The sequence below is a fragment of the Pseudomonas mendocina genome, assembly GCA_037482215.1.
In the GTDB taxonomy this organism is placed as follows: domain Bacteria; phylum Pseudomonadota; class Gammaproteobacteria; order Pseudomonadales; family Pseudomonadaceae; genus Aquipseudomonas; species Aquipseudomonas mendocina_E.
In genome coordinates this window covers 1,440,142-1,555,484 of sequence record CP148074.1, presented here as the reverse complement: position 1 = coordinate 1,555,484, position 115,343 = coordinate 1,440,142, and the positions used below count along the sequence as shown (strand labels likewise).

Genomic DNA, 115,343 nt, shown 5'->3' with positions numbered 1-115,343 from the left:
TTCAAAACCGCAACTTTCATTTCGGCAAAAGCGGGGGTTGCAAACATCACAACACTTAACACAACCAGTTGGGTCAACTTACGCACGCTGCAACTCCTGAGAAACTGTTGGTATTCAAAAAAGTGACGTTTAGAACGTCTGGCCTAGGGAGAACTGGAAAACCTGCGTATCAGCATCATCAGGCTTAACAACAGGCATTGCCAAGCTGAAGCTCAATGGCCCCAGCGCAGTAATCCACGTTAAACCAACACCGACAGAACTGGCCAACTCTCCTGGATCAATATCACTACAACTTGCTTGAGAGCCGCCACAGTTGCTGCTGAAAACGTTACCCACATCCCAGAACACTGCAGTGCGCAATGAACGCTGATCCTTAACAAACGGCATTGGGAACAGAAGCTCTACACCGCCCTGCACGAGAATGTTACCACCGAACGGCAATGGATCTTGGTCTGGATCGGCCAGAGTCCCAGCATTACCTGTCACTTTCTCACCTCGGCTAGGCGTACTACGTGGCCCTAGGCTGTTATCCCGAAAACCGCGTACCGAGTTAAAACCACCGGCGTAATAGTTTTCATAGAATGGCAAGCCATCGGTTGAACCATAGCCGTCTCCATAACCCAATTCGGTATGGAAGCGAAGGGTATAGGTGTCACTCAGCGGTTTGAAGATCTGGCCACGGTAGTCAATCTTGTAGAAAGAAAGATCACTCCCTGGAATCGTAGTTTCTAACACCAGACTTTGCGAGTGACCACGGTTAGCCAAAGTCCCTCGGTTAAGCGTGGACTCAGACCAACCAATCGAAGCTTTAAAGTTCAGGTAGCTATCACCTTCTTTTTCGACGAAGTCAAAGATCTCATCAACGGTATAGCGACCTGTATTGATTGAGTCGTTCTGTACGCTCAAGCCATAAGTCAGGCGCGACGTATCACTGATCGGATAGCCGATGTTGATACCTGCACCGTAACTGTCGACAGAGTAGCTGGAAACATCGGTGTCCAGCTCGTCATAGTCGATTTCACGGAAGAAGGCGTTATAACCCAGGCTCACGCCATCAGGTGTCCAATAGGGATCAACAAAGCCAAAGTTATAGTTGCTCTGGTATTCACTACGTGTCAGACCAAGACTGACACGGTTACCCGTACCAAGGAAGTTGTTCTGGGTGATCGAGCCACCAAGAATCAGACCGGCATTCTGAGCAAAACCGACGCTGGCGGTGATCGATCCAGATGGCTGCTCTTCAACGGTGTAGTTCACATCCACCTGATCATCAGTACCGGGTACTTGGGGTGTTTCGACGTTAACTTCCTTAAAGTAGCCAAGGCGCTCCAGACGAGTCTTCGACTGATCAATCAGATAAGTCGATGCCCAACCACCCTCCATCTGACGCATTTCACGCCGCAGCACCTCATCCTCAGATTTGGTATTGCCACGGAAGTTGATGCGATTCACATAGGCGCGTTTGCCAGGATCAACCACGAAAGTGATTGATACGGTGCCATCATCATGAGCTTCAGGCACACCGTTTACGTTGGCAAAGGTATAACCTTCGTTACCCAGACGCCGAGTGATCAGCTCGGAGGTCGTAGTCATAACCTTACGCGAGAAAACCTGACCTTCCTTAACAAGGAGTAGATTACGGATTTCATCCTCTGCGACTTTAAGCTCACCGCTTAACTTCACATCACGTACGGTGAACTTCTCGCCTTCATCTACGTTTACAGTGACGTAGACGTGTTTTTTATCCGGCGTGATGGAAACTTGGGTCGAGCTAATATCCATATTGATATAGCCGCGATCCAGATAATACGAACGCAGACGCTCAAGGTCGCCTGACAGTTTTTCACGGGCGTATTTGTCGTCATTACGGAAGAAGGACAGCCAGTTAGTGGTTTTCAGCTCAAACAGCGCCAACAGGTCCTCATCCGAGAACACGCTGTTGCCCACTACGTTGATGTGCTGAATTGCCGCAACGGTGCCTTCATTGATTTTGATCTTCAGCGCTACACGATTACGCGGCTGTGGTATCACCTCGGCCTCAATTTCAGCCGAATAGCGACCTTGAGCAACATACTGGCGCTGCAATTCGTTACGAACGCCCTCAAGTGTTGCCCGTTGAAAAATCTCACCCTCTGCAAGGCCGGACTGGTTCAGCCCCTTGAGAAGGTCTTCGCTGCTAATAGCCTTGTTGCCTTCAATTTCAATGCTGGAAATAGAAGGCCGTTCGACCACACTGACAACCAAGACGTCGCCATCACGGCCTAGCTGAATATCTTGGAAGAAACCGGTTTTGAAGAGTTGGCGAGAAGCTTCAACCAGCGTCCGGTCATCGGCGTTTTCACCCACACTCAATGGCAACGCACCGAACACACTACCTGCGGACACCCGCTGCAGGCCGGTGACCCGGATATCAGAGATCGTGAAGGACTCAGCGTGAACTTCGGTGATCATCAGTGCGGCAATAACCGCAGGTAGCAGCAGACGTTTCATGAAGTCCTTTCTTATTCAAACTGACAATAAAAAACTGTCGCCTGGGGCGACAGATTTGTAATTCAGAGGCGCTTATAACCGGCTCAAATCATTAATAAAAGCCAGCAGCATTACCCCAACAACCAAACTGATACCAATCTGCATCCCCCAGCCCTGAACCCGCTCAGACAGTGGTCGACCCCGCACCCACTCGACCAGATAAAAAAGCAAATGCCCGCCGTCCAGAACAGGGATTGGCAGCAGATTCAATACCCCAAGGCTAATGCTCAAATAGGCGAGAAACTTGAGGAAGTCACTCAAACCTGATTCAGCTGAAGCGCCCGCCACTTTAGCAATGGTTATCGGCCCACTCAAGTTTTTTACCGAGAGCTCACCGAACAGCATTTTTTTAATCGAGTTCAGGGTCAGTACTGACATGGACCACGTATTACGTAACCCCTCCCCCACTGCAGCTATAGGTCCGTAGCTGACTTCATGAAGCATGTCTGCGGGCCACTGTCCACCAGCCACCCCGGCACCGAGGTAGCCAACTCGCTTCTCACCTGCTTCTTTAGCAGACAAACTCACAGGCAGCTCGATACGCTGGCCATCACGTTCAACTTGTAAAGCAATACGCTTACCCGGCATTGCCTGCAATTGAGTGACAAGCTCCTGCCAATCAGCGACTTCTTTACCATCTAAGGCCAGCAGCCGATCCCCTACCTGTATACCTGCAGCACTTGCCGGGCCAGCTGGGTCAAGCTCTGCAACAACGGGCTCAATGGTCGGGCGCCATGGCCGAATACCCAACGCCCCGATTGGATCAGGCTCATCAACGCCACGCTGCCAGTTATCCAGCACAAGCTGACGGGTAATGACTGTCGTTGATCCGGGATCAGTTACTGAAATCGCTAGATTACCGCTTTCCCCTAACCGGTTAATCAGCTGGATATTTACGGCTGACCAGCCAAGCGTCTGCTCACCATCTACCGCAACGATTTCTTGACCACTCTCAAGACCCGCACGCTCCGCCAGACTTGCAGGCTCAACCTCACCTATCACGGAACGCACTTGTTGCGTGCCGATCATGGCAATTGCCCAGAAAAATACGATTGCCAGGATAAAGTTAGCCAACGGCCCAGCGGCTACAATTGCAATACGCTGCTGTACAGTTTTGCGATTGAAGGCCTGGCCCAGCAACTCTGCCGGAACATCCCCCTCACGCTCATCGAGCATTTTGACGTAGCCACCCAGCGGGATAGCGGCCAGCACGAATTCAGTACCGTGGCGATCGTGCCAGCGATAGAGTGGGCTGCCAAAGCCGACTGAAAAACGCAGAACCTTGACGCCACAACGGCGCGCCACCCAGAAATGGCCGAACTCGTGAATGGTAACCAGCACCCCGAGTGCAATCAGGGTACCAACAATCATGTACAGGGCACTCATTGAACAACTCCGTGTCAGCGCTTAGTGCTGACTTAACCACCGACGAGCCAGCTCACGCGCTTGCTTATCAGCCGCCAACACCAACTCTAGGCTGTCCGCAGCGCGCACAGGCTCAGCCTGTAAAACGCTCTCGATCATAGCTGGGATTTGGGTAAAGCGAATACGCCCGTCGATAAAGGCTTGAACGGCTACTTCATTGGCAGCATTGAGCATGGCCGGAGCTGTTCCCCCTGCCTGGGCAGATTCGCGAGCCAGACGCAGGCATGGGAAACGCTGCTCATCAGGCGCCTCAAAATCCAAACGGGCAATAGCAAACAGATCCAGTGGTGCCACACCGGAATCAATCCGCTCTGGCCAAGCCAATGCATGTGCAATGGGTGTACGCATATCAGGGTTACCCAACTGCGCCAGAACAGAGCCATCTACGTAGTCAACCAACGAGTGGATAATGCTCTGCGGATGAACCACAACCTCCACCTGCGTAGGCAATACATCAAACAACCAGCAGGCCTCAATCAACTCTAGACCTTTATTCATCATACTGGCCGAGTCGATGGATATCTTGCGGCCCATTGCCCAGTTTGGATGGGCACAGGCCTGCTCAAGAGTAACGTCATGCAACTGCTGAGCAGGCATTTGCCGAAATGGACCACCAGATGCGGTCAGCAGGATACGTCTAACACCGACCGCAGCCATACCACGACCGTAGTCAGTCGGAAGACACTGATAAATAGCATTATGCTCACTGTCGATCGGCAACAAAACCGCACTATTGCGCTTAACCGCCTGCATAAAAAGCGCGCCAGACATAACCAGCGCCTCTTTATTGGCTAACAAGACCTTCTTACCAGCCTCAACAGCCGCCAATGTAGGTGCCAGACCTGCAGACCCCACAATCGCCGCCATAACCGTATCCACATCTTCATGAGAAGCAACTTGGCACAGGCCCTTCTCACCATGAAGCACCTCAGTTGCAAGCCCTTCGCCTTGGAGCGATTTCTGCAAAGCAGCTGCCGCTGACTCATCGGGCAATACAGCAAAACGCGGGTGATGGACGCGGCATAGTTCGCGCAGTTCATCTACCCGACTGTAACCAGTCAATGCAAAGACACGATAGCGATCAGGGTGACGGACAATGACATCCAGAGTGCTCAGGCCAATCGAGCCCGTAGCTCCCAATACGGTTATCTGCTGTAAATGACTCACACCGAACCCCAAGCAGACAACCACAATAGCGCCGCAAACACAGGGATTGCAGCCGTCAGACTATCAATACGATCCAGAATGCCGCCATGCCCTGGCAGTAGATTACTGCTGTCTTTCAGGCCAGCCTGACGCTTGAACATACTTTCAGTCAGATCACCCACAACAGAAATCAATACAATCACCACAGTACCCGCCATAGCCAGCAACGTGCCACCTAAAGACCAGTCACGATAGAAAGCGACAGCCAAGCATATAAGTAACGTTGCCAGTAGACCGCCATAGACGCCCTCCCAACTTTTACCAGGACTGACTTGCGGAGCAAGCTTGCGCTTACCAAAGCGACGCCCGGCAAAATAAGCACCGATATCCGCACCCCAGACCAACACCATGACCGCAAGAATAAGCGCATTAGACTCTGGCCACTGCTTGAACAGGACAAGCCCTTGCCAAGCAGGAAGCAGAATCAGCAAACCAATAAGCAGCCTAGTCACCGGCGAGCTCCAGGAACGGCTACTGGACGGATAATTCAAGACCAGCAGCGTGGCTATTACCCACCACACCACACCGAGCAGCAACACCCAGCCAGCCAACTGCGGAACCAAGTAAAGAATAGCCAGCGCCCCAGCCACAAGCAGTGAATAAACAACGCGCATTAACTGACTTTCGAAGCCAGCGAGGCGCGCCCACTCCCAAGCGCCAACAGTCACCACCGCACCAATGAATAAGGCAAACCAGCCACTATTCAGCAAAAAGAAACCGCACAAAGCCACCGGCAACATAAACAGTGCCGTGATGATTCGTTGTTTTAGCATTAAGTGCGTGCCTCAGCCGCCACCTGCTCGCTCGTCTTGCCAAAGCGTCGCTGGCGACTTGCAAAATCAGCCAGCGCTGTACGCATAGCGTCATGTTTGAAATCCGGCCAGTAAAGGTCGGAGAAATACAACTCAGTGTAGGCCAGTTGCCACAACAGGAAGTTGCTTATGCGATGCTCCCCGCCCGTGCGAATGCACAGATCAGGCAGCGGCAGATCACCCGTTACTAAGCAGCTCTGCAAGAGCTCCGGCGTTATATCCTCAGGTCGTAGATGCCCGCCCTGCACCTCACGCGCAAGGCGCTGCGCTGCCTGAGCGATATCCCACTGACCACCATAATTCGCAGCTACCTGCAGCACAAAGCGGCGCTCCCCGGCAGTCTGGACCTCAGCCTCACGCATAGCCGCTTGCAACTCAGGGTGGAAACGCGAGCGATCACCAATGATACGCAGACTGATGTCATTGGCATCCAGCTTTTTAGCTTCCCTGCGCAGCGCACCGAGAAACAACTCCATCAGCGCACTGACTTCATCCGCCGGACGCTGCCAGTTCTCACTGGAGAACGCGAACAGCGTCAGCACCTCAACACCAGCCTCTGCACACACCTCAATCACAGCACGAACAGCATCAACACCGGCTTTGTGACCGGCCACGCCGGGCAGAAGGCGCTTCTTCGCCCAGCGGTTGTTGCCATCCATGATGATTGCCACATGCCGCGGCACTGCAGCCTGGCTAGCTTTATTGGTCTTATCCATGGCAGTAAATAGCCGTTATACGGCCATCAGATCCGCTTCTTTTTGCTTAACCGCTGCATCAATCTCACCCACGAACTTGTCGGTGATCTTCTGGATTTCATCAGCTGCACGACGTTCTTCGTCTTCGCTGATCTCCTTCTCCTTGACCAAATCTTTGACCTGGCTCAGGGCGTCACGGCGAATGTTGCGCACAGCAACGCGAGCATCTTCAGCAGCATCACGCGCTTGTTTGGTGAAGCCACGACGGGTCTCTTCAGTCAGCGCCGGCATGGTTACCAGAAGCAGCTCACCCAGGTTGGTCGGGTTGAAGCCCAAACCAGAACTCTGAATAGCCTTATCCACAGCGGCCAACATGTTGCGCTCGAACGCAACCACCTGAAGGGTGCGCGAATCTTTAACAGTAACGCTGGCAACCTGATTGATCGGGGTATCAGCGCCATAGTAAGGCACCATAACGCCAGCCAGGATGCTAGGGTGGGCCTGACCAGTACGAATACGACTGAAAGCGTGTGAAAGAGACTCCAAGCTCTTCTGCATGCGCGCCTGGGCGTCTTTCTTAATCTCATTGATCATTGGTTTCTTCCTCGATGAGAGTGCCTTCAGCACCGCCAACTACAACATTCAGCAGCGCACCAGGCTTGTTCATATTGAATACGCGCAACGGCATTGCGTGATCGCGACAGAGGCAAATTGCGGTCAGATCCATCACACCCAGCTTGCGATCCAGCACTTCGTCATAGGTCAGACGATCGAATTTCTCTGCATGCGGGTCTTTAAACGGATCGGCAGTATAAACGCCATCCACTTTGGTCGCCTTGAGAACAACATCTGCATCAATCTCAATTGCACGCAGACATGCAGCCGAATCAGTGGTGAAGAAAGGGTTACCGGTACCCGCAGCAAAGATAACCACCTCACCTGTTTTCAGGTGACGCATAGCTTTACGGCGATCGTAGTGATCCGTTACACCAACCATGGAAATGGCCGACATCACAATGGCCGGAATATTAGACCGCTCAAGCGCATCGCGCATGGCCAAGGCATTCATCACAGTAGCCAGCATCCCCATATGGTCGCCAGTCACGCGATCCATGCCTGCAGCACTTAGCGCCGCACCGCGGAATAGGTTGCCACCACCGATTACCAGACCGACCTGAACGCCGATGCCTACCAATTGGCCGACTTCCAACGCCATGCGATCCAGCACCTTGGGATCAATGCCAAAATCTTCCGACCCCATCAGGGCCTCGCCGCTAAGTTTGAGAAGAATGCGCTTGTAGCGCGGTTGACGACCAGCTATTTGCTGAGCCATTGCAAGTCTCTCCTGCGGCGTTTGAATAGAGTGCGAATCAGCTTCGCATATACAGTGGTGCCTTATAAGCACCTGAACAGAAGGTTACAACCCGCCGTTCAAATCTTTACCCCGTTTTGACAAAGAGGCCGCGCGCGTGAGCGGGCAGCCTCTTCGGGGCAATAGCCTAAGCTATCTTACTGCTTGCTGGCAGCCGCTACTTGTGCAGCAACTTCTTCAGCGAAGTTATCAACCGGCTTCTCGATGCCCTCGCCTACTTTGAAGTAGGTGAAGGAAACGATTTCAGCGCCACCCTGCTTAGCCAGAGTACCAACGGTCACTTCCGGGTTCTTAACGAATGGCTGCTCAACCAAGCTGGCCTCAGCCAGGAACTTGGTGATACGACCAGCAATCATCTTCTCAACGATTTCAGCTGGCTTGCCCTTCATCTTGTCTTCGTTGAGGCTCAGGAACACGCCTTTTTCGCGCTCAATGGCTTCAGCAGAAACTTCGGAAGGCAGCAGGAACTCAGGGTTGCTGGCTGCTACGTGCATGGCGATGTCTTTAGCCAGATCAGCGTTGCCGCCTTTCAGTACAACAACAACACCGATTTTGTTGCCATGCAGGTAAGAACCCAGAACGTCACCCTCGATACGGGCCAGACGACGGATGTTTACGTTCTCACCAGTCTTGGCAACCAGTGCCAGACGCGCTTCTTCTTGAGCAGCGATCAGCGCTTCAACTTCAGTGATGCCGTCAGCAAACGCTTTGTCGATGCTGGCAGATACGAAGTTTTTGAAATCATCTTGCAGAGCCAGGAAGTCAGTCTGCGAGTTAACTTCGATGATAACGGCAGTCTTACCGTCTTCCTTGATGCCGATAGCACCTTCAGCGGCAACGTTGCCTGCTTTCTTGGCTGCTTTGATCGCGCCGGAAGCACGCATATCGTCAATGGCTTTCTCGATGTCGCCGCCAGCCTTGGTCAGGGCCTTTTTGCAATCCATCATGCCTTCGCCGGTACGCTCACGCAGTTCTTTAACCAACGCTGCAGTAATCTCTGCCATTTCAAAATCCTCTGGATAGGTTGTTTAACCATTCCACCCGAATGACGGGCGTTCAATTCCTTACGCACTACTGACGATGCCAAGTAAAAATTTCAACTACACGTCAGCAATGGTTTTCGAGGTGGCAAAAAGGGGGCTTAGCCCCCTTTTTGCGCACCAGGCAACGCTATAAGCGTTCTACTCAGCCTTCAGCAGCTTCAGCAGCCGGTGCCTGCTCAACGAACTCTTCAGCAGCAACACCTGCGTTACCACGGCCACGGATAACAGCGTCAGCCATTGCACCCATGTACAGCTGGATTGCGCGAATGGCGTCGTCGTTACCAGGGATAACGTAGTCAACACCCTCTGGGCTGCTGTTGGTATCGACAACGCCGATGACCGGGATGCCCAGCTTGTTAGCTTCAGTAATAGCAATGCGCTCGTGATCAACGTCGATCACGAACAGAGCGTCAGGCAGACCGCCCATGTCTTTGATACCGCCCAGGCTGCGATCCAGTTTTTCCAGATCACGGCTGCGCATCAGAGCTTCTTTCTTGGTCAGCTTAGCGAAAGTGCCGTCCTGAGACTGAGTCTCCAGGTCACGCAGACGCTTGATGGAAGCACGGATGGTTTTGTAGTTGGTCAGCATGCCGCCCAACCAGCGGTGATCAACGTACGGAGAACCACAACGTGCAGCTTCTTCAGCAACGATCTTACCAGCAGAACGCTTGGTACCAACGAACAGGATCTTGTTCTTGCCAGCAGCCAGCTTCTCAACGAAGGACAGAGCTTCGTTGAACATCGGCAGAGTTTGCTCAAGGTTGATGATGTGAATCTTGTTGCGCGCACCGAAAATGTACTTGCCCATTTTCGGGTTCCAGTAACGGGTCTGGTGGCCGAAGTGCACACCGGCCTTCAGCATATCGCGCATAGTGACTTGGGACATGATAGTTCCTTAAATAAGTCGGGTTAGGCCTCCACGCATCCCGATCTCCAACCCGATGATTGAGTCATCAGGGCACCCAGGAAACCGTGTCGATACGTGTGTGGGTTAATGCTTGCGGGCAGCATGCCCGTCAAAGCGGCGCGTTTTATACCATAAAAGTCAGGCACTAGCTACCCAACAATGCCGCAAAAGCCATCCATTTGGTCAGGCGCTTATGGGTTGCGCCCTTAAGCTGTTAAGATGGCAACTTTTATGACTGCACCCGAGAGCTATTATGACCGTCACAATCAAAACGCCAGATGAAATCGAGAAAATGCGCGTAGCCGGTCGTCTGGCCGCAGAAGTTCTGGAAATGATTGGCGAACACGTCAAGCCCGGCGTGACCACCGAAGAACTGGACCGAATCTGCCACGACCATATTGTAAATGTTCAGAAAGCCATACCCGCTCCGCTGAACTACAAAGGCTTTCCCAAGTCGATTTGCACGTCTATCAACCACGTAGTGTGCCACGGCATTCCGAATGACAAGCCACTGAAAGATGGAGACATCCTTAATATCGACATCACCGTCATTAAGGATGGCTATCACGGCGACACCAGCAAGATGTTCGTGGTTGGCACTGCTCCCGAGTGGGCTCTACGTTTAAACCAGATCACCCAGGAGTGCCTCTATAAAGGCATCCAGCTGGTTAAACCAGGCGCCCGCCTTGGGGATATCGGTGAAGTGATTCAGAAACACGCTGAGAAAAATGGCTTTTCCGTCGTCCGTGAATATTGTGGCCACGGCATTGGTGCCGTTTTCCACGAAGAGCCTCAGGTTCTGCACTACGGCCGTGCTGGTACTGGCCTTGAATTAAAAGAAGGCATGACCTTCACGATCGAGCCGATGCTAAACCAAGGCCGCCCAGAAACCCGTTTACTGGGTGATGGCTGGACCGCCATTACCAAAGACCGCAAATTATCTGCACAGTGGGAGCACACCATTCTGGTCACTGCTGATGGCTATGAAATCCTCACTTTGCGCAGCGACGACACCATCGCCCGCACCTCTGCCTGATCATTCAAGGGTAACAGCTGCTTCAGCCTACCAAGCTGCAGCAGCCCTCCCCTGTAGGCACTGACGCCTGTTTTATAGAAGAAGGAAGACGGCCATGCCGCAGGTAGATCCTGAACTCTTCGACCGTGGCCAGTTCAAGGCTGAATTGGCACTTAAAAGCAGCCCCATCGCCGCATTCAAAAAAGCCATCCGCCAAGCCCGTGAAACCCTCGATGAGCGTTTCAAGCAAGGCCGCGAGATACGCCGACTGATTGAAGATCGGGCTTGGTTTGTCGATCAGATTCTGACTGAAGCCTGGCAGCAGTTTGACTGGAGCAAAGGCGCCGAAATTGCCCTTCTTGCTGTCGGGGGATATGGCCGCGGCGAGCTGCACCCCTATTCAGATATCGACCTGCTAATCCTGCTGGGGGGTGATGACCATGAAACCTTCCGCGAACCCATTGAGCAATTTCTCACTTTACTGTGGGACATTGGTCTTGAAGTTGGCCAAAGTGTCCGCTCCGTTAGTGAGTGCGCCAAGGAAGCACGCAATGACCTAACAGTGGTCACCAACCTGATGGAAAGCCGGACAATTACCGGCCCAGAGCAGCTCCGTCAGCGTATGCAGAGCGTTACCAGCAACGATGTCATGTGGCCTAGCCAGCAGTTTTATCAGGCCAAGCGCGATGAACAGCGCGCCCGGCATCGTAAATACAACGACACCGAATACAACCTGGAACCCAACGTAAAAGGCTCCCCCGGCGGCCTTCGCGACATCCAAACCATCCTGTGGGTGGCGCGCCGCCACTTTGGCACCCTCAACCTGCATGCTATGGTCGGGCAAGGTTTTTTGCTTGATAACGAGTACAAACTCTTAGCTGCCAGCAAAGAGTTTCTGTGGAAGGTGCGTTACGCACTGCACATGCTTGCTGGCCGTGCCGAAGATCGATTGCTGTTCGATCATCAAAGCAAAGTAGCAGCCCTGCTCGGCTTTGAAGACGCCGACCGTAAGCGCAGTATTGAGCGCTTTATGCAGAAATATTACCGGGTCGTCATGGCTATCGCCGAACTCAGCGAACTCATTAATCAGCACTTTGAAGAAGAGATTCTGCGTTCTGCAAATTCGACACCCGCCACGCCAATCAACAGTCGTTTCCAGTTACGCAACGGGTTTATCGAAGTCACCCACCCGAATGTGTTCAAGCGCACCCCCTTTGCCATTCTTGAAGCATTCGTGCTGATGGCACAAACCCCGGATGCCAAGGGCATGTCCGCCGACAGCATTCGCCTGCTGCGGGACAACCGTCATTTGATCGACGACGATTTCCGTCGCGATATCCGCAATACCAGCCTGTTTATCGAGCTGTTCAAAAGTCCCCAGGGTATCCACCGCAATCTGCGTCGAATGAACCGCTATGGCATTCTGGGCCTGTATTTGCCGGAGTTTGGGCACATTGTTGGCCAGATGCAGCATGATCTTTTCCACATCTATACCGTAGATGCTCACACGCTCAACCTGATTAAGCACCTGCGTAAATTCAAATGGCCGGAGTTGGCCGAAAAATTCCCGCTGGCCAGCAAGCTGATTGATGAGTTGCCCAAACCTGAACTGATCTATATAGCCGGCCTTTATCACGATATTGGCAAAGGCCGTGGTGGCGACCATTCTGAAGTCGGCGCTGTGGACGCAGACGCCTTCTGCAAACGTCATCAGTTGCCTGTCTGGGACTCAAAACTGATTGTCTGGCTGGTTCAACACCATCTGGTGATGTCCACCACCGCCCAGCGCAAGGACCTTTCTGACCCTCAAGTGATCTTCGACTTCGCCCGCTTGGTTGGCGACCAGACGCGCCTGGACTACCTCTACGTCCTCACCGTGGCGGATATCAACGCCACCAACCCAAGCCTGTGGAACTCTTGGCGGGCCAGCCTGCTTCGCCAGCTGTACAGCGAAACCAAACGTGCTTTGCGCCGGGGCTTGGAAAACCCGCTGGACCGTGAGGAGCAAATTCGCCTGACGCAGAATGCTGCACTGGATATCCTCATTAACGAGAATGTTGACACTGACGATACCGAGCAACTGTGGTCGCAACTTGGGGATGATTATTTCCTGCGGCATAGCGCCAGCGACGTTGCATGGCACAGCCAGGCAATTCTCCAACACGGCGATAACAGCGATCCTCTAGTGCTGATCAAAGAGCCTAGTGAACGCGAGTTTGAAGGCGGCACGCAGATCTTCATTTATGCTCAGGATCAGCATGATTTCTTCGCTGTGACCGTGGCAGCCATGGCCCAGCTCAATCTGAACATTCACGACGCCCGGATTTTGACCTCCACCAGCCAATTCACCCTCGATACGTACATCGTGCTGGACGCTGAAGGAGGCTCAATTGGCGATAACCCCGAGCGGCAGGAGCAAATCCGCCAGGGCCTGATTGATGCACTGAAAAATCCGGACGACTACCCGAATATCATTCAACGTCGTGTGCCGCGCCAGCTCAAGCACTTTGCCTTTGCCCCAGAAGTCACCATCCATAACGATGCGCACCGTCCGGTGACCATCCTAGAAGTGACGGCACCTGACCGCCCCGGTCTACTGGCCCGTATCGGGCGAATCTTTCTCGATTTCGACTTGTCCGTGCAGAACGCCAAGATTGCAACGTTAGGAGAACGGGTTGAGGACGTTTTCTTCATCACCGACGCCAACAATCAGCCTCTGTCAGACCCTGAACTCTGCCTGCGACTGCAAGAGACCGTGATCGAGCAGTTGTCCGATAACAGTGACCAGCAACCCAACAGTTTCCGTATTTAACCCTGCCCAAGACGTGCCGCCTGATCTATTACGCAGGTGGCGGGAACCTCCAGGAACCAGTAATGAACGACGCGCTGAATCAACTGCAACCTTATCCATTCGAAAAACTTCGCGCCCTGCTCGGCACCGTTCAGGCGCCAGCTGATAAAACCCCGATTGCCCTGTCTATCGGCGAACCCAAACACCCTGCTCCGGCCTTTGTTGCTGAAGCACTGAGCACCAATCTCGGCCAACTGTCTGTCTACCCGACCACACTGGGCATTCCAGCACTGCGTGAAGCCATGGCCGCTTGGGCTGGCCGTCGCTTTGGCCTGACCACAGGCGCAGTGGACCCGGCACGCCACATCTTGCCGGTCAATGGTACCCGCGAAGCCCTGTTCGCCTTCACTCAGGCAGTGATCAAACGCAGCGCTCCTGGTGAAGCGCCAGGCTTGGTGGTCAGCCCTAACCCCTTCTATCAGATCTATGAAGGCGCCGCTTTCCTAGCCGGGGCAGAGCCTCACTACCTGCCCTGCCTTGAGGCCCATGGCTTCAACCCGGACTTCGACGCTGTCAGTGATGATATTTGGCAACGCTGCCAGATCCTGTTCCTGTGCTCGCCCGGCAACCCAACTGGAGCCCTGATTCCGGTTGAGACACTGAAGAAACTAATTGCACTGGCGGATAAGTTCGACTTCGTTATCGCCGCTGATGAGTGCTATAGCGAGCTTTACTTCGACGAAGAAAACCCACCTGCCGGACTACTGACCGCTTGCGCCGAACTGGGCCGCAGCGACTTCAAGCGCTGCGTGGTGTTCCACAGCCTGTCTAAGCGCTCGAACCTGCCGGGGCTGCGCTCGGGCTTCGTAGCCGGGGATGCCGACATCCTCAAAGCCTTCCTGCTCTATCGCACCTACCACGGTTGCGCCATGCCGGTTCAAACCCAGCTGGCCAGCGTAGCGGCCTGGAACGACGAAACTCATGTCAAAGCCAACCGTGACATGTACCGTGAAAAGTTCGACGCCGTCCTGGCCATTCTTGAAGACGTCATGGATGTGAAACGCCCAGACGGTGGATTCTATCTGTGGGCCAAAACCCCGACCGATGATGAAACCTTCACCCGCGAGCTGTTTGCCCACGAGCACGTCACAGTTGTTCCCGGCTCATACCTGTCGCGCAACGTGAATGGCACCAACCCTGGTGCTGGCCGCGTACGCATGGCCCTAGTAGCGCCACTGGCTGAATGTGTTGAAGCTGCTCAACGCATTCGCGCCTTTATTGAGCGTCGCTAAGCCACTTCCAGCGCCAGTCAATGGAGTCCTCCCCGCCATTGACTGGCGCTTTTGCCATAAAGCATTCGCCCTAACCTTTTAGCCAATCCCCCTTCAGCGCAGGCTACATCCCAATCCCCTGAGAGAAGCCACTGCCGCCAAAAGAGCACCTTGCGCCAATGTCAGATTTTATGCAACCTCGCTTCAGCGATATCAAGGTCGCGCAGAATTTCCATCAGCATGTCATCGTCCAGCAGGTTTTCTTTACGCATCCGGTAAAGCTCCTTGCGCTGGGTACGCAAGGCATCCAGACGTAGGCGGTGCTCCAGCTCTTCAACGGCGTATTGTTTTTCACTGTTTTCACCCACCTCGCCCGCCTCGCTCGCACCTTGAGTACGCACGAGCAACTCGCGGTATTCACTCATCAGCTTAGCTTTAACCTCAGCCGTGGCCACTGCTGAATTGGCATCCGATGCACGTTCCTCAACAGCTTCCAGGCAGCGTATCGCCGACTCTAAGATCTGCGAACGATGGCGATTAAGCTCCCGCTCACGTAACTCCGCATTATCTTGCGGCAGCAACGGCAAAATCTTTGGCAAAACCAAACTGGCAACGAGCAAAGACAACAGAATCACCCCGGCCGCGATCAAAATTAAGAGGTCACGCTCTGGGAATGTTTGACCATTATTAAGCAATAGAGGCAGTGACATCACACCAGCCAAGGTCACGGCACCCCGCACGCCACCAACGGTAATCACCGCACTCAAGGCAATTCGTGACTGACCGGCAAAACGCGTCGGCTTACCGCGCCACCGGCGCATGGCCCCAGAAATACGCCAATACACGTAAACCCAGACAAACCGCAGCACCATCAGCACCGCATAAGTACTCAATACACATGCCAGAGCCCAGCCAACGAAACTCCACTCGCCCTGATGGCCGTTGAACGCGGCGTTAACAATATCGGGCAACTGCAAACCCAACAGAAGGAAGATCAAACCGTTAAAGGTGAATTCGAGCAACGTCCACACACTTCGATTTAACAGGCGAGTGGTGGTCTGCTTAGGCAGGAGATCGAGCCGACTCTGCATCATACCTGCGGCAACAGCAGAGAGAATGCCGGAGAGCCCCATATGCTCAGCCACTACGTAAGCGGCGAATGGCAACAAGAGAAGCATCAGTACGTGAGGGGCTGGGTCTTCCCAACCGCGGGCAATCATCCACGCGCGCAAACGGCCAAAACAGTAGCTCAGGACCACGCCGACCAGCACACCACCCGCGGCCACCAACACAAATTGAAAGCTGGCATCCATCAGAGAAAACACACCAGTCAGTGTTGCAGCTACAGCGAACTTAAATGCCACCAAACCAGAGGCATCATTCATCAACGCCTCACCCTGCAGCACGTTATTTAATGTGCGAGGCAAGCGCCCATGGGTAATTGCAGAAACAGCGACAGCATCCGTAGGAGATAGCACTGCGGCCAAGGCGAAACAAGCCGCCAGCGGAACCTGAGGTAGTAACCAGTGAATGAAATAACCGGCACCAACAATCGTGAAGAAAACCAGCGCAAACGCCAGTACCAGAATCGGCGTGCGTAATTCACGGAACTGGCCCTTAGGCATGCGCCAGCCATCAACAAACAGCAGAGGCGGGATAAACAGCAGCAGGAACAGCTCTGGTTCGAGACGCACATGCAGCCCCAATGCTGGCACTGCAAGCAAAGCACCGATCACAATTTGCAGTAACGGCAAGGGAAGCGGGATGAATTGGGCGGTGATACGTGTACCACTGACCACCAAAAGCATGATCAGAATGGTATAAAGCAATTGCATGATTCAGCTCTCTTAAGCAGAGAGTGAAGTGTAGAGCCAACGGCCCGTGAGCGTAAGCAACTCGTCAGTACTCTTAAATCGCTGTGTCACTCAACCAAACCTGAAGATCACAAACCACCTTCGAGAATCGTCAGGATATTTGGCCTAACACAGACTCCCATCCACATTACGACCTCCAACGCCCTTCTGTCGCAAGCCCTCCAGCCCCGATATAGACAGCTTGAACATCCCGATAATTAAGCGGAGATTAAATACGGCCAGTTTGGTGACTACCCACAAAATCATCAACATACGTCCAATCACAGCTCCTCAGTAACACCGCTAATAGCTGGACCATCGACTCAAGGATGAAAGCGCCTACAGCGTTTTTGCATACAGGATGATGCAATGCACACCCACGACAGCTCATTTCATGCATTACACAAACAGGGCTTGCTGGTTCTTGCCAATGTAGGCGATGCCGGCAGCGCTCGGCTGGTGGAATCACTGGGCAGCAAGGCAGTTGCCACCAGCAGCGCAGCAATGGCTTGGGCGAATGGCTATCAAGATGGCAACAAGTTGCCGCTGGAGTTACTACTGAGCAGCGTGCGCTCAATGACTAGGACGCTGAACGTCCCCCTGACAGTCGATATCGAAGGCGGTTATTCCGACGACTTGGCACAGGTCAGCAAAGTCATCGAAGGTGTCATTGCTGCCGGTGCCGTCGGCATCAATCTGGAGGACGGTTCAGGATCTCCCGAGTTGCTGATGCGAAAAATCGAGACGGCCAGAAAAACTGCCAACCGCTTGGGAGTAAATCTGTTTATTAACGCACGCTGCGACCTATACCTGAAGAACCTGCTCCCGGCAGATGATCGTCTTGATGAAGCCCTCAAGCGTACCCGTCGCTATGCGACTGCAGGGGCCGATGGCTTTTTCATTCCCGGCATGACGACCCCCGACGAAATTGCCGTGATCTGCCTGGCCTCAGAACTACCCGTGAATCTTCTGGCCAGGGACAATCTCCCCACGCTAGAGGAACTACAACTGCTCGGCGTACGCCGCCTGAGTGCTGGCTCTAGCCTTGCCGAAAGTCTATATGGTGCACTGGCTGAGCAGGCCAGACAGTTTCTGCAGCAGGGAATGAGCGTACCGGGTCCATCAAAGCCCTATACCTACCGTGAGCTGAACGGATTAATGGCGCCTTCTTCTACCGCCCATTGAAAGGCCTGTTTGTGCCCCCATCTTTAAAAACTTAAGCAGAGCACGACTGTAATCATTCATTGCGAAAATCCGGCAGCACGGTAACTCTGCTGCCGGTTAGTCCGTTGTGTCATTCAATCAGGGTAATTCGGGCAGCTCCCCTTAGCAGCGCTGCATGGCATAATGGTTGGTCACATCAGCAGATTATTGGCGCCCGACATTGGGGCGTATGAACACGGATAGCACGATGACTTACGTCCTCTATGGCATCAAAGCCTGCGACACCATGAAAAAAGCCCGCACTTGGCTGGAAGAACATGGCAAGCAGTTCACGTTTCATGACTACAAAACCAGCGGCATAGACCGCGCGAATCTTGAGAAATGGTGCAACGAGCATGGCTGGGAAACCATCCTGAACCGTGCCGGTACCACGTTCCGCAAGCTGGATGAGGCGCAAAAGAGCGACCTCGACCAGAACAAAGCGATCGAGCTGATGCTCGCGCAACCGTCGATGATCAAACGCCCGGTGCTGGATATCGGCAACAAAACACTGGTCGGCTTCAAAGCTGACCGTTATGCCTCCGAACTGGCCTAACCCAGTCGGCACACACGAATTTGCTGTAAGGAAACTATCATGAGCACGACCCTATTCAGCCTGGCCTTCGGCGTTGGCACTCAGAACCGTCAAAACAACTGGCTGGAAGTTTTCTACGCTCAGCCTCTGCTTAAACCTGCCACTGAACTGGCAGAAAAAGCAGCACAAGTCCTCGGCTACGAAGGTGGCAACCAAGCCATCGCCCTGAGCAACAACAAGGCCGCCGAACTGGCTGAAGCGCTGAAGAGCATTGACGCGGCTCAATCCGCCCTGCTGACCCGTCTGGCCGAAAGCCAGAAGCCACTGGTAGCGACCTTCATTGCTGAAGACACCACGCTGACCAGCACACCAGAAGCGTACCTCAAGCTGCACCTGCTCTCTCACCGCCTGGTTAAGCCCCACGGCCTGAGCCTGGCAGGTATCTTCCCGCTGCTGCCAAACGTGGCCTGGACCAACCAAGGCGCTATCGACCTGAGCGAACTGGCTGAGCGCCAGCTGGAAGCCCGCCTGCGCGGCGAACTGCTGGAAGTGTTCTCGGTGGACAAGTTCCCGAAAATGACCGATTACGTGGTACCGGCAGGTGTGCGTATTGCCGACAGCTCGCGCATCCGTCTGGGTGCTTATGTGGGCGAAGGCACCACCGTCATGCACGAAGGTTTCGTCAACTTCAACGCTGGCACCGAAGGCCCGGGCATGATCGAAGGCCGCGTTTCTGCTGGCGTCTTCGTCGGTAAAGGCTCTGACCTGGGCGGCGGCTGCTCCACCATGGGCACACTGTCTGGCGGCGGCAACATCGTCATTTCCGTGGGCGAAGGCTGCTTGATCGGCGCTAACGCCGGTATCGGTATCCCTCTGGGCGACCGTAACACTGTTGAAGCTGGCCTCTACATCACTGCCGGTACCAAAGTTGCCGTGCTGGATGGCGAAAACAACCTGGTGAAAGTGGTTAAGGCCCGTGAATTGGCAGGCCAGAACGATCTGCTGTTCCGCCGCAACTCGCAAAACGGCGCGGTGGAATGCAAAACTCACCTGTCCGCCATCGAGCTGAACGAAGCCCTGCACGCCCACAACTAAGCATTTGCGATAGAGTGGCTGCCTAGCAGCACACAAGGCCCGGAGCGTACTTCAAGTACCATGTCCGGGCCTTTTCGTTTTCAGTCACTATCTGTGCAACACCTGAACAGCTATGCCACTACTCTCCCCCTGGCGCGCCGACTTTCCCGGCATCCTCAATCTGGCCGACGAAGGCCAGACCTATCTGGACAGCGCCGCCACCGCGCAAAAACCACAGATAATGCTGGATGCCCTGCACAGCTATTACGCTAACGGTGCCGCCAATGTACACCGAGCCCAGCATGTACCGGGTGAGCGAGCCACACGGGCATTTGAGAGCAGTCGAAATAAAGCTGCACAGTGGTTCAGCGTGCCCGATGCACAACAGATCATCTTCACCCGCAGCGCTACAGAAGCTTTCAATCTGCTGGCTTATGGGCTTGAACAGCTGTTTCAAGCTGGCGATGAGATCGCAATCAGCGCTGCGGAACATCACGCCAACCTACTGCCGTGGCAGCAACTTGCACTGCGCCGCCAGCTTAAGCTGGTGGTGCTGCCTCTGACTGTGGAAGGTCTGATTGATCAGGAGCAAGCCGCTCACCTGATAACACCCCGCACCCGCCTGCTCGCGGTCAGCCAACTCTCAAATGTACTGGGACGCATGCAGCCTCTTCAGCCATTGCTCAAGCTGGCACAGTCTCATGGCGCATTGACTGTAGTGGACGGCGCGCAGGGTGTTGTCCATGGGCGGCATAACCTGCCCGTCCTTGGTTGTGATTTTTACGTCTGTTCCAGCCACAAACTTTACGGCCCTGATGGCGTTGGGATGCTCCATGGCCAAGCCCACGCCTTGCAGAGACTGAAGCACTGGCAATTCGGCGGTGAAATGCTGCTGAGCACTGACTACCACAGCGCCCAGTTCCGCGATGCCCCACTAGGCTTTGAAGCGGGCACGCCGGCGATCGCCTCCGTGATTGCGCTGGGTGCAACCCTGGACTATCTCAGCCAGCTTGACCCGGAGGCTGTCAGTCAACACGAAGCCGCCCTGCATGCGGAACTGCTACGGGGCTTGAAGCAGCGCGAGGGATTTAAGGTACTGGGCGAACCCGATACCGCACTCGCCAGCTTTGTTGTTGAGGGGGTACACAGCGCCGACCTCGCCCACTTACTGACCGAACAAGGCATTGCCGTCCGCGCCGGGCACCACTGCGCGATGCCACTTCTGAAAGGGCTCGGGGTGAACGGTGCGATCCGTGCATCGTTAGGTTTGTATAACGACAGCAACGACCTGAAGCGCTTCTTTGACGCACTGGATCAATCCCTGGAGCTTCTACGATGAGCCTGCCAACTTCTGCGCAAGAGGCGCTGGACAGCTTCAGCAACTGCCCCGGCTGGGAACAGCGCGCACGCCTGCTGATGCAATGGGGCGAAAGACTAGCGCCGCTCAGTGATGGTGAACGCTGCAAAGCCAATCGGGTTGAAGGCTGTGAAAGTCAGGTCTGGCTGGTGGCAGACCGTACCGATAATGGAGTGAGCTTTCGCAGCAGTAGTGATGCGCGCCTGTTGCGCGGCCTGCTCGCTGTCTTGTTGGCCAGAGTCAATGGAGTCAGCGCTGAAGGCTTGCAGCAACTTGACCTCAACCAGTGGTTTGAAAGCCTGGGACTGAGCCGAAACCTCTCTCCCTCTCGCAGTAATGGCTTAAATGCTGTGTTGCAGCGGATGCATGAGCTGCTCAAAGCAGCCTGATTATCTCGCGGTTTAAATGCCCGCCAGCACCGTGGGAGCGGGTTTAGCCGTGAGAAACACCAACATCCCGCATCACATCCACGGCTAAAGTCGTTCCTGCCGGTTTTGTGCAGCCTTACGCTCTGAGGGCCGGCGCGTACCGGCCACCAGCTTGTCGACGATGCGGGCCGCCGCCACCATGCCAAACGTCGCTGTAACCATCATCACCGCACCGAAACCTCCAGCGCAGTCCAGCTTAACCCCATCACCGACAAACGCTTTGTACTGGCAAACCGTTCCGTCTGGTTTGGGATAACGCAACTGCTCGTTGGAGAACACGCACGGCACGCTGTAGTTACGCCCCGGCGTACGTGAAAAACCATAGTCACGGCGCAGAGTGGAGCGCACTTTTGAGGCCAGTGGGTCATTCCAAGTTTTATTCAGATCAGCCACCTGAACCTGTGTCGGGTCAATCTGACCGCCAGCCCCCCCAGTGGTAATAACCTGAATTTTGCGGCGCTTGCACCACGAGATCAGCGCGGCTTTGGCATTCACACTGTCGATGCAGTCGATCACCGCATCCATCTCTTCGGTGATGTATTGGGCCATGGTGCCGCGGGTAACAAAATCAGGCACCGCATGCACCACACAATTCGGGTTGATGGCCTTAATTCGCGCCGCCATGACATCCACTTTGGCCTGCCCTGTTGTGCCTTCAAGCGCATGAACCTGGCGATTGGTGTTGCTCACGCACACATCATCCAGATCAAACAGGGATATCTCCCCCACTCCGGAGCGGGCCAATGCCTCCGCCGCCCACGATCCAACGCCGCCAATACCGACCACTGCCACGTGAGCCGCAGCCAGACGTTCTGCACCGACCCTGCCATACAATCGGGCAATTCCGGCAAAGCGTTGTTCATCAACAGGCATTCTTAACCCTCACTCAAGCCACCACTGGCGGCGCGCATTATAGATACCCCAAAGCCCTCACCCAAGCGTTGCAACGGCATTCCGACAAAGGCTGACTGACGTGCTTAAACCCGGGAACCTACAGCCTGTGAAAAAGTCCCAGCAAAGTGCCCTATAACCCGCTATACAGCCCTTATGGGGCGGCGTAGCATGCGCCCCGCAAAGACTGGCCTATTTCTCCCCTGCGTTGGACCTTCATCCTATGCCTTCGCGTAAGTTTGGACTTAACCTCATCGTTTTCCTCGCCGTGACTGCCGTGTTTATCGGCATCTGGGCGCTCTACAACCGTCCGGTCAGTGCACCGGACTGGCCGGAACAGATTTCCGGCTTCTCCTACTCACCGTTTCGCGCCGGGCAGAACCCTCAACAGGGCACCTATCCCAGTGACGACCAAATGCGTGAAGACATGGAGCTGCTCAGCACCCATACCAACAACATCCGTACATACTCAGTAGACGGCGCCCTTGAGCGCATTCCTCAGTTGGCCGAGGAGTTTGGTCTGCGGGTAACGCTGGGTATCTGGATTAGCCCTGATCTTGAAAGGAACGAAAGGGAAATTGCCAAGGCCATCGACATTGCTAACCACTCCCGCAGTGTTGTGCGGGTTGTCGTGGGTAACGAAGCACTGTTCCGTGAAGAAGTTACAGTTGAAGATCTGATCAAATACATTGACCGCGTTCGCGCTGCGGTCAAAGTCCCGGTCACCACGTCTGAACAGTGGCACATTTGGGAAAAATACCCCGAACTGGCCAAACACACTGATCTGGTTGCTGCACACATCCTGCCCTATTGGGAATTTATTCCCATGGAGGATGCTGGCCACTTCGTCCTTGACCGCGCCCGCGACCTGAAAAAACTCTTCCCGAAAAAACAACTGCTGCTGTCCGAAGTGGGCTGGCCCAGCAATGGCCGTATGCGTGGTGGTGCTGATGCTTCCCAGGCCGACCAGGCCATCTACTTGCGTAAACTGGTCAACAGCCTCAACAGCAAGGGCTACAGCTACTTTGTCATCGAGGCCTTCGACCAGCCGTGGAAAGCCAGTGACGAGGGTTCGGTGGGCGCCTACTGGGGTGTCTATAACCTTGATCGACAACCCAAATTCGCCATGGAAGGTCCGATTGTGGCCATCCCACAATGGCGCCTGCTGGCCATCGCATCAGTGGTGCTGGCCCTGCTCAGCCTGACACTGCTGCTGATCGACGGTAGCTCCCTGCGCCAGCGTGGCCGCACCTTCCTTACCTTGGTTGCATTTGCCGGCGGTACTGCACTGGTGTGGATCGGCTATGACTACAGCCAGCAGTACAGCACCTGGTTCAGTACGCTGGTGGGGATCCTGCTGGGCATCGGCGCGCTGGGCGTGTTTATCGTTCTGTTGACCGAGGCTCACGAACTTGCCGAAACCGTGTGGGTACGTGCTCGCCGCCGTCCGTTCCAGCCGGTGATCAGTGATCAGGCCTACCGACCGAAAGTGTCGATCCATGTGCCCTGCTACAACGAGCCACCCGAAATGGTGAAGCAGACGCTGGATGCGCTGGCAGCGCTGGATTACCCCGATTACGAAGTCATCATCATCGACAACAACACCAAAGACCCTGCCGTCTGGGAACCGGTGCAAGCCTATTGCGAGCAGCTCGGCCCACGCTTCCGCTTCTTCCACGTCGCGCCGCTGCACGGCTTCAAGGGCGGTGCACTGAACTACATTCTGCCGCACACCGCGCCAGACGCCGAAGTGGTTGCAGTTATCGACTCGGACTACTGTGTCGATAAAAACTGGCTCAAGTACATGGTGCCGCACTTCAGCGACCCCAAAATCGCCGTGGTGCAATCCCCTCAGGATTACCGCGACGGCAACGAAAACGCCTTCAAAAAACTCTGCTACGCCGAGTACAAAGGCTTCTTCCATATCGGCATGGTGACCCGCAACGACCGTGACGCGATCATCCAGCACGGCACCATGACTATGATCCGCCGCTGCGTGATGGACGAACTGAAGTGGGCCGACTGGACCATTTGTGAGGATGCGGAGCTGGGCCTGCGCGTCTTCGAAAAGGGCTACAGCGCTGCGTATGCCCACCAAAGTTTCGGCAAAGGGCTGATGCCGGATACCTTTATCGACTACAAGAAACAACGTTTCCGCTGGGCTTATGGCGCCATTCAGATCATGAAAGGTCACGCCCGCAGCTTGTTCAGAGGTAAAGACACGCAACTGACTTCAGGCCAGCGCTACCACTTTATTGCGGGCTGGCTGCCCTGGGTGGCTGACGGTTTGAATATCTTCTTCACCGTAGGCGCCCTGCTTTGGTCAGCGGCGATGATCATCGTGCCGCAGCGGGTCGACCCGCCGCTGCTGATTTTCGCCATTCCGCCATTGGCGTTGTTCTTCTTTAAGTTCGGCAAAATTTTGTTCCTGTACCGCAAGGCGATGGATGTTGGACTGATGCGCTCTTTCCAAGCAGCAATCGCTGGCTTGGCGTTGTCCCACACCATCGCTAAAGCCGTGCTTTACGGGGCCTTCACCAAGACTATCCCGTTCTTCCGCACACCGAAGATGGCCAGCAACCACGGCATCATGGTGGCGCTCGCGGAGGCCCGAGAAGAGGTCTTCATCATGCTCTTGCTGTGGGGCGCTGCGATCGGGATTTGCTTTGCTCAAGGCCTTGAAAGCGCTGACGATAAATTTTGGGTTGCCATGCTACTGGTGCAATCGCTGCCGTATCTGGCAGCTCTGATCATGGCCATGCTGTCATCACTACCGGCTCCAAAGACTGATGTGGCGGAAGAACCTGCCACATCCTGATGCACCATTCGCACTGAAGCGGCGGCCATTGGCCGCCGTTTTGCTTTAAGATTGCCCACTTTCTGCCTGATCCGTTCTGGAGCCGTAATGACCACCACCGCTACGCCCCTGTCCCCGACGCTGGAACTCGCTTGCGAGCTGATCCGTCGCCCCTCCGTTACACCGCTCGACGAGGGCTGCCAGGAGCTGATGATGCGGCGTTTGGCCGAGTGTGGATTCGACATCGAAACGATGCGGATTGAGGACGTCGACAATTTCTGGGCAAGCCACGGCCAACAGGATGGTCCTGTACTGTGCTTTGCCGGTCACACCGATGTGGTCCCTACCGGCCCAGCGCAGAACTGGCAGCACCAGCCGTTCGATGCACTGATCGACGCAGATGGCATGCTCTGTGGTCGCGGTGCGGCAGACATGAAAGGCAGCCTCGCCTCTATGGTTGTCGCGGTGGAGCGATTTGTACTGGATTATCCGCAGCATAAGGGACGCATCACCTTCCTTATTACCAGCGATGAAGAAGGCCCGGCACAACACGGCACCAAAGCCGTTGTCGAGCGCCTGCGTGAACGTAACGAGCGTTTGGACTGGTGCATCGTTGGCGAGCCATCCAGCACCGAACTAGTGGGGGATGTGGTCAAAAACGGACGCCGCGGCTCGCTCGGCTGCACCCTGACCGTACACGGCAAGCAGGGCCATGTGGCCTACCCGCATCTGGCCCGCAACCCGATCCACCTCGCCGCACCCGCGCTGGCAGAATTGGCAGCAGAACATTGGGATAACGGTAACGATTTCTTCCCGCCGACCAGTTTCCAGGTTTCTAACCTGAATGCTGGCACCGGCGCGACCAACGTGATTCCGGGCGAATTGAAAGCGGTGTTCAACTTCCGCTTCTCCACTGAATCCACTGTTGAGGGTCTGCAACAGCGGGTCAAAGCGATCCTGGACAAACACGGCCTGGATTATGAGCTGGACTGGGCACTGTCCGGCCTGCCCTTCCTCACAGAGCCTGGTGCCCTATTGGATGCCGTCGCAGCCAGCATTAAAGACGCTACAGGGCGCGATACCAAACCCTCCACAAGCGGTGGCACCTCGGACGGTCGCTTCATTGCCACCCTAGGCACTCAGGTCGTTGAGTTGGGCCCTGTGAACGCAACCATTCACCAGGTCAACGAACGGGTACTGGCCAGTGACCTCGACCTGCTTACCGAAATTTACTACCAGACAATGGTCAAGCTGCTGGCATGAGTCTGATTTGTCCTATCTGCCAAGGCGCCTTGCAACGCGTCGATAACGGTGTGGCATGTCCGGCCAACCACCGTTTCGACCGTGCCCGCCAGGGCTACCTGAACCTGCTGCCGGTACAGCACAAGAACAGCCGTGACCCAGGTGACAACGCTGCCATGGTGGAAGCCCGTAGGCGCTTTCTGGAAGGCGGACATTACGCACCGCTGGCGAAGCGCCTCGCAGAGTTGGCCGCAAGCTACAACCCGGAGTGTTGGGTCGATATTGGCTGCGGTGAGGGTTACTACACCGCCCAACTGGCAGACGCCCTTCCACAAGCTGATGGTTATGCGCTGGACATTTCCCGTGAAGCAATCAAGCGTGCCTGTAAGCGGGCGCCGCAGCTCAGCTGGCTGGTCGCCAGTATGGCGCGGGTGCCACTGGCCGACGCCAGCTGCCAGCTGCTGGCCAGCGTATTCAGCCCCCTGGACTGGCTGGAAGCACGCCGCCTGCTCGCCCCCGGTGGAGGTTTGCTGCGTATGGGGCCGACCCGTGACCACCTGATGCAACTGCGCCAGAAGCTCTATGATGAAGTGCGTGACTACGATGATCAGAAGCACTTGGAGTTGATTCCTGAAGGGATGCGCCTGGCCCACAGCGAAACCCTGAGTTTTACTCTGCAACTGACAAGCAGCGAGGCCCGTGCCGATCTGCTAGCAATGACCCCACACGGCTGGCGCGCCAGCGCAGAGCGCCGCGCGGCGGTTATCGCTGAGCCCTTCGACGTAACTGTTGCCATCCGCTACGACTGGATCGAGAAGCTATGAGCATGCGCCAACCCAATATCGAGATATACCTGAAAGACGCCGACCACACTGCGATCGCTGGCTGGTTGAGCAGCGCCATTGGCCCTTGCAGCGCTTGGCAACAAAAAGGCCAAACCTATAAGTGCCGCGCGGGAGAAGTACCCGTAACGTGGCTACCAAACGCTGTCGGCAAATGGCACAGCCTGTATCTGGAAAGCGACGCCACCCCCTGGGCGGATGACTTGGCCTGCGCTCAGGCTGCCTTTGCAGCCCTGAACGTGGAAGTACGCTGCTCCACCGGCGGCTGGGAAGAAGAAGAAAGTGACGAGCAAGCCGACCGCTGGATGCGCATCAGCGCCGACGGCGTTGAAGAGATCACCTGGCGTACCAGCTAAGTCGCTGCTTATCGACTCTGCATCAGTAATAAAAAGCCCCGCATAAGCGGGGCTTTTGTTAACTTGAAACTGGCATCACTACTTCTTACCCAGTTTCTTCAGCTCTTCATCACGCAACTCGCGGCGCAGAATCTTGCCAACGTTAGTGGTTGGCAGCACATCGCGGAACTCAACAAACTTAGGCACTTTATAACCCGTCACGTTGCTGCGCATATGCTCCATGACCTGTTCTTTGCTCAGACTTGCGCCCGGTTTAACCACAACAAATATCTTGATGGCCTCGCCCGATTTCTCATCCGGAATGCCGATCGCAGCACATTGCAGCACGCCAGGCAGCGTGGCCAGCACGTCTTCCAGCTCGTTCGGGTAGACGTTAAAGCCAGACACCAAAATCATGTCTTTCTTGCGGTCGACAATGCGGATGTAGCCATCCTCTTGGATCACACCAATGTCACCGGTGCGCAGCCACCCTTCAGCATCTAAAATCTCGTCGGTGGCCTCCTGACGCTGCCAGTAGCCCTTCATGACTTGTGGACCTTTGACGCACAACTCACCAATCGCACCTATCGGCTGTTCAACACCGGCATCGTCAACGATACGGCACAGCGTTGAAGGCAACGGAATACCGATGGTGCCGATCTGGTTATTACCAAATGGGTTCACGGATACAACCGGGCTGGTCTCAGTCATGCCATAGCCTTCACTGATGGCACAGCCGGTGACTTGCTTCCAACGCTCGGCAGTGGCGAGCTGCAATGCCATGCCGCCGCTGAAGGTAGCTTTCAGGGTGGAGAAGTCCAGTTTGCGGAACTCTTCACTGTTGCACAGGGCAACAAACAAGGTATTCAGGCCAACAAAACCGGTGAATCGGTATTTGGCCAGATCCTTCGTCATTGCAGGCAAATCACGCGGGTTAGTGATCAACACGTTGTGACCACCAATCAGCATCATCGCCATGCAATGAAAGGTGAATGCATAAATGTGATACAGCGGCAGCGGCGCAATCAGTACCTCGCTGCCCTCATTCATGTCGGCTCCCATCAACGATTTGACCTGGAGCATGTTGGCAATAAGGTTACGGTGAGTCAGCATCGCGCCTTTGGCGACACCCGTAGTACCGCCGGTATATTGCAGAACAGCGACATCAGAGCTGACCGGGCTAACGTCACGAACACTCAGGTTACGGCCCTTGCTCAAAACAGTGGTGAACTTCGTGGCTTGCGGCAAATTGTATGCCGGAACCATTTTCTTCACGTGTTTCACAACCGCATTGACCAGCAGCCGCTTGAGCGGCGGCAGCATGTCACCCACTTCGGTGATGATCACAGTCTTGATGCTGGTCTTGGGCAAAACCTGCTCAGCCAAATGGGCCATGTTGGCCAAGCTAACCAGCGCTTTTGCGCCAGCATCATTAAATTGGTGTTCCATTTCCCGGGCGGTGTACAGCGGGTTGGTATTGACCACAACCAGCCCGGCGCGCAAGGCGCCAAAGACCACAACTGGGTATTGAAGAATGTTCGGCAGCTGCACCGCAATGCGGTCACCTGGTTGCAGATCCGTATTGTTTTGCAGATAGGCTGCGAAATGCCCCGAGAGCTCATACAGCTCTGCATAGGTAATCGTTTTGCCCATGTTGCTGAATGCAGGCTTGTTGGCAAAACGCTGGCAGGAGTCCTTCAGTACTGCTTGGATGTTCGGATACTGATCAGGATTGATCTCGGTTGGGATACCGGCTGGATATTTATCCTTCCAAAAATTTTCGGTCATAAAAGACCACTCCTCAGCAACACCATGATCTACCGGCCGGATAAACCATGTTTACGGCCGTTTTATTATTTGTCCTTGCTCTTTTATGCGACTTAAGCACGAAAAAGTCGGCCGAGAGTAGCAGCTTTGCCAAATAGCGACTAGCACCAAAATGTGCCGTACTGGTCACCAAAATGACTAGAGCTCACCTAACGGTCACAATTGTCGATTAACTGTTGGCTGCTGAGGGGATTTGACCAGACGCTCTGGCATCAGAGTAAGAGCGTCTGGACACGTTCAGAGGATCAAACGGTATCGCGCAGCTCGCGACGGAGGATTTTGCCAACAGGACTCATCGGCAATGCATCGCGGAAGACAATCTCCTTGGGCACTTTGTAAGCGGTGAAGTTTTCTTTGCAGTAGGCATGCAGTTCCTCAACGGTCAATGAAGCGTCCCGAGGCACCACAAAAAGCTTCACCACCTCGCCTGACTTGGCGCTCGGAATCCCGATCGCTGCACAGCTTGCCACCTTCGGATGTGCCATCACCACATCCTCGATTTCATTGGGATACACATTGAAGCCAGAGACGATGATCATGTCTTTTTTGCGGTCAACAATGCGCACAAAGCCATCCGGATCAATGATCGCAATGTCGCCGGTTTTGAACCAACCCTCTGCATCCAGCACCTCAGTCGTTGCTTCTGGACGGTTCCAGTATCCCAGCATCACCTGCGGCCCCTTGATGCACAGCTCGCCGCGCTCACCGAGTGGCTGCTCTACCCCCTCATCATCAATGACCTTAAAACCAGTACCAGGCATGGGGATACCAACGGTGCCAATGCGCGCAGCATCACCATACGGGTTGGCACTGGCCACCGGTGAAGTCTCCGTAAGGCCATAACCTTCAACAATGGTACAGCCGGTAATTTGCTTCCAGCGTTCAGCAGTGGCTTTGACCAATGCAGTGCCACCGGAGTTGGTCAGTTTCAGACGGGAGAAATCCAGCTTGCTGAAATCCGGGTGATCCATCAGCGCGACAAACAGCGTGTTCAACCCCAACAGCCCTGAGAACTGCCATTTGCTCAACTCTTTGACAAAACCTGAAATGTCTCGGGGGTTAGTGATCAGCACGTTGTGATTGCCGTTAACCATCATGCACATGCAATTCGCGGTGAAGGCATAGATATGGTACAGCGGCAGCGGCGCGATCATGATTTCCTGCCCTTGCTTGAGCAGAGGCGTGCCATCACTGCCCAGCTGAGACATGCAGGCGTTGACCTGAAGCATATTGGCAACCAGATTACCGTGGGTGAGCATGGCGCCCTTGGCAACCCCTGTAGTACCGCCGGTGTATTGCAACACAGCAACATCCTGCTGCGTCAGCTTGACCGGTTTGAGGGCATGGCCATGCCCCTGGCTCACAGCTGTTTTAAACGATACAGCTTGTGGCAGATGGTAATCAGGCACCATCTTCTTGATCTTCTTCACTACTGTATTGACCAGCCAACCTTTAAGGCTTGGCATCAGATCCCCCATGCGGGCCTCGATCAGGTAGTCAATATCAGTGTCAGGCAGGACGTCTTGCACCAGTTTGCCGAACATATTCAGGTAGACCAACGCACGGACACCGGCATCCTTGAATTGGTGGCGCATTTCCCTGGCGGTATACAGCGGGTTGGTATTCACCACCACCAGCCCTGCGCGCATGGCGCCAAATACGGCGATGGGATACTGCAAAATGTTAGGCATCTGCACGGCGATGCGTTCGCCCGGCTGCAGATCGGTGTTCTTTTGCAAATAGGCTGCGAATGCAGCAGAGAGACGGTCGAGTTCAGCGTAAGTCAGCGTCACCCCCATATTGCTAAAGGCAGGGCGGTCCGCGAAAGTTTTGCATGAACGCTCAAACACCTCGACAACTGAGCGGTATGCAGTGAGATCTATCTCGCTAGGCACACCTGCGGGGCGTTTATCATTCCAGAATTCCGACTGCATTATTCTTATCCTCTTACCCTGAGAATTTTATATCCGCGTTGCGGCGTCGCAGGGAAAGTAGCAGCTAACTGGAATGAGGCAAATAGCTCGAAAGCTTGATTGATGGGGTGAATTGCCCCGCCACGCTGCAAACTATTGAATTAACAAAATAAGCCTGAGCGTTTACGGGGCCGACACAAAAACCACAAAGCATTACAAAGCGATCAACAGTGCCCAGTGTGTCGCCAATGTCGGCCCAGTTGACCTCTCAAACTAGCTGCGATCGCTAAGTTGCGCACTGGCGGCAATGTAATCGGTCTGGAATGCCTCACTCTCGATCCAGGCCAAGCCTGCAGCCTCGTCCCCATCATTGACCCACTGGTGATAGCCAATCAGGGCAGACAGGATGAAGTCAGTAGCGCCGTCCTCCCCTTCCTGCTCCAGTACGATCTCCAGCAGAGGATGGCTGAGGAATGCCAGGCACAACGCTTGCTGGCTGTCTTTGCCGGCCTCACGCATGGCGATAAACATATCGCTCAGATCGACAGACTCCAGATCAATGCGATCATCATTCGGGTCGAGCTCCAGAGCCGCAACTTGGCGCTTGACCCGATTTTGTTTAGCTTTGCTCTTTGCCCGGTGGGCGCGCTTTTGTTGCTTGTTTACAGATGCCATGTACGCCTTGCCTTGTAGCGGATGATGTGGCGACCGAAGCCTGAACAGGCCGCCTCATGCAAGCATGCCACGGATTACCGGCGCAGGCACGGTCAGTCCTGCTGCGTCCCCTTCTGAATCAGCTCAACTTTGTAGCCATTGGGGTCCTGCAAAAAAGCGATCACCGTCTTACCGTGCTTCATTACACCGGCCTCGCGTGTGACCTGATAACCGAGGCTTTTGGCGTGTGCACACACCTGTGCAGCATCCTCAACTTCAACCGCGATATGGCCATAACCGTTGCCGAGTTCATAATGATCCGTATCCCAGTTGAACGTCAGCTCCAGGGCTGCCTCAAGGCTTTCGTCCTGATAGCCTACAAACGCTAGGGTAAACCGACCTTCCGGATAGTCTTTGCGTCGCAACAGACGCATACCCAGGGCCTGTGTATAAAAGTCGATGGATGCAGTTAGATCAGTGACTCGCAGCATCGTGTGCAAAATTCGCATAGCGCATCTCCTATCCAAGCGTTGCGGGCATCCGAAGATGCCCCACAACGGTATTAGCCTTCAGTGCGATTGCCCTTGAACAAAAACACCGGACCGTAGGCGTAGCCATCAACCATTTTGTAGAACTCAGTGATGGTCTCGTTGCGGCAGTGTTGCTCAAACGCACCAGCGTTCTCATACACCTCGTCCAGATAAAAACGGTTGCGATTGTTTTCATCACGAATCACTTCGAACCGTAATGTGCCAGGCTCTTTTGCCAGTGACTCATTGGCATCAAACAGCGCAGCTTTGATGAACGCCTCACGCTTGTCGCTCGGCACGTCAAATTGAACCAATACGTGGTAAGTCATAGAGACTCCTAGCTCAGGGATCATGACCAGAACCATTTCCAGCCAGCTGTCCTGAAGACACGGATAAGGTTATGCTGAGCCTACACTTATAAAAAGTAATCAATAATTAGCAAGTGACTTACTAAATGTGAGCATAAATGAAACTATCCCAACTGAATTTCTTCTGCACAGTGGTTGAGCACGGCACCATTGCGGCGGCGGCCGAACGACTGCACTGTGTACCTTCAAACATCACCACTCGGATTAAAGAGCTGGAAGAAGAACTGGGAGCGAGCTTATTCAGCCGGGAAAAGAATCGCCTTCTCATCACCCCACAAGGGCGCTTGCTTTACAGCCGGGCCACACAGTTGCTTCAGCTGGCGCAGGAAACTAAAGAGCTGTTTGTTCACGATGCTCAACCACAGGGGGTTTTGCGCATGGGTGCACTCGATGTCGCGCTGACTCAACATTTACCCCCACACATCGTCCGCTACCGACGCACACACCCCAAAGTTGAGCTGCATATCCGCCCAGGACACTCGTTTCAGCTAGAGCGTTTGCTGGTTGAAGGAGAGTTGGATCTGATCGTGACAGACGGCCCTATTGAACACCCCCTGTTGGCCAGCAGCCTGGCCTTCAACGAGAGGCTGGTATTGATCACTCCCAAAGAGGTGAGAGAGACAGCAGATGAGCTCAATACCCTTGAGCTATACGTCTTCGGCAAGAACTGCTACTACCGGCATCAGGTGGACCAATGGATCAGCGAACGGATCAAGCCCAGGGCTATGCTTGAAATAGAGTCCTACCCAACCATCCTTGCCTGTGTCTCAGCAGGTCTGGGGTTTGCCTGTATTCCTGAAAGCATCCTCAATTCTGCTCCCGATGTACACGCACACCTCAACAGCAGAGCCTTGGATGAGCTGCCCTCAAGCGATATCTATTACGTCTGGCGTAAACAGCATACCTCGCCCCTTGTCGAAAACTTCATGCGCAAATAAACCAGACTCGCGGACTAGGCATAGTCGGCTGAATAATTGCGCCGCCCTTTAATGCCGTTGCTTTGCCATTACCGTTGCTGGCATGCAGAATGAGCCAACTCAGCTTGGTACCGGAGGTGTTCACCATGAACCATCAGTCCTTATGGATCGAGTGCAACGATGCATCCCCCTTGTACCTAAATCACTGGTCTGCGCAGCGTCCTGCCAAAGCAGTGATCATGCTCGCTCACGGCATGTCGGAACACAGTGGCCGATATGCTCGGCTGGCTGAGGCGCTTACAGCAGAAGGCATAGAGCTTTACGCCCATGATCAGCGTGGCCACGGTAAAACGGCCGAACATGGTGTTGCCGGGCACTTTGCCGACAAGGACGGCTGGCAATTGGTGATTCGCGACCTGGAGCGCATCAACCATCACATTCGCCGTGATCACCCGCAAACCCCCATTATTCTGCTGGGCCACAGTATGGGCAGTTATATCGGCATGGCCTATCTGATGCGCCACAGTTGCAGCGTGCAAGGTGCCATTCTCTCCGGCTCGAATTACCAGCCCGTTGCGCTGTACAAAATAGCCGAGAAATTGGCTCGGTTCGAACGTTGGCGCCAAGGTCCTTTGGGGCGTAGCGCCCTAATCGAGTTTGTTTCGTTTGGCTCTTTCAACAAGCGTTTCAAACCTAACCGCACAGCCTTCGACTGGCTCAGCCGAGATCCACAAGAGGTCGACACCTACATCAACGATCCATTGTGCGGCAAGCGTTGCAGCAATCAGTTATGGATTGATCTGCTTGGTGGTCTTCAATCCATCACTCCACCAGAGAATCTCGCGCAGATCGACAGTAAACTCCCGCTGCTAGTTATCGGTGGTAGTTGTGACCCCGTTAGCCAAGGTCAGCGTCAGCTTGATCTGGCAAATGCCCTGCGCCAATCAGGTCACATGAAAGTACAAGTTCAGCTTTACCCAGAGGCCCGTCACGAGCTGTTGAATGAAACTAATCGTGACGAAGCCACTCGTTACATAATCAACTGGCTGTTGCAGGTTACTGGACTTATGCAGCAGTCCCCTTCAGCGCAAGAGAGACAACAATGACTCAAAGCACCAATACAACCTACGACGAACTCGAAGTTGGCCAAACTGCCAGCTACAGCAAAACCGTAACCGAACGCGATATTCAGCTGTTTGCTGAGGTCTCTGGCGACCATAACCCAGTGCATCTTGATGCTGAATACGCTGCCAGCACCATGTTCAAAGAACGTATTGCCCACGGTATGTTCAGTGGTGCCCTGATCAGCGCTGCAGTAGCGTGCGAGTTGCCTGGCCCAGGTACTATTTATATTGGCCAGACCATGAGCTTTACCGCACCGGTAAAATTTGGCGACACCCTGACCGTGCGCTTGGAAATCCTTGAAAAGCTGCCAAAGTTCCGCGTTAAAGTGGCCACTCGTGTATTCAACCAAGACGACCAACTGGTTGTAGACGGTGTTGCCGAGATCCTCGCTCCGCGCAAAAAGCAGACCGTCGAGCTGACTAAGCTGCCTCCGATCACCATCGGCTGATCGCCCTGAATTTGCAGGTCCCTCAACTGCCGCTGGCTTACAAGCCAGCCAGGTGCGTATCGCCTCGATGGGCCTGCAAGTAAGGCAAGACCGCTGACAGGATTGGCTCTTTAAAAGCTTCCTGAAAGCGGTGCGCCAGCCCTGGAATCAGCTTCAATTCACTGCCTTTAATATGTGCAGCCACATGCACGCCATGCATGACAGGCAACAGCGGATCCGCCGTACCATGCACCACCAATGTGGGCACGCGCAGCCGGTTTAGCATCTCAACCCGACTTGGCTCTGCCAGAATGGCGATCAGCTGCCGCTTCACGCCATCCGGGTTAAATGAACGGTCGTAGGACTGCCTGGCCTGCTGTAATAGGACAGCACGGTCATCTTTGACCTGCGGACTACTCAGTGCTGCGAGTAAATCAGCCTGTTGTTCTAAGGCCTGCTCACGGTTATTGGCTTCCCGCCGGGACAGCAGCTCAAGCAGATCGGAATTCGGCGCAGGCAAACCCGCAGCCCCCGAGCTGGTCATCACCAGGGTCAGTGACATCACACGCTGAGGCGCCAGATCAGCCAAATGCTGAGCAATCATTCCGCCCATGCTGGCCCCAAGCACATGAAAGCGCTCGATGCCTAGGCTATCCATCAGTCGCAGCGCATCACCTGCCATATCACGCAGACTGTAGGCAGCATCAACAGGCAAGCCCAGCCGGTAGCGAACCAACTCAAACCCCAAATTACGACGCAGCGGCGAGCGATTCCAACGTGTCAAACCAACATCACGGTTATCAAAGCGAATCACCCGGAACCCCTGTTCGCACAGGCTGACCACCACCTCATCCGGCCAGTTAATTAACTGCCCGCCAAGTCCCATCACCAGCAACAACGCAGGATCGCGCTCCAGGCCCACACTCTGGTAAGCCAGTTGCACATCCCCCACATCTGAAAATTGTGTATCAGCGGCAACATCGCAGCGCGAGGACGCAAAAATTGGCGCAGCCCAAATGAGGGCCGCGAGAATCAAGATAAATCGCATACATCACCAGAGACTGAAACTGCAGGACGCAGTTGTCGCAAAACGCGAGAGTCTGCCGATGCTGTTTGAATGTTGCTGCCACAGAACCGTGACAATTTGATGAAGATGGCCGAACGGCAATCACCGCCCAGCCACCTGCTTGCCTTATGCAAACTCTCTGCGAAGGGTCTGCGCCGCCACGACCATGTTGATCAGCGCTGCCTCAGTTTCAGGCCAACCACGGGTCTTGAGTCCACAATCAGGGTTGACCCACAAACGCTGCACCGGGATACGACGGGCGGCTTTACGCAGCAGCTTGGCCATGTCCTTGGCATCCGGAACCCGAGGTGAGTGAATATCATAAACCCCTGGCCCGATCTCGTTCGGGTAGTCGAATGCCTCAAACGCATCCAACAACTCCATGTCCGACCGGGACGTTTCAATGGTGATCACGTCTGCGTCCATGGCGGCAATGGACTCAATCACATCATTGAACTCGCTGTAGCACATGTGAGTGTGAATCTGGGTTTCATCCGCCACGCCACTGGCGCACAAGCGGAAAGCCTCGGTCGCCCAGTTCAGGTACTCGCCCCACTGAGCCTTACGCAGGGGCAACCCCTCACGGAATGCGGCTTCGTCAATTTGCACAATTCGAATACCGGCCCGTTCCAAATCCATCACTTCATCACGGATCGCCAGCGCCAATTGGCGCGCCTGCTGCTCGCGGGAAATATCGTCACGGGGGAACGACCACATCAGCATGGTCACCGGGCCAGTCAGCATGCCCTTCATCACCTTACTGGTCAGGCTTTGAGCATAGCGAATCCAGTCAACCGTCATTGCCCGCGGGCGGCTCAGGTCCCCGTAAATCACCGCCGGTTTCACACAGCGGGAGCCATAACTCTGAACCCAACCGAAACGAGTAAAGGCATAACCATCCAGTTGTTCAGCAAAGTACTCAACCATGTCGTTGCGCTCTGCTTCGCCGTGCACCAGCACATCCAATCCGAGATTTTCCTGCACCTCTACAGCATGGCGGATCTCGCTGTACATCGCTTCCGTGTATTCAGCCTCGGTAAGTTTGCCGGCCTTGAACGACTGGCGAGCCAAGCGGATAGCAGTGGTCTGCGGGAATGAGCCAATGGTGGTAGTGGGAAACAAGGGCAGTTGCAGGTGCTCACGCTGTACCTTAATGCGCTCGGCGAATGCAGATCGACGCTGACTATCCTGTGCGGTAACTGCCGCAAGGCGTGCCTGCACATCAGCCTTGTGGATGCGCGTAGAAGCATCACGGCTTGCCTGTATGGCGCGGCTCTTTTCAAGAGCAAGCTGAACCTTGCTGTTTTGTGGGTCGTTAAGCGCAAGCGTCAGCAGCGCAACCTCTTCGCACTTCTGCACGGCAAAAGCCAGCCAGCCTTTCAGCTCGTCATCCAAACGGTCTTCGCGGCTCAGGTCCACCGGGCTGTGCAGCAGTGAACAGCTGGGCGCCACCCACAGGCGATCACCCAGACGCTGCTGTGCCTGTTGAAGAATCGCCAGCACCTTTTCCAAATCAGTGCGCCACACGTTACGGCCATTAACCACGCCCAGCGACAACACTTTGTAAGCAGGCAGACGATCAAGAATGCTTGGAAACTGTTCGGGGGCCCGCACCAAGTCAATATGCAGGCCATCGACCGGCAAGCTAGCGGCCAGACCTAGATTGTCTTCAAGGCCAGCAAAGTACGTCGCTACCAATTTTTTCAGCGGGTCACGTTGCAGCAGGTTGTAAGCGCGTTCAAACGCACTCTTCCATTCCTGAGGCAAATCCAGTGACAGAATCGGTTCATCGAGCTGCACCCACTCAACCCCAAGGCTGGCCAGGCGTTGCAATACCTCACCGTAGACAGGCAGTAGCGACTCCAACAAATCCAGGCGGTTGAATGCCTCGCCTTTAGCTTTGCCCAGCCATAGATAAGTGAGCGGGCCAATAACCACTGGTTTTACGCTATGACCCAATGCGATGGCCTCGTTGACCTCTTCGAACAACTGCTCCCAACTCAGAGCGAACTGCTGATTCTTGGTGAACTCTGGGACCAAATAGTGATAGTTGGTATCAAACCACTTTGTCATTTCCTGTGCATGGGCTCCGGCACAGCAGGTGCTTTCTTTGCTCACGGTACCGCGAGCCATGCCAAACAGGGTTTGCAATGTGGGCTTGCCAGCGTGAGGACGGAAGCGCTCAGGTATCACACCGAACATCAATGAGTGGGTCAGAACCTGGTCATACCAGGCAAAATCACCCACAGGCAGCAGGTCAATTCCGGCGTCTTTTTGCAGCTGCCAGTGTGCAGAACGCAATTGCTGGCCGGTGCTGCGCAAGTCAGCCTCGCTCAACTCACCGCGCCAATGCGCTTCAAGCGCTTTCTTCAATTCGCGGTCGCGACCAATGCGAGGGAAACCAAGGTTGTGAGACAAGGCCATGTCGTAAAGCTCCATCCGTATTCAAGATGTCGCTCATTCTCGTCACAGGACCAAATTGAGACAAACTCAATATATTTGTCTTGAACAATAGTTTTCCTCATGTTCATCTATATCGGCACTGGCCATACCTCAACACTGCGGAAACATGATGCTCGAACTACGCCACCTGAAGACCCTCCATGCTCTGCGCGAAAGCGACAGTCTGGTTGAAGCCGCCGACCGCCTGCACCTCACCCAATCTGCCCTCTCCCACCAGTTCAAGGAATTGGAAGAGCGCTTGGGCATGCAGCTTTTTGTACGCAAGACAAAACCGGTGCGTTTCACCAGTGCTGGCTTACGTTTGCTGCAGTTGGCAGATGAAGTGCTGCCCACACTGCGCGCAGCAGAGCGTGACCTAGCCCGCCTGGCCGGAGGGACTGCAGGGCGGCTGCACATGGCGATCGAATGCCACAGCTGCTTCCAATGGCTGATGCCAACCATTGATCAATTCCGCGATGCCTGGCCGGAGGTTGAACTGGACCTGGCATCTGGTTTTTCTTTCGCCCCGCTACCCGCCCTGGCCCGGGGTGATCTGGATTTGGTGGTGACATCCGACCCCGTCGAAATTGCCGGCATTACCTACGTTCCGCTGTTCACATATGAGGCGATGTTGGCGGTGGCCAACCAACACCCACTCGCCCCCAAAAGCTGCATACAACCTGAGGACCTAGAGACAGAAACCCTCATCACCTATCCAGTTGACCGGGACCGGCTGGATATATTCACCCGTTTTTTAGAACCCGCTGATGTCGAACCGGCACAGGTACGCACGTCGGAACTGACCGTGATGATGATGCAACTGGTCGCCAGTGGACGCGGCGTATGCGGCCTACCCAACTGGGCATTGCATGAATACAGTTCACGGGGTTACGTGACCGCCAAACGACTGGGTGAGAAAGGCTTGTTCGCGACCCTGTATGCGGGGGTTCGCACCGATATGCTGGATGCACCGTTTATGCGCGACTTCCTGCTGACAGCTAAAGACACCTCGTTTGCCAATCTGGAAGGTGTCAGCGTAGCGAAGGGCTAAGTCGGTTTATGCATTACGTTCAGAGCTGAGCAGCATCAGCAGGGAAACAGGCTGCTCGCTCTCCGGATGCAAGGGCTCCTGCAACCACTGCAAACGCCAGCCTGTTTCACTGAACAGACTAAGCCATGACTCTAGGGTACGGAAAAACCAAGGCATCGGTTCACTAAACCCCTCGCCAAACCCGGCAAAGGTCTCTACACGCCAACCATCGCGGTAGCTCGCGTCATTACAGGCGCGCCAAGGGTGCAAGGTCTGAATCAACAGACGACCGTCCTTAGCCAGCAGACCATGTAGCGCATTAAGCGTTGGAGCCAGTGGCTCCTCAAGCAGAGCAAAGTTGCAGACCAATACATCGAATCGGCCCAAGTATTCAGCCTGACTTTCCAACTCCGCATATCCGCAGACGCGATATTTGGGTGTACTACCAGACGCTTTACGGGCCTCAGCAATCAGCGGCTCGGATGCATCCACGCCCACGGCCTCAATGCCGTGCTCGACCAACCCACGACACAACCATCCCTCGCCACACCCCACGTCCAGTACGCGCTTAGGCGCTAGGGCCAAAATCGCCTGGACTATTGCTGCGTCCGTGACCAAACGACGACTTTCAATGCGTTTTTCCCGCACTGCTGCCGTCCATGCATCGGCATTGGCCTGCCAACTGAGGTTGAGCTGTTCTCTGTGATCGCGCTGCATAGCCCACTCACCGGAGTATTGTTTGCCCGCCAATACTAACAGCAGTTCCTTACAGAACTTGGGTTAATACATACCTGGCCAACAGATGTAAAAACGGGAGGCCATAGCCTCCCGTTGTAAACACCAAACGCGTCACTTAGCTTTGTAAATAATCCCCGGACTGCACTGCACCATCTGGTAGTGATCCGGCAGACCATTTAGTGCCTCAGAGGCGCCCAAGAAGAGATAGCCACCTGGTTTGAGCATCGCATGGATACGGGTCAGAATGTCTTTTTTCACTTCCGCCGAGAAATAGATCAATACGTTACGGCAGAACACGACATCGAACTTGCCCAGCGCGGCATAACTGTCCAACAAGTTAAGCGGACGAAACTCTATTCGGCTACGAATTGCCGGCTTAACCACCCAGCGCCCAGGCCCCTTAGGGTCGAAGTAACGTTGCAGCCGCTCCTGAGAGAGGCCACGCCCCATTGCCAAGCTGTCGTACTCACCGGACTTGCAGTTCGCCAACATAGATGGAGAGAGATCGGTCGCAACGATCTGCACGCCAGACTTGAGCTGACCGAGGTTGGTCTTCTCAAACTCATCAATGGTCATCGACAGTGAATAGGGCTCCTGACCTGATGAACATGCAGCCGACCAGATACGCAGACGCTGACCTGGATATGCCTTAATTAGCTCTGGCAAAACGCGATTTTTCAGTACTTCAAAGGGGTACGTATCACGAAACCAAAGTGTTTCGTTGGTCGTCATGGCATCAATCACCTGCTCGCGCAGCCCCCCGCGAGGCTGGGTCTGCATACGCTGAACCAGCTCCCCAAGGGTCTTGATGCCATTCTGCTCCATTAACTTATTGAGACGGCTAGCAACCAAGTATTGCTTATTGCTGCCAAGCAAAATGCCGCAGGCCTTTTCCAGGAAAATCCGGAACTGCTCAAAATCCAAGTTACCTGTAGACACTCACAAAGCCTCAACAAACATACATTTGACTAAAAGCTAGCCCTCAGCCCCCGACACTGCATTGATGCGGTCGATAACACGAGAAGCCAGATCATCAGGGTGAAATTTGGCAAGGAAATCGTCCGCCCCTACCTTCTTGACCATTGCCTGGTTGAACACCCCGGACAGTGAAGTATGCAGGATGATGTGCAACTTTTGCATACGCGGATCAGCTCTAATTTCAGCTGTCAGGGTGTAACCGTCCATTTCCGGCATTTCAATATCGGAAATGAGCATGAGGAACTCTTCCTCCGGGCTCTTGCCTTCCTCAACCATAGCCTTCAGATAATTTAATGCTTGGCGGCCATCATTAAGCGCAACAACCTCCACGCCAATCGTCTCCAAGCAGCGGGATACCTGCTTACGCGCCACTGAAGAGTCATCACAGGTAAGCACACGGCGGTTGATAGCCCGCGCCTGAGTCTCAGGCGTAAGCACCCCCTCGGATATAGCCTCAGAAGTCGGAGAAACCTCAGCAAGAATTTTCTCCACATCAATGATTTCCACCATCTGCTCATCCAGATGGGTCACAGCCGTCAGATAATGATCACGGCCCGTGCCCTTGGGTGGCGGATGAATCGACTCCCAGTTCATGTTGACGATACGTTCAACCGAGTGGACCAGGAATCCCTGAACCTTGGTGTTGTATTCCGTGATAATCACAAAGCTGTTGTCGATATCCCGCAAAGGACGACTGCCCGTTGCCATGGACAAGTCCAAAATCGGAATCGTCCCGCCACGGATATTGGCAACCCCACGAACCACTGGGCTGGACTTGGGCATGATGGTGAGCTTGGGGCACTGAAGCACCTCCTTCACCTTGAACACGTTAATCCCGTAAAGCTGGCTACCGTTCAGGCGGAACAGCAGCAACTCCAGACGGTTTTGGCCAACCAGCTGAGTTCGCTGGTTAACCGAATCCATCACACCGGCCATACCCAAACTCCTTAACAATGAGTAGCAGAATTCTGTCAGCGTAGCAGGCGGCACGCACCTTGCTTGAACAGATTCATGAAAACTGAAATGACAATTTATCGACACGCTATGGCGAATTGCCTTCAATGGCTAGCAGTTGTACCTGCTTTATTATCGCTAGGCTATAGCCAAGTGGCATCTGCCACCCTTACGCGTCCCGATCACCTTATCGGCGCGGCAGAAGCTTTTCTTGAGCAAGCCGTTAATGATTATTTGCAACGCAGCCAAATAAACGGCCGCCACGAGACCCAGATAAACCGTCTGGACCCTCGTCTGCGACTGCCTTTGTGTGATCAGGAACTGACGACCACGCTTGAAAGCCCCGCCGAGCCAATTGGCCGCGTCACACTGCGCGTACGTTGCGATGGCACCAGCCCATGGACAGTATTCGTGCCGGGCCAGGTACGCCTCTATCGGCACGTCGTTATCGCCAGCCGTCCGCTTAAACGGGATAGCACCCTGACCGAACTGGATCTGAGCATGGCCGAGCGTGATGTGGGACTGCTTAACCAGGGCTATCTGACCGAGATGGATCAAGCGATTGGCAAAAAATTGACACGCCCTCTCCAGCCCGATCAAGCGCTGAGTCCGGCACAAGTCCAGTTGGCTGATTCCATAAGAAAAGGTGACCAAGTCGTTATTTCCGCCAAATCCGGCACCATCAATGTTCGAATGCCCGGTGAAGCGCTATCCAACGGCACTATCGGCAAGCAGATCAGTGTTAAAAACTTACGGTCCAACCGCATTGTGCGCGCGCGCGTAGTCGGGCCTGGTCAGGTAGAAGTAGAAATGTAGAGTCGATTCTTGTTTAATTTCGTAACCCAGCGCTGGAACAACGGCTAACCAACACCGTATTCGGCACGCAGAGCGGCCCCCAAAAAAGAACTAAAGTTTTCTTCAGAACGGCCGAGAAACAGGCAAGCGTCCAAATACAGTCCGAGGTTTACATCATGGTCACTGACATCAACCGACTTAACAATGCCACCTCCCCTGGCAATACAGGGCGCAGTGGCAACGTCCAGTCTGGCGGCCGTAATGAAGCCATCAGCGGCAAACAGCCGACTGCTCAGCCAGCCCCTACGGAACAAGCTCAGAACGCAGGTAAAGCCGGCGAGTCGGTTCACCTGAGCCGTGAAGCTCAACAATTGCAGAAAGTCGGCGAAAAGCTTCGCGACCAACCTGTCGTCAACAAAGAACGTGTCGCCCAGCTTAAGCAAGCGATTGAGGATGGCAGTTATCAAGTTGATAGCCAGCGCGTTGCAAGCAAATTGCTCAACTTCGAATCCCAGCGATAGTCATAGGGCTACGCTGGGGATTTTGGCCGCCAGACAGAAATGTGCGAACACCTTTCTGTTTCCCCTTAAGAGCCCATCATGCACATCAGTAAACTACTCGAGTCTTTCAGCGAAGATATCGGCATTGCCGAACAGCTGTTGGACTTGATTGATAACGAATTCCAGGCACTGTCGGATCGCGACCTCACTGCCTTACAAGATATCCTCGGCCTGAAGCAGCCCTTGCTGGCCCTGTTGGATCAGCACGCCAAGGCTCGCACCCAGCTTCTCACCAATCTTAATCTCAGCGCCAACAGAGAGGGGTTAGCGGCCCTTGCTGCCACGTCCCAACTCGGCAGCGAGCTGTTAGAAAAAGGCGATCAGCTCAATGAGCTTTTTGAACGCTGCCGCCTAGGTAACGAACGCAATGGCCGCCTTATTCGTACAAGCCAAAACTCAGCCGGACAGATTCTTAACCTGTTGCGCGGAACCGATGCACCCAATCTTTACGACAAGCGTGGTGTAACCTCCAAGGCCAGCCAGCATCGCCCCCTGGATCAAGCCTGATTGGATAAAACTAGAAATTGAATGAGGCAATCGAATGTGATGTCATACGGACATCACTCTTGCCCTAAGCCTTGATGTGGAGAACTGCGGACCGTGTCCAACCCCTTCAGCCAGGATGATGGCCCACAACCCCCAAGAACGCTGAGAGCGCCTGTTGAAATCGTGGCTAATCTGCGTTTACTGCAGCAGCACAATGATCCACTTGTAATCAGCTTTCCAGGGCGCTCACAGCGTTATCAGAGCTTTGTCATCAATGTCGATCGTGACAAACAACTGCTGGTGCTTGACGAAATTATGCCGTCAGATGGTGAACGCCTACTGCTGAATGGCGAGAGCTTCAAGGCAGAGGGCTTTCATGAAGGCGTTCGAATTGCGTGGGAATCTGATCAACCCGTAACTGTTGGCGAGTTCGAAGGGCATCGCAGCTACTACTGTTTTTTGCCTCAGGAAATTATTTATCACCAGCGCCGCAACGCCTTCCGTGCCCAACTCAAGCAAACCGACCCCGTGAAAGTGGACCTGGCTATTGGTGAGAACCGGATCCTTTCGGGTCAATTAATGGATATCTCAGCAACCGGCGCAAAAGTCCGCTTTACTGGCGATGCGCAGCTTTCGCTGCATCCGGGAGAAATCCATGAGTCCTTCACTGCCCACTTTCCGTTTGGGGCAATGACAACTGCAATTGAAGTGCGCCACGTGCAGTTTGAGGACAAGGTTAACTTCAGCTTTGTAGGCGTGCGCTTCGACAATATCAACGGCCAGGCACAACGCCAAGTCGAGCGATTCGTGTACCAGCTACAGCGTGAAGCACGCCGTTTCGAGAGCGAAGGACTGTTCTGAAAAGAGGCGGCAGAAACAACCTGCCGCCGCTCCCCGCTTCAACCACCCGTCGCCCGCCCCTGCTCGCCCTGCTCCTCAGCCTGGCTAGCCTCAGCCACCGCGGGCGCGACCATCTGCTCCTGCACAACCTGCTCGTCCACTCGCGGATCAAGCGCAGCAGCAAGCGGTGACCCCACTGTACCGTCAGGCATTGCCACGTGCTGCAACGGAGCATCGCGATCTTGATACAGATGGACAGCCAACGCCGGACGTACTCGAATAACCAAGACGATCGAAAAGATCACGAAGAAGACATACAACATGTTAGGCCCCCAGTAACGCATCATCACACCCGCGAGCAGAGGACCAACACATGCACCCACACCAAAAACCACTAACAGCACAGCTGTGAGTGATACCCGTCTATCCGCTTCAACGTGGTCGTTAGCCAGCGCAACAGCCAGTGGATAAAGGCAGAACTGTAAGGCACACACAACAAAACCACACACAAGCAGTGTGGCCATCGAGGCTTCAGTGAGCACGGCGAGCGGCAATGAGGCCACTGCGACAGCCACTGAGCAGACTCGAATCAACTTGATCCGCTCATACCGGTCAGACAACCATCCCAAGGGAGCCTGCACCAAAACCCCCGCCAGAATCAGACAGCCCATCAATACACCGACCTGCTCGTTACTCAGCCCCATTCGCGTCCCATAAAGAGGCGCTAGGCCATAAAACGCCCCCACCATCAGGCCGGACACGGCAATAGTGGTCAGGGAAAGCGGGACATGCTTGATGAAAAAGGGCAAATCCATCGGTGCCGGCCGCAATGGTGTTGGGTGCATTTTGCGGGTTAAAGCAATTGGCACGAGACACAAAGCAAAGCACAAAGCCACCACCATCAACAGCTCGGAACCCAGCTGCGGATGAACCACCAAAATAAGCTGCCCTAAAATCATCCCGGCGTAGAAGGCAACCATATAGCCAGCAAATACCCTTCCCCGGGTATTGCTCTCAGCCTGCTCATTGAGCCAGCTTTCAATGACCATGAACTGGCACATCATGCCAAGCCCTACCAAGGCACGCAGAAACAACCAAATAGGCAGCCAATCGGTCAAACCATGCCCAAGCACAGCTGCAGTCACCACCCCAGCACAAGCCAGATAAGCCCGGATATGCCCCACCCTGGCAATGAGTCGGTGGCCGACTTTTCCGCCCAATACCAGCCCCAGATAGTAGGCTGCCATTAGCGCCCCCACCCAAAGACCATCAGCACTGGATGAAAGACGTAAAGCCAGATACGTACTGAGCAAGCCCGAGCCGATCAACATCAGCAACGTGGCGAAGTAAAGCGAACCAAACGACTTAAGAATGGCGGTCATGACAAAACTCTTACTCCGGAGCAGTGCCGGAGCCCCGCCCCGGCGATACAGACACTATACGTGGGCAGCCAGAACCCGGCGCTCCCATGGGGTGATCTCATCGAAGAAGCTGCTCAACTCCATAGTCTTGCTCGCCAAGTAACCTTCGATAAATTCCGTGCCGAACAACTCCATTGCCAGAGCACTTTTCCTCAGACGCTCAATAGCCTCTTGCATGCTACATGGCAAACGTAAATTCTCTGGAATAGAGAACTCTCCCTGTAGAGGCTCGCTTGGCTGAAGGGACCGTTCAATCCCCATCAGACCGGCCGCAAGACTTGCAGCAAGAGCCAAATAAGGGTTTGCATCCGCCCCGGGCAAGCGGTTTTCAACACGGCGCGCCTGAACTGAACTGGCAGGGATACGGAGCCCAGCGGCACGGTTGTCATAAGACCAACAGGCGTTGTTGGGCGATGCATAAGGATGAAACAAACGCTGATAGGAGTTCACGTTTGGGGCAAACAGCAACGTGAAATCGGCCATTGCAGCCTGTTGCCCCGCGATAAACTGATAGAACGCTGGTGTTGCCTGCCCATCAGCTGCAGTGAAGATATTTTCTCCACGGCTGTCCACAACACTCTGATGGATATGCATAGAGCTACCGGCCGTTTTAGCCAGCGGCTTGGCCATGCATACGACCGTCACACCATGCTTGAGGGCAACCTCTTTGAGCATGTGCTTGAACAGAAACGTCTGGTCAGCCACTAGCAGCGCATCACCATGCAGCAAATTGATCTCAAACTGGTTCACCCCCATCTCGTTCATGAAGGTGTCGCGGGGCAACCCCAACGCAGCCATGCACTCGTAGACCTCATTAAAGAAAGGTCGCAAACCATTGTTTGAACTGACACTAAAGGCGGAGCCGCCCGTCACTCGCCGTCCATCTATACCAACCGGCGACTGAAAAGGCTGGTGCGGGTCCGCGTTGGGAGCGAAAACATAGAACTCCAGTTCGGTCGCAACAACGGGCTGCCATCCTCGCTGGGCATAGCGGTTTAAAACCTGCTTAAGCAAGCCTCTTGTCGATAATTGGCTGCTTTCTCCATTTAGCTCCACAGCATCACAGATCGCAAAGGCCCTTGGCACATCCGCCCAAGGCAATCGGTGTATCTGCTGAGGATCGGGCACCAAAGCAAGATCACCATCGTCACTGCCATAAAAACTCGCATCTGGATAACCACCCATGATGCATTGCAACAAAACCCCTCTGGCCAGTTGCAACCGTCGCCCCTCAAGAAACCCAGCCGCAGTCATTACCTTACCGCGCGGTACACCATTGAGGTCCGGCGTTACACACTCAACTTGATCCATACCAAGGAGCTTTTCAGCCAGATTATTGCGCTGTGCTGCACCCATAAAAACACCCACAAACTGGAGCCGAAAGGCGAAGGCAACAACATACTCACCCGATGTTCGAAATATCAAGCAGATCAAGTGATCGAATGCCTAGATACTAATCAAGCTAAGATATTTAACAAATTGATAAATTAAACGACTTAAACACTAGCCACTCACATCCCAAACACACCAATATACATCCATTAACTCACTGAATTTAAAATAGTTCTATCCACTATTAATCCCATCAATGACTACCATAAACAGGCTAAACTTCATTATCTAATTATTAGAATTATCATTGGCTCCGTACTCAAATTCTGTGTGAATGCACAAGGAGCCCGAACATGAAAAAGCACATTCTTGCCGCCGTTATCTTGGCCAGCCTGTCAATGAACAGCTTTGCACTGCCCGTAAATACTGCACAGCCTCTTCTCGGTGAAATTCAGGACAGCAGTGTTAAAACACTGCTCGGCAGCGGTTTTAATCTGCAGTCTGAAGGTGGTTCTGACCGACTCATTGAGAACCAGAAAAAACGCCCTCAGGTTGCCGAAGGCGGTTCCGATCGTCTGATTGAGCAACGCGCACAAGTTGCCGAAGGCGGCTCTGACCGCCTTATCGAGCGTCAGAAGCAACGTGTGAATGTTGCAGAAGGGGGTTCCGACCGCCTGATTGAGCGCCAGAAACTGCGCGTGAACGTAGCCGAAGGAGGTTCCGAGCGTCTGATTCAACGCCGACAACAGCGTGTGAACGTAGCCGAAGGCGGCTCGGATCGCCTGATTCAGCGCCAGCACAACCGCACCGTCTGAATACAGTCGTTGCCAAGCCTCCCCTCCAGCAACAATAAGGGGCACGTAAATCCCTGGCCCAGCCCTCTAAAGCACCTTCGGGTGCTTTAGGCATTTATGGGCTCCCAACGTTCCCCACGTCTAACATTAGCCGTTATGGCTTTTCGACAACCTCTCTGATGGTGCCACTACAAACATCGGTGAAGCAGCTGTCATATTCAGAGCGGCAACTTAATGTGCTGTAGCTCATAGGTACGTAGCTACTGCTAGGAAGCTGGCACTCCTTTCTAGCCTGTTTTTTGTCTTTTCCTTGGCTGCAGTAGTCATAGCTGCGCTGTTCAGCCTCATGCGAGCGTTTATCACTCTGCCACTGTAAACGCGCCAGATTTTCACAACTACTGTATTGCATGCGGCACTGAGCGACGCATGTACGCCCCCCCTCCCCATTTGGCATTACATAGTCATACCGAATCGATGGGCCACAGGCTGTCAACAGGACGAGCACATAAAGCACGCCTGAAAAATTCAGAAGTCTTGTCATAGAAATTTCGCTTCAATGTGACGAGATCACTCGTCCGCAACGTATTCCAGAATATCGCCAGGCTGGCAGTTCAGGACCGCACATATCTTGTCTAATGTCTCTAGCCTGAACCCCTTAACCTTACCGTTCTTCAATAAAGACAGGTTCTGTTCGGTGATTCCAATAGCTTCCGCCAGCTCTTTGGAACGGACCTTATTCTTAGCAAGGACTACGTCTAGTCGGATGATGATCATGGAGTGGTCATATGATGGATTTAACTTCTTCGTCCAGCTTTCTGGCTTCACCCATTATCAGACCAAACGAACACAGAAATATTGCTTTTACGAGCGTGTAAGCAGCCTCGGATGAGAACCCTACAGAAACACTCAGCACACGCTCACCCTCAGGCAAATTCATCGAGAGCACAAGCCCCTCAAGGGTAGAAAGAACAGGCTGAAGAAGAAGCTCAAGAATGGACAACAACCCGATATAGACAAGCGTACTGGCATTACGCCGCGTCCAAAGCTCACCTTTCGCAAGACGCCGGAAAAACAGCCCCGTCAGAATTAGCCCTAATACCGAAATCAGCACTGGCGCATAGTCCAACAGCATCAGCAACAGACGACTACCCGATGACATGGCATAGGCCTCGCTCAAAAGACCTGGCATCTCATCACTCCACGCTTGGCGATATCCCTGCTCAGAGAGCCCAGACACCCATAAATGAGTATTTACCCCGATCTCAGCGCAAGCCATAAACCAAGCCAAGACCATACAACCCATGCCTAGAAGATACAGTTTGTGAGGGCGCTGATCCGCAAGTGGCAACATACAATTTCCTCCTTGAAAGTGATTTCGAGCCAAAAGAATAATTAATAAATTATCGTATTACAATAATAAATTATAAATCCAAGCTATCCTTCCGCTTTGACGAATCTGACACCCCAGAGACGGCAGATTTCATGCGCTTGCCAAAAAGTCGAATATGCTTATGCCTGTGTTAAAGTCTGCGGCCATTTTTATGAACCTGACCGATAGGTTCAAAAAAACGTTATGCGTAACGCGGTAAGCATCCCGCAACCAGATCCAGTTCCAGGCAGCCACAGAAGAGATTGCAGTCGTGCTCGCCCACCACTAGAGACCTACTCATGTCCTCTGCCCAACATCCGCTTTTACAACTATTGAATCGCGTCAGCTTGGTCACTCAGATCATCATCGGCCTGATTGCCGGGATCGTTTTGGCGTTACTGCTGCCAGAGGCAGCCGCTAGCGCCAGCTTTCTCGGTACGGTCTTTGTTTCTGCCCTGAAAGCTGTCGCCCCGGTGCTGGTTTTTGTTTTGGTGGCCGCCTCGATTGCGAACCATGAACAAGGCCAGGAAACACACATCAAACCCATCCTGCTGCTGTACCTGATCGGTACCTTCAGTGCAGCCTTGATTGGTGTAGTTGCCAGCTTTGCCTTTCCTTCAACCCTTACCCTGGCTACCAGCACAGCGGAGCTCTCACCTCCAGGCGGCATTAACGAGGTACTGAAAAGTCTGCTGATGAATGTCGTGGACAATCCAGTCAATGCTCTACTTAAAGGTAACTTTATCGGCATTTTGGCTTGGGCCATCGCGTTAGGCTTGGCATTTCGTCATGCCAATCCAGCCAGTAAGCAGATGCTTGCAGACCTCTCGAACGGCGTAACTAGCATCGTGAAATTAGTTATCCGTCTGGCACCACTGGGGGTGTTCGGCCTGGTTGCAGCAACGCTGGCTGAGACTGGCATGAACGCGCTACTCGACTATCTGCACCTGCTGGTTGTATTGGTAGGCTGCATGCTGTTTGTCGCGTTGGTCGTCAACCCACTGATCGTCTACGTAAAGATCCGTCGCAATCCGTACCCTCTGGTCCTGACCTGCCTGCGTGAAAGTGGTATCACTGCCTTTTTCACCCGCAGCTCCGCTGCGAATATTCCAGTCAACTTGCAACTGAGCAAGCGCCTTGGTCTGCATGAGGAAACCTACTCCGTTTCAATCCCTCTGGGCGCGACGATCAATATGGCCGGTGCAGCCATCACCATCAGCGTACTGACACTGGCAGCTGTTCATACCCTGCAAATCCCTGTCGACCTGCCGACTGCACTGCTGCTCAGCGTTTTGGCTTCCGTCTGTGCATGCGGTGCATCTGGCGTAGCAGGCGGTTCGTTGCTGCTAATCCCTCTGGCATGCAGTCTGTTCGGCATCCCGAGTGACATCGCCATGCAAGTTGTGGCGGTCGGCTTCATCATTGGCATCGTCCAAGACTCCGCTGAAACCGCACTAAACTCCTCGACTGACGTTCTGTTCACCGCTGCTGCCTGCATGGCTGAAGAACAGCGCAAGTCTTAATGCCCTAAACGACTATACCGCCCGTTGCTCTTAGCAACGGGCGGGATCAAAAGCCTGCAATCACTCCCTCAGAAAGCTCAACAGATCCTGATTGAAACGGTCCTTGTGCGTATCCGTCAGACCATGGGGCGCCCCAGGGTAGACAATCAACTTCGCATCCTTAATAAACGCGGCAGATGCTTTACCTGAGATATCAAGCGGTACGATCTGATCATCATCGCCATGTATCACCAGGGTTGGGACGTCAAATTTTTTCAGATCCTCACGGAAGTCGGTCGCAGAAAAAGCAGCGATTGAATCGTAGGTATTCTTGTGCCCGGCCTGCATACCTTGCGCTCTCCAGCTGTCGATCAGACCTTGAGAAACCTTAGCGCCAGGCCGGTTAAAGCCATAGAACGGGCCCGAAGCCAGATCAAAGTATAACTGCGCACGATTCTCCAAAGATGCCTTACGAAGCCCATCAAAGACTTTGAGGGGAACGCCTTTTGGGTTATCGGCGGTTTTCAGCATCAGCGGCGGCACGGCGCTGACTAACACAGCCTTTTTGACCCGCTCAGTGCCATGGCGGCCAATATAACGCGCCACCTCCCCACCACCGGTTGAGAAGCCGACCAAGGTGACATCTCGCAGACTCAACGCTTGGATCACGGCAGCCAGATCATCTGCGTAATGATCCATATCATTACCTTCCCACGGTTGACTGGAGCGGCCATGTCCACGCCGGTCATGGGCTATGACGCGATACCCGTGATCTGCCAGAAACAGCATTTGCGACTCCCAGCTATCGGAACTCAGTGGCCAACCGTGACTGAAGGTCACGACTGGCCCGTCCTTAGGCCCCCAATCCTTGTAATAAAGCTGCACGCCATCTGATGTGGTGATCGTGCTAGCAGTACGCATGGCTGGCGACTCGGTTACAGGTGGTGCTGCATGTGCACTGCTAACGGTCTGCAACGAGATGGCAAGCAGGGATGATGCGATAGCAAAGGTCAGCTTATTCATGATTGGGGTCTCCTTGTTGAGCGATGGTCAGATCAGTTAGCAATTACGAGGGTTACGTCGATATTGCCGCGAGTAGCGTTGGAGTACGGGCAAACGATGTGAGCCTTGTCGACCAACGCTTGCAGCACATCGCGCTCAACGCCTGGGGCGCTGACCGTCAACTCTGCTTCAATACCAAATCCAGTCGGGATAGGGCCTATACCCACTTTGCCGGAAACAGTTGTAGCTACAGGCAGCGCAACCTTTTCCCGTGCGGCAACGTATTTCAAAGCGCCGAGGAAGCAAGCCGAGTAACCGGCGGCAAATAGCTGCTCCGGATTAGTACCGGCACCACCTGCACCGCCAAGCTCCTTTGGTGTAGCCAAGGGCACTTCCAAGGCATGATCGGAGGAAACGGCACGGCCATCACGGCCTCCTGTTGCTGTTGCAGTAGCGATATAAAGAATTTTCTCAATGGACATGGCAGAACTCCTGTTGATTTAAGTGACCGGACCGATGTGCCCGACGAGATGAATTGTGCTCGCCAAAAACGAACTAAAAGTGATAGAAAGTCCGTACAAATTGATCAGGAGTACTAAAATGGTTGATCGCTTGGCCGCATTGATGATGCATTTCCCTGTCAGTGCAAGCGTGTTCAACGCAGGCCCTCTGTGCGGTATTAACACCCTGCAAACGGATGGTGTTCACGGTCAGTTGCATCTGGTTCGCAATGGAACGGTCAGCGTCCAATACGGCAGGAGCGCGTTACAGATAGAAGAGCCCAGCCTTCTACTTTTCCCTCGCCCACTATCCCATCGATTCAGTACCGACCCGGAACGCGGCGCTGACATGGTCTGTGCCAATTTGCGGCTTGAAGGCGGCAGTCATAACCCCATTGCCATGAGCCTGCCTGACGTCATCTGTATGCCTCTGACAGCCATTGCGGATTCCGGCCCCGTTTTGTCCCTGCTGTTTACAGAAGCCTTCGAACAGCGTTGCGGACGGGTTGCTGTGATAGAGAGGCTGTTTGAGGTGGTCATGATCCAGGTGCTGCGCCACTTGATGGAAAGTGGCGATATTCGCGCCGGACTCATGGCCGGGCTTTCTCACTCTCGCTTGCGCAATGCACTGGTCGCAATGCATGAGGATCCAGCCCGGGAATGGACGCTGGAGGAACTGGCCGGTACAGCCGGAATGTCACGCAGCGTGTTTGCTACGGCCTTCAGGGATACGGTCGGGATGACTTCGGGACAGTACCTGCAGAGCTGGCGAGTTCGTCTCGTGCAGAAAGCACTACTGAGTGGGCGGCCGTTGAAGGTCATAGTCAGCGAAGTTGGATACGGTAGCGAAGCCGCCCTGTCACGTGCCTTCAAAGCACAAACTGGGCTGTCACCTCGTGAATGGAAAAATCGAGTGCATGCATCAAGACCCGACACAGCTGAACGACGTTAATCGCCTCACCCAATCAGAACCCAGCAAAGCCCTGCACGGCACATAGCTCTGTACATTTTTGCTGGGATAGGTGATATCGAGCGTTTGAATGCCGGTCAGTTTGCGGTACGCTTTCCGATTCTTTACAAGGAGTATCACCATGGCCCGCGCCACAGCCCGTCACATCCTGGTTTCCACTGAAGCCAAGTGCAACGAATTGAAAGCCGCGATTGAAGCCGGCGCAGACTTCGCAGCAATTGCCAAAGAACACTCCTCCTGCCCATCCAGCCGCGACGGCGGTAACCTCGGTTCTTTCGGTCCAGGCCAGATGGTTAAAGAGTTTGACACAGTCGTGTTCAGCGCCCCGGTTAATGTGGTTCAAGGCCCGGTGAAGACCCAGTTTGGTTATCACCTGCTGGAAGTCACCAGCCGCCAAGACTGATCCACCCCGCCAGGCCATACGCACATCAGATGCCAGCCTCAGGTGCGAGAAAAAGCAGTGCGGGATTACAATTCCGCCTCCATTCATTTACACGTAAGACGAGATTCAGACATGGGCGCCCAATGGAAAGCCAAACCTAAAGAAGCCGCCGCCAACGCCAGAGGTAAGATCTTCGGTCGCTTGGTCAAGGAAATCATGATCGCAGCACGTAACGGTGCCGACCCGGACATGAACCCAAAGCTGCGTTTGGCTATACACCAGGCGAAAAAAGCGTCCATGCCCAAAGACACCCTTGACCGCGCCATCAAGAAAGGCTCTGGTCAGTCAGGTGAAACCGTCAACTTTGAGCGCACCACCTATGAAGGTTTCGCGCCGCATCAGGTGCCCCTGATCGTTGAATGCCTGACCGATAACATCAACCGCACCGTTGCAGAAATCCGCGTGCTTTTCCGCAAAGGCCAGATGGGGGCCTCCGGTTCGGTAACCTGGGATTTTGACCATGTCGGGCTGATCGAAGCGACTACCGACAGCGGTGCAGATCCTGAACTAGCCGCCATTGAGGCGGGTGCGCAAGATTTCGAGCCAGACGACGAAGGCAGCACACTGTTCATTACAGAAGCAACAGACCTGGACGCAGTCTGCCGTGCACTACCAGAGCATGGGTTTACTGTGAACTCGGCCAAGATTGGCTACCGTCCGAAAAACCCGGTAACCAACCTGACACCAGAACAGCTGGAAGAAGTTGAAGCCTTCCTTGAAGCCATCGACGCTCATGATGACGTACAGAACGTCTACGTGGGCCTGGCGGGCTGATCAATACTCCCCCCTTTCTGTGGCCAGGGCCGCCCTCGGACGGCCCTACACCCTGTATTTAGTGCTGCCAAAGCATTTTCTGCTAGCGCCATACCTTCTTTTAACTTGACCGCAAAGGCTTAAGTAAGAAGAATTCCCCTCTTTTGGGCAATTTCTGGCACCTGCTCACTAAACATTGGAGCACCACCTTGTATAAGTTTCTGACGTTGTCGCTTTGCCTGGTACTCACGGCTTGCGCCAGCAACCCCAAAACGTCTTATCAGGATGACGTTAAGTCCGGTAAAACACCGCTGGCTAAAAGTCCGCTGGAAGCTATTCACAACACCCAGGCCATTCCACTGCCTATAAACCAGGAGTCCTTAGCTCCTAACTGGCCGATCACTGCTAATGAGCCTCGCCTCGACTTCGGCAGTTCCATTTCCAATTACAGGGTCTTCTCGCTTAACTTGAAAAAAGGTGAGCGCTACCAGCTCAACATCCACTCAAACTGCAATGACGGTTGCCTGGGTGTGAGCAAGTACGCGATCAAACCCCGCGTATTGGTTCTAGACGCTTACGGAACCATCATTGCTGACAAGCCCAGCAATGTGTCCATTCTGCCCGAAAAGATCAACATGAACTGGCAGGGCGAGGCCAGTGAAGATGGCACTTACTACGTGCTGGTGGCCGCCGATAACGACGCCCCTGGCCAAACCATTGTGCTCAACGATGTATGGGTAACTAACTCCCCACTGATGGGTGTTAAAACCAGCATGTACAGCAGCCCATTCGGAACGATCAGCGCATCAGGCAAACGCTGATTTGCACATAATCCCGGATGCCAATCCGGGATTAATCCCCACCCGAATTTCTTCCTTAAAGCCATTTATTAGTGGGCTTATTCAGCAGCGCGCCCGCCTCTCCAGCCTGCGACTTAGAGTCATTCGCAAATAGCCCTAATATTGACCCTGAGCAAGATACGCTTCTGCATGAGCTTTAGCCTACGTCGGTGTTTGTACTTTCAACATCCGCGAGGCCGCTATGAGTATCACCTCCTCCACCATCTGCGAAGCAGCTGACCAGCTGCAAGGGCTGGTCGGTTTTAACAGCAAAACCGGCCAGTACATCGTGCGCTTCTCTGAAGACTCCTTTGGACTGGACATTGAAGAAACCAGCATCACTCCCACCTGTGAATTTGTGTGGCGGGCACTCGAGGGCGAAACGATGAGCCTGGACCGCTCACGCTTACGCCTGCTGCTTGAACAAAATATTGATGACCGTCTCAACATCAGCGAACCGCTTCGCGTTTATGTACGTCGCACTGACTTGCCGGAGATCAGCGCCATTCGCCACAAAATCGGCAACTGACAACACAAGAACTGCCCGATACAGTTAATGCTCCAGGCGAGCAACCACTGAGGTGGGCGGGATGTCCAAACCAGCATTGGTTTATGCATAAATGCCCTGCCCACCTCATGCCTTGTCACGCTAAGCTCGGCCGACAACCGTAAGCTCAACTAATAACAAGAATCCGGGAGCAGTCCAATGTTCGATGTGCTTATCAAAAACGCACTGTTTTTCGACGGTCAGGGAACGCCGGGAGCAATTCGTCACTTAGGCATTCAAGCCGGCCGACTGGTGAAAATCAGCCAAACAGCCCTGGATGAAACGGGCTGTGGGAAAGTCATTGATGCCAGCGGGCGCTGGGCCATGCCCGGCTTCATTGACATGCATACGCACTATGACGCGGAAGTTGTCGCAGGCCCGGCCCTTAAAGAGTCAGTGCGTCATGGCGTGACAACCCTGATGATTGGCAGTTGCTCGATCAGCATGATGCTTTCCAGCCCGGAAGACTGCTCCGACCTGTTTACCCGTGTTGAATCGGTCCCCCGCGAGCATGTCCTGCCATTACTGCGCGAACGTAAAACGTGGAATACACCGACTGAGTTTGCAGCCTTCCTAGACCAACATCCGCTAGGACCAAACGTATGTTCATTCCTCGGCCACTCTGATTTGCGCGTTGCCGTGATGGGGTTGGATCGCGCAGTGGACGCCAACATCAAGCCCACCGAAGCAGAGTTGCGCCGTATGGAAAGCCTGTTGGAGGAGGCGCTGGATGTCGGCGTTCTGGGGCTTTCCACCATGACCAACCCCTGGGACAAATTGGACGGCGACCGTCAACGCTCCAAATCCCTACCGTCGGTTTATGCGTCATGGTCAGAATACTCGCGGCTGAACAAAATTCTGCGCAGAAGAAACCGCATTCACCAAGGGGCGCCGAATCTGGTGACCAAGGTCAACGTGCTGGCTTTTCTCTGGGACAGCATCGGTGGCTGGTGGCGCAAACCGCTGAAAACGACCCTGATCACGCTGATGGATGTAAAGGCCGACCCATGGCTGGCGAAAATCCTCGGGCCAGTCACGCGCTTCATCAACCGCCTCGGCCGCGCGGACTTCCGTTGGCAGACGCTGCCAGTGCCATTCGAAACGTATGCGGACGGCATGGAGTTTGTCGTCTTTGAAGAATTCCCAGCGGGTCAGGCTGCCTTGCACCTGGCGAGCCACGCCCAGCGTAGTGATCTATTTCAGGACCCTGATTACCGCCTGCGCTTTCGCAAGGATGTTGAGAAAAAATTCGGCCCTCGTGTCTGGCACCGCGACTTTAACGACGCTTGGATCGTGAACTGTCCAGACACTAGCGTGGTCGGCACCAGCGTTGGTGAACTGGCGCAAAAGCGCAACGTGCATCCCGCCGACTTATTCCTTGATCTGCTGGTCACCCATGGGCCGCGCCTACGCTGGCGCACACTGATTGCCAACCACCGGCCTGAAGTAGTGGAAAAACTAGTCTGTGAGCCCAGCACGCTTATTGGTTTCGCTGACTCCGGTGCGCACATCCGCAATATGGCGTTCTATAACTTCAGTTTGCGCATGCTCAAGCTGGTTAAAGACGCAGCACAGCGTGGTCAACCTGTTATGCCACTGGAAACAGCTGTGTGGCGGTTGACCGGTGAGCTGGCCGATTGGTTCAGGATTGACGCAGGTAAGCTCTACGAAGGTGCTCGTGCTGACCTTGTGATCATTGATCCAGACAAGCTCGACGACTCCCTTGCTGCCTATCAAGAGGCTCCCATGGAGGCATTTGGCGGCCTTGAGCGCATGGTCAACCGGGGCGATGCGGTTGATGCAGTCATCATCAATGGCAATGTGGCTTTTCATAACGGTGAGTTTGCTGCTGATCTCGGCAGTGAGCGCAAATATGGCCAGTTCCTGCGCAGCAAATAAGCTCATTAGCCCTCAGAAACGTCGTACCTGAGGGCTTCACCCAAAACTAGCCTGATGCCCTGCAGCCTTCTACACTGCACACCCGCTTAGCCCCCTAGCCTGCCATGCACGTTCGACAATTACCGGCTTTGCTAAAGCCATTGGCTGAAAAGTTCTACCGCAGTCAGCGCTCTGTCATCGGTAAAACCGACGGAGCCCAAATCTGGGTGGTAGGCCAAGAAGAAATTATTGCTGCCTTGGTGTTGCACCCAATTGACGAGGGGCATTGGCTAACCAGCCTGCTCGTCGCCAAGGATCACCGAGAACAGGGTATCGCCAAAAAACTAATTGCGACCGCACGGTCGAATTGCGGCACAAAAGTCTGGCTCTTCTGCCACCCAAATCTTTGCAACTTTTACATTCGGCAAGGCTTTGCACTGTGCACCGATTTACCTGAGCAATTGGCAGCACGCCTGGTCCGCTACCAACAGACCAAACCTCTGTGCGCGTTGGTTTTCCAGCCATAACCGACAAAAGTTCGGCGTCAAAAGCCAACCCTTACTCTAGGATTCATTTCGTCGGCTATTATTCGATAGTGGCATTTTGACCCTAAATAGTAATTGCCTTGTTAAGCTTAAGGTCTGCATGCTTCAGTCCATAACAACTAAAAAATGACTGCTTATGCGAATACCACTCTTCGTCAAGCGACTGCGTGAAGACTTCCAGCTGTCCATCATGACCCTGATGGGCCTCTTTGGTGTTCTTGGCATCGCTCCATACGCAATCTACCGCCTCAGCTCCGGCAACCTGATCGTTGGCTTGGCCGACTCAGCTATTGTTTGCTCAACTGTACTCGCCTTGGTTTACGCCTGGCGCACGGGAGACACGGTCAAGCCAGGCATCTATCTGTGCGTCATGTTTGCTTCAACGGCGACGTTGATCGCCATCAAACTGGGCGTAAATGGTTTGTTCTGGATTTACCCGCTGATCCTGTTCAACTTTTTCATGGTCTCACCGGGCAAGGCACTGATTGCCACGACGCTGGTTATGCTGACGTTAGCGATCTATGGCAAAACTCATCCGAATCAAGTCTTTGAAAGTGATTACCAGATGATCTCGTTTCTGGTCACAGGCATGATGGCCAGCACGCTCAGCTTTGTATTTGCTTACCGCACACGCAGCCAACGCGATCAGTTGCAGCAGCTAGCCATCCAAGATCCGCTGACCGGTGCTCGCAATCGCCGAGCCATGAATGAAGAGCTCAAAATTGCCTCTGCGACCAGCCGCCGGCATGGCAGCCTCTATTCGGTGTTGATCATGGACCTTGATCACTTCAAAACCATCAACGATGCCCACGGCCATCAAGCTGGGGATCAAGTGCTGGTGGATTTTGTAGAACTGATCAAGCGCTATTCCCGCAAAGAAGACAGGCTGTTCCGCTTTGGCGGTGAAGAATTTCTTCTGCTTCTACCCAGCACAGACAAAGAGGGTCTGATGGTCGTAGCGGAACAACTTCTCCTTCAAGTCAGACTAAATTTGAACGGGCCAGGTGGCGCTGTCACCATGTCAGTCGGTGGTGCCGTACACAAACCAGGCGAGCATTGGGAGGAAACCCTGCACCGTGCCGACCAGCGCCTGTATCGAGCGAAAAGCTCAGGACGCAACCGCATTGTCCTTACCGATCCTGAAGAACGTGAGGGCAGCCTTTCACTGGCCTGATCCAGGGTCAATACAACCTCGCCTTGATCAATGGCCGCAGCAGATAGTTCAGCACGCTGCGCTTGCCACTGAGAATATCCACCTCAGCCACCATGCCGGGGATGATTGGCAGGACCTTATCCTCCCGAATCAAGTGGCTGCTATCGGTCTTTATCAACACCTGATAGTAGGGTTCCTTGCCATAGGGTGTGGTCTCCTCGATGGTGTCAGCGCTGATCTGCTCCAGCGTGCCCTCCAAGTCACCGTAGATGGTGTAATCGTAAGCGGTGATTTTGACTTTAGCCTGCATGCCGGGCACCAAAAACGCCACATCCCTCGGCTTGATTTTGGCCTGCACCAGCAGCTGCTCCTCCACCGGGATCACCTCCATGATGGGCTCACCGGGCTGTATCACACCACCTCGGGTGTTGATCAATACGGTATTCACGCGACCGCGTACAGGGGAGATGATCTCAGTCCGGCGCAGTTGGTCCTGACGCTGCTTAACGATCGGTTCAAGCGCACTGAGCTCAGCATGCAGTTTGGAACGCTCGGTGTACGCATCCTGAAAATAACTGCTCTTTATCTCAACCAGCTTACCTTTAAGCGAGGCAACTTCCTGACTCAGGCGTAGCGCCTCCATCTGACTCACTGCGCGCTTTTCCACCATCGGGCGGATGAGCGTAAGCTGCTGCTGCGCCAAACTCATCTGCTGCTCGGTTGCCCGGGTGCTCTCCAACAGTTTTTCACGACGTGAGTCAAACAACTCACGTTCAGTGCGCGCCAGCGGACCTTCTGGATCAACCTCTGGCGGGAAGATGATCTCGGCCCTATCCAACACTTCCGCATCCAATCGGGCAATGGCAGCACGTAGCACCAAGGACTGGTTAGAGGACTCTTGATAGCTGGTCAAAAAGCGGGTGTTATCCAGGCGCACCAAGGGTTGCCCCACCTCAACCAAATCCCCCTCCTGCACCAGCAGTTTGTCGAGGATACCGCCTTCAAGGCTCTGTATTTTCTGGATGCGACTGAATGGCACAACCCGCCCTTCACCACGCGTGACTTGGTCCAACTCGGCCCATGCGGCCCAGGCAATAAACAACAGCACGGTCGCAATCAGCGTCCATAGCAGAGGCTGATAGATAGGATGGGTAGCCGCCATAAGCGGGTCGCCCAATTGCCTGCGCAGCTCCGCTGCACTTTCATAATCCTTCATAGGCTCCTCACTGAGCCGTTTTGGCTACCTTGACTTCATTACCCTTGACGACCTGATTCAAAGGGCCATCCATGACAACACTTCCTTGGCTCAACACCACGACCCGATCCACCAGCGCCAACATGCTCTGCTTGTGCGTTGTGAGAATCAGGGTGCGGTCGCCTAGCCACTTTTTCATGTATTCGATAACCTGCGCTTCACTGGTTTGGTCAAACGCAGCAGTGGGCTCATCCAGAAGCACCACAGGCGGGTCTTGAAGCAGCACACGGGCCAATCCAACAGCTTGTCGCTGCCCTCCAGAGAGGCTGGAATTACCCTGAAGCGGCATATCCAACCCAAGCGCATGATTGCGGACAAATGGGCCGAGACCAATCCCATCCACTACCTCAAGCAGTTCTTCATCACTCAGCGCAGCATTTTCAAGATTAAGATTCTCTCGCAGTGTGCCTTGGAATAACGCCACATCCTGCGGTAGGTAACCGATACCGCGTTGGCGATCACTGGGATCAATCTGGCTGAGGCTAATGTCATCCAACAGCAGACGGCCGCTGCCCACACTAAGCAGCCCACTCATAAGTCGCAGAAGGGTCGACTTACCGGCACCGTTACCTCCAAGCAACGCCACACGCTCACCAGCCTTGATGCTCAGCTCTGTAATACTCAAGACAGGTGCGCTGTCGCCATGACTAACTTTGACGCCTTGCAACAGATAGCTGCCATAGAGCCTGGGCTTACGGGCAAAGGCTTTATTGTCGGGCCGCTCCTGTGCAGCTGACATCAGCTGGTCCAACCCTTCCATGGCAACTTTGGTGTGCTGCCAACGTCCCAACAGTTGTGCCAACTGCGCCAGCGGTGCAACAGCCCGGGACGACAAGATTGAGCACGCCACCAGAGCACCGACCGTCAAAGTGCCGTTGTTGATCAGGTAAACGCCAACTACTACAACGGCCACATAGCAGAGCTGCTGAACCATGGCCGATATGTAGGTCAGGCTTGAGGACAGGGCGTAGGCTTTCATACTTCCAGTGGCCAGCTCGGCCGTCATGCTCTCCCACTGTTTCAGGCAGCGACCTTCAGAGCGTGTGGCTTTCACCGTTTCCAAATGCTCGTATGCCTCAAGCAGAACGGCATTCTTTTTTGCGCCCTCACGGAGGTTCTGCCGCGATAACAGCCCCAACCGTCGCTGCGCAAACACACCGGGCAAAATCATCAGGATGCAGCTGACAATCACTACCCAAACCGCGTGACCGCCAATCAGGGCGATCAGCAGGATAAACAGCAGTACAAAAGGCATATCACTGATCATCGCCGCGCTTGAGGACGTGTAGAACTCACGCACCGACTCAAACTCACGCACCTGTGAGCTGAATGCCCCCATGGATGCTGGCTTCGCCTCCATGCGAGTGGTTAGCACACGACTGAACAACACTGTTGAAAGCTGCAGATCCAGGCGCTTACCCAAAACATTCAGCAAGTGCCCACGCATGATCCGCAACACACCATCCAAGATAATGGCCATCGTCACACCGCCAGCCAAGATCCACAGCGTATCAAACGCACCATTGGGAACCACACGGTCATATACCTGCATGGCAAACAATGCGGCGCCCACGGCCAATAGGTTGGCGACGAAGGCGGCACTGGCGACCTCTAGATACGATCGCCAGAGCCGTTTAAGTGGAGCGAAGAACCAGTGTTCGGGCTTGGCTTTTGCAAATCCACCGACGCGCTCATCAGAGCGGTAGCGACACTTAGCAAACACCACCAGCCCGCTATACATCGAGCTTAACTCGGTGAGCGGGATACGCTCACGGCCTCCGTCAGTCTCAGGGACCAGGATCTCAGCACACTCGCCGTCAAATCCCAGCAGCACAACTGCTTTGCGATCCTTTAAAAGCAACAGTGCAGGCAGCAGGTAACCTTCCATCTTATCCAGCGAGTAGGCGGTCACTTTCGCATTGATGTCGGCCCTTCGCAGCGCACGAGGGATAAGGTTGAGCGGTAAACGTCCGTGTTCTAAGGCAATACCCGATACCAACTCAGCGTCGCCGATTGGCCGCCCCAGATGCCTACATAAAAGAACCAGCCCCGGCCTAACAGGGTCATCGATGTTGTCAGCGTCCTGCTGAGGAATTCTTCCTGAATTAACTTTCATGGCTCAGTCGCTTTTCAAGCATGGCGCCCAGTAGTCCCACCTGAGCTGCCGCACGGTATTCGATGGTTTTTTGTTCGATCTTGAGGTTAATCAACTGACGTTCAGCTTCGAAACGCTCGCGCTGTACATTCAGTAGATCAATCACATCGCGCCGACCGACCTCAAACTGTTCACGGTACAGCCCTGTCACCTGGTCAGCCTGTTGCACTTGCTGTTGTAGAGACTGCTCACGCCAGCGCAGTGTCTCAGCGGTATCAAACAAGGTTTGCAGTTTTCGCCGGATATCCCGCTGCATGGCATCAGCGCCCCAGCGTGCTGCCTCAAGACGCTGCTGGGCAGCGGTGGGACGATAAAAATTAGATAATCCCTGAAATGTCTCCATTCGAAACCGCAGAGACACCATGGAGTCCTCTTCCATTCTTCCGCCAATCTCGCGGCGTAAATGAGAGGCCTCAAGATTCAACTGTGGCAGTAATGATGCTTTGGCTTCACGCAACTCGGCCTCAGCCACGTTGGCATCCTCAAGTGCTTTACGCTGTAAGGGAGAACTGCTGATAACCTTGCTGAGATCGCCACGGGCAAGGTAGCGCTGCAGCGAATTGGGTGCAGGTATCTCCAGATTGTCTGGCTCCCGGCCCACAAGAATGGCGAACTGATTACGCAAGTCCCGTAGTTTTCCCTTCTCTGAAGACATCTGTTCTTGCGCTCGTACCAGTTCAAGACTGGCACGATCCAGCTCACTTCGATCGGAGTAACCCTGACCGCGGATCTCCGTCATCTGACGAATGCTGTCGATATGCTCAATGTGCATTCGCACTGACTCCAGACGCTGCTCTGCAGCCAACAACTCCAGATATGTCTCGACGATATCCAGCGCCGCATCGTCTTGAGCCACCATGAGCTCTTCCAGTTTTTTACGTTGTGTTGCGTTGGCGCTTTCGACCTTACTGGCCACGCGGCCCCAGTCGTAGAGCATCTGAGAAGCAGTGAGGTCGTAGACGACCTCACCGAAATCAAACTCCTGCGGGCCACCCGACATGGAGACCGCCGGGTAATAGCCGCCCTTGGCAATTTCCACATCAGTGCCGGCACGTGCGGCCTCAGCCATGGCCGCACGCACTTTGGGGTTGATGGCCAGCCCAAGCTGTACAGCCTCGCCCAGTGGCATGGCCACCACAGGCATGGTTTCACTCAGACTGGTCAGGCACAGCACCGCCCAAACCAGCCAGTGGCTGGCTCGGCGTTGACTCATACCAACACCTGGACAGTATTGTCCTCAACCAACAAGGTATTGCTGCCAAAGGTGTACACGTCGTAGGTCACGCCATTGATTTCCTGAGTTGTTCCAGTGTTGGTGGCACCGGTCACCCTCAAGGTGTCGTTGGCTTCGCCCGTGATCTGCAGCGTGTTGTTACTGTCAGTGATGATCCCTACTTCAGCCGCGGTAAGCGTCAACACACTGCCGGAATCACCTTTACCCAGATTGATCCGCTCGATGTTGGCCAGGGTGCCAACACCCACTGCGTTGTAATCCAGATTAATCCCACCGGCCAGCAATAAGGTGTCGAAACCGGCACCGCCATCAATGCTGGTGAAATTGGCTGAGGTGACTTCAATGGTGTCATTCCCAGCACCCGCTTCTACACGGTCTCCACTGCCGACGTTCTTGATCAGATCATGACCGTCCGCGCCAATGATCCTTTCAGAGGAGTCATTGCGAGCAGTCAGGAAATCATTACCTGACGTGCCGGTAACGGATATTTCTCCCAGTGACAGCAGTGCTCCGGAACCCAGCAAGTTCACACCATAACTAGCGCTGTCATTGCCAAAAGAGTCAGTTGCCACAATGTTGAGAGAGAGGTTTGAGCCGAGATTCAGTATGCCTGATATGCTCAGTCCCAAATCACTCAACAAATCTGGATCGAGCAAGTTGACAGAAAAGTTTCCGTTCGCGTCCACATTGGGGTCGACAAACACATTAGCCGCAGGAGTGATCACCTCAACGCGAATCGAGCTGCCAGCGGTTGCTGTGCCAGACAGCCCCAGCGTGGGAGGCAGAAGCGCCACATCTAGGCCAAAATCACCAACGGTAACGGGCTGAGGCAAATTCGGCCCAACACCAATGGTGGCAATGTTCCCCTGGTTACCCGCCAGATCTTCACCACGAGCCGACACAGAAGCCGTCAGCAACTGATCCCAGCTCAGGTCTATATCCAAGTCGGTAAGCAGGTCGATTAACGCCTCGCCCTGACTATCCGTTATCACTTCAACAGTGGCTGTTACGCCAGCCAGCGCAACCTCGACTAAAACCTTGGTAAATGGCTCGCTGGTAACCGTTAGAAGATTACCCACCAGCGTCAACACCGGAGCTGCAGGTGGAATGGTGTCGACAACGAAGTTCACCGGCGTACTGCTGGTGCCGCCACTGATATCTGCTGTGATAGTCGCTGCGCCCTCAGGATAAGCGGCGCTACCACTGTCAGGCTCCAGCGTAATGCTGATGCTACCTGCGTCGATATCTTCACGGGTCAGCGTGTAGGTGACACTCTGCTCATAGCCGTTCTGGCCAGCGAACGTTACCGTCACAACCTGGCCGTCCTGCATGGTCGGACGCAGCCCTACAGTGACCTGAATACCATTGCTGATTTCGACCGCGTTGACGTAGCCGTCAGCCGCTTCTGTCACGGTCACGGTCGGCGGTGCCAAATCCAGAGCATAGATCGTGGTCGGGGCACTGGCATTTCCTGTCGCATCCACTGCAATCCCACGGATAGACTCGCCTGCAACCAATGCTGGATCAATCGGCTGACTGAACGTTCCATCTGCGCCAACCGTGACGATGATCGGATTACCTTCATCACCGTCAATAACAAGGTGCAGCTTGCTGTTGGGCTCTGCGGTACCTGTCAGCAGGTTCCCATCGTGGTTGAGCACCAGAACTGGCGCATTCGGGGCCACTTTATCCACCACCATGGTGGCTGGATCACTGACATTACCCGTAGCATCAGTCGCAGTCGCAATCACCTGTGTGTTGTGGGCCAGAGGGGATGCAGGTGTCACCGTCCATGTCCCGTCAGCCCCCACAGTAGCCTCCCCAATCGGGTTGCCGTTGCCATCAGTGAGATTGATGAGTGCACCAATTTCCCCGGTACCTGTAATGATCGCACCGGTACTTGGGTTGATCACTGGTGCATCTGGCGCTTCAGAATCGACCGTGATTGAGGTAGTGCCACTGCTGTTGCCCGTCGAGTCTTCAGCGCGGGCGGTGACCACCGTATCGTGGACGATCGGGGAGCCCGGCGTATAGCTCCAATTACCAGATGCATCGGCCTGTACTTGAATTTCCGGAGCACCGCCGATGGAGATAAACACCTTGGCACCAGGCTCAGCTGTACCGATGATGCTAACCCCTGTGCTCGGCTGCACAACCGGATTGTCCGGAGCGATATTGTCGACCGTGGTCGCGGCCGGGCCGCTGGTATTACCCGCTGCATCTTTGGCACGAGCGTTGATCACGACGCCATTGGCCAGATCTGGTGACGGATCGAAACTCCAGTCACCATTGCTGTCAGCAGTGGCCTCACCGATCACCGCGCCTGAGCCTGTGGTTAGCAGGACAGTTGCCCCTGCTTCAGCGGTACCGCTGATTGTCTTGCCATCGCTCAGGTTCAGCACTGGAACAGCAGGCGCCTGGGCATCAACAGTGGCAGTAGCCACATCGCTGGTGTTGCCAGCTGCGTCCTTAGCGACGACGTTAATCTCGGCGTCATGATCCAGCTTTGGATTGGGTGTAAAAGTCCATTTACCCGTACCATCCGCGGTGACCTGACCGATCTGAACACCCGCACCGTTGCTGATCAGCACGGTTGCGTTAGGCTCGGCCGTACCGGTTACCGTAACCCCGTTGCTCGGATCTATGGTCGGAAGTGCCGGCGCCTCAGCATCCACTGTAACCGAGGCAGGACCACTACTATTACCGGCGGCATCCTTAGCCACCACGCTCACCACAGAGTCATGATCCAGGCCTGGCGTCTGTGTAAAGCTCCACTTGCCGTCGGCTGCGGCGACAACCGTACCCAGCTCGCCCAAAACACTGTCGGTCAGGATCACAGTGGCACCCGCTTCAGCGGTACCTGAGAAGTCAACTCCATTGCTGTCGTTAACAGTTGGCGTCGCAGGTGGCTGCGCGTCCACAACAATTGTGGCCACCCCACTCTCGCTGCCCAGAGTATTAACAGCCTTAGCAGTGATCACAGCCCCGTTAGCCAAGTCTGGGGTCGGATCGAAGGTCCATGTGCCGTCAGCCTGAACGATGATCGGACCAGCCTGCTCAACACCGTCAATGCTCAGTTTGATCTCACTACCCAGATCACCTGTACCGGAAATCACAGTGCCGTTGCTTGGATTGATGTGAGGAGTCGTAGGTAAGTCGGCATCTACCGTCATGGGGGCTGACGGTTGACTGGTATTGCCTGCCGCATCCGTAGCAGTCACAGTGACCACCTGACCAGTGGTCAGCGGCGTGGCTGGGGCGTACTCCCAGTTACCAGCGCCATCAGTCATGACGGTGGCAACGATGTTGCCATCAACGGTGATTTCAATCTCAAGATTGCCTTCGGAAGCTGTGCCTGTAAGCAAGCTGCCGTTGCTTGGTGAAACCACAGGCTGCAGAGGCGCTTCGGCGTCGATGGTAACGGGGGCTTCGGGACTGGTATTACCTGCAGCATCGCGTGCCACAACCTTTAAGGTGTCGCCATGGTTCAACGCAGGTCCAGGCACTGGAGACATACTCCAGGTGCCATCCCCACCAACAACGACAGTGCCCAACTCGACATCATTACTGTCATAGATGACGACTGTTGAGCCTGGCTCAGCAGTGCCACTTAAACTACTGCCGTTGCTCGGCAAGACCGTTGGCGTGTTTGGTGCAATCGCATCAACCATCACGGCGGAGGTATCACTGACATTTCCGGTGGGGTCGGTAGCTGTGGCTATAACCACCAGATCGTGATCAAGCCGTGGATTAAAGTCGATACTCCAGTTGCCATCAGCCCCCACCGATACTGTGCCGAGATCCGTACCATTTATGTCCGTTAGCGTGACAGTCGTACCTGGCTCAGCCGTACCGCTGACAGCGTTGCCGTCACTGGGGAGAATGACGGGTGCAGCAGGCTCTTCTGAGTCAATGGTGACGCTTGCAGTGGGCCCGGTGTTACCCGTGGCGTCTCGAGCCTCGACTGTAACCACTGTGTCGTGAGCTAACGCAGGGCTAGGGGTCCAACTCCAATTACCGTCAGAACCAACATTTGCTGTTCCGATCTCAGTACCACCAGCGCTCCGAATTACAACTGTGCTTTCAGGCTCAGCTGTACCAGACAAGCTGGTACCGTTACTTGGATTGACGGTAGGAATCAGCGGAGCTTCACTGTCGATCACCACACTGCTGCTTGAGCCTACGTTGCCTGCTGCATCGCGCGGCACTGCAGTCACCGTACCGTTGTGAGGCAGCGTAACGGGTGGCACTTGCGCAGCTGGATCAAAACTCCAGGCTCCATTGGCTGCAACCGTTACCTCGCCAATAGGCGTGCCATCCAGGCTGAGCGCGATGATGGCTCCGGGCTCGCCCGTCCCACTCAGCTCCTCGCCATTACTCGGATGAATGACCGGTGCCGGAGGTGCCTGGGTATCCACCGTAGCAGCAGCAGGATCGCTGGTGTTCCCGGCAGCGTCCACGGCCTGCACCTGAATGAGCGTTCCGTGGCTCAAATCCGGATCAAAATCATAGCTCCAAACACCACTACTCACAGTGGTCTGCCCCATTGTATTACCGGCGGAATCTTTGATCAGAATTGTGGCCCCTTCTTCTCCTGTGCCACTGACGGTTTTCCCATCAGTAGGCTGGATGACCGGGGCAAGCGGCGCCTCAGCGTCGACGGTCAGATTTGCGGCCGCGCTGGTATTACCCACCGCGTCCTTGGCAACAACCTTTACATCTGCATCGTGGGGCAATGGATTCGACGGCGTGAACGACCACGAGCCATCCCCTGCGGCAACAGTCTCGCCAACAGGCGTGCCGTCAGCCAGGGTGATGATCACCGTGCTGCCCGCTTCAGCAGTACCTTCAATCATCATGCCGTTGCTGGCTTTGAGGATGGGTGCATCAGGAGCCTGAGCATCAATAGTCACGCTAGCCGGTGAACTTTCGTTACCTGCCGCATCAGAGGCCACTGCATTCACCACTTCGGCATGCAGCGGCGGAGTGACTGGCGTAACGCTCCATTTTCCGTCAGCTCCGACGATCACAGAACCCAAGACTGCACCGCCCGCTAGGGTGAGCGTGACCGTAGAGCCGGGCTCAGCTGTGCCTTGAATAACGCTTCCGTTACTGGGCTCAACGTCCGGCGCAGGGGGGGCAATGCCATCCACCACGACAGTGACATCTGGGCTCTTGTTGTTATTGCTGTCCAAAGCATGGACAGTAAGCACTGTGCCATCCGGAACCGGTGTCCCCAGCGTAGTCGACCAGTCGCCATTGCCATCGGCTGTTGCGCTGCCAATTTGAGTACCGCCAGCATCGCGAATGATGATCTCGACCCCCGCCTCAGCAGTACCGCTAACCCCTTTACCATCAGAGGGATTAACCACCGGAGCCGCAGGGAAATCAGGCGCGATAACCGTAACTGGCGTACTTGAATTGCCTGCTGGGTCACGTACCACAACGGTAACGGTTTCACCATCGGTCAATGGCGGAGTCAGGCTACCGCTGAAGGTGCCATCTGGATTAGCAACCACTGTTAAGTCCGGCTGACCATCACCATTAGTGTCAATTTCAACATCCGCGCCGGGCTCTGCTGTACCGGTCACGGTGGAGCCATCTGACGAAATCTGCACATTGCCAGCCGCAGCTGGAGGCGTTGAATCAGGCGCAGTGGCTGTGGTGGGAGGGCTGCTGTTGCCTGCAGGATCAGTCACCACAACCGTCACGGTTTCACCATTGGTCAATGGCGGGTTCAGCGTGCCGCTGAAAGTGCCATCGGGGTTGGCGACCACGGTTACGTCAGGCTCACCATCACCATTGGTGTCAATCTCAACATTGGCGCCGGGCTCAGCTGTACCGGTCACAGTAGTGCCATCCGGCGACACTTGGACGTTACCCGCAGCAGCAGGTGGCGTTGAATCAGGCGCAGTGGCTGTGGTGGGAGGGCTGCTGTTGCCTGCAGGATCAGTCACCACAACCGTCACGGTTTCACCATTGGTCAACGGCGGGTTCAGCGTACCGCTGAAAGTGCCATCGGGGTTGGCGACCACGGTTACGTCAGGCTCACCATCACCATTGGTGTCAATCTCAACATTGGCGCCGGGCTCAGCTGTACCGGTCACAGTAGTGCCATCCGGCGACACTTGGACGTTACCCGCAGCAGCAGGTGGCGTTGAATCAGGCGCAGTGGCTGTGGTGGGAGGGCTGCTGTTGCCTGCAGGATCAGTCACCACAACCGTCACGGTTTCACCATTGGTCAATGGCGGGTTCAGCGTACCGCTGAAAGTGCCATCGGGGTTGGCGACCACGGTTACGTCAGGCTCACCATCACCATTGGTGTCAATCTCAACATTGGCGCCAGGCTCAGCTGTACCGGTCACAGTTGTGCCATCCGGTGAAACCTGGACATTCCCAGCCGGATCAGGAGCAGTTATGTCAGGTGCAGTAACCACTGCTGGAGGGCTGTCGTTGCCCGAGGGATCAGTGACGATCACGGTGATCGTCTCGCCATTGGTTAACGGTGGTACTAATGGACTTTCAAAAGAACCATCAGGTCCAGCAACAACTGTTACATCAGGCTTGCCATCACCGTTAGTATCAATACCGACGCTTGCACCGGGCTCAGCTTTGCCAGTGATACTGCTGCCATCAGGTGCGACTTTCAAGTCACTTGCCGCGTTTGGAGGTGAGTTATCCCTCGAACCTATAGGAGCTCCACTCGGTTGACCACTAGCCCCACCAGACGATCCACCACCAGATCCACCTGAAAGCGCAGCTCCACCGGCCGCTAAGGTCCCGGCTGTGAGCAGCAATGCCCCAAGACCGATCCCGCTATCGTCCGAAGTTAGCGATTCAAATCCAGCCAGTGTCTCCTGTGGGGTATAGCTGGCAGCAACAACCCCATCGCTTGCGCTGGGCACTAAGTCCACCGCAATCAGCTTTTCCTCCTCAACCAAGAACAACTGACTCGGAGCCTGATCCTCCACGTAGAAATTGGCAATTCGGATCTTCTCACCGGACTTTAATTGGATGATCAGATCAGATCCGTTTTTGGAGTAACCAACTACATCAGCAGGAGGGACATTTAAGGCAACGTTACTGCTTTCAGTGAGCGTTATGAGACCTTCAGGGGGAAGCTCAACGACTTGGGAGGAAGCAACATTCTGTGAGGCAGATGAGATTTTCGCTTGGATCGACATAGCCATTATTCCTTTCATCCATGACCAATTTGAAACAAATAGTCAAATAGGTAACAAAAGAAATAGCACCGTTCATAAAATACTCATAGAAACCAAATGCGGTTTCCGACGAAATGAAACCATGGTTCACAAAACTTCCTAACCCACCGCTATAAGCGGGCTGAGAGCACCTAACTGGCAAATAGCCCAAGGGCATTACCCCACTCACAACGCGAAGCCGCTCTAGCCAGACAAAGGTGCTACAACATTCAAAACAATGAAATTTCACTGATCTAGATCAAAACTAGCCCCAATAAAGGCAAACAGCCAGCACGAAAACGAAATAAACGTGCAATCTATCGGAAATTTGACGCCTGATTTCCAGCACAGAGCTCACCACCGATCCATTTTGGCGAGCACAAAAAAACCACCCGGCTTTCGCGAGGTGGTTTTTGTAATTCCGATTTAGGCCTAATCAAAAAACTTCACGGGCAGATCCACTGTTAACGCCCAGCCAACTCAATCCTGTCATCGTGAATCACAATCAGCCCCTGTTTATAGAGACCGCCGATAGCTTTTTTGAAATTGCCTTTGCTAACACGAAATAAGGTAGCGATCTCTTCGGGTGAGCTCTTGTCATTCACATTCAGCACACCGCCTTGCTTGCGCAGACTAGCGAGAATCTGTTCACCCAGACTGCCAACAGCATCCTGGCCTACAGGTTGCAGGCTGAGGCTAATCTTGCCGTCGGCACGTAGCTCCTTGATGTAGCCCTTTTCCTGCATGCCATTACGAACAAACTTGAACAGCTCGTTCTTATGGATGAGCCCCCAGTGCTTGCCATTAATAATGGCCTTGAAGCCCATATCGGTCGCCTCAACAACCAGCAGATCAACCTCTTGGCCGACTTTATAGCTAGCAGGCTCCTTATCGAGATGACGATCCAGCCGTGCTGTGGCCGTAATCCGCTTAGTGCGCTTATCGACGTAAACGTAGACCACACAATAGTCACCCACCTGTAATGGGCGCTTTTCTTCGGAATGCGGCAAAAGAAGGTCTTTGGGCAGCCCCCAATTCAGGAATAAGCCGACCCGGTTGATATCGACTACTTTCAGGCTGGCGAACTGGCCGACCTGAACCTTAGGCCTCTCTGTGGTGGCAATTAATTTGTCCTCGCTGTCCAGATAAACGAAGACATTCAACCAGTCATCTACTTCGCTGCTGGTGTCTTTAGGGATGTAGCGCTTTGGCAGCAGAATTTCGCCGTCAGCTCCACCATCCAGATACAGGCCGAAGTCTGTGTGCTTCACGACCTGCAAACTATTCATCCGTCCGATTACCGCCATGATGCCTTACTCAGTTTGCCGAGGCCGCATTCTAGCTGAGTTGCCATCGGAATTCCTCAGTAAAGACCCTCGCTGATAAATATGAACCCTTTCAGGAGTTCAACTGACAAGCGGCGACTTAATTCTGAACTGGCCAATAAAAACAAATAGTTGAGAAAAAAATAAATACTAAAAACCATCAATATAAAAAGTAAAAAAGGTGCTTCATCGAATATATCTGAAATTATTTATTAATTATCGTACCCTGTTCGGTCAACTTTGATTAAAGGGGACACATTCATGCGCGTAAAAGCATCCGCTGCCAAAGCCAAACCAGCCCCAGCGACAGAAACCAGCGACTCTCTCGATGCACAGGTTGAAGCCTTCCTGAAATCGGGCGGCCAGATTCAGCAAATCGCCAAAGGCGTTAGCGGACAAACCTACAGCCGACAAATCACCATCAGCAAAAAGTAAATCACTGCGCATGCGCCTTGTTGCAATTTCAAGGCGCGAGCCGCCTTCCTTACCTTACTCACTTCCCCAGCGCTGGCGCATTGACCGGTCATGTTTCAGAATCATGGCAACTGTCTTTCCTAGATAGTTTCTGCTATAGCGCAGATAGAGCGACCATTCTGGAGTACCTGTGCGTTTTCCCCGCTTTACCCTGCAACGACCATCCGGCGCTTTACTGAGCCTGAGCATCCTGTTGCTGGGCTTTCCCCTGCTCACCCGCTTCACTTTAGGCTGGGCACATCCTTACGGCTATCTATCTGACCTGGCCATTGGCAGCCTGCTGTTAGTCTTCGTGCATCGACGCCACTGGCTACTAAGCATTCCACTGCTGCTAACCTGGGCACTGTTCAGCCTTGGCAACATTGAGCTGGTCAGTGCAGTAGGACGTATGCCGGCATTGTCCGACGCGCAGTTTTTGACCGACCGCGAGTTTCTCAGCCACTCCAGCCAAGGCGGAGGCCTTAGCAACCCTTTTCTGGCCTGGGCGCTAGTAGCCAGCCTGCTGTTCTATCTCTATTTACGCAGCCGCGACAAGCATCCGCACAAGCCGCTTAGCCGCAGCGCGCTACTAGTCCCGCTCTCGTTATTTTCCGCCCACGGCCTGCTGCAGCAACTGACACCCAGTGAGGCAGACCAATGGATGCAGTTCAACCTACCGCACAAACTACTGGCTGAAGCCACCAGCAGTAGCCGTCAGCACCTGCTTGACTGGGTTGATCCAGAGCCTTCAGGCCCAGTGGATATTCGCGGCTTGAGCCAGCTTGATCTGAGTGGCACTCCCCTGCTGGATAAGGCCGGTAGTGCACGCAACGTCCTGATCGTGACCCTGGAGGGCGTGACCGGCGCCTACCTGCAAGCAAGCCGCAGCGCCATCAACAGCAGCTATCAACAGAACCCGATGCCGCGCCTAAGCCAATGGGCGGAACGCGGCATGCTGACGTATGACTACGTGCTGCACAGCCACCAGACCATTCGTGGTCTGTACGCAATGCTCTGCGGTGACTACAGCAAGCTGGATACTGGCACGCCCAAAGGCCTGGAGCTGCTCAACAACCCGCAGCGCAGCGCTAACTGCTTACCGGCTCAGCTACGTGAACGAGGCCTAAGCACCCACTTCCTGCAAGGTGCTGGGCTGCGTTTTATGGCCAAAGACCAAATCATGCCGCGCATGGGCTTTGAGCAAACCCATGGCCGCGACTGGTTTCGCAACAAGCCTTACATCGAGTTCCCGTGGGGGATGGATGACAAAGCCTATTTCGAAGGCGCGCTCAACTATATCCACGGCCTGCGTAAACAACCCCAACCCTGGATGCTGACCCTGCTGACCGTCGGCACTCACCAGCCCTATTCGGCGCCTCAGGCCTATTTGGATAGCTATGAGTCACCTAAGCTAGCCGCCATTGCCTATCTGGACGATGCCGTCGCCGACTTTCTCGACAGTCTCGAACGTCAAGGCGTCCTCAAAGACACCTTGGTCATCGTCACCTCGGACGAATCCCACGGTCTAGAGAATGTGCGTCTGGCCTCAGCCTGGGGGTTCAGCCTGCTATTAGCACCTGAGCAGGACAAACTGCCAAAACTCAAACACGGTGTTTACGGCCATGTAGACCTTACCGCCAGCGTTTTGGATTACTTTGCCTTCCCAATACCGGATGTTATATCCGGCCGCTCCATGCTGCGTAATTACAGCAACGGCCGGGAAATAATCTCCTACACCAACGGCCTGCTGCGCCTGCATGACGGGCATGGCAGCCTGACTGAATGCGACTTCCAGAACGTCTGCCGACGTTACGACAGTGAAGGGTTTATCGCAGACAGTGCACCTTACATCGGGCGCATCAGCGGCCGCCCCGCCCGACTAATCAGCCAGCGTGCCGCCCTGCTGGATCAGTCCCTGCTAGCAGGCCAAGGCGAGCAACATTTTCAGTTTGCCAACAGCCAGGCCATGCCGCTCAAATCAGGTGAAGTGGACGATTGGGCCGACAACCTGATCGGTGCCCAATACCTGACTCTGAATGCAGGCACCCAGACGCGCATCACGATAAAAATTCGCGCCACTGAGTTGGACAAACTTGGGGCGCGCCTGCAATTGAAGACTAAAGAATATGAACGCGAGACCGGCATCGAGATTCCGTCCTTGCCACTGCTCACCCGTGACCAGCCTGTGGAATTGAGCTTCAGCTTTGACAACCCCAAAACCCGCAAAGCCTTTTCCTTCCATCTCACCGGACAAGGCAACGGGGCTATTGAGATTATGGATTTCAGCGTGACCAGTGCCCCAATGGCGAGTGCCCCCGAACTGCTTGCCACCCAGGCCGAGTCAGAGTCAGCCGAAACAGTGCATGACGAAGAAATCGCAACGCCTTAAAGCAAAACGGCGGATCAACTCAGGTTGATCCGCCGCTTCTATCACTGAACTGGAGCTTACTCGGCCGCAGGCTTGCGACGCTTCAGCGGCGCCAGACCGTCCTGACTCACCAGTGTTGGTGCATCGGACTTAGGCTTACTACTGCGCTTAGCAGGCGCCTTAGCCGCGGGTTTCTTCGCCGCCACCTTCTTGCCCGTTTTACTGTCGGTCTTTTTCTTCTTGGTGCCCGCAGCCTTGCCAGATGCCTTAAGGTTTTTCGGGCCCTGATAGGTCCCTTTCAGCTCTTTGATGTTACGGCGTTCAAAACGTTGTTTCAGGTAACGCTCGATGCTCGACATCAACGACCAGTCGTTATGGCAGATCAGCGAAATCGCCACCCCCTCACCACCGGCGCGGCCCGTACGACCAATACGGTGCACGTACTCATCACCAGAGCGGGGCATGTCAAAGTTAATGACCAGATCCAGACCGTCCACATCCAGACCACGGGCCGCCACATCGGTGGCCACCAGCACTTTTACAGCGCCCTGCTTGAGGCGCTCGATGGCGAGTTTGCGGTCTTTCTGATCCTTCTCACCGTGCAGCACAAAGGTCTTGAACTGCTTAGCCACCAACTTGCCGTACAGGCGATCAGCCTGGGCACGGGTGTTGGTGAACACGATGGCTTTGTCATAGGTTTCGTTGGTCAGCAGCCACTCAACCAGCTCTTCTTTGTGATGAACATGGTCAGCGGTGATGATCTGCTGATGGATGCCTTCGCTGATCTCACTGACCCGATTCAGCATCAAATGCTCTGGGTTCTTTAACACTTTGCTGACCACATCACGCAGCGCAGCGCCGCCCGAGGTGGCGGAAAACAGCAGGGTTTGCCGCTCGGCATTGCACATCTCAGACAGGCGCAGCACGTCTTCGGCAAAGCCCATGTCCAGCATGCGGTCGGCTTCGTCCAGCACCAGCACCTCAACCTCGTCTAGAAGCAGGTTACCGGCGTTAGCGTGCTCAATCAGGCGCCCTGGCGTACCGATCAAGATGTCCACCTTGCGCAGCATGGCAGCCTGCACTTTGAAATCTTCACCACCGATGATCAGGCCCGGCTTGAGGAAGGTGTACTGAGCAAAGCGCTCCACTTCCTTGAGGGTCTGCTGCGCCAACTCACGGGTTGGCAGCATGATCATGGCGCGAACGCTCATGCGTGGTTTAGATGAGCCATCGCCAAACAGACGGCTGAGCATCGGCAGAACAAATGCAGCAGTTTTACCGCTACCGGTTTGCGCGATTACCCGCAGATCCTTTCCCGCAAGCGCCGGAGGAATGGCAGCAAGCTGCACCGGGGTAGGCTCGACAAAGTTCAGCGCGGCCACGGCTTTAAGCAGGCGTTCATGCAGGGCGAATTGGGAAAACACGTAGTAACCTCGACGGAAGAAACAGATATCAGCCACATAGCGTACCGCTTTCCAGCGCTACGGCCGAATTTCTTTGCGCTGATAACACTAAAAATGACGACTGACAGCGAACAAAATGCGTTAGCACAGCTCAAACTGTCCTACAAACCATAACAAATGCTGACAGGAGAATGTTATGCGCGACCACACTCACAGCGTTCTACTCACCTCAGTGCTCAGCTTTGCGTTACTCGCGCAACCAGCCTTGGCAGCCCCCAAGCATGACAACCCTGGAAGAGGGCACGGCAATGACAGTGATGTCAGCATCAACCTCAATGGCCCATCCATCGACATTGGCCGAGTGCGCATCGTTTTAGGTGAAAACCGCGACCTTATCGGCTCAGTGCAATCTCTGCCTCCAGGAATCGCCAAAAACCTTGCCCGGGGCAAACCCCTGCCACCGGGCATCGCCAAAAACTTCGACAGCCGCCTGCTCAACCAATTGCCCCACTACGACGGCTATGAATGGAAGCAACTGGGCACAGACGTAGCCCTGGTTGCCATTACCACCGGTATCATCTACGAAGTACTGCGCAACGTGATCGACTGATTACACAGCCCTCGCCCGTCACGCCCTGGCCTGACGGGCCTGCTTTAGCAACACACGCCCGCTATCCAACCCGACCAGCAACACCGCCAACCAGATCGGCAAATACGTCAGCCACTGGGCCGCATCAAAGTGTTCCCCCAAAAACACCAGTGCCACCAAAAACAGCAGCACCGGCTCCACATAACTGAGGATGCCAAACAGCCCCAACGGCAGAAGCCTGCTAGCTGTGATCAGTGAACCAAACGCCGCCGAGGTCAATATCGCCAATCCTGGGAGCAGCCAAATCAGCTGAGGCGCTGTGCTGAACAACTGCTCTTGCCCGTACTGCATTACCAGCCAGATCGCCACCGGTGCCATAAGCAGCATTTCAAAGACAAAACCACTCAATGCATCAAGGCCCATACGCCGCCGCAGCATGTAATAAGGCGGATAGCCAAACGTCACCAGCAACACCAACCAGGAGACCGCCCCAGTTCGCCACAGCTCATGGGCAACCCCCAGCAACGCACACATAACTGCCAGGCGCTGTAATGGCCTTAGCCTTTCGCCGTAAAAAATTCGTCCGGCCAGCACCATCGCCAGCGGGGTTAGAAAGTAGCCCATAGAAATTTCCAGCATGCGCCCCTGCAAAGGCGCCCAGAGAAATACAAACCACTGCGTCCCCATCAACAGAGCCGCCACCGGCAGGCACAGCATCAGCATCGGCTCACGGCGCACGCGCTCAGCAGCCGCTAATAGATTCGGCCATTGGCGCAGCAATGTAATGAGCAAAAGCACCGCCGGTATTGACCACAACACTCGATGTGCAAAGACCTGTAAGCCATCCAACGGCTCCAGAAACCGGACATACCCCGGCACCATTGCGAACAGCACCGACGCCAATAAAGAAAACGCCACCCCACGCCCGGAAAGCTGCATTACAACCCCTTAAATGCCGATAACAGCTGGATACAACCCGTGGGAGGCATTTTGCCTGCAAGCGCAGTCAAACCCCAGTCAGATAACGACCAGAAACACTCATTACTTGTCGATAATAAAAAAGGCCCGGCCACTTCGGGGGGGAAGGCCGGGCCAAGCGTCCAGTTGGGGATGGACGTAGGAGCACAAAAAACCAACAGAAAATTAGACCACCGTAGCCAACCTTGCGTTGGCCTCGGCGAGGCCGCGCTTCATGAACTCATCCCCCAGATTGAGTCCTTCTGCGTGGATAAACTGCACATCATAAATCCCCACAAAACCCAACACCTGGCGTAGATACGGCTCCTGATGATCTTGCGGGCTACCGGAATAAACACCACCACGAGCGGTTAGAACATAAGCGCGTCTGCCGGTAAGCAGGCCTTGTGGACCCGATTCGGTGTACTTGAAGGTCACCCCTGCGCGCAACACATGATCGAGCCAAGCCTTCAGCGTGCTGGGGATGGCAAAGTTGTACATCGGTGCGGCCAGCACCAGCACATCGGCAGCCAGTAACTCTTCAGTTAAAAGATTGGAGCGTTGCAGTGCTTCATTTTCCGCCGCGCTCAGCTGATCGGCAGGTTTCATCCACCCACCGAGTAAATCAGCATCCAGATGTGGGACTTGATCAGCGGCCAGGTTACGAACCTTGACCGAATCATTCGGATGGGAGGCTCGCCAGCTAGCCAGAAAGGTTTCGGTCAATTGACGAGACACAGAGCCCTGATCTCGGACGCTACTCTCAATCACCAGAACATGTGCCATTTCCACTCTCCGCTTGCGGCAATCCGCGTAATGGGAGGCATGGTATGAGCACAAAGATTGATTAAAAAGCGCAATTTTCTGCACCTTTAAATCAATTTATTTGATTTATTTGAAGGTCGAAATTAGTCTCAGCGCTACTGCTGCTCACAGGTCAAATTAACCCTGAGCTTGATGATGCTGCGGTTTGATTTGAGTGTCAGTGTACTGACCTGACCCGGAGCAACGACTGCACGGCGGGTACGGGGTGCCTCTGGACCATTGCGAAAGATGGCCTTACACGACGCACCAATTTCGCCGTAGTTATAGAGCTGAACACTGGCCATGTTGTGATCAATTTGCTGAGTAGTCACCGACACCTCGGCACCATTGAGCTGTTTTTCGAGCTCAACCGGGTAAGCCATTACCGTGAAAGGTAAACAGGCCAGCAGCGCGCAGCAAAACTTCTTCATCAAGGCAGCCTCCAAAGCAGAACGGTCAGTTTAGGTTGATTGAAACGTTTTTTGCACCTGACTGCCAGGAACATTAAGGGACTGAATATGAAAGCTCCACGGGTAACACTGGACCAATGGCGAACGCTACAGGCTGTAGTCGACAGCGGTGGTTTTGCGCAAGCCGCTGAAATTCTGCACCGCTCACAATCTTCCGTCAGCTACACCGTGGCCCGCATGCAGGAGCAGCTCGGCGTACCGCTGCTGCGTATTGATGGACGCAAAGCCGTGCTGACCGAAGCAGGTGATGTGCTGCTGCGCCGCTCGCGGCAGTTGGTTAAACAGGCAAGCCAACTGGAAGACCTTGCCCACCACATGGAACAAGGCTGGGAGGCCGAAGTTCGCTTGGTGGTTGATGCAGCCTACCCCAACGCAAGGCTGGTTCGAGCCCTGACCGCATTCATGCCGCAAAGCAGAGGCTGCCGGGTGCGTTTGCGGGAGGAAGTGCTATCCGGCGTGGAGGAAATACTTCAATCCGGCAGCGCCGACCTCGCCATCAGTGGACTTAACATCACCGGTTTTCTCGGTACCCAGTTGCAAACCGTAGAGTTTGTCGCCGTGGCCCACCCAGATCATGCCTTGCACCGCCTGCAGCGCACCGTCACCTATCAGGACCTGGAAACACAGATGCAAGTTGTCGTGCGCGACTCCGGCCAACAGCAGCCTCGCGACGTCGGCTGGCTCGGTGCCGAGCAGCGCTGGACGGTCGGCAGCCTGGCCACCTCCGCCACGTTTGTGAGCAATGGTCTTGGCTTTGCCTGGTTGCCAAGGCACCTGATCGAACGCGAACTAAAGGAGGGGCTACTCAAACCTCTGCCGCTGGAACAGGGCGGACAACGCGATGCAATCTTCCACCTCTACCGCAACAAGGAAAAGACACTGGGGCCGGCTGCGCAGATTCTGGTAGACCTGATCACCCGCTTTGACACTGTCCCGCTTGGGGCCCCATTCGCTGCCCCTGAGCCGCACCAACCTGAGGCGTGAGCATGGCCACCTTCTCCCACAATGGCTGCAATCTTTACTATGAAGAGCACGGCCAGGGTGCACCGCTTCTGCTGGTGCATGGTCTAGGTTCAAGCACCCGTGACTGGGAGTTGCAAATCCCCGTGCTCGCCCAGTACTTCCGGGTAATAGCCTTTGATGTGCGTGGCCATGGACAATCCTCCAAACCCCGCGAGCGTTACAGCATCAAAGGTTTTGCCGATGACACAGCAGCACTTATCCAGCACCTGCAACTACCGCCTGTGCATCTGGTGGGGATATCCATGGGCGGCATGATTGGTTTTCAGTTGGCTGTTGACCACCCAGAGCTGCTCAAGAGCCTGTGTGTCATCAATAGTCTGCCAGAGGTCCGCGGCCGAAATTGGAGGGACCGCCTGGAGATAGCCAAACGCTGGATACTGGCGCGAGTGCTGAGCTTAGATACACTGGCTAAGGCGCTGGGAAAATTGCTGTTTCCCAAACAAGAACAAGCCCTACTGCGTCAAAAGATGGAAGAACGCTGGCCGCAAAACGACAAGCGCGCCTATCTCTCCAGCCTGGATGCGATCATAGGCTGGAGCGTGCGGGAACGGCTGGGGCAAATTACCTGTCCCACGCTGGTGGTCGCAGCCGAACACGACTACAGCCCTGTTTCACTGAAACAAAACTATGTGAGTGAAATGAAACATGCACAGCTGCTGGTCATCGAAGACTCGCGTCACGCCACGCCGCTGGATCAACCTGAACACTTTAACCGCAGCCTGTTAGCCTTCCTCCAAGAAGTCGAACAAACTGCAAACTCTGCCGATAAGGACTAAAACGATGCTGAAGCAACTGACCCTCGCCGCCTGCTCCATGCTGCTGGCCGGTAGCCTGATGGCCGCAGAAAACCCCAAAGTACTGCTGACCACCACTGCCGGTGACATCGAGATCGAACTGAATCAGGAAAAGGCCCCGATCAGCACCGCTAACTTCCTCAGCTACGTGGATAGCGGCTTCTACAACGGCACGCAGTTCCATCGCGTGATCCCAGGCTTCATGATCCAGGGTGGCGGCTTTGATGCGAACATGAAGCAGAAAGACACCCAAGCCCCGATCAAAAACGAAGCCGACAACGGCCTGCACAACGTACGTGGCACCCTGGCGATGGCCCGCACCCAAGCTAAAGACTCCGCCACCAGCCAGTTTTTTATCAACCACAACGACAACGCCTTCCTTGACCACGGCGCCCGTGACTTCGGTTACGCCGTATTCGGCAAAGTGACCAAGGGCATGGATGTTGTGGACAAAATCGCTCAAGCACCAACCGGTAACCGAGGCATGCACCAGAACGTCCCGACCCAACCTGTACTGATCGAAACCGCCAAGCGTCTCTGATCCACCCTGCCGGTTCACCCCGGCAGACAGCGACGCGCTGATCCGGGCTGTTGCCACGCGGCAACAGCCCTTTAGGCAGGATGCCTGACCATGTTATTCCGCTACTTCGAAAGACTGATCGACGTCTTCAAACCCAGCCCGGACGTCGAACCTCCCTCCGGCATAATCGCCTTCTACGCCCACTACCTTCGCCAGATCTGGCCCCTGATGATCGCCGTGCTGGTGCTTGGCTTCTTCGCCGCCTTTATCGAAGTTTTGCTGTTCAGTTACCTTGGCAGGCTGATCGACATGATCCAGGCCACGCCCAGCAGCGAATTCTTCAGCAAATACCAGACCGAATTGATCGGCATGCTGCTGCTCGCGCTGGTCATTCGCCCTGTTGTGTTCGGCATTCATGACCTGCTGACACACCAAGCCTTTAACCCCGGCCTGACCAACATGATCCGCTGGCAGCACCACCGCTACGTGCTCAAGCAAAGCCTGAACTTCTTCCAGAACGACTTTGCCGGGCGTGTCGCTCAGCGCGTATTGCAAACCGGCCAATCACTTCGTGAATCCACCATGCAGGTGGTCGATGCACTGTGGTTTATCGTGGTCTACACCGGCAGCGCGCTCTACTTGTTCGCCTCTGCTGACCCACGCCTGATGATCCCCCTGATCAGCTGGATCATCCTCTACACCGCTCTGCTCAGCTACTTCGTGCCGCGCCTGAAAAACCGCTCAGCAGCAGCCTCAGAAGCGCGCTCAAAACTCATGGGCCGCGTGGTCGACAGTTACAGCAACATCACCACCCTCAAACTCTTTGCCCACACCCAGTTTGAAGAGCAGTACGCTGGCGAGGCCATGGGCGAGCTGGTGCACAAGTTCCGTCTGCAAGCGCGCACCATTACCCTGATGGACTTTCTCATCACCAGCCTGAACGGCCTGCTGATTGTCGGGACAGGCGCACTGGCACTGTGGCTGTGGAGTGGTGACCTGATCTCTGCAGGCGCGATTGTGCTGGCACTCGGACTGGTGATCCGCCTGAACAACATGGCCGAATGGATCATGTGGGTGGTCAACGGCATCTTCGACAACGTCGGCTCCGTGCAAGACGGCATGAAGACCATCGCCCAGCCACGTCTCGTGGTGGATAAGCCTGACGCCAAGACGCTGCAACTTGAGCAAGGCGCCATCCGCTTCGACAACATTCACTTCCACTACGGCAAAGAGCGCGGCGTACTCAGCGGCCTGAGCCTAGAGATAAAACCGGGCGAAAAGATCGGCTTGGTCGGCCCCTCCGGTGCGGGTAAATCCACCCTGGTCAGCCTGCTGCTGCGCCTGTACGACCTTCAAGACGGCGCCATCTTGATCGACGGCCAGAACATAGCCGATGTCACCCAAGACAGCCTGCGCGCACAGATCGGCATGATCACCCAAGACACAGCCCTGCTTCACCGTTCCATCCGCGAAAACCTGTTCTACGGCAAACCGGATGCCAGCGAAGAAGAGATGCTCGCTGCCGTGCGTAAAGCCAGCGCCGACAGTTTCATTCCGCAATTGGATGACGGTCAGGGCGGTATTGGTTATGACGCCACCGTGGGTGAGCGTGGCGTGAAACTTTCTGGCGGTCAGCGGCAACGTATCGCCATCGCCCGCGCACTGCTGAAGAACGCACCAATCCTGATCATGGACGAAGCAACCTCAGCACTGGACTCGGAGATTGAAGCGGCGATTCAGGACAACCTCGACACCCTGATGCAGGGCAAAACCGTTATCGCCATCGCCCACCGCCTTTCCACCATCGCCCGCATGGACCGGTTGGTAGTGATGGATCAAGGCCGCATCATCGAGACCGGCACCCACGCCGAACTGATCGAACGCGGCGGCCTCTATGCGCGCCTGTGGCAACACCAGACCGGAGGGTTTGTCGGGATCGATTAAACAGAATACCTGTAGGAGTGGCTTCAACCGCGAACCCACCTCAACCCCCAACCCCATTCGTGGCTAAAGCCACTCCCACAAACGCACAGCCTCTGTGGGAGTGGCTTTAGCCACGAAAAGCTGTCTACTCTTCACTGCGATACGGCAACAACTCCCGGGCTTGCTCCGCGTAATGCCGCACCCCCGCCTGCTCTTCCCGTAAAAACTCCGCCACCGCAGCCCGCAACCCCGGATGGCAAAGGTAATGCCAGGACTCCGTCAGCACTGGCTCAAAGCCCCGAATCAACTTGTGTTCGCCCTGCGCACCGGCATCAAAACGCTTTACGTCTTGGCTGATCGCATACTCCATGCCCTGATAAAAACAGGTCTCAAAGTGCAACCGGTCAAACTCATCCAAACAGCCCCAATAGCGCCCATAAAGGCTATCTCCGCCGAGCAGACTAAACGCCATCGCCACCGGCCTGCCGCCCTGCACGGCAAACACCACCCGGATCATCTCCGGCATGCGCTCTGTCAGCAGGCTGAAAAACGCCCTCGTCAGATAGGGCGAACGGCCACGCACATGGTAGGTGTTGGCATAACACAGGTAGACGAAATCCCACTCTGCCTCCGTCAACTGGTGCCCTTCGCGCCAATCAAAACTAATGCCCTGCCCCGCCACCGACTCGCGCTCTTTGCGCATTTGCTTGCGCTTGCGCGAACTCAAGGTATCGAGGAAATCCTGAAAGTCCCGGTAACCGCGATTACGCCAGTGAAACTGACAGCCCAACCGCTGCAACCAGCCCTCACGCCCAGCCAATAAATCAGCCTCCGCAGGCGTGGTGAAATTGATATGCAGACTACTGAGTTCGCGCTGCGGCAGGCTGGCTGAGAGCGCATCCAGCAACTGACTGGCCGCCACCGGATCACCCACCAGCCGCGCCCCCGTCACCGGCGAAAACGGAATCGCCCCGAGCAACTTCGGGTAATAGGCAATCCCCGCCCGGCGACAGGCATCCGCCCAACCGTGATCGAACACATACTCGCCGTAGGAATGACTCTTCACATAGCCCGGCATGGCCGCCAGCGTGCGGCCGCTGTCGTCCTGCCACAGGGCATGAGCGACCTGCCAGCCACTGCGTCCGCCCACACTGCCACTGTCCTCCAGCGCCGTCAGAAAGGCATGACGCAAAAAAGGCTGTGGGCTGGCACACAGACCATCCCACTCAGCCGCCGTAAGGGTATTGAGTGAATCAACTGATATCAGCGGCACAGGCTTACCCCACCCTCAAAATCACGCCTGCATGGCGCTGAAATATATCTCTAACAATCACCCAGCAAGATACGCGTGCCAACTTAATCGCAAAAGCACTCACCAAGGAGTCATCATGCAAAAGTCCCTGCTCGCTTTAGGTGTCGCACTCATGCTCGGTAGCGGCGTCGCCATGGCAGAGAAATCTATTGTGCATCCGTTCCAAGCTGAACAGGCGAAGAATGCGCCGAATGACGTTCACATGGCTGTGGAAATTCCGGCAGGCAGCTTCACCAAATACGAAATCAATGAAGAAGGCCTGGTTTTTGTCGACCGCTTCCAGTCCATGCCTGTTGTCTACCCCGCCAACTACGGCTCCCTGCCGCGCACCCTCGCCGGTGACAACGACCCGCTCGACGGCCTGGTCCTGACCCGCGAAAGCCTGCACCCTGGCGTCATGATCAAATTCCGCCCCATCGGCTATCTGAAGATGATCGACGGCGGTGAGCACGATGAAAAAATCATCGGCGTACCCAGCAGCGATATCGACCCGACCTACGACAACATCCAGGACATAAACGACCTCCCAGCCATCGAACGCCAACGCATCGAAGCCTTTTTCAAGGTTTACAAAAATCTGCCGGAAGGCCGCAAGAAAGTTGAGCTGAATGGGTTTGGTAATGCCGCTGAGGCGAAGAAACTGATTCAGACGGCGCTGGACAATTATAAGAAGAACAACTGATTTAACGCACATGTACACAAAGCCCCGCTAAATAGCGGGGCTTTGTGCTAATTGAATCGTCACCAAAATGAGCGGCTCAAAGACTTAAGACACCTCCGGCATTTGAGGAAGTAGCCCTTTTCGTGTTGCACAGCAAACCGCGCTGACAACGGCATCAAGTGATGCATCGAGAACGTTTCTGCTTCTACCTGCACCGAACTGCAATTGGCCATTGATTTGGATTTCAACGTACGCCATCGCTTCAGCACTGGCCCCCTTACCAACTGCATGCTCGTGATAGTCAGCGATATCGAATTTTAGTCCGTGATGAGCGAACGCGCTGGTAATGGCCTCGAGCGGTCCATTGCCCCTCCCTGAAAGGGCAACTTGGCTGTGGCCGAGGAGCAATGTCGCATCCACCTTAGTGCCGTATGCACCGTTAATAACACTAGCCCCTGACAACGCGTAGGGTTTGCCACGCGTTAAGTAGTGCTCAGTAAAGCTTTCCATGATCATGTTGGGGGTGATTTCAAGCCCCGTTGTGTCAGCTATTTGTTGGATCAGATTGCTGAATTCGATCTGGAGACGACGAGGTAAAACGATCCCTTGCTGCTCCAACAAATACGCGATACCACCTTTGCCAGACTGGCTGTTTACCCGAATCACCGCCTCATAGCTGCGTCCCACATCCGCCGGATCTATAGGCAAATAAGGTATCTGCCAGAAACCTTCTGGATGCTTCTGGCGATGAGCAAATCCCTTCTTGATCGCATCTTGGTGTGACCCAGAAAACGCAGTAAACACTAATTCCCCTGCATAGGGATGACGTGGGTGTGTCGGCAATTGATTGCAGTACTCAACCTCACGCTGGACGTGGCTGATATTCGAAAAATCAAGACCAGGGCTAATTCCGCTGGTATAGAGGTTCATCGCCAAAGTCAGAATATCGACATTCCCCGTTCGCTCGCCATTCCCGAACAAAGTACCTTCGACCCGCTCCGCACCAGCCAAACAGGCCAACTCGGCGGTGGATACGCCTGTTCCTCGATCATTATGTGGATGCACACTGATGATCACGCTGTCACGGTTGCTGATATGCCTACAAAACCACTCGATGTGATCTGCAAAAACATTAGCAGTGGCTACTTCCACGGTTGTCGGCAAGTTGAGGATCATCTTGTTTTCAGGCGTAGGCGCGAAAGCGTCAATTACAGCCTCACAGATTTCCAAACCGAAATCAGGCTCGGTAAAACAAAACGTCTCAGGCGAGTACTGATAAGTCCATTGCGTCTGCGGATTCTTCTGCATAAGTGCTTTGATCTCGCGCGTCGCTTTCGTGGCGATCTCGATACAACCCGCCCGATCAGCTCCGAACACAACCTCTCGAAAAACAGGGGCTGTTGCGTTGTAGACATGAACAATAGCGCGAGGCGCACCTTGGAGCGCTTCGAATGTCCGCTCAATGAGTGATGTGCGGGCTTGCGTCATTACTTGGATCGTGACGTCTTCGGGGATAGCGCCGCTCGTAATCAAATCACGGAGATAGTCGAAGTCGGTTTGCGAAGCAGCAGGAAATCCCACCTCGATCTGCTTGAAGCCTATCTGCACCAGCAGATCAAAGAAGCGGCGCTTACGTTCGGGGTTCATTGGCTCGATCAGCGCCTGGTTGCCATCGCGCATATCCACACTGCACCAAGTCGGAGGGACTCTTTGGATTCGGCCGGGCCATTGACGGTCTGGAAGGTCGATAGTGTCGAAATGGCGATACTTTTGAGAGGGATCAGTCAGCATGATAGGAACTCCACAACAAATGAAACCTGACTCCCCTAGCGGCGATGCTGACTATGGTCGGGGTCAGGGGAAATCAGGATGAGTCATGACGCGAGCGGACGCGTGCAGACCCCGACCGATAATCAGTCGTAGTCGCAGTGGTAAAAGGATAGAAAGCGTTCGCATGGCAGAACTCCGTAGTGGATCGGTCTCACTATAAGAGTCGCAGCATGTGTCCATCTCAATTAATATGGACTTTTATTTGCTCAATACGGACAAAAGCATATGGGCTTCCACGCACCGCTGGACGGTGGCCATGCACTTGATCTGGAACGGTTGAATCATCATTCAGTGGCCGTAAGCGGCGTAGCGGTCAGCTATCCACAAGGCCATATCGTACCGATGCACCACCATGATGGAGGGCATCTGATTTATTCGAATCGTGGCTTACTTCGTGTAGAGACTGAGACTGATCACTGGCTTGTGCCACCTACCTCAGCCGTTTGGCTAAGACCTGGGGTACCCCATCGTCTAATTGTTCCTGTAGCGCTACAGGCACATGGATTGTTCGTAAGCATCGAAGCAAGTAGAGCGCTCCCCGAAGCAGATTGCGTTGTGCAAGTAAGCGACCTCATGCGAGAACTCATCATTAGGCTGACATCTTCGAATCATCCTGCAATGACTCCGCACATGACCCACTTACTGGGCGAGTTGCTGATTGAGGAACTTCGCGCGACACAAGCGCTGCCACTGCATCTCCCTTGGCCTCGAGATGAGAAGTTAAGGGCACTCTGCGATGCCCTAATGGCCGATCCAGGCCGGGATGAAACCGCAGCACAATGGGCAGATAAACTCGCGCTAGGAGAGAAAACCTTCCATCGCCGCTTCATCAAAAGTACAGGGGTGACGTTCGGAAAGTGGCGCCAACGCCTCCGGCTGATGTCCTCATTAACGCTTCTGACACAAGGTGCTCATATCACCGCGGCTGCAATGGCAAGTGGGTACGATAGCCACAGTGCTTACACCTCAGCGTTCAAGCGCCAGTTTGGCATGCCGCCTTCAGCGTTTACAGGACGCAAACCGATTCGGGACATCAACTGACATGTAATGGTAGAAAGACTGCAAGCAGAGGGTTTTATCTAGGAACAGACGATATTTAGTCCACCCTATCCTAGGATGGAGGATTCCAACACATCTTCACATGCCCCTCGGTTTCCCCATCCTGAACAAACCCCAAACGCTCATAAAGTCTTTGCGCCTGTGGATTGATTCGAAAAACAGCCAACTGCAAAGTTACTTTTCGGGCAACTGCTCGCTGCCGGAGGTCTTTGACGATATCGGTGCCAATACCCCGACGTTGATACTCAGTTGAAATGGCAGGGTTGCAGATATAGATACAGTCAGCATCGTTGAGTATCTGGAAGTAGCCGACAATCAGCCCCCTCGTCAATCACTGAGGTCTCGGCGCTGGCAAATTCTTTTTCTAAATTCGATCGCTGCCAGCTTTCATCCCAACCCCATATTTCCTGAACATGGGTGTGGAAGGCTGCACGAAACAACGTAAATAACTCTAGTTTATCGCGCTGTATCGCGGGCCTCTTTTTCATACTAGGCACCTCCTTCATTGAGAGCCTTCCCTAACATTCAGCGTTTAACCACGCAGTCAGTGACGATGTTGCATCTGACTCAGCACATTTAGCCTCTAACACGAGCATCCTCGCTTTAGAGCCATAAACAGCTAGGTCCTGGAAATACGCAAGAATCTAACCACCCGGCCTTTCTAACCAATTGCCCCCTCCTTCAGCGGTTTAGCCCAAACCACTTGGTGCAACAAACTCTACTAGCACTCCGCAAAGCGCCCTGAGCCTAATGGTTTAGTCCGCACGCATCATAATGTATATACAAAAATCAATCACCCGAACGCTACCACTAGCACACACCTGAAAACTAAGGCTTGACTGATCCAGACTCAAAAAGTAAATGTATATACAAATGGAGGCATAACAATGATCAAGACACCTCACACCTCCCTGCTATGGCGCAACGTCACGTTGTTTGATGGCCTGCGCCAATGGGATCAGCCCGTGGCCGTTCTGGTTAAGGACGGGCAGGTTGCAGCCATCTGGCCAGAGCAAACGCTTGATGAGCGCATGGTGAGAAATGCCCAGATTGCGGGGCAAGGTGGCGTGATGACACCTGGCTTGGTGGATTGCCACACACACCTGATTTACGCCGGTGACCGTGCCGCTGAGTTTGAGTTGCGACTTGAAGGTGCAAGCTACGAAGAGATCGCCCGAGCAGGTGGCGGCATTCTGAGCACGGTGCGCGCTACCCGTGCCGCATCCGAGGAACAATTGCTGGAGAGTTGCCGTCCGCGCTTGGAGGCCTTGATGGCAGATGGGGTGACAACGGTTGAGATCAAGTCCGGCTATGGCCTGACCTTAGCTGATGAGTTGAAAGTGCTCCGCGTGGCCCGACACATTGGTGAGGTGTTTCCGATTCGTGTGGTCACAACGCTGTTAGGTGCCCACGCCCTCCCCCCAGAGTTTGTCGATAACGCCGATGGGTATGTCGAGCTGGTCTGCGCCGAGATGATTCCGGCGGCCGTAGCCGAAGGTTTAGCGGATGCGGTAGATGTGTTCTGCGAAGGCATTGCCTTCTCACCCGAGCAGTGTGAGCGCGTCTTTCGCACGGCACATAAACATGGCTTAAGGGTTAAGGCGCATGCTGAACAACTGTCTAACTTAGGCGGCAGTATGCTGGCTGCCCGGTACCAGGCACTGTCCTGCGATCACATTGAGTACCTAGATGAGGCTGGCGTGAAGGCCATGGCCGAGGCCGGCACTACCGCAGTGTTGCTGCCGGGAGCCTTTCACATGCTGCGCGAAACGCAGCTACCGCCCGTTGATCTATTGCGCCAATACAACGTACCGATGGCTGTAGCCAGTGATGCCAACCCCGGTACTTCGCCAATCTGTTCACCCACTTTGATGGCCAACCTGGCTTGCACGCTGTTTCGCCTGACACCGCGTGAAGCGCTAAGCGGTATGACAGCCCACGCAGCCCGTGCCTTAGGCATCCAGACACTTGGCCGAATTGAGGTCGGTGCTCCAGCAGATTTGTGCCTGTGGAATATCAGCCATCCCGCTGAGCTGGCGTACGCCGTCCAAGCCGGACGCCTGCGCCAGCGTGTTTTTGCAGGGACTATTACCCATGTTCATTAATCGTTTCCCAATAGAGCTGTGGACAGGCCGTGTTGACCCGGAGCAGGACAGCCCACGCTGGCACCAGAAGGTTCAGCCACTAACTACAGACAGCCAGCCTGGGCTCAGCTTGCTGGGTTTTGCCTGCGATGAGGGCGTGCGCCGCAATCAAGGCCGCACAGGTGCGGCTGAGGGTCCAGCAGTTATCCGCAAAGCTCTGGCCGGCCTTGCCTGGCATCGCCAAGGCAAGGCTTACGATGCTGGCGACATAGTTTGTGAGGATGGCGACCTTGAAGCAGCACAAGCACGCCTTGCAGCTAGCGTGAATGACGCGCTGAGCGCCAACCACCTCCCGATAGTCATGGGTGGCGGCCACGAGATTGCCTTTGGTAGTTGGAGTGGATTAGCAGCGCACTTAGCTCCTCAGCTGCATGCTCCACGCATCGGCATCGTCAACTTCGATGCGCACTTTGATCTGCGGGATCCCGCGCACGTGCACTCATCAGGTACGCCTTTTGCGCAGATTGCTGAGCAATGCGCGCAAAGGGGCTGGCCTTTCCATTACGCCTGCCTGGGCATCAGCAGAGCCAGCAATACCAGCGCCCTGTTTCATAAGGCAGCTGAATTGGGCGTGCTCGTACGTGAAGACCATGAAATCACTGCCGCCAGCCTTGAACGTATCTGCACAGATTTACGGGCTTTTGCAGTGGATTGCGATGCACTGTATCTGACCATCGACATTGACGTGCTCCCCGCTTGCGAAGCGCCGGGCGTAAGTGCTCCAGCCGCCCGAGGCGTATCACTGGCGCTGCTGGAGCCAATGCTGGAATGCCTGAAGGGCACCGGCAAATTGCGCCTGATTGATCTGGCCGAGCTGAACCCGACTTACGACATTGATAACCGCACAGCCAAGGTGGCAGCCAGGCTGATTCACCTCCTATCACTCGACGCGTACTAACTGCGCCGACGCTCAGACAAAAACAATTACAGAGGACGTACCCATGACCATCACCCCCTGCTCTGCCAGCCCGCCACTCCCCACGCGATCTCCGGGCAACGGCTAACCCCAGCCCGTTCACAACCCGTTTATTTCTACGCGATGCGCAGCTTCGGCCGCCTGCTGCGTGCACCGGGCTGCCTGCGCAGTCCACTCTGATGACCTCAGGAGACACCATGAGTAAGTTTCGTGACATCGAAATCCGCGCCCCACGCGGTAATCAGCTAACCGCCAAAAGCTGGCTGACTGAAGCACCGCTGCGCATGCTGATGAACAACCTCGACCCGGAAGTAGCGGAAAACCCGAAGGAGCTGGTGGTGTACGGCGGCATTGGCCGTGCTGCGCGCAACTGGGAGTGCTACGACCGGATCGTCGAAAGCCTCAAGGCACTGAACAACGACGAAACGCTGCTGGTGCAGTCCGGCAAACCTGTCGGTGTATTCAAAACCCACAGCAATGCGCCGCGTGTGCTGATTGCCAACTCTAATCTTGTCCCTCATTGGGCCAATTGGGAGCACTTCAACGAGCTGGACGCCAAAGGGTTGGCCATGTACGGGCAGATGACCGCAGGCAGCTGGATCTATATCGGTAGCCAGGGCATCGTCCAAGGCACCTACGAAACCTTCGTAGAAGCCGGACGCCAACATTACAACGGCAACCTGAAAGGCCGCTGGGTACTGACCGCAGGCTTGGGCGGAATGGGCGGTGCTCAACCACTGGCGGCGACGCTGGCCGGTGCTTGCTCGTTAAATATCGAATGCCAACAGAGCCGCATCGATTTCCGCCTGAAGACTCGCTATGTCGATGAGCAAGCCGCTGATTTGGACGATGCATTGGCCCGTATCAGCCGTTACACCGCAGAAGGTAAAGCGATCTCCATTGCCCTGCATGGCAACGCGGCAGAAATCCTCCCGGAGCTGGTCCGCCGTGGCGTACGTCCCGATATGGTTACCGACCAAACCAGTGCTCACGACCCACTCAATGGTTATCTGCCCATTGGCTGGACGTGGGAACAATACCGCGACCGCGCCCAGACCGACCCTGCTGCAGTAATCAAAGCAGCTAAACAATCCATGGCTGTGCACGTACAGGCCATGCTGGACTTCCAGAAACAGGGCATTCCAACCTTCGACTACGGCAACAACATCCGGCAGATGGCCAAAGAAGAAGGTGTTGCCAATGCTTTCGACTTCCCGGGTTTTGTACCGGCCTATATCCGCCCTCTGTTCTGTCGCGGAATTGGCCCGTTCCGCTGGGCCGCGCTGTCAGGTGATGCGCAAGACATTTATAAAACCGACGCCAAGGTCAAAGAGCTGATCCCGGATGATGCGCATCTGCACCGTTGGCTGGATATGGCCCGCGAGCGTATCAGCTTCCAGGGTTTACCAGCTCGTATCTGCTGGGTCGGCCTGGGGCTACGTGCCAAGCTGGGGCTGGCCTTCAATGAGATGGTACGTTCCGGTGAGTTGTCGGCACCGATTGTGATCGGTCGTGATCATCTGGACTCTGGCTCGGTTTCCAGTCCCAACCGTGAAACTGAAGCCATGCAAGATGGCTCTGATGCGGTATCCGACTGGCCACTACTGAATGCATTGCTCAACACCGCCAGCGGCGCAACCTGGGTGTCTCTTCATCACGGCGGCGGTGTCGGCATGGGCTTCTCGCAGCACTCCGGCATGGTCATCGTGTGCGATGGAACCGATGAGGCTGCTGAACGAATCGCCCGTGTACTGACTAATGACCCTGGCACCGGCGTAATGCGTCATGCGGATGCTGGATACCAAATCGCAATTGACTGCGCCCGTGAGCAAGGCCTGAACCTGCCCATGATCAACCAAGGAGCCTGAGCATGAATACCCTGTCCCTGAAACCCGGAACGCTGACCCTGGCGCAACTGCGTCAGCTGTATCTGCAACCGGTAAAACTGGAGCTGGATGCCAGCGCGGACGCGGCCATTGATGCCAGTGTGGCCTGTGTTGAGCAGATTATTGCCGAAGGCCGCACGGCTTACGGGATTAACACCGGCTTCGGCCTGCTGGCCTCTACGCGCATTGCCCAGGCTGATCTGGAGAAGCTACAGCGTTCGCTAGTGCTGTCCCATGCTGCCGGTGTAGGTGAGGCGCTGGACGACGCCATGGTGCGGCTCATCATGGTACTCAAGGTGAACAGCCTCGCACGAGGTTTCTCCGGCATTCGCCGTAAAGTGATCGACGCACTGGTGACGCTGATCAATGCCGAGGTCTATCCTCATATCCCGCTCAAAGGCTCGGTCGGTGCATCCGGGGATTTGGCTCCGCTGGCGCATATGTCGCTGGTGCTACTGGGTGAAAGCAAGGCGCGCTACAAAGGCCAGTGGCTCTCTGCAAAAGAAGCATTGGCGGTTGCCGGCCTGCAACCGCTGACGCTTGCGGCCAAAGAAGGTTTGGCCTTGCTCAACGGTACTCAGGTATCGACAGCCTATGCCCTGCGCGGCCTGTTCGAAGGCGAAGACCTCCTTGCAGCAGCCACTGTGTGTGGTGCCCTAAGTGTAGAGGCTATGCTCGGGTCCCGAGCGCCATTTGATCCGCGTATTCATGCCGCACGTGGCCAACGCGGGCAGATCGACATTGCCGCAGCCTATCGCAGCTTGCTTACGGAAAGCAGTGAAGTGGCTCAGTCCCATGAGAATTGCGACAAAGTCCAAGACCCCTACTCCCTGCGTTGCCAGCCGCAAGTCATGGGCGCCTGCCTGACTCAGTTGCGGCAGGCCGCGGAAGTGTTGGAAATCGAGGCCAATGCGGTGTCCGATAACCCGTTGGTGTTCGCTGAACAAGGTGATGTGATTTCTGGTGGCAACTTCCACGCTGAACCCGTGGCTATGGCAGCGGATAACCTAGCACTGGCTATCGCTGAAATAGGCTCGCTATCAGAGCGGCGAATTTCCATGATGATGGACGTGCACATGTCGCAGCTGCCGCCCTTTCTGGTGGAAAACGGCGGAGTTAACTCCGGCTTTATGATCGCCCAAGTAACTGCTGCGGCTCTTGCCAGTGACAACAAAGCGCTGGCGCACCCGGCCAGTGTCGACAGCCTGCCGACCTCCGCTAATCAGGAAGACCACGTTTCCATGGCGCCTAATGCGGGTAAGCGCCTTTGGAGCATGGCCGCAAACGTGCGCGACATTCTTGCCATCGAATGGCTTGGAGCCTGTCAGGGACTGGATTTCCGTACCGGCTTAAAGAGCACAGAGAAACTGGAAAAGGCCCGCCATCTTCTTCGCGAGCAAGTTCCCTACTATCAGGAAGACCGCTTCTTCGCTCCCGATATTGAAGCTGCTAGTCATTTGTTGGCTGGCGGTTGCCTGAACACGCTGATGCCGGAGAAGCTGCTGCCCAGCCTCTGACATCTCCTGGCCGCCTGCTTCGGCGGCCGTCTCTGCACGACAAGAACAATCAGGAGATTAACAATGAGCACTCAAGCTGGAATGCAGCGAGGCTTAAACGCGCGGCATATTCGTTTTATCGCATTAGGCTCAGCCATCGGAACAGGCCTGTTTTACGGTTCGGCTTCTGCGATTCAACTCGCCGGACCTTCAGTGTTGCTGGGTTATCTGATCGCCGGCGCGGCGGTTTACATGGTGATGCGCGCCCTGGGGGAAATGGCCGTGCACAACCCCGTTTCCGGATCTTTCGGCCAATACGCCAGTTCCTACCTCGGCCCGCTCGCGGGCTTCCTTACTGGCTGGACCTACGCCTTCGAGATGATTGTGGTGTGTCTGGCAGATGTCACCGCATTCGGTATCTACATGGGCTTCTGGTTTCCCGATGTGCCGCGCTGGATCTGGGTGTTATCGATCATCTTCTTTATCGGCGCACTGAATCTGTGTGCGGTGAAGGTGTTCGGTGAAATGGAGTTCTGGCTGTCCATCATCAAAGTTGGAGCCATCGTCGCCATGATTCTGGCGGGCTTCGGCATTATGTTCTTCGGCTTTGGCCTGGCAGAGAGCGGCACCGGCGTTCACAACCTGTGGGCCCATGGCGGCTTTATGCCCAATGGCATCAGCGGCCTGATTGCGTCATTTGCTGTGGTGGTATTTGCCTTTGGTGGGATTGAAATTATCGGTGTAACCGCCGGTGAAGCGCAGAACCCGCAACGCACGATTCCCCGCGCGATCAATGCCGTTCCGCTGCGTATTTTGCTGTTCTATGTGCTGACGCTGTTTGTTTTGATGGCGATTTTCCCATGGCCACAGATTGGTACACAGGGCAGCCCATTTGTGCAGATTTTCGACAGCCTTGGGATTAGTTCGGCTGCTGCGATCCTCAATGTGGTCGTGATTACCGCAGCAATCTCAGCCATCAACAGCGACATCTTTGGTGCCGGGCGCATGCTCTACGGTATGTCGAAACAGAAGCAGGCGCCGGCAGGCTTTGCTCACCTCTCCCGCTATGGCGTGCCATGGATGACGGTTGTAGTGATGGCCGCCGCATTGTTGATTGGGGTATTGCTCAATTACCTGATTCCGGAAAATGTCTTCCTGCTGATCGCCTCCATCGCCACCTTTGCTACGGTGTGGGTGTGGTTGATGATCCTGCTGTCTCAAGTGGGTATGCGCCGATGCATGAGCCGTGAAGAAACAGCCGCTCTGAAGTTCCCAGTACCCTTTTGGCCACTGGCTCCCGCCGCCGCGATTGCCTTTATGCTGTTTGTATTTGGAGTACTGGCTTACTTCCCGAAAACTCAACCGGCGTTGTGGGTTGGACTGGTGTGGATCGTACTGCTGGTCATCGCCTACTGGTGCTGGGTCAGGCCCAAAAAAGACGGGGCGTTTGAACAACCTAAGGAAACACAACCAAGCGTGTCCTAGGCACAGGCGTGTTCTGACAGTTTGCCTGTTAGCGTAGGTGGCAATGAGCGGGTTGCGCGCTATGATCGTGCAACCCGCCGACTACCGAGGAATTTCTGTGAGCAGTACGCTGCCTCCACGCTACAAAGTGATCGAAGAGTTCCTGCTCGAACGTATTCACAACGGTGCCTTCCCGGTAAACCACCAGATTCCTCCTGAAGAGCAACTCGCCAGAGATTTCTCTGTTAGCCGGATGACGGCCAATAAGGCCATAAACAATCTGGTGCAAAAAGGCTATCTGGTGAGGCAGGCGGGCTTGGGTACCTTTGTCACCGACCGCAAGGCCGAATCTCCAATTCATGAAGTGCTTAACATTGCTAGCGAAGTCCGTGCGCGCGGCCATGTCTACAGCAATGATGTACTTCGCTGCGAGGCCATCGCTGCAGACGATGAAATCGCCCTACGCTTAGGGCTTCGCCTGGGTTCACAAGTGTTTCACAGCATCCTTGTACACCGTGAAGACGGTGTACCCATCCAACTGGAGGATCGCTTCGTCAACCCACGCTGGGTACCCCACTACCTTGAATCTGATTTTTCCCAGCAGACACCAAATGAGGTGTTAGTCGCTAACTGCCCAATCAGTGATGTTGAGCATGTGGTTGAAGCCATTCATGCAGACAAGCAAACAGCGCTTTGGCTGGATATCGAAAACAACGCAGCCTGTCTGTCCGTTATCCGCCGTACTTGGTCAGATGAACACCTGATCAGCTACGCACGGCTCATTCACCCTGGTGAGCGATATAAGCTGCGATCGAACACGAAACATCACTAAATCCCCTTCGCTAGCAGCAGCCTTGTCTTTCCTCGCCCAAGATTTGTTAAAAAAAACCCCGCACAAGGCGGGGTCAACAAATGTTGAGGGAGCAACGTAATGAGGGATTCAGCTAACTCAGAACACGTACTGCAGGCGGCCTACGATGGCCTTGCCGTCGTCCTGAACACGTTTGCCTTCTACAGAGCTACGGGTGTCGATGTTGTCCACTTCGTAGTCGATGTAGTTCAGGCTGGCGCGTACCGCCGGGTTGATGAAGTAGTTGGCACCCACCACAAAGGCTTTGGCTTTGAACTCATCCGTGTTGTCTTGGGCAATGATGCCAACCACACCCAGGTTGCCTGGAATGGCAGTTGGGTCTGAGTCAACGGTGGCTTGCTCATAGCGAGCGAAGATTTCCCAGGTGCCTTTCATGTCAACCGGCTTGTCCCACTTGCCGTCGCTGCCTTTATAGCCGCGCTGCGTGCCGAACATGTAAGAAACCTGAGCGTTGAAGCCGTCGATATCCACATCTGCGTTATTACCAGCGCTGTTCTCACCGGAGATGTTGCGCTGGAAGTATTCGCTCTGCGCACGGAAGGAACCGAACTGCGCACCAGCTTCCAGTACCCATTCGCTGTCCTTGTCAGCCTTAGCCACATCACCCAGGGTCAGACGAAGGTCTTCGTCACTGCGGATACCCATACGAGTACGAGCGCGGGAACGGTCGTCATCAGCTTCGCTGTTGTGGTAGTTGGCCGCCAGGTGCACTACGTCGTTACCTTGCAGGTACGGTGCCCAGTGAGCACGCAGTGTGTAACCGAAGCGCTCGTCGTTGCTGTCAGACTTGCGGTGCCCATCATCAAAGGTCGCAACCTGAGCCATCAGGCCGTAGTTGTCGCCAGAGTGCTTGACGTTCACGCCGAACTTGGTGTCTTCGTCACCATTGAGGAAGTCGTACATGAACGGACGCTCAATGGCGGTGATCCACGACGAGCTGGTGGCGTTTTCCAGGCCGTAGTCGACACCAAAGCGGCCAATGGTGATGGCTGCAAAGTCGAAGCCGTTGTAGGCAACGAAGGCACGGTCAACGGAGGTTTCGCTGCCGTCAGCAGAGTCGTCGTAGCTCAGACGAATACCCCAATCCCAGTCGGTATAGGCAACGCCTTCCATGCCGATCTCACCACGGCGGATGAAGGTGTTGAAGGTATCGTCGAAAGGCTTGTTCTCAGCACCAGCCATCAGGCCGTCGAAGCTGGTAGCGTCCCACTGGATCTTACCGCCCAGTTTGAAAGCGAAAGCTTTATCAGTGGTTGCGACTTCCAGGCCGCCTTTGGTTTTGATCACGAGATCGGCGCCGTCAGTGGTGACAGTACCGGCGAAAGCCTGGGCGGAAACGGCCAGTGCCAGTGCGCTGGCTGCGAAACCGGCGAAGTGCTTACGGAGCATCGAAGATTCCTCTGTTTACTTTTAAGTGTTGGCAAACACCCGAGCGTTGTGGACTCGTTCGTGTTGGAGGTGGATCTTGGCGATGCGATATTTCAGATCAATTTCTTTTAGGTATAAATTTTATTACAAACATGATTTTTAGACCCATAAAACATAAGACAAATGGTAAGGAACTCCTTGAGATTACTGGTGTAGCCAACTAGACAAGTGGCTTAGATAAAAATTACAAAAACTTCATCCAAATAGTGGCTTTGAGCCTTGATGCGTCCCAGAGAAGGGTCGCCAATGGATAAAAATGACTTTTATTCCCCCAGAGCTGCCAAGAGTTTTGCTGCACGCGTAGCGTTCCGGCACACTACGCGCTCCCGAGCAGTTGCTCGTTTGCATAGCCACTAAACACGTATGACCCGATCACCGCTGCACCGCCTCGTTTTTGGCACTCTGCGCCGCCTGCTTTACCTTTGGGTGCGTTCGGAGACCATCAATCAGTCCGCCTTCACCCTCAAACTCGACCGCAGCAAGCCGGTGTTCTATGTGCTGCAACAAGCGTCCTTGAGCGATCTGGCAGTGGTGGATACTGAGTGCCGTAAGGCCGGGCTACCTCGCCCTGTGTTGCCGGTTACAGTGGGCTCGCATGAGGAGCCTGCTGCATTCTTCTACCTGACCGAAGAAGCAGGCTGGCTGGGACGTAGAAGCAAACGCGGTAGCTCACCCACTCTGCAACGCTTGATCAGTGCGCTGAGCCAGAATGCCGTGGATGATGCACAGATCATCCCGGTCAGCGTGTTTTGGGGCCAATCTCCTGATCGAGAAACCAGCGCTTGGAAGTTGTTGTTCGCTGACAGCTGGGCGGTAACTGGGCGCCTGCGCCGACTGGTGAGCATCCTGATTCTGGGGCGTAAGACACGGGTGCAGTTTTCCTCGCCGATCCACATGCGTGAACTGATTGAGCAGGATAAAGGCCACGAGCGCACGCTGCGCATGGCGCAACGTATTCTGCGGGTGCACTTCCGTAACCAGAAAACGGCGGTGATCGGTCCTGACGTTTCCCACCGGCGTAACCTGGTTAAAGGGTTGGTCCACGCGCCACTGGTTCGTCAGGCCATCGCTGATGAAGCTCAGCGTGAAAACATCACCCTGGAGAAGGCGGAAAGCCAAGCCCTGCGTTACGGTAACGAGATTGCTTCGGACTACACCTACACGGCAATCCGTTTCCTTGAGCTGGTGCTGAGCTGGTTCTGGAACAAGATTTACGACGGTATCCGGGTCAACCATATCGAGGCTGTGCAAGATGTCGCGCAGGGCCACGAGGTGATTTATGTGCCGTGCCACCGCAGCCATATCGACTACCTGCTGCTGTCCTATCAGCTGTTCCGCAGCGGCCTGACGCCGCCGCACATCGCCGCAGGCATCAACCTGAACATGCCGGTAATCGGTGGTTTGCTGCGGCGTGGTGGTGCGTTTTTTATGCGCCGCACCTTCAAGGGCAACCCGCTGTACACAGCGGTCTTCAACGAGTACCTGCATACCTTGTTCAGCAAGGGTTTCCCGGTGGAGTACTTCGTCGAGGGCGGCCGCTCCCGCACCGGGCGCATGCTGCAACCGAAAACCGGGATGCTGGCGATCACCATGCGCAGTTTCCTGCGCAGTAACCGCCTGCCGATTGTCTTTGTGCCGGTTTATATCGGTTACGAGCGCGTACTGGAAGGCCGCACCTATTTGGGCGAGCTGCGCGGTGCGGCTAAGAAGAAAGAGTCCATCTTCGACATTTTCAAAGTGATTGGAGCGCTGAAACAACGCTTCGGCCAGGTTTGGGTCAATTTCGGTGAGCCCATCAAACTGGCTGAGTTTCTCGACCAGCAACAACCGGGCTGGCGTGATCAGGATTATGGCGACCAATACCGCCCAGAGTGGCTGAATCAGGTCACCAACAACCTGGGCGATCATGTTGCACAGCGTCTCAATGAGGCCGCGGCAATCAACCCGGTGAACCTGGTGGCACTGGCCATGCTCTCTACCAGCAAGTTGGCCTTGGATAACCGTGGGCTTGAGCGCGTGCTGGATATGTACCTGGCTCTGTTGCGCAAAGTGCCCTACTCGCCTCATACCACATTGCCTGAGGGAGACGGCAAGGCGCTGATCGACTACGTAAAACGTATGGATCTGTTGGCCGAGCAAAAGGATGCGCTGGGCAATATTTTCTATCTGGATGAGCAAAATGCCGTCCTGATGACCTACTACCGCAACAACGTGCTGCACATTTTTGCCCTGCCTGCGTTGCTGGCCAGCTTCTTCCAGAGCAGCTCACGCATGAGCCGCGAACAAATTGTGCTGTACACCCGCGCCTTGTATCCCTATCTGCAGGCGGAGCTGTTTATCCGCTGGAATGTGGATGAGCTGGACGATGTCGTGGATCAGTGGTTGAACGCCTTTGTTGAGCAGGGCCTGCTCAAACTCAACGAGGGTGTATACACACGCCCGGCGCCAAGCTCCCGCGAGTTTGTGCTGCTGACACTGCTGTCCCGCGCCATCGTGCAGACTCTACAACGCTTCTACATGGCCACCGCCCTGCTGCTCAAGGCCGGACAGAACAGCATCACTGCCGAGGAACTGGAAAACCTCTGTACCGTCATGGCACAGCGCCTGTCGATTCTGCACGGCCTGAATGCGCCGGAGTTCTTTGACAAGAACCTGTTCCGCCATTTCATCAAGAGCATGCTCAGCCAAGGCGTTTTGCGCCAGGATGAAGCAGGCAAACTCAGCCATCATCCGAAGCTCAGCGAGTTGGTAGAAGGCGCAGCCAAACGCGTGCTTCCGGCAGAAATTCGCCTGTCAATCCAACAGGTGGCCATGGATCGCAACGAGGAAACACCTGAGCCGGCCACCCCGGCTCAGTAACGCCTATGTCTACTGATCACGAAGAACCCACCAGCCGTGCCGAATTTCACCGGGCCAATCAGGCCCGGGCCGAGGCAGAAGCCCAACGCCTGTTTGCTGCAAAAGCAGAGCTTGGGCCGCGCTGGCTAACCTGGGTGGCCGGTGAGCTGTACGCCCTGAAACCCGCCGCTTACGCATCCATGGTGCGGCGGGCATTGCAGGAGCTGAATCAGTAAGCGGCGGCACTGGCTTTGCGCAGCTCGGCACGGTGGCGATTCTTCTCCTCCGCCAGTTTGTAGGCCACGTAGTACTTGTAGATATTGCCGACGTAATCCACCGTCTCGCGCCCTACAACCCGCGCTGCGGCATGTTCGACATTGCCGAACCAAACGTTTTTATCCAACCCAGACTTCTCTGCCAAACGCCTGAATTTGCGCAGGTTACCCGGCCCAGCGTTGTAGGCAGCGAAGGCCAGTAACGTACGGTTCATGGGCGTTAATTCAGGATCGTTAAGGTATCTATCAGCCAACAAGCGCATGTATTTGCTACCGGCCTGGATGTTTTTGTCGGCACTGGTTTCGATACCTTGGATGGCGATGGATCGGTCCGCCGCCGTGGACGGTAACAACTGCATCACACCAACTGCGCCCCTCGGGCTACGTGCTGACTGGTTCAGGCGCGACTCTTGAAAACCCTGGGCCATCAGCATCAGGTAGTCAAAGTCATAGGTTCCGGCATGTTTTTCAAACAGTGAAACCAGCTCCTTGAACTTCTTCATCTCCGTTTCAGATACTGCATTGAACATGCGCTTGCTGTTTTTCACGTACTTTTTGTAAACCAAGGCACCGAACGTGGTGCCGTCCTTGTGCTTGCTGACAAATTGCCCCAATTGTTCTTTCAACAGCGGGCTGTCCTTACGAATGGCCCAAGCAAAGTGCCCGCCTTCATGTACGTAAAAGGCGTCATGTATCTTCAAATCGGTATACAGCGGACTCCATGCTTCAGCAATGTAGCGGTCAACTACCACTGCGTTGAGCAAACCGGCATTGAGCATTTCCAGCAGGTCTTCTGACTCCAGGTTCTCATCGGCTGCGATCAGTTTGATCGGTTCCAGCCCCCGGGCTTTAAACGCTTTGTTGATGCCCAGCAGATGCTCGTAATAACTGCTGGAGGCGCGCACGGTGATTTCCTGTCCAGCCAAATCATCCAGTGAGTTCAGCGGTCGGCTTTCCGGCCCGGTGATTACAGCCTCACGCACGCGCGTGTTAAAGGGGGGAGCGAAGTCCACCGCTTGCAAGCGCTGGTCGGTGATGGTCAGGCCGCCTGCGGCGATATCACCACCGCCGCTGACCAGGCGCGGCAGTAGCTCATCGCGGGCTACAGGTATAAATGCCACCTGCCAGCGCAGGGAGCGTGTCGCTTGCGGGTGGGTGCGGTTGAGCCAGTCCTCCAGAGCCTTCCCCAGCTCGTAACTGATACCGAACTGATGCCCGCGATCAACGAAGTAGTAGGTCTTGCTGTACGGCACCAACACACGAACCAATCGGCGCTCACGCATGCCGTCAAAATCCCCCAACCACTCCTGCGGCATGGGCAATACCAGTTTGTCGACTTCTGCCTCTTCGGCAGCGTTGAGATCCGCGGAGACCCACTCAAGCGTCCCCGCCACCGCGCTGTGTAAAAAAACGCCGAACATCGCGACCAGCAGGCCGCACTTCATCAAACGTTGTCCACCCATAACGACCTCACCTGAATGCACTGACTGTTGAGTATGGCGAGGTGTAAGACTAGTCGAGCGCTCAGGCAATACCAGTAAACGCCAGCCGTGTGCTTGCGCACAAACCGGCAGATGAAGCCACTGTTTTCAGGGATGTTCGTGAATGATTAAGGCACAAAGTCCATCTGGTTAACCGGCGCAGCCTGAATGAATGCCGGGTGCAGCACACAACGCTGGTACACCGCCATGACCCGCTCCAACGCGTCAAGGTTGATGCCCATGCGCAGGGCGTTAGTCACTTGCGGCACCAAACAGCAATCAGCCAGACCTGGCTCATACCCAAAGCAGTATTCACCCCAGCCATGACGCTGAAGAAAACCTCAGCCGCTTCCAGCCCCTGGCTCACCCAGTGATTTCCCCACGCTTCCACCTGAGCACTATCCAGTTGCAGCGTCTTTGACAGATAGTTTTTGACCCGCACATTGTTAAGCGGATGGATGTCACAGCTGATCAGGTCAGCCAACTCCACGACCCGCGCACGCCGTAACGAGTCAGAGGGAATCAGCCGTTTATGCGGATAACGGCTGTCGAGATACTCGATGATAGCCAACGACTGGGTCAGCACCGCACCATCACCCGTCACCAAAACCGGTACACCGCCAGCCGGATTGACAGCCAGATGCTGCTCCGAACGCTGCTGACCTGCACGCAGATTGACTGGAAGGTATTCATAATCAATCCCTTTGATGGCAAGGGCGATACGCACCCGGTATGAGGTCGAGCTGTGACAAAAACTGTAGAGCTGCATGAATAACCTCTCAGGGTTGCATTAGAACCGGCATAACGGGCGCGCGATAACGCTGCCCCATATAGAAAACGGCTGCGCAGGCCAGCAAAGCCGGAATCGCCAACAAGAGGAAAATAGCGGTAAAACCGAAGCCAACGGAGATCATCTGCCCACCCAGTAAGGTGCCGGAGATTGCACCAATACGTCCCACACCTTGCGCCCAGGCAACACCCGTGGCCCGGCCGGAGGTGGGATAGAAGCTGGCGGCCAAGACATTGGCGCCGACCTGCGAACCACTGATACACATGCCCAGCGCCGCCACGCAGAAAATCAGCAGCACAAACTGATCGTGTAGTTGCGCGACGCCCCACATCGCTAAAGCCCCGCATAGATAGGCCAGCGCCAGCACACGCCACGGATCATAGCGATCCATCAGCGCACCCAACGCAATCGCAAAGACCATCAAGCCAACCAGACCAGATCCCAACAACGGGCTTATAGGTACGGCTGAAAGCCCCAAGCCTTCACGAAAAGCCGGGCGATAAAACCAATTGCAGCAGTATCAAAAACATCCACCTCCGTGATCGCAAAGCCCAGCGCCACCAACAGAAGATGGAAGCGCCCGACAGGCTGCTGATCAATAAAGTCCTGTACGTCCACAGGCTGCTCAGAATCGGAAGACATGGATCACTCCGGGCTGCCGGGCAGCATCGTTCAGATGACGCGAACCTTGATTTCACCCAGACGATCAATCCCGCCGGTCATCAAGTCACCCGACACAACAGGCCCAACACCTTCAGGGGTACCGGTCATAATCAGGTCGCCCGGTTGCAACTCGAAATAACGAGACAACCAACTGATGGTTTCAGCCACCGACCAGATCAACTGACTGATGTCACTGCGCTGTTTGTCCGCACCGTTTACTTTCAGCCAGATCGCAGCGTCGGTTGGCTCACCAAACTCTGTCGCCTTGTGCAGCGGTCCGATGGGAGCGGAATAGTCGAAGGCTTTGCCGATTTCCCAAGGGCGGCCCATCTCGCGCATTTTTATTTGCAGGTCGCGTCGGGTCATGTCCAGACCGACGGCATACCCCCACACATGCTTGAGCGCATCCTGTTGCGCAATGTTGCTGCCTGCCGTGCCGATGGCCACGACCAATTCAATTTCGTAGTGGTAGTTGCTGGTCTCAGCTGGATAGGCCAACTCCAGCGTCTGCCCAAGGGAAACAGGCACAACGGCATCAGCAGGTTTACAGAAGAAAAATGGCGGTTCGCGATCCGGGTCAAAACCCATCTCACGAGCGTGTGCTGCGTAGTTACGGCCTACGCAATACACCCGCCGAACAGGAAACGAATCTTGGCTACCAGAAACCGGAAGCCGGGTAATGCTTGCAGGTGGGACCACATAAGACATGTAAACCTCCACAAATTTAGGCGTGCGCACGGGTGCAGCAACGCAATTGGGCGTGGCATCGAACGATAGGGGGAAGGGCTTTACTGCAGCGATTCACGCCACAAGCCGAGGAACTCCTGCACAGGGCGATCAGAAAAACTGAACAACACTACGTCTTGTGCACAAGCAAAGCTGACAGGCACCCAACTGGGCACGACAAACACATCATGCTCTTCGAAGGTAAACAGCTGCTGGCCAACAGTGGCCCTGCCCTTGCCTTCCACTACAACGTACACGGTGGCATCCGTACTTCTGGATGGCAGCCCGTCAAATCCGGCAGGCAACAACTGGATAAAGGCGGCGATACTGGGCATGGCCCAGCTACCAGTCAGCGGATTTGTATAGGTCAGCTTGACGCCATAACAAGGATCTATTTCTTCGAAACGCAATAAGTTATCGAGCGCTTCTCTAGAGCGGGCATAGGGATAGTTGAAAATGGGCGAAGTACGGCCTTTATGACGATGATTAACAGGCACCATGTTGTGACCGAAGCGAGCAAAACTAGTCCCCTCCTGCAATCTTATCGGCTGGCTATCCTCTTGACCATTTTGGGCAAACCCGGCGTTTAGAAAGCGCACGATTGGAATATCTAATCCATCCAACCACACTACAGGCTCCGCGCCTTCACTCGCGGTGTTACCGTGATCATGCCAAGCCCATGAGGGTGTGATGATGAAATCACCGGGTTCCATCGTGGTGCGCTCGCCGTTTACAACTGTATAAGCCCCCCTACCTTCGACCACCAAGCGCAGTGCGGATTGGGTATGACGATGGCTCGGGGCCGTCTCTCCCGGCAAAATAAGCTGCAGCCCTGCATAAAGTGTGGAGGTAGTCGAAGCAAGTCCGCGTAGAGCCGGATTCTCAAGGATGAGTACTCGGCGGATGGCCTCCTCAGCACTAATCAGCTCGCCTGCCTCTATCAGGTAAGGTCGAACATCCTGATACCGCCACAACACTGGCACACAGGCATCAATGGGTTTGGTGGGGACTAGCTGATGAAGCGACTCCCATAGTGGAGATAAATGTTGACGCTCAATACGCTCATAATAATCCGCACGCTGACCCTTGCTTATTTTGTCCATACTGCCCCCACAAAATCACTGCTCTTGATGAGCTGTAATAGGCAGATTATCGGCAGGGTAAATCCAAGGAGAAAAATGGTATTTTGCGATGCACCCATACTGAAAACGGAATGCGCGAAAATGGAATGGACTCGTCGATTACGCGTGCAGCACCTTGAGCTTTTACTAAGACTGGCAGATACGGGGAGCATCAGCGAAACCGCCCGCCTCAGTTTTACCGCTCAACCCTCACTGTCGAAGTGGCTAAAAGAACTGGAAGATGCCGTAGGCGCACAGCTCTATGAACGTCACAGCCGAGGCCTTAAACCCACTGAACACGGCCGAATGTTACTGATCCATGCCGAACGGGTTATTGGCGAAATGAAACGAGCACAGGAAGCGCTCAAAGCCATTAGCCATGGCAATTCGTTTCGGATATCCATCGGCACATCGCCTGCATCTGCTACACACTTGGTTCCAGACAGCATTAACCATTTCCTCAAACGACATCCAAAGGCCAGCATCGAACTCAATGAGGCGCCGATGCATGTGCTACTTGAGCGCCTAGAACAAGGTGAGCATGATTTGGTAATCGGAAGACTTGATAATTACAAACCCAGACCCAGTCTGCACAATGAAATGTTGTGCAGTGAAGGTGTGCGCGTTATCTGCCGGCCTGAACATCCACTGTTGCAAAGAAAGGTACTTAACTGGGACGTACTCAATGAGTATGAGTGGATCGTCTGGCCTCAGGGAACACCGATCCGCTCTCGACTCGACTCAGCCATCACCGCAGCGGGATCTCAGCCCCTGAATTACAGAATTGAATCGTCCTCTCTCATGGCCAATTTGTGGATGCTACAAACTACAGATCTGCTATCTGTTGCATCTGAGCGCGTCACTCAACAGTTCAGTCAAAAAGGCCTCATTGTGGATACAGGCTTTGAGTTGGAGGCTAGAGGCTCACTCGGGATGTGCTGGCGCAATGAGAGCAAACCGCATTTTAGTCTGACCGACCTCAAAGAGTGCTTCCGCCAGAATGCGGCCAAATGGGGAGGCACCCTGAAAGCCTGATTAAACACTTAGCCATAAAAAACCAGGTCATTGACCTGGTTTTTTATTTCCCGGATAAATCAGAGCGTTTTACGCTCCTCTTCCTTAACCCTGAACCAAGCGGCATACAGTGCAGGCAGGAACAGCAGCGTCAGCGCCGTGGCAACGATCAAGCCGCCCATAATCGCCACCGCCATAGGGCCGAAGAACACACTGCGCGACAGCGGGATCATGGCCAGTACCGCGGCCAACGCCGTCAATACAATCGGGCGGAAGCGACGCACAGTGGCTTCAATAATGGCACGCCAGCGGTCCATGCCGGACTGAATGTCTTGCTCGATCTGATCCACCAGAATCACCGAGTTACGCATGATCATCCCCGACAAAGCGATGGTGCCGAGCATGGCCACAAAGCCAAACGGCTGACGGAATACCAGCAGGAACAACGTCACCCCGATCAGCCCCAACGGTGCAGTGAGGAAGACCATGGCCGAACGCGACATGCTCTTGAGCTGCATCATCAGCAGCGTCAAGACCACCACAATAAACAGCGGAATGCCGGCATTAACCGAGCGTTGGCCACGGCCAGCATCTTCGACCGTGCCTCCGACCTCCAGTAAGAAGCCATCAGGCAGTTCGGCACGCACAGACTCAAGGTTCGGCAGAATCTGCTTCACCAAGGTTGCAGGTTGCTGCTCATCGTAAATATCCGCACGCACGGTGACAGTCGGCAAGCGGTTTCGGTGCCAGATAATGCCCTCTTCAAAGCCATACTCCAGGGTGGCGATCTGCGACAGCGGCACATTGCGACCGTTGTCCGTTGGCACCGCCAAGCTCGGCAGCAAGCTCAACTCTTCACGTTCGGCTGAGGTGCCGCGCAGCTGAATATCAATCAGCTCGTTATCCTCGCGGAACTGGCTGACCGGCGTGCCCGTAAGGGTGCTCTGCAAGAAGCTGGACAGGTCCTTGGTGCTGACCCCCAACGCTCGAGCACGTTCCTGATCGACGACTAAGCGCACCAGCTTGCTCGGCTCTTCCCAGTCCAGATGGACATTGGTGACATGCGGGTTCTCACGCACTTTATCCGCCACCATACGGGCGAGACGACGGACCTCATCAATGTGCTCACCAGACACCCGGAACTGCACCGGATACCCCACAGGCGGGCCATTCTCCAAACGCGCGACACGGGTGCGCAGTGTCGGAAACTCTTGCGGCAACATACCGATCAGCCACGTACGCAGTTTCTCACGGTCTTCAATGCTCTTAGCCAATACCACGGTCTGAGCAAAACTGGCCGCTGGTAGCTGCTGATCCAGTGGTAAGTAGAAACGTGGAGAGCCTGTACCCACATAGGACACATAGCTTTCTACGCCCTCACGGCCTTCGAGCATCTTCTCGAAACGGTGCACCTGCTCTTCAGTGGCTTTGAGTGACGAGCCTTCGCTGAGCTTGAAGTCGACCATCAGTTCCATTCGCCCCGATTCCGGGAAGAACTGCTGGGGAACAAACCGGAACAGGAAGATAGAGGCCGCGAACAAGGCAACCGTCAGGAAGATCACGGTTTTACGGCGGCGCACACACCATTCGATCACCCCTCTTACACGGCGATAGAACGGTGTGGCGTAAGGGTTGTGACCGTCGCCGTGCTTGGCCGCATGCATCGCCGCCAGATCAGGCAGCAGCTTAGCGCCCAGGTAAGGCACAAACATCACAGCAGCGACCCACGACACCAGCAGCGCAATGGCCACCACCTCGAAGATCGAGCGGGTGTACTCACCTGTGCCGGACTGCGCTGTGGCGATTGGCAGGAAGCCTGCCGCCGTAATCAACGTACCGGTCAGCATCGGGAATGCAGTGCTGGTCCAGGCGTAGCTGGCTGCTTTGATGCGATCAAGCCCCTGCTCCATTTTGATCGCCATCATTTCCACTGCAATGATGGCGTCATCGACCAGCAGCCCTAAGGCCAATACCAGCGCGCCGAGGGAAATCTTGTGCAGGCCAATCCCGAAGTAATACATGGTGGCAAAGGTCATAGCCAGCACCAGCGGAATCGACAGCGCCACCACCAAGCCGGTACGTAGCCCCAAGGAGAAAAAGCTCACCAGCAGCACGATGATGACCGCCTCGGCCAACACACGTACAAACTCACCGACACCGGCTTTTACCGCAGCAGGCTGATCTGACACCTTGCTCAGGGTCATGCCCATAGGGAGTGTTTCCTGAATCCGGGCAAACTCTGCTTCCAGGGCTTTGCCGAGCACCAGAATGTCACCACCCTGCTTCATCGAAACCGCCAGACCGATGGCGTCCTCACCCATAAAGCGCATACGCGGTGCGGGTGGGTCATTGAAACCGCGGGTGACTTCGGCGACATCGGCAATGCGGAAGGTTCGGTCGCCAACACGAATCGGGAAATTGCGGATTTCATCCACCGTTTCGAAACGCCCGGTCACCCGCAGTTGCACACGGTCCGACTGGGTTTCAAAGAACCCCGCCGCTGCTACCGCATTCTGTTCCTCCAGCGCCTGTTGCACTGCGCCGAGCGGTAAACCAAGCGTTGCCAGCTTGGTGTTGGACAGCTCGACCCAAATTTTTTCATCCTGTAGCCCTACCAACTCGACCTTGCCCACATCCTTCACCCGCTGCAATTGCAGCTGGATGCGGTCGGCATAGTCCTTAAGCACTGCGTAGTCAAAACCTTTACCCGTCAGTGCATAGATGTTGCCGAAGGTGGTTCCAAACTCATCGTTAAAAAACGGCCCCTGAATACCCTGAGGCAGGGTATGACGAATATCACTGACTTTTTTCCGCAACTGATAGAACAGCTCCGGAACAGCCGCCGAATGCATGGAATCGCTGGCTAAAAAGGTAACCTGCGAAACGCCGGGGCGGGAGAACGAAATGATCTTGTCGTACTCCCCCGTTTCCATGATTTTCTTTTCAATGCGCTCGGTGACCTGACGACTCACCTCTTCCGCACTGGCTCCCGGCCAGTTGGTCTGGATCACCATGGCTTTGAAGGTAAAGGGCGGGTCTTCACTCTGCCCCAGTTTGGTATAGGAAAGAGCCCCGACTATACCCAGTAAGATCATGAGGTAGAGGACGATCTGGCGATTGCGCAGCGCCCAAGCGGACAAGTTGAAATCCATTGGGATTACTCCTTGCCTGCCAAGTCAACCGCTCGATTAGCGCGGTCTACCGGACGGACTTTAAGCCCCTCACGCAGTACCTGCCCCCCGGCTGCTACAACCCAGTCATCAGCCGCTAGCCCTTCCAGAACCGGCACAGTCTTCTCACCATAGGCGCCGATACGCACATACACACGCTTTAGGGTGGAATCCGAAGGCTGCACAACCCAAACAAACGGTTTGCCCTTCTCGGCGCTCAGTGCAGACAGCGGGACTGTGAGCGGCACCGAGCCCTGATGAGCAATAAACACACGAGCGCTCTGGCCCAGCTCAGCTGGCACAGACTTATCCACAAAGGCGACCCGAGTAGCAAAGGTACGGGACTGTGGATCAGCGGAGGGAGACATTTCACGAATGCGCCCTTCGTAACGCTTGTCAGGCTGCGACCACAGCTCAACAGAAACACTCTGCCCCACCTTGAAACGCTCAAAAGCCTGCTCAGGCAGACCGATCAACACTTCACGCTCACCGTCAGCCGCCAGCGTGAAGACAGTCTGACCGGCTGCAACGACCTGCCCAACCTCGACCAACCGTTGAGCAATCACGCCATCTTGCGAGGCGCGCAACAGCGAATACCCCGCTTGGTTGCTGGCCACTTTGAACTCGGCACGCACTTGATTCAGGCGAGCTTCACCCGCGCGGTAGGTGTTTTCAGCATTGTCGTATTGCGAGCGACTGACCAGATTGCGATCCAGCAGCGTCTTGTAGCGGTCACGTTCAGCGCGCACCAATTTCAGGTTGGCTTCGGCTGCTGTCATCTGGGCGCGGGCAGATTCCAATTGCAGGCGTACATCCTGTGGGTCTAGCTCTGCCAGCGGCTGATCCTTTTTCACCCGAGCCCCGACATCCACCATGCGTTTGGCCACTTTACCGCCGATGCGGAAAGCCAGTTCGGGCTCGTATCGGGCACGCACCTCACCTGGGTAAGCATCCATCAGCTCACCCGCCAACTGCGGCTGCACCACCATTGCAGGACGCACAGCAACGGCCTGAGTTTCTCCGCCGCCGCACGCAGAAAGCATCAAAACGAGGCCAACAGGCACAGCAGCACACAAAACATGACGAAGCATGGTGAATAACCTTTTTAGAGGCTTTGAATATTTGTACTGACGAGTATAGTAAAAATAGCAAACTCACTAGTCCAGTATTAATAGAAGCCGATGCCCGATAATTTTTCGCCCGCCAGCGGTCCAGGCCGTCCTAAAGACCTGGCTAAACGCAAAGCTATTCTTGATGCCGCCAAAAACCTGTTCCTGATTAAGGGCTACGATGGCAGCAGCATGGATGCAATTGCAGCTGAAGCGGGCGTGTCCAAACTGACCGTTTACAGCCACTTTTCCGATAAAGAGACGCTGTTTGCGGCCGCTATTAAGGCGCAGTGCACAGCCCAGCTACCTGAAAAGCTGTTTGAACTGGATGACAGCGCACCACTTGAACAGGTGTTACTGGAAATTGGTCACAGCTTCTACGCCCTGATCAACAGCCGTGAATCGCTCGCGCTACACCGCGTGATGATGAGCATGGCAGCTCAGAACTCCAAACTGCCTAAACTGTTTTACGACGCAGGCCCACAACGACTGCAGGTTGGGATGGAGGACTTACTGAGGCGCGCCGATCAGAGCGGCAAATTGAGTGTGCCCAATCCTCGCACGGCTGCTGACCAGTTTTTCTGCTTGGTAAAGGGCGGTTGCAACTTCCGCCTTCTGATTGGCTTGGATCATGACGCACCAAGCGAAGAAGACGCCCGCCAAAACGTTGAGGACGCTGTCGGGGTCTTCCTGCGGGCCTTTAGACCCTAAGCCAGTTTTTTCTTGGGATAGATATCGTAGCGGCTGGATTTGCCTTCTAACGCATAGCTTGGCTTGGCGCCCTCAATAATGGGTGCCTTGCGCGGACGCTTGACTACAACACGGTGCGTAGCCAGTGCCAGTGCGGCCTCCAGCAGAGCTGGGGCATCCATATCATCCCCCACAAACGGGCGGAAAAGACGCATTTCCTTCTTAACCAACGCACTCTTGTCGCGATGCGGGAACATCGGATCGAGGTAAATGACCTGGGGCGGCTCCCCCTCCCAGCACTGCATCAGTTCAATTGCGTTGCCTTTGCGCAACTGCATATTGGCAACAATCGCTGAGACTTCTGGGCTTTTCGCTGCACGCGACAAACCATCCTCCAGCAACGCTGCGATCAGCGGCTGACGCTCAATCAGGGTCATTGAGCAGCCCAAACTAGCCAGGACAAACGCATCGCGACCGAGCCCGGCAGTGGCATCAAGCACATAGGGCCGTACTCCGGGTTGGATTCCCACAGCCTTGGCGATCATCTGACCACTACCACCACCATACAGACGCCTGTGCGCAGCGGCTCCCTCTACAAAGTCCACCCGCACCGGGCCTGGAGCTTGCGGCCCCAAGTCGACCAGTTGCAGGCCATCAGCACCCAGCTGCATGGCGTAGTCGCTATCGCCCCCCATTGGCAAATCTAAACGTGCCGCCCATTCAGCAGCTTCTGCACTCAGATTGGGTAGCAACGCCTGCATCGAGATTAGTGCCATTGGCCGTTCGTCACTCATCAACAATTATGCTCAAAAAATACTCAACTCACCGTACAGTTGGCCGATAAACCGTAAAGGTCACATTTTGCCAGAGCCTGACCGGGTAGGTTGAATATGTTTGATGCACTCTCTAAACCCCGTAGCGTCACCTCGCCTAACGGCTCGTCCCTGAATGATTCGCTCCAGGACGTAAAAAATTCATCTCTGGACTACCAGATACTTCGTCGTACCTTAAATATCGAGGAGGATGCCCCGCAAAAGGTAGCTTCCGAAGTCCAGACTGCTATACCAGCGGGTGAGGATCCTCGCCCAGTGGCTACGCTACAAAATATTGTCAGCCAGCGTGAACTTGAGCTGAACCTCAACGTAAATACCCAACCTCAACTGACCGACCCACTCACGCTGGACATTGCAGGTAATGGTTTCAGAACCAGCGGGCTTGAGCGCTCTGTTGCATTCGATCTGGATGGTGATGGCAAGCGCGACCAGATCAGCGTACCGGTCGGTGATGATGCCATGCTCGCTCTGGATCGTAACGGCAACGGCCGCATCGATGATGGCCGCGAACTGTTTGGCGATCAAAATGGCGCCGCCAATGGCTTTGCCGAGTTGAGCAAATACGACGACAACCACGATGGCCGCATCGATGCGCTGGATGCCATCTTTGAGCGTCTGAGCCTCCTGAGTTTCGATGGCCAGGGCCGACAGCAAGTGCAATCACTTGCGCAGGCTGGAGTAGGCGCGATTCACCTGCATGCCAGGGAGTTGAACGTCGCACTTGGGGCGTATGACAAGATTGCCCAACTTGGCAGCTTCGAATTTACCGAC

Annotated in this window: 98 protein-coding genes and 3 pseudogenes (2 of these 101 only partly in view); 51 read left to right on the top strand and 50 right to left on the bottom strand. The window is 54.8% G+C overall.

Features of this window, described 5'->3' with window-relative positions:
- The 10 genes from WG219_07020 to rpsB form a co-directional block, all read right to left on the bottom strand.
- On the bottom strand, positions 1-86 hold the 5' portion of the coding sequence (locus WG219_07020) for an OmpH family outer membrane protein (protein ID WXL27196.1). 418 nt of this gene lie to the left of the window's left edge; 86 of the gene's 504 nt are visible here — the first part of the coding sequence; its start codon is at positions 84-86; the stop codon falls past the left edge of the window.
- A gap of 43 nt (positions 87-129) precedes the next feature.
- Positions 130-2,490 (bottom strand): outer membrane protein assembly factor BamA, encoded by a 2,361-nt coding sequence (bamA, locus tag WG219_07015; GenBank protein ID WXL27195.1) that lies wholly within the window; start codon positions 2,488-2,490, stop codon positions 130-132.
- Positions 2,491-2,562: 72 nt separating this feature from the next.
- Positions 2,563-3,915 (bottom strand): sigma E protease regulator RseP, encoded by a 1,353-nt coding sequence (gene rseP, locus WG219_07010; GenBank protein WXL27194.1) that lies wholly within the window; start codon positions 3,913-3,915, stop codon positions 2,563-2,565.
- A 21-nt stretch (positions 3,916-3,936) separates the two neighbouring features.
- Positions 3,937-5,121, bottom strand: a complete 1,185-nt coding sequence (ispC, locus tag WG219_07005) for a 1-deoxy-D-xylulose-5-phosphate reductoisomerase (protein WXL27193.1) — start codon at positions 5,119-5,121, stop codon at positions 3,937-3,939.
- Positions 5,118-5,933 (bottom strand): phosphatidate cytidylyltransferase, encoded by an 816-nt coding sequence (locus tag WG219_07000; protein ID WXL27192.1) that lies wholly within the window; start codon positions 5,931-5,933, stop codon positions 5,118-5,120. The genes ispC and WG219_07000 overlap by 4 nt, the downstream gene beginning before the upstream one ends.
- The gene (gene uppS / locus WG219_06995) at positions 5,933-6,688 is read right to left on the bottom strand and encodes a polyprenyl diphosphate synthase (protein WXL27191.1); all 756 of its coding nucleotides are present in this window, start codon (positions 6,686-6,688) and stop codon (positions 5,933-5,935) included. The genes WG219_07000 and uppS overlap by 1 nt, the downstream gene beginning before the upstream one ends.
- Positions 6,689-6,703: 15 nt before the next feature.
- Positions 6,704-7,261, bottom strand: a complete 558-nt coding sequence (frr, locus tag WG219_06990) for a ribosome recycling factor (protein ID WXL27190.1) — start codon at positions 7,259-7,261, stop codon at positions 6,704-6,706.
- A complete protein-coding gene (pyrH, locus tag WG219_06985; protein WXL27189.1) occupies positions 7,251-8,000 on the bottom strand; it encodes a UMP kinase in 750 nt (249 codons plus the stop codon). Before pyrH ends, frr begins: the two co-directional genes overlap by 11 nt.
- A 176-nt stretch (positions 8,001-8,176) precedes the next feature.
- Positions 8,177-9,043 carry a translation elongation factor Ts gene (tsf, locus tag WG219_06980; GenBank protein WXL27188.1) on the bottom strand — a complete coding sequence of 289 codons (867 nt, stop codon included), beginning with the start codon at positions 9,041-9,043 and terminating at the stop codon, positions 8,177-8,179.
- Positions 9,044-9,224: 181 nt separating this feature from the next.
- On the bottom strand, positions 9,225-9,968 hold the full coding sequence (gene rpsB / locus WG219_06975; protein WXL27187.1) for a 30S ribosomal protein S2: 744 nt from the start codon (positions 9,966-9,968) through the stop codon (positions 9,225-9,227).
- 274 nt (positions 9,969-10,242) lie between these two features.
- Between rpsB and map the strand changes: the two genes are divergently transcribed.
- From map to dapC, 3 genes are all read left to right on the top strand, one after another.
- Entirely contained in the window at positions 10,243-11,025 is a 783-nt protein-coding gene (map, locus tag WG219_06970; protein WXL27186.1) for a type I methionyl aminopeptidase, read from the top strand.
- Positions 11,026-11,119: 94 nt separating this feature from the next.
- Positions 11,120-13,816, top strand: a complete 2,697-nt coding sequence (locus tag WG219_06965; protein WXL27185.1) for a [protein-PII] uridylyltransferase — start codon at positions 11,120-11,122, stop codon at positions 13,814-13,816.
- Positions 13,817-13,878: 62 nt separating this feature from the next.
- Complete coding sequence (dapC, locus tag WG219_06960) at positions 13,879-15,087, top strand: succinyldiaminopimelate transaminase (GenBank protein ID WXL27184.1); 1,209 nt, start codon at positions 13,879-13,881, stop codon at positions 15,085-15,087.
- A gap of 161 nt (positions 15,088-15,248) precedes the next feature.
- On the opposite strand, the gene WG219_06955 is transcribed toward dapC, so the two are convergent.
- On the bottom strand, positions 15,249-16,901 hold the full coding sequence (locus WG219_06955; protein ID WXL27183.1) for a Na+/H+ antiporter: 1,653 nt from the start codon (positions 16,899-16,901) through the stop codon (positions 15,249-15,251).
- A gap of 387 nt (positions 16,902-17,288) precedes the next feature.
- Between WG219_06955 and WG219_06950 the strand changes: the two genes are divergently transcribed.
- The 5 genes from WG219_06950 to WG219_06930 all read left to right on the top strand — a co-directional run bounded on the left by WG219_06950 (position 17,289) and on the right by WG219_06930 (position 21,477).
- Positions 17,289-18,104 (top strand): isocitrate lyase/phosphoenolpyruvate mutase family protein, encoded by an 816-nt coding sequence (locus WG219_06950; protein ID WXL27182.1) that lies wholly within the window; start codon positions 17,289-17,291, stop codon positions 18,102-18,104.
- 226 nt (positions 18,105-18,330) lie between these two features.
- On the top strand, positions 18,331-18,678 hold the full coding sequence (locus WG219_06945) for an ArsC family reductase (GenBank protein ID WXL27181.1): 348 nt from the start codon (positions 18,331-18,333) through the stop codon (positions 18,676-18,678).
- A 39-nt stretch (positions 18,679-18,717) separates the two neighbouring features.
- The gene (gene dapD, locus WG219_06940) at positions 18,718-19,752 is read left to right on the top strand and encodes a 2,3,4,5-tetrahydropyridine-2,6-dicarboxylate N-succinyltransferase (protein ID WXL27180.1); all 1,035 of its coding nucleotides are present in this window, start codon (positions 18,718-18,720) and stop codon (positions 19,750-19,752) included.
- Positions 19,753-19,864: 112 nt separating this feature from the next.
- Positions 19,865-21,070 carry a cysteine desulfurase gene (locus WG219_06935; protein ID WXL27179.1) on the top strand — a complete coding sequence of 402 codons (1,206 nt, stop codon included), beginning with the start codon at positions 19,865-19,867 and terminating at the stop codon, positions 21,068-21,070.
- Positions 21,067-21,477, top strand: coding sequence for a SufE family protein (locus tag WG219_06930; protein WXL27178.1), 411 nt, complete (start codon positions 21,067-21,069; stop codon positions 21,475-21,477). The genes WG219_06935 and WG219_06930 overlap by 4 nt, the downstream gene beginning before the upstream one ends.
- Positions 21,478-21,561: 84 nt before the next feature.
- On the opposite strand, the gene tcdA is transcribed toward WG219_06930, so the two are convergent.
- On the bottom strand, positions 21,562-22,389 hold the full coding sequence (gene tcdA / locus WG219_06925) for a tRNA cyclic N6-threonylcarbamoyladenosine(37) synthase TcdA (protein WXL27177.1): 828 nt from the start codon (positions 22,387-22,389) through the stop codon (positions 21,562-21,564).
- 241 nt (positions 22,390-22,630) lie between these two features.
- Here tcdA and WG219_06920 point away from each other — a divergent pair, with 241 nt between their 5' ends.
- The 4 genes from WG219_06920 (at position 22,631) to WG219_06905 (ending at position 27,644) form a co-directional block, all read left to right on the top strand.
- Positions 22,631-25,225 carry a glycosyltransferase gene (locus WG219_06920; GenBank protein ID WXL27176.1) on the top strand — a complete coding sequence of 865 codons (2,595 nt, stop codon included), beginning with the start codon at positions 22,631-22,633 and terminating at the stop codon, positions 25,223-25,225.
- Positions 25,226-25,312: 87 nt separating this feature from the next.
- Complete coding sequence (gene dapE / locus WG219_06915; protein WXL27175.1) at positions 25,313-26,467, top strand: succinyl-diaminopimelate desuccinylase; 1,155 nt, start codon at positions 25,313-25,315, stop codon at positions 26,465-26,467.
- Positions 26,464-27,270, top strand: a complete 807-nt coding sequence (locus tag WG219_06910) for a methyltransferase domain-containing protein (protein ID WXL27174.1) — start codon at positions 26,464-26,466, stop codon at positions 27,268-27,270. The genes dapE and WG219_06910 overlap by 4 nt, the downstream gene beginning before the upstream one ends.
- A gap of 2 nt (positions 27,271-27,272) precedes the next feature.
- Positions 27,273-27,644 (top strand): hypothetical protein, encoded by a 372-nt coding sequence (locus WG219_06905; GenBank protein WXL27961.1) that lies wholly within the window; start codon positions 27,273-27,275, stop codon positions 27,642-27,644.
- 78 nt (positions 27,645-27,722) lie between these two features.
- On the opposite strand, the gene fadD1 is transcribed toward WG219_06905, so the two are convergent.
- From fadD1 to WG219_06880, 5 genes are all read right to left on the bottom strand, one after another.
- Positions 27,723-29,411 (bottom strand): long-chain-fatty-acid--CoA ligase FadD1, encoded by a 1,689-nt coding sequence (gene fadD1, locus WG219_06900; protein ID WXL27173.1) that lies wholly within the window; start codon positions 29,409-29,411, stop codon positions 27,723-27,725.
- Between the two features lie 284 nt (positions 29,412-29,695).
- Complete coding sequence (gene fadD2 / locus WG219_06895) at positions 29,696-31,384, bottom strand: long-chain-fatty-acid--CoA ligase FadD2 (protein ID WXL27172.1); 1,689 nt, start codon at positions 31,382-31,384, stop codon at positions 29,696-29,698.
- A gap of 252 nt (positions 31,385-31,636) precedes the next feature.
- The gene (locus WG219_06890; protein ID WXL27171.1) at positions 31,637-32,038 is read right to left on the bottom strand and encodes a hypothetical protein; all 402 of its coding nucleotides are present in this window, start codon (positions 32,036-32,038) and stop codon (positions 31,637-31,639) included.
- A gap of 92 nt (positions 32,039-32,130) precedes the next feature.
- Positions 32,131-32,526 (bottom strand): lactoylglutathione lyase, encoded by a 396-nt coding sequence (gloA, locus tag WG219_06885; GenBank protein WXL27170.1) that lies wholly within the window; start codon positions 32,524-32,526, stop codon positions 32,131-32,133.
- Positions 32,527-32,579: 53 nt separating this feature from the next.
- Positions 32,580-32,876 carry a putative quinol monooxygenase gene (locus tag WG219_06880; GenBank protein WXL27169.1) on the bottom strand — a complete coding sequence of 99 codons (297 nt, stop codon included), beginning with the start codon at positions 32,874-32,876 and terminating at the stop codon, positions 32,580-32,582.
- Between the two features lie 137 nt (positions 32,877-33,013).
- On the opposite strand from WG219_06880, the gene WG219_06875 reads away from it, so the two are divergent.
- The 3 genes from WG219_06875 (at position 33,014) to WG219_06865 (ending at position 35,405) form a co-directional block, all read left to right on the top strand.
- Complete coding sequence (locus WG219_06875) at positions 33,014-33,853, top strand: LysR family transcriptional regulator (GenBank protein WXL27168.1); 840 nt, start codon at positions 33,014-33,016, stop codon at positions 33,851-33,853.
- A gap of 125 nt (positions 33,854-33,978) precedes the next feature.
- The gene (locus WG219_06870; protein WXL27960.1) at positions 33,979-34,938 is read left to right on the top strand and encodes a lysophospholipase; all 960 of its coding nucleotides are present in this window, start codon (positions 33,979-33,981) and stop codon (positions 34,936-34,938) included.
- Entirely contained in the window at positions 34,935-35,405 is a 471-nt protein-coding gene (locus tag WG219_06865; GenBank protein WXL27167.1) for a MaoC family dehydratase, read from the top strand. The genes WG219_06870 and WG219_06865 overlap by 4 nt, the downstream gene beginning before the upstream one ends.
- A gap of 37 nt (positions 35,406-35,442) precedes the next feature.
- On the opposite strand, the gene WG219_06860 is transcribed toward WG219_06865, so the two are convergent.
- Both WG219_06860 and metE read right to left on the bottom strand, forming a co-directional pair.
- The gene (locus tag WG219_06860; GenBank protein WXL27166.1) at positions 35,443-36,432 is read right to left on the bottom strand and encodes an alpha/beta hydrolase; all 990 of its coding nucleotides are present in this window, start codon (positions 36,430-36,432) and stop codon (positions 35,443-35,445) included.
- Between the two features lie 144 nt (positions 36,433-36,576).
- Positions 36,577-38,874, bottom strand: coding sequence for a 5-methyltetrahydropteroyltriglutamate--homocysteine S-methyltransferase (gene metE / locus WG219_06855; GenBank protein ID WXL27165.1), 2,298 nt, complete (start codon positions 38,872-38,874; stop codon positions 36,577-36,579).
- A gap of 148 nt (positions 38,875-39,022) precedes the next feature.
- On the opposite strand from metE, the gene metR reads away from it, so the two are divergent.
- A complete protein-coding gene (metR, locus tag WG219_06850) occupies positions 39,023-39,943 on the top strand; it encodes a transcriptional regulator MetR (protein ID WXL27164.1) in 921 nt (306 codons plus the stop codon).
- Positions 39,944-39,949: 6 nt separating this feature from the next.
- Here metR and WG219_06845 read toward each other — a convergent pair whose 3' ends face one another.
- From WG219_06845 to WG219_06835, 3 genes are all read right to left on the bottom strand, one after another.
- A complete protein-coding gene (locus WG219_06845) occupies positions 39,950-40,639 on the bottom strand; it encodes a methyltransferase domain-containing protein (GenBank protein ID WXL27163.1) in 690 nt (229 codons plus the stop codon).
- 132 nt (positions 40,640-40,771) lie between these two features.
- A complete protein-coding gene (gene cheR, locus WG219_06840) occupies positions 40,772-41,599 on the bottom strand; it encodes a protein-glutamate O-methyltransferase CheR (protein ID WXL27162.1) in 828 nt (275 codons plus the stop codon).
- A gap of 36 nt (positions 41,600-41,635) precedes the next feature.
- On the bottom strand, positions 41,636-42,574 hold the full coding sequence (locus WG219_06835; GenBank protein WXL27161.1) for a chemotaxis protein CheV: 939 nt from the start codon (positions 42,572-42,574) through the stop codon (positions 41,636-41,638).
- 75 nt (positions 42,575-42,649) lie between these two features.
- On the opposite strand from WG219_06835, the gene flgA reads away from it, so the two are divergent.
- From flgA to WG219_06815, 4 genes are all read left to right on the top strand, one after another.
- A complete protein-coding gene (gene flgA / locus WG219_06830) occupies positions 42,650-43,408 on the top strand; it encodes a flagellar basal body P-ring formation chaperone FlgA (GenBank protein WXL27160.1) in 759 nt (252 codons plus the stop codon).
- 155 nt (positions 43,409-43,563) lie between these two features.
- Positions 43,564-43,908 carry a flagellar biosynthesis anti-sigma factor FlgM gene (gene flgM, locus WG219_06825; GenBank protein ID WXL27159.1) on the top strand — a complete coding sequence of 115 codons (345 nt, stop codon included), beginning with the start codon at positions 43,564-43,566 and terminating at the stop codon, positions 43,906-43,908.
- A 78-nt stretch (positions 43,909-43,986) separates the two neighbouring features.
- Complete coding sequence (locus WG219_06820; GenBank protein ID WXL27158.1) at positions 43,987-44,454, top strand: flagellar protein FlgN; 468 nt, start codon at positions 43,987-43,989, stop codon at positions 44,452-44,454.
- 93 nt (positions 44,455-44,547) lie between these two features.
- Positions 44,548-45,294, top strand: a complete 747-nt coding sequence (locus WG219_06815) for a flagellar regulator YcgR PilZN domain-containing protein (GenBank protein WXL27157.1) — start codon at positions 44,548-44,550, stop codon at positions 45,292-45,294.
- Between the two features lie 38 nt (positions 45,295-45,332).
- Here WG219_06815 and WG219_06810 read toward each other — a convergent pair whose 3' ends face one another.
- Complete coding sequence (locus WG219_06810) at positions 45,333-46,655, bottom strand: MFS transporter (protein WXL27156.1); 1,323 nt, start codon at positions 46,653-46,655, stop codon at positions 45,333-45,335.
- A 54-nt stretch (positions 46,656-46,709) separates the two neighbouring features.
- Positions 46,710-48,050, bottom strand: a complete 1,341-nt coding sequence (locus tag WG219_06805; GenBank protein WXL27155.1) for a glutamine synthetase family protein — start codon at positions 48,048-48,050, stop codon at positions 46,710-46,712.
- Positions 48,051-48,379: 329 nt separating this feature from the next.
- On the opposite strand from WG219_06805, the gene WG219_06800 reads away from it, so the two are divergent.
- Complete coding sequence (locus WG219_06800) at positions 48,380-48,841, top strand: phage infection protein (GenBank protein WXL27154.1); 462 nt, start codon at positions 48,380-48,382, stop codon at positions 48,839-48,841.
- Between the two features lie 546 nt (positions 48,842-49,387).
- Here WG219_06800 and WG219_06795 read toward each other — a convergent pair.
- Both WG219_06795 and WG219_06790 read right to left on the bottom strand, forming a co-directional pair.
- Entirely contained in the window at positions 49,388-49,594 is a 207-nt protein-coding gene (locus tag WG219_06795; GenBank protein ID WXL27153.1) for a helix-turn-helix transcriptional regulator, read from the bottom strand.
- 7 nt (positions 49,595-49,601) lie between these two features.
- The gene (locus WG219_06790) at positions 49,602-50,171 is read right to left on the bottom strand and encodes a hypothetical protein (GenBank protein WXL27152.1); all 570 of its coding nucleotides are present in this window, start codon (positions 50,169-50,171) and stop codon (positions 49,602-49,604) included.
- Between the two features lie 317 nt (positions 50,172-50,488).
- On the opposite strand from WG219_06790, the gene sstT reads away from it, so the two are divergent.
- A complete protein-coding gene (gene sstT, locus WG219_06785; protein ID WXL27151.1) occupies positions 50,489-51,712 on the top strand; it encodes a serine/threonine transporter SstT in 1,224 nt (407 codons plus the stop codon).
- A 60-nt stretch (positions 51,713-51,772) separates the two neighbouring features.
- Here sstT and WG219_06780 read toward each other — a convergent pair whose 3' ends face one another.
- Both WG219_06780 and WG219_06775 read right to left on the bottom strand, forming a co-directional pair.
- Entirely contained in the window at positions 51,773-52,714 is a 942-nt protein-coding gene (locus WG219_06780) for an alpha/beta hydrolase (protein ID WXL27150.1), read from the bottom strand.
- A gap of 32 nt (positions 52,715-52,746) precedes the next feature.
- Complete coding sequence (locus tag WG219_06775; GenBank protein WXL27149.1) at positions 52,747-53,175, bottom strand: organic hydroperoxide resistance protein; 429 nt, start codon at positions 53,173-53,175, stop codon at positions 52,747-52,749.
- A gap of 118 nt (positions 53,176-53,293) precedes the next feature.
- Between WG219_06775 and WG219_06770 the strand changes: the two genes are divergently transcribed.
- The 8 genes from WG219_06770 (at position 53,294) to WG219_06735 (ending at position 60,341) form a co-directional block, all read left to right on the top strand.
- A complete protein-coding gene (locus tag WG219_06770) occupies positions 53,294-54,145 on the top strand; it encodes an AraC family transcriptional regulator (protein ID WXL27148.1) in 852 nt (283 codons plus the stop codon).
- Positions 54,146-54,284: 139 nt separating this feature from the next.
- A complete protein-coding gene (locus WG219_06765) occupies positions 54,285-54,566 on the top strand; it encodes a peptidylprolyl isomerase (GenBank protein WXL27147.1) in 282 nt (93 codons plus the stop codon).
- 111 nt (positions 54,567-54,677) lie between these two features.
- Positions 54,678-55,379: a YebC/PmpR family DNA-binding transcriptional regulator gene (locus WG219_06760; GenBank protein ID WXL27146.1), complete on the top strand. Its 702-nt coding sequence runs from the start codon at positions 54,678-54,680 to the stop codon at positions 55,377-55,379.
- A gap of 188 nt (positions 55,380-55,567) precedes the next feature.
- Positions 55,568-56,179: a hypothetical protein gene (locus WG219_06755; protein WXL27145.1), complete on the top strand. Its 612-nt coding sequence runs from the start codon at positions 55,568-55,570 to the stop codon at positions 56,177-56,179.
- Positions 56,180-56,399: 220 nt separating this feature from the next.
- Positions 56,400-56,726: a DUF2025 family protein gene (locus tag WG219_06750; GenBank protein ID WXL27144.1), complete on the top strand. Its 327-nt coding sequence runs from the start codon at positions 56,400-56,402 to the stop codon at positions 56,724-56,726.
- A gap of 177 nt (positions 56,727-56,903) precedes the next feature.
- Positions 56,904-58,643, top strand: coding sequence for an amidohydrolase family protein (locus tag WG219_06745; protein ID WXL27143.1), 1,740 nt, complete (start codon positions 56,904-56,906; stop codon positions 58,641-58,643).
- 140 nt (positions 58,644-58,783) lie between these two features.
- A complete protein-coding gene (locus tag WG219_06740; GenBank protein ID WXL27142.1) occupies positions 58,784-59,149 on the top strand; it encodes a GNAT family N-acetyltransferase in 366 nt (121 codons plus the stop codon).
- A 154-nt stretch (positions 59,150-59,303) separates the two neighbouring features.
- A complete protein-coding gene (locus WG219_06735) occupies positions 59,304-60,341 on the top strand; it encodes a GGDEF domain-containing protein (protein ID WXL27141.1) in 1,038 nt (345 codons plus the stop codon).
- Between the two features lie 7 nt (positions 60,342-60,348).
- Here the strand turns inward: WG219_06735 and WG219_06730 are convergent, their stop codons facing one another.
- The 5 genes and pseudogenes from WG219_06730 to WG219_06710 all read right to left on the bottom strand — a co-directional run bounded on the left by WG219_06730 (position 60,349) and on the right by WG219_06710 (position 73,473).
- Positions 60,349-61,536 (bottom strand): HlyD family efflux transporter periplasmic adaptor subunit, encoded by a 1,188-nt coding sequence (locus WG219_06730; GenBank protein WXL27140.1) that lies wholly within the window; start codon positions 61,534-61,536, stop codon positions 60,349-60,351.
- A 7-nt stretch (positions 61,537-61,543) separates the two neighbouring features.
- Positions 61,544-63,691: a type I secretion system permease/ATPase gene (locus WG219_06725; protein ID WXL27139.1), complete on the bottom strand. Its 2,148-nt coding sequence runs from the start codon at positions 63,689-63,691 to the stop codon at positions 61,544-61,546.
- A pseudogene (locus WG219_06720) lies at positions 63,681-64,862 on the bottom strand (TolC family protein). Before WG219_06720 ends, WG219_06725 begins: the two are co-directional and overlap by 11 nt.
- Positions 64,863-64,939: 77 nt before the next feature.
- Complete coding sequence (locus WG219_06715) at positions 64,940-72,148, bottom strand: Ig-like domain-containing protein (GenBank protein WXL27138.1); 7,209 nt, start codon at positions 72,146-72,148, stop codon at positions 64,940-64,942.
- Positions 72,149-72,630: 482 nt separating this feature from the next.
- Positions 72,631-73,473, bottom strand: coding sequence for a S1-like domain-containing RNA-binding protein (locus WG219_06710; protein ID WXL27137.1), 843 nt, complete (start codon positions 73,471-73,473; stop codon positions 72,631-72,633).
- Between the two features lie 279 nt (positions 73,474-73,752).
- Here WG219_06710 and WG219_06705 point away from each other — a divergent pair, with 279 nt between their 5' ends.
- Together WG219_06705 and WG219_06700 are read left to right on the top strand one after the other, a co-directional pair.
- Positions 73,753-73,926, top strand: a complete 174-nt coding sequence (locus WG219_06705) for a hypothetical protein (protein WXL27136.1) — start codon at positions 73,753-73,755, stop codon at positions 73,924-73,926.
- Between the two features lie 169 nt (positions 73,927-74,095).
- The gene (locus tag WG219_06700) at positions 74,096-76,333 is read left to right on the top strand and encodes an LTA synthase family protein (GenBank protein WXL27135.1); all 2,238 of its coding nucleotides are present in this window, start codon (positions 74,096-74,098) and stop codon (positions 76,331-76,333) included.
- A gap of 56 nt (positions 76,334-76,389) precedes the next feature.
- On the opposite strand, the gene WG219_06695 is transcribed toward WG219_06700, so the two are convergent.
- Positions 76,390-77,736 (bottom strand): DEAD/DEAH box helicase, encoded by a 1,347-nt coding sequence (locus WG219_06695; protein ID WXL27959.1) that lies wholly within the window; start codon positions 77,734-77,736, stop codon positions 76,390-76,392.
- Between the two features lie 175 nt (positions 77,737-77,911).
- Here WG219_06695 and WG219_06690 point away from each other — a divergent pair, with 175 nt between their 5' ends.
- Positions 77,912-78,325, top strand: a complete 414-nt coding sequence (locus WG219_06690) for an anti-virulence regulator CigR family protein (protein ID WXL27134.1) — start codon at positions 77,912-77,914, stop codon at positions 78,323-78,325.
- 18 nt (positions 78,326-78,343) lie between these two features.
- On the opposite strand, the gene rarD is transcribed toward WG219_06690, so the two are convergent.
- The 3 genes from rarD to WG219_06675 form a co-directional block, all read right to left on the bottom strand.
- Positions 78,344-79,243, bottom strand: a complete 900-nt coding sequence (gene rarD / locus WG219_06685) for an EamA family transporter RarD (protein WXL27133.1) — start codon at positions 79,241-79,243, stop codon at positions 78,344-78,346.
- A gap of 204 nt (positions 79,244-79,447) precedes the next feature.
- Positions 79,448-80,047, bottom strand: coding sequence for an FMN-dependent NADH-azoreductase (locus WG219_06680; protein ID WXL27132.1), 600 nt, complete (start codon positions 80,045-80,047; stop codon positions 79,448-79,450).
- 134 nt (positions 80,048-80,181) lie between these two features.
- Positions 80,182-80,496 carry a 3-phosphoglycerate kinase gene (locus WG219_06675; GenBank protein ID WXL27131.1) on the bottom strand — a complete coding sequence of 105 codons (315 nt, stop codon included), beginning with the start codon at positions 80,494-80,496 and terminating at the stop codon, positions 80,182-80,184.
- Positions 80,497-80,583: 87 nt separating this feature from the next.
- Here WG219_06675 and WG219_06670 point away from each other — a divergent pair, with 87 nt between their 5' ends.
- From WG219_06670 to WG219_06655, 4 genes are all read left to right on the top strand, one after another.
- Complete coding sequence (locus WG219_06670; GenBank protein WXL27130.1) at positions 80,584-81,519, top strand: LysR family transcriptional regulator; 936 nt, start codon at positions 80,584-80,586, stop codon at positions 81,517-81,519.
- A gap of 2 nt (positions 81,520-81,521) precedes the next feature.
- Complete coding sequence (locus tag WG219_06665; protein WXL27129.1) at positions 81,522-82,334, top strand: alpha/beta hydrolase; 813 nt, start codon at positions 81,522-81,524, stop codon at positions 82,332-82,334.
- 4 nt (positions 82,335-82,338) lie between these two features.
- Positions 82,339-82,893 carry a peptidylprolyl isomerase gene (locus tag WG219_06660; GenBank protein ID WXL27128.1) on the top strand — a complete coding sequence of 185 codons (555 nt, stop codon included), beginning with the start codon at positions 82,339-82,341 and terminating at the stop codon, positions 82,891-82,893.
- A gap of 90 nt (positions 82,894-82,983) precedes the next feature.
- Positions 82,984-84,816, top strand: a complete 1,833-nt coding sequence (locus tag WG219_06655; GenBank protein ID WXL27127.1) for an ABC transporter ATP-binding protein — start codon at positions 82,984-82,986, stop codon at positions 84,814-84,816.
- A 124-nt stretch (positions 84,817-84,940) separates the two neighbouring features.
- Here the strand turns inward: WG219_06655 and WG219_06650 are convergent, their stop codons facing one another.
- Positions 84,941-86,068: a GNAT family N-acetyltransferase gene (locus WG219_06650; GenBank protein WXL27126.1), complete on the bottom strand. Its 1,128-nt coding sequence runs from the start codon at positions 86,066-86,068 to the stop codon at positions 84,941-84,943.
- Positions 86,069-86,183: 115 nt separating this feature from the next.
- Here WG219_06650 and WG219_06645 point away from each other — a divergent pair, with 115 nt between their 5' ends.
- On the top strand, positions 86,184-86,789 hold the full coding sequence (locus WG219_06645) for an inorganic diphosphatase (GenBank protein WXL27125.1): 606 nt from the start codon (positions 86,184-86,186) through the stop codon (positions 86,787-86,789).
- Between the two features lie 84 nt (positions 86,790-86,873).
- On the opposite strand, the gene leuA is transcribed toward WG219_06645, so the two are convergent.
- A complete protein-coding gene (gene leuA, locus WG219_06640) occupies positions 86,874-88,559 on the bottom strand; it encodes a 2-isopropylmalate synthase (protein ID WXL27124.1) in 1,686 nt (561 codons plus the stop codon).
- 264 nt (positions 88,560-88,823) lie between these two features.
- On the opposite strand from leuA, the pseudogene WG219_06635 reads away from it, so the two are divergent.
- Positions 88,824-89,021: pseudogene (locus tag WG219_06635) on the top strand (AraC family transcriptional regulator).
- A gap of 207 nt (positions 89,022-89,228) precedes the next feature.
- Positions 89,229-89,639: an AraC family transcriptional regulator gene (locus WG219_06630; protein WXL27958.1), complete on the top strand. Its 411-nt coding sequence runs from the start codon at positions 89,229-89,231 to the stop codon at positions 89,637-89,639.
- A gap of 299 nt (positions 89,640-89,938) precedes the next feature.
- On the opposite strand, the gene WG219_06625 is transcribed toward WG219_06630, so the two are convergent.
- Positions 89,939-90,145 carry a hypothetical protein gene (locus tag WG219_06625; protein ID WXL27123.1) on the bottom strand — a complete coding sequence of 69 codons (207 nt, stop codon included), beginning with the start codon at positions 90,143-90,145 and terminating at the stop codon, positions 89,939-89,941.
- Positions 90,146-90,544: 399 nt separating this feature from the next.
- On the opposite strand from WG219_06625, the gene hutI reads away from it, so the two are divergent.
- From hutI to hutC, 6 genes are all read left to right on the top strand, one after another.
- Entirely contained in the window at positions 90,545-91,762 is a 1,218-nt protein-coding gene (gene hutI, locus WG219_06620) for an imidazolonepropionase (protein WXL27122.1), read from the top strand.
- A complete protein-coding gene (gene hutG, locus WG219_06615; protein ID WXL27121.1) occupies positions 91,752-92,699 on the top strand; it encodes a formimidoylglutamase in 948 nt (315 codons plus the stop codon). The genes hutI and hutG overlap by 11 nt, the downstream gene beginning before the upstream one ends.
- Positions 92,700-92,896: 197 nt before the next feature.
- Positions 92,897-94,585 (top strand): urocanate hydratase, encoded by a 1,689-nt coding sequence (gene hutU / locus WG219_06610; protein WXL27120.1) that lies wholly within the window; start codon positions 92,897-92,899, stop codon positions 94,583-94,585.
- 2 nt (positions 94,586-94,587) lie between these two features.
- On the top strand, positions 94,588-96,120 hold the full coding sequence (gene hutH, locus WG219_06605) for a histidine ammonia-lyase (protein ID WXL27119.1): 1,533 nt from the start codon (positions 94,588-94,590) through the stop codon (positions 96,118-96,120).
- Between the two features lie 63 nt (positions 96,121-96,183).
- Positions 96,184-97,584 carry an amino acid permease gene (locus WG219_06600; protein WXL27118.1) on the top strand — a complete coding sequence of 467 codons (1,401 nt, stop codon included), beginning with the start codon at positions 96,184-96,186 and terminating at the stop codon, positions 97,582-97,584.
- A 61-nt stretch (positions 97,585-97,645) separates the two neighbouring features.
- A complete protein-coding gene (gene hutC, locus WG219_06595; protein ID WXL27117.1) occupies positions 97,646-98,395 on the top strand; it encodes a histidine utilization repressor in 750 nt (249 codons plus the stop codon).
- Between the two features lie 117 nt (positions 98,396-98,512).
- Here hutC and WG219_06590 read toward each other — a convergent pair whose 3' ends face one another.
- Positions 98,513-99,823: a porin gene (locus tag WG219_06590; GenBank protein ID WXL27116.1), complete on the bottom strand. Its 1,311-nt coding sequence runs from the start codon at positions 99,821-99,823 to the stop codon at positions 98,513-98,515.
- Positions 99,824-100,225: 402 nt separating this feature from the next.
- Here WG219_06590 and plsB point away from each other — a divergent pair, with 402 nt between their 5' ends.
- Together plsB and WG219_06580 are read left to right on the top strand one after the other, a co-directional pair.
- Positions 100,226-102,721, top strand: coding sequence for a glycerol-3-phosphate 1-O-acyltransferase PlsB (plsB, locus tag WG219_06585; GenBank protein ID WXL27115.1), 2,496 nt, complete (start codon positions 100,226-100,228; stop codon positions 102,719-102,721).
- A gap of 5 nt (positions 102,722-102,726) precedes the next feature.
- Positions 102,727-102,936 carry a hypothetical protein gene (locus WG219_06580; GenBank protein ID WXL27114.1) on the top strand — a complete coding sequence of 70 codons (210 nt, stop codon included), beginning with the start codon at positions 102,727-102,729 and terminating at the stop codon, positions 102,934-102,936.
- Here WG219_06580 and WG219_06575 read toward each other — a convergent pair.
- From WG219_06575 to gtdA, 6 genes and pseudogenes are all read right to left on the bottom strand, one after another.
- The gene (locus WG219_06575; GenBank protein WXL27113.1) at positions 102,930-104,438 is read right to left on the bottom strand and encodes a lytic transglycosylase F; all 1,509 of its coding nucleotides are present in this window, start codon (positions 104,436-104,438) and stop codon (positions 102,930-102,932) included. The two genes, WG219_06580 and WG219_06575, sit on opposite strands and share 7 nt — an antisense overlap.
- Positions 104,439-104,584: 146 nt before the next feature.
- Positions 104,585-105,225 (bottom strand): annotated as a pseudogene (gene maiA, locus WG219_06570) (maleylacetoacetate isomerase).
- 10 nt (positions 105,226-105,235) lie between these two features.
- Positions 105,236-105,691 (bottom strand): MFS transporter, encoded by a 456-nt coding sequence (locus tag WG219_06565; protein WXL27112.1) that lies wholly within the window; start codon positions 105,689-105,691, stop codon positions 105,236-105,238.
- 8 nt (positions 105,692-105,699) lie between these two features.
- Entirely contained in the window at positions 105,700-105,888 is a 189-nt protein-coding gene (locus WG219_06560; GenBank protein WXL27111.1) for a hypothetical protein, read from the bottom strand.
- Between the two features lie 30 nt (positions 105,889-105,918).
- A complete protein-coding gene (locus tag WG219_06555; GenBank protein ID WXL27110.1) occupies positions 105,919-106,617 on the bottom strand; it encodes a fumarylacetoacetate hydrolase family protein in 699 nt (232 codons plus the stop codon).
- Positions 106,618-106,697: 80 nt separating this feature from the next.
- On the bottom strand, positions 106,698-107,738 hold the full coding sequence (gene gtdA, locus WG219_06550; GenBank protein ID WXL27109.1) for a gentisate 1,2-dioxygenase: 1,041 nt from the start codon (positions 107,736-107,738) through the stop codon (positions 106,698-106,700).
- Here gtdA and WG219_06545 point away from each other — a divergent pair.
- Positions 107,679-108,791, top strand: coding sequence for a LysR substrate-binding domain-containing protein (locus WG219_06545; GenBank protein ID WXL27108.1), 1,113 nt, complete (start codon positions 107,679-107,681; stop codon positions 108,789-108,791). The genes gtdA and WG219_06545 overlap by 60 nt on opposite strands.
- A 59-nt stretch (positions 108,792-108,850) precedes the next feature.
- Here WG219_06545 and WG219_06540 read toward each other — a convergent pair whose 3' ends face one another.
- Both WG219_06540 and WG219_06535 read right to left on the bottom strand, forming a co-directional pair.
- Positions 108,851-111,922, bottom strand: coding sequence for an efflux RND transporter permease subunit (locus tag WG219_06540; GenBank protein WXL27107.1), 3,072 nt, complete (start codon positions 111,920-111,922; stop codon positions 108,851-108,853).
- Positions 111,923-111,927: 5 nt separating this feature from the next.
- Entirely contained in the window at positions 111,928-113,031 is a 1,104-nt protein-coding gene (locus WG219_06535; protein ID WXL27106.1) for an efflux RND transporter periplasmic adaptor subunit, read from the bottom strand.
- A 90-nt stretch (positions 113,032-113,121) separates the two neighbouring features.
- On the opposite strand from WG219_06535, the gene WG219_06530 reads away from it, so the two are divergent.
- Positions 113,122-113,760 carry a TetR/AcrR family transcriptional regulator gene (locus WG219_06530; protein WXL27105.1) on the top strand — a complete coding sequence of 213 codons (639 nt, stop codon included), beginning with the start codon at positions 113,122-113,124 and terminating at the stop codon, positions 113,758-113,760.
- On the opposite strand, the gene WG219_06525 is transcribed toward WG219_06530, so the two are convergent.
- On the bottom strand, positions 113,757-114,533 hold the full coding sequence (locus WG219_06525) for a class I SAM-dependent methyltransferase (protein ID WXL27104.1): 777 nt from the start codon (positions 114,531-114,533) through the stop codon (positions 113,757-113,759). The genes WG219_06530 and WG219_06525 overlap by 4 nt on opposite strands.
- 294 nt (positions 114,534-114,827) lie before the next feature.
- Here WG219_06525 and WG219_06520 point away from each other — a divergent pair, with 294 nt between their 5' ends.
- Positions 114,828-115,343, top strand: partial view of a hypothetical protein gene (locus WG219_06520; GenBank protein ID WXL27103.1) — the 5' portion only. It continues 45 nt past the right edge of the window; only the first 516 of its 561 coding nucleotides appear in the window; the start codon lies at positions 114,828-114,830; its stop codon lies beyond the right edge, outside the window.

What these genes read in the sequence shown, in the direction of transcription:
- bamA (WXL27195.1), bottom strand. Translation starts at nt 2,490, where the DNA reads ATGAAACGTCTGCTGCTACCTGCGGTTATTGCCGCACTGATGATCACC.
- rseP (WXL27194.1), bottom strand. Translation starts at nt 3,915, where the DNA reads ATGAGTGCCCTGTACATGATTGTTGGTACCCTGATTGCACTCGGGGTG.
- WG219_07000 (WXL27192.1), bottom strand. Translation starts at nt 5,933, where the DNA reads ATGCTAAAACAACGAATCATCACGGCACTGTTTATGTTGCCGGTGGCT.
- uppS (WXL27191.1), bottom strand. Translation starts at nt 6,688, where the DNA reads ATGGATAAGACCAATAAAGCTAGCCAGGCTGCAGTGCCGCGGCATGTG.
- frr (WXL27190.1), bottom strand. Translation starts at nt 7,261, where the DNA reads ATGATCAATGAGATTAAGAAAGACGCCCAGGCGCGCATGCAGAAGAGC.
- pyrH (WXL27189.1), bottom strand. Translation starts at nt 8,000, where the DNA reads ATGGCTCAGCAAATAGCTGGTCGTCAACCGCGCTACAAGCGCATTCTT.
- tsf (WXL27188.1), bottom strand. Translation starts at nt 9,043, where the DNA reads ATGGCAGAGATTACTGCAGCGTTGGTTAAAGAACTGCGTGAGCGTACC.
- rpsB (WXL27187.1), bottom strand. Translation starts at nt 9,968, where the DNA reads ATGTCCCAAGTCACTATGCGCGATATGCTGAAGGCCGGTGTGCACTTC.
- map (WXL27186.1), top strand. Translation starts at nt 10,243, where the DNA reads ATGACCGTCACAATCAAAACGCCAGATGAAATCGAGAAAATGCGCGTA.
- WG219_06965 (WXL27185.1), top strand. Translation starts at nt 11,120, where the DNA reads ATGCCGCAGGTAGATCCTGAACTCTTCGACCGTGGCCAGTTCAAGGCT.
- dapC (WXL27184.1), top strand. Translation starts at nt 13,879, where the DNA reads ATGAACGACGCGCTGAATCAACTGCAACCTTATCCATTCGAAAAACTT.
- WG219_06955 (WXL27183.1), bottom strand. Translation starts at nt 16,901, where the DNA reads ATGCAATTGCTTTATACCATTCTGATCATGCTTTTGGTGGTCAGTGGT.
- WG219_06950 (WXL27182.1), top strand. Translation starts at nt 17,289, where the DNA reads ATGCACACCCACGACAGCTCATTTCATGCATTACACAAACAGGGCTTG.
- WG219_06945 (WXL27181.1), top strand. Translation starts at nt 18,331, where the DNA reads ATGACTTACGTCCTCTATGGCATCAAAGCCTGCGACACCATGAAAAAA.
- dapD (WXL27180.1), top strand. Translation starts at nt 18,718, where the DNA reads ATGAGCACGACCCTATTCAGCCTGGCCTTCGGCGTTGGCACTCAGAAC.
- WG219_06935 (WXL27179.1), top strand. Translation starts at nt 19,865, where the DNA reads ATGCCACTACTCTCCCCCTGGCGCGCCGACTTTCCCGGCATCCTCAAT.
- WG219_06930 (WXL27178.1), top strand. Translation starts at nt 21,067, where the DNA reads ATGAGCCTGCCAACTTCTGCGCAAGAGGCGCTGGACAGCTTCAGCAAC.
- tcdA (WXL27177.1), bottom strand. Translation starts at nt 22,389, where the DNA reads ATGCCTGTTGATGAACAACGCTTTGCCGGAATTGCCCGATTGTATGGC.
- WG219_06920 (WXL27176.1), top strand. Translation starts at nt 22,631, where the DNA reads ATGCCTTCGCGTAAGTTTGGACTTAACCTCATCGTTTTCCTCGCCGTG.
- dapE (WXL27175.1), top strand. Translation starts at nt 25,313, where the DNA reads ATGACCACCACCGCTACGCCCCTGTCCCCGACGCTGGAACTCGCTTGC.
- WG219_06910 (WXL27174.1), top strand. Translation starts at nt 26,464, where the DNA reads ATGAGTCTGATTTGTCCTATCTGCCAAGGCGCCTTGCAACGCGTCGAT.
- WG219_06905 (WXL27961.1), top strand. Translation starts at nt 27,273, where the DNA reads ATGCGCCAACCCAATATCGAGATATACCTGAAAGACGCCGACCACACT.
- fadD1 (WXL27173.1), bottom strand. Translation starts at nt 29,411, where the DNA reads ATGACCGAAAATTTTTGGAAGGATAAATATCCAGCCGGTATCCCAACC.
- fadD2 (WXL27172.1), bottom strand. Translation starts at nt 31,384, where the DNA reads ATGCAGTCGGAATTCTGGAATGATAAACGCCCCGCAGGTGTGCCTAGC.
- WG219_06890 (WXL27171.1), bottom strand. Translation starts at nt 32,038, where the DNA reads ATGGCATCTGTAAACAAGCAACAAAAGCGCGCCCACCGGGCAAAGAGC.
- gloA (WXL27170.1), bottom strand. Translation starts at nt 32,526, where the DNA reads ATGCGAATTTTGCACACGATGCTGCGAGTCACTGATCTAACTGCATCC.
- WG219_06880 (WXL27169.1), bottom strand. Translation starts at nt 32,876, where the DNA reads ATGACTTACCACGTATTGGTTCAATTTGACGTGCCGAGCGACAAGCGT.
- WG219_06875 (WXL27168.1), top strand. Translation starts at nt 33,014, where the DNA reads ATGAAACTATCCCAACTGAATTTCTTCTGCACAGTGGTTGAGCACGGC.
- WG219_06870 (WXL27960.1), top strand. Translation starts at nt 33,979, where the DNA reads ATGAACCATCAGTCCTTATGGATCGAGTGCAACGATGCATCCCCCTTG.
- WG219_06865 (WXL27167.1), top strand. Translation starts at nt 34,935, where the DNA reads ATGACTCAAAGCACCAATACAACCTACGACGAACTCGAAGTTGGCCAA.
- WG219_06860 (WXL27166.1), bottom strand. Translation starts at nt 36,432, where the DNA reads ATGCGATTTATCTTGATTCTCGCGGCCCTCATTTGGGCTGCGCCAATT.
- metE (WXL27165.1), bottom strand. Translation starts at nt 38,874, where the DNA reads ATGGCCTTGTCTCACAACCTTGGTTTCCCTCGCATTGGTCGCGACCGC.
- metR (WXL27164.1), top strand. Translation starts at nt 39,023, where the DNA reads ATGCTCGAACTACGCCACCTGAAGACCCTCCATGCTCTGCGCGAAAGC.
- WG219_06845 (WXL27163.1), bottom strand. Translation starts at nt 40,639, where the DNA reads ATGCAGCGCGATCACAGAGAACAGCTCAACCTCAGTTGGCAGGCCAAT.
- WG219_06835 (WXL27161.1), bottom strand. Translation starts at nt 42,574, where the DNA reads ATGGCCGGTGTGATGGATTCGGTTAACCAGCGAACTCAGCTGGTTGGC.
- flgA (WXL27160.1), top strand. Translation starts at nt 42,650, where the DNA reads ATGAAAACTGAAATGACAATTTATCGACACGCTATGGCGAATTGCCTT.
- flgM (WXL27159.1), top strand. Translation starts at nt 43,564, where the DNA reads ATGGTCACTGACATCAACCGACTTAACAATGCCACCTCCCCTGGCAAT.
- WG219_06820 (WXL27158.1), top strand. Translation starts at nt 43,987, where the DNA reads ATGCACATCAGTAAACTACTCGAGTCTTTCAGCGAAGATATCGGCATT.
- WG219_06810 (WXL27156.1), bottom strand. Translation starts at nt 46,655, where the DNA reads ATGACCGCCATTCTTAAGTCGTTTGGTTCGCTTTACTTCGCCACGTTG.
- WG219_06805 (WXL27155.1), bottom strand. Translation starts at nt 48,050, where the DNA reads ATGGGTGCAGCACAGCGCAATAATCTGGCTGAAAAGCTCCTTGGTATG.
- WG219_06800 (WXL27154.1), top strand. Translation starts at nt 48,380, where the DNA reads ATGAAAAAGCACATTCTTGCCGCCGTTATCTTGGCCAGCCTGTCAATG.
- WG219_06795 (WXL27153.1), bottom strand. Translation starts at nt 49,594, where the DNA reads ATGATCATCATCCGACTAGACGTAGTCCTTGCTAAGAATAAGGTCCGT.
- WG219_06790 (WXL27152.1), bottom strand. Translation starts at nt 50,171, where the DNA reads ATGTTGCCACTTGCGGATCAGCGCCCTCACAAACTGTATCTTCTAGGC.
- sstT (WXL27151.1), top strand. Translation starts at nt 50,489, where the DNA reads ATGTCCTCTGCCCAACATCCGCTTTTACAACTATTGAATCGCGTCAGC.
- WG219_06780 (WXL27150.1), bottom strand. Translation starts at nt 52,714, where the DNA reads ATGAATAAGCTGACCTTTGCTATCGCATCATCCCTGCTTGCCATCTCG.
- WG219_06775 (WXL27149.1), bottom strand. Translation starts at nt 53,175, where the DNA reads ATGTCCATTGAGAAAATTCTTTATATCGCTACTGCAACAGCAACAGGA.
- WG219_06770 (WXL27148.1), top strand. Translation starts at nt 53,294, where the DNA reads ATGGTTGATCGCTTGGCCGCATTGATGATGCATTTCCCTGTCAGTGCA.
- WG219_06765 (WXL27147.1), top strand. Translation starts at nt 54,285, where the DNA reads ATGGCCCGCGCCACAGCCCGTCACATCCTGGTTTCCACTGAAGCCAAG.
- WG219_06760 (WXL27146.1), top strand. Translation starts at nt 54,678, where the DNA reads ATGGGCGCCCAATGGAAAGCCAAACCTAAAGAAGCCGCCGCCAACGCC.
- WG219_06750 (WXL27144.1), top strand. Translation starts at nt 56,400, where the DNA reads ATGAGTATCACCTCCTCCACCATCTGCGAAGCAGCTGACCAGCTGCAA.
- WG219_06745 (WXL27143.1), top strand. Translation starts at nt 56,904, where the DNA reads ATGTTCGATGTGCTTATCAAAAACGCACTGTTTTTCGACGGTCAGGGA.
- WG219_06735 (WXL27141.1), top strand. Translation starts at nt 59,304, where the DNA reads ATGCGAATACCACTCTTCGTCAAGCGACTGCGTGAAGACTTCCAGCTG.
- WG219_06730 (WXL27140.1), bottom strand. Translation starts at nt 61,536, where the DNA reads ATGAAGGATTATGAAAGTGCAGCGGAGCTGCGCAGGCAATTGGGCGAC.
- WG219_06725 (WXL27139.1), bottom strand. Translation starts at nt 63,691, where the DNA reads ATGAAAGTTAATTCAGGAAGAATTCCTCAGCAGGACGCTGACAACATC.
- WG219_06715 (WXL27138.1), bottom strand. Translation starts at nt 72,148, where the DNA reads ATGTCGATCCAAGCGAAAATCTCATCTGCCTCACAGAATGTTGCTTCC.
- WG219_06710 (WXL27137.1), bottom strand. Translation starts at nt 73,473, where the DNA reads ATGGCGGTAATCGGACGGATGAATAGTTTGCAGGTCGTGAAGCACACA.
- WG219_06705 (WXL27136.1), top strand. Translation starts at nt 73,753, where the DNA reads ATGCGCGTAAAAGCATCCGCTGCCAAAGCCAAACCAGCCCCAGCGACA.
- WG219_06690 (WXL27134.1), top strand. Translation starts at nt 77,912, where the DNA reads ATGCGCGACCACACTCACAGCGTTCTACTCACCTCAGTGCTCAGCTTT.
- rarD (WXL27133.1), bottom strand. Translation starts at nt 79,243, where the DNA reads ATGCAGCTTTCCGGGCGTGGGGTGGCGTTTTCTTTATTGGCGTCGGTG.
- WG219_06680 (WXL27132.1), bottom strand. Translation starts at nt 80,047, where the DNA reads ATGGCACATGTTCTGGTGATTGAGAGTAGCGTCCGAGATCAGGGCTCT.
- WG219_06675 (WXL27131.1), bottom strand. Translation starts at nt 80,496, where the DNA reads ATGAAGAAGTTTTGCTGCGCGCTGCTGGCCTGTTTACCTTTCACGGTA.
- WG219_06670 (WXL27130.1), top strand. Translation starts at nt 80,584, where the DNA reads ATGAAAGCTCCACGGGTAACACTGGACCAATGGCGAACGCTACAGGCT.
- WG219_06665 (WXL27129.1), top strand. Translation starts at nt 81,522, where the DNA reads ATGGCCACCTTCTCCCACAATGGCTGCAATCTTTACTATGAAGAGCAC.
- WG219_06660 (WXL27128.1), top strand. Translation starts at nt 82,339, where the DNA reads ATGCTGAAGCAACTGACCCTCGCCGCCTGCTCCATGCTGCTGGCCGGT.
- WG219_06655 (WXL27127.1), top strand. Translation starts at nt 82,984, where the DNA reads ATGTTATTCCGCTACTTCGAAAGACTGATCGACGTCTTCAAACCCAGC.
- WG219_06645 (WXL27125.1), top strand. Translation starts at nt 86,184, where the DNA reads ATGCAAAAGTCCCTGCTCGCTTTAGGTGTCGCACTCATGCTCGGTAGC.
- leuA (WXL27124.1), bottom strand. Translation starts at nt 88,559, where the DNA reads ATGCTGACTGATCCCTCTCAAAAGTATCGCCATTTCGACACTATCGAC.
- WG219_06630 (WXL27958.1), top strand. Translation starts at nt 89,229, where the DNA reads ATGACCCACTTACTGGGCGAGTTGCTGATTGAGGAACTTCGCGCGACA.
- WG219_06625 (WXL27123.1), bottom strand. Translation starts at nt 90,145, where the DNA reads ATGAAAAAGAGGCCCGCGATACAGCGCGATAAACTAGAGTTATTTACG.
- hutI (WXL27122.1), top strand. Translation starts at nt 90,545, where the DNA reads ATGATCAAGACACCTCACACCTCCCTGCTATGGCGCAACGTCACGTTG.
- hutG (WXL27121.1), top strand. Translation starts at nt 91,752, where the DNA reads ATGTTCATTAATCGTTTCCCAATAGAGCTGTGGACAGGCCGTGTTGAC.
- hutU (WXL27120.1), top strand. Translation starts at nt 92,897, where the DNA reads ATGACCTCAGGAGACACCATGAGTAAGTTTCGTGACATCGAAATCCGC.
- hutH (WXL27119.1), top strand. Translation starts at nt 94,588, where the DNA reads ATGAATACCCTGTCCCTGAAACCCGGAACGCTGACCCTGGCGCAACTG.
- WG219_06600 (WXL27118.1), top strand. Translation starts at nt 96,184, where the DNA reads ATGAGCACTCAAGCTGGAATGCAGCGAGGCTTAAACGCGCGGCATATT.
- hutC (WXL27117.1), top strand. Translation starts at nt 97,646, where the DNA reads ATGATCGTGCAACCCGCCGACTACCGAGGAATTTCTGTGAGCAGTACG.
- WG219_06590 (WXL27116.1), bottom strand. Translation starts at nt 99,823, where the DNA reads ATGCTCCGTAAGCACTTCGCCGGTTTCGCAGCCAGCGCACTGGCACTG.
- plsB (WXL27115.1), top strand. Translation starts at nt 100,226, where the DNA reads ATGACCCGATCACCGCTGCACCGCCTCGTTTTTGGCACTCTGCGCCGC.
- WG219_06580 (WXL27114.1), top strand. Translation starts at nt 102,727, where the DNA reads ATGTCTACTGATCACGAAGAACCCACCAGCCGTGCCGAATTTCACCGG.
- WG219_06575 (WXL27113.1), bottom strand. Translation starts at nt 104,438, where the DNA reads ATGGGTGGACAACGTTTGATGAAGTGCGGCCTGCTGGTCGCGATGTTC.
- WG219_06560 (WXL27111.1), bottom strand. Translation starts at nt 105,888, where the DNA reads ATGTCTTCCGATTCTGAGCAGCCTGTGGACGTACAGGACTTTATTGAT.
- WG219_06555 (WXL27110.1), bottom strand. Translation starts at nt 106,617, where the DNA reads ATGTCTTATGTGGTCCCACCTGCAAGCATTACCCGGCTTCCGGTTTCT.
- WG219_06545 (WXL27108.1), top strand. Translation starts at nt 107,679, where the DNA reads ATGTTGACGCTCAATACGCTCATAATAATCCGCACGCTGACCCTTGCT.
- gtdA (WXL27109.1), bottom strand. Translation starts at nt 107,738, where the DNA reads ATGGACAAAATAAGCAAGGGTCAGCGTGCGGATTATTATGAGCGTATT.
- WG219_06540 (WXL27107.1), bottom strand. Translation starts at nt 111,922, where the DNA reads ATGGATTTCAACTTGTCCGCTTGGGCGCTGCGCAATCGCCAGATCGTC.
- WG219_06535 (WXL27106.1), bottom strand. Translation starts at nt 113,031, where the DNA reads ATGCTTCGTCATGTTTTGTGTGCTGCTGTGCCTGTTGGCCTCGTTTTG.
- WG219_06530 (WXL27105.1), top strand. Translation starts at nt 113,122, where the DNA reads ATGCCCGATAATTTTTCGCCCGCCAGCGGTCCAGGCCGTCCTAAAGAC.
- WG219_06525 (WXL27104.1), bottom strand. Translation starts at nt 114,533, where the DNA reads ATGAGTGACGAACGGCCAATGGCACTAATCTCGATGCAGGCGTTGCTA.